Source organism: Flavobacterium bizetiae, from assembly GCF_024271895.1.
Taxonomy (GTDB): Bacteria; Bacteroidota; Bacteroidia; order Flavobacteriales; family Flavobacteriaceae; genus Flavobacterium; species Flavobacterium bizetiae.
Map to the genome: position 1 here is coordinate 5,268,574 of NZ_CP091861.1, position 115,343 is coordinate 5,383,916.

General features: G+C 33.7%; 78 protein-coding genes and 1 other RNA gene (2 of these 79 only partly in view). 43 read left to right on the forward strand and 36 right to left on the reverse strand.

Annotated features, from left to right (window positions below):
* From L0669_RS21700 to L0669_RS21710, 3 genes are all read right to left on the reverse strand, one after another.
* Positions 1–339: the 5' end (the start) of a SulP family inorganic anion transporter gene (locus L0669_RS21700; protein WP_173971250.1), read on the reverse strand. It extends 1,311 nt beyond the left edge of the window; 339 of the gene's 1,650 nt are visible here — the first part of the coding sequence; the start codon lies at positions 337–339; its stop codon lies beyond the left edge, outside the window.
* An 85-nt stretch (positions 340–424) separates the two neighbouring features.
* Positions 425–706, reverse strand: coding sequence for a hypothetical protein (locus L0669_RS21705; protein WP_232067372.1), 282 nt, complete (start codon positions 704–706; stop codon positions 425–427).
* 132 nt (positions 707–838) lie between these two features.
* A complete protein-coding gene (locus L0669_RS21710) occupies positions 839–1,318 on the reverse strand; it encodes a Dps family protein (protein ID WP_173971252.1) in 480 nt (159 codons plus the stop codon).
* A 108-nt stretch (positions 1,319–1,426) separates the two neighbouring features.
* On the opposite strand from L0669_RS21710, the gene L0669_RS21715 reads away from it, so the two are divergent.
* On the forward strand, positions 1,427–2,368 hold the full coding sequence (locus L0669_RS21715; RefSeq protein WP_173971253.1) for a LysR substrate-binding domain-containing protein: 942 nt from the start codon (positions 1,427–1,429) through the stop codon (positions 2,366–2,368).
* A gap of 34 nt (positions 2,369–2,402) precedes the next feature.
* Here L0669_RS21715 and L0669_RS21720 read toward each other — a convergent pair whose 3' ends face one another.
* Together L0669_RS21720 and mnmC2 are read right to left on the reverse strand one after the other, a co-directional pair.
* Complete coding sequence (locus L0669_RS21720; RefSeq protein ID WP_065450557.1) at positions 2,403–2,600, reverse strand: hypothetical protein; 198 nt, start codon at positions 2,598–2,600, stop codon at positions 2,403–2,405.
* A gap of 165 nt (positions 2,601–2,765) precedes the next feature.
* A complete protein-coding gene (gene mnmC2, locus L0669_RS21725; protein ID WP_263759939.1) occupies positions 2,766–3,431 on the reverse strand; it encodes a tRNA (5-methylaminomethyl-2-thiouridine)(34)-methyltransferase MnmC2 in 666 nt (221 codons plus the stop codon).
* A 307-nt stretch (positions 3,432–3,738) separates the two neighbouring features.
* On the opposite strand from mnmC2, the gene L0669_RS21730 reads away from it, so the two are divergent.
* Entirely contained in the window at positions 3,739–4,809 is a 1,071-nt protein-coding gene (locus L0669_RS21730; protein WP_263759940.1) for a branched-chain amino acid aminotransferase, read from the forward strand.
* Between the two features lie 258 nt (positions 4,810–5,067).
* Here the strand turns inward: L0669_RS21730 and L0669_RS21735 are convergent, their stop codons facing one another.
* Positions 5,068–5,448, reverse strand: a complete 381-nt coding sequence (locus L0669_RS21735; RefSeq protein ID WP_055096002.1) for a pyrophosphohydrolase domain-containing protein — start codon at positions 5,446–5,448, stop codon at positions 5,068–5,070.
* An 82-nt stretch (positions 5,449–5,530) separates the two neighbouring features.
* Between L0669_RS21735 and L0669_RS21740 the strand changes: the two genes are divergently transcribed.
* The 5 genes from L0669_RS21740 to L0669_RS21760 all read left to right on the forward strand — a co-directional run bounded on the left by L0669_RS21740 (position 5,531) and on the right by L0669_RS21760 (position 8,636).
* Positions 5,531–5,719, forward strand: a complete 189-nt coding sequence (locus L0669_RS21740) for a hypothetical protein (protein ID WP_232067373.1) — start codon at positions 5,531–5,533, stop codon at positions 5,717–5,719.
* Positions 5,720–5,909: 190 nt separating this feature from the next.
* Positions 5,910–7,106: an SRPBCC family protein gene (locus tag L0669_RS21745; protein ID WP_263759941.1), complete on the forward strand. Its 1,197-nt coding sequence runs from the start codon at positions 5,910–5,912 to the stop codon at positions 7,104–7,106.
* 62 nt (positions 7,107–7,168) lie between these two features.
* On the forward strand, positions 7,169–7,711 hold the full coding sequence (locus L0669_RS21750; protein ID WP_263759942.1) for an RNA polymerase sigma factor: 543 nt from the start codon (positions 7,169–7,171) through the stop codon (positions 7,709–7,711).
* A gap of 33 nt (positions 7,712–7,744) precedes the next feature.
* Entirely contained in the window at positions 7,745–8,161 is a 417-nt protein-coding gene (locus L0669_RS21755; protein WP_173971259.1) for a hypothetical protein, read from the forward strand.
* A 16-nt stretch (positions 8,162–8,177) separates the two neighbouring features.
* Positions 8,178–8,636, forward strand: a complete 459-nt coding sequence (locus L0669_RS21760; RefSeq protein WP_173971260.1) for a sensor of ECF-type sigma factor — start codon at positions 8,178–8,180, stop codon at positions 8,634–8,636.
* A gap of 73 nt (positions 8,637–8,709) precedes the next feature.
* Here L0669_RS21760 and L0669_RS21765 read toward each other — a convergent pair whose 3' ends face one another.
* Positions 8,710–9,771: a beta propeller repeat protein gene (locus L0669_RS21765; RefSeq protein ID WP_263759943.1), complete on the reverse strand. Its 1,062-nt coding sequence runs from the start codon at positions 9,769–9,771 to the stop codon at positions 8,710–8,712.
* A 121-nt stretch (positions 9,772–9,892) separates the two neighbouring features.
* Between L0669_RS21765 and L0669_RS21770 the strand changes: the two genes are divergently transcribed.
* The 3 genes from L0669_RS21770 to L0669_RS21780 all read left to right on the forward strand — a co-directional run bounded on the left by L0669_RS21770 (position 9,893) and on the right by L0669_RS21780 (position 14,670).
* On the forward strand, positions 9,893–11,185 hold the full coding sequence (locus tag L0669_RS21770; protein ID WP_263759944.1) for a hypothetical protein: 1,293 nt from the start codon (positions 9,893–9,895) through the stop codon (positions 11,183–11,185).
* Positions 11,186–11,319: 134 nt separating this feature from the next.
* Entirely contained in the window at positions 11,320–13,293 is a 1,974-nt protein-coding gene (locus L0669_RS21775) for a KUP/HAK/KT family potassium transporter (protein WP_263759945.1), read from the forward strand.
* Positions 13,294–13,440: 147 nt separating this feature from the next.
* Positions 13,441–14,670: an RsmB/NOP family class I SAM-dependent RNA methyltransferase gene (locus tag L0669_RS21780; RefSeq protein ID WP_263759946.1), complete on the forward strand. Its 1,230-nt coding sequence runs from the start codon at positions 13,441–13,443 to the stop codon at positions 14,668–14,670.
* Between the two features lie 235 nt (positions 14,671–14,905).
* Here L0669_RS21780 and L0669_RS21785 read toward each other — a convergent pair whose 3' ends face one another.
* The 3 genes from L0669_RS21785 to L0669_RS21795 form a co-directional block, all read right to left on the reverse strand.
* Positions 14,906–15,106 (reverse strand): bacteriocin, encoded by a 201-nt coding sequence (locus L0669_RS21785; protein WP_230040085.1) that lies wholly within the window; start codon positions 15,104–15,106, stop codon positions 14,906–14,908.
* Between the two features lie 454 nt (positions 15,107–15,560).
* Entirely contained in the window at positions 15,561–16,604 is a 1,044-nt protein-coding gene (locus L0669_RS21790) for an AMP-binding protein (RefSeq protein ID WP_263759947.1), read from the reverse strand.
* 8 nt (positions 16,605–16,612) lie between these two features.
* Positions 16,613–17,545, reverse strand: a complete 933-nt coding sequence (locus L0669_RS21795; RefSeq protein WP_263759948.1) for a CPBP family intramembrane glutamic endopeptidase — start codon at positions 17,543–17,545, stop codon at positions 16,613–16,615.
* 114 nt (positions 17,546–17,659) lie between these two features.
* On the opposite strand from L0669_RS21795, the gene arsC reads away from it, so the two are divergent.
* A complete protein-coding gene (arsC, locus tag L0669_RS21800; protein WP_263759949.1) occupies positions 17,660–18,004 on the forward strand; it encodes an arsenate reductase (glutaredoxin) in 345 nt (114 codons plus the stop codon).
* 93 nt (positions 18,005–18,097) lie between these two features.
* A complete protein-coding gene (locus tag L0669_RS21805) occupies positions 18,098–20,614 on the forward strand; it encodes a TonB-dependent receptor (RefSeq protein WP_263759950.1) in 2,517 nt (838 codons plus the stop codon).
* Between the two features lie 295 nt (positions 20,615–20,909).
* On the opposite strand, the gene L0669_RS21810 is transcribed toward L0669_RS21805, so the two are convergent.
* The gene (locus tag L0669_RS21810) at positions 20,910–21,080 is read right to left on the reverse strand and encodes a hypothetical protein (protein WP_194615743.1); all 171 of its coding nucleotides are present in this window, start codon (positions 21,078–21,080) and stop codon (positions 20,910–20,912) included.
* Positions 21,081–21,544: 464 nt separating this feature from the next.
* Here L0669_RS21810 and fumC point away from each other — a divergent pair, with 464 nt between their 5' ends.
* Positions 21,545–22,930 carry a class II fumarate hydratase gene (gene fumC, locus L0669_RS21815; protein WP_263759951.1) on the forward strand — a complete coding sequence of 462 codons (1,386 nt, stop codon included), beginning with the start codon at positions 21,545–21,547 and terminating at the stop codon, positions 22,928–22,930.
* 402 nt (positions 22,931–23,332) lie between these two features.
* Here fumC and L0669_RS21820 read toward each other — a convergent pair whose 3' ends face one another.
* Positions 23,333–24,535: an NAD(P)-dependent oxidoreductase gene (locus L0669_RS21820; RefSeq protein ID WP_263759952.1), complete on the reverse strand. Its 1,203-nt coding sequence runs from the start codon at positions 24,533–24,535 to the stop codon at positions 23,333–23,335.
* A 240-nt stretch (positions 24,536–24,775) separates the two neighbouring features.
* Between L0669_RS21820 and L0669_RS21825 the strand changes: the two genes are divergently transcribed.
* Both L0669_RS21825 and ssrA read left to right on the forward strand, forming a co-directional pair.
* A complete protein-coding gene (locus tag L0669_RS21825) occupies positions 24,776–25,978 on the forward strand; it encodes a serine hydrolase domain-containing protein (protein ID WP_173971983.1) in 1,203 nt (400 codons plus the stop codon).
* A 67-nt stretch (positions 25,979–26,045) separates the two neighbouring features.
* Positions 26,046–26,442, forward strand: a transfer-messenger RNA (tmRNA) gene (ssrA, locus tag L0669_RS21830).
* A gap of 180 nt (positions 26,443–26,622) precedes the next feature.
* On the opposite strand, the gene L0669_RS21835 is transcribed toward ssrA, so the two are convergent.
* The 6 genes from L0669_RS21835 to L0669_RS21860 form a co-directional block, all read right to left on the reverse strand.
* Positions 26,623–27,144 (reverse strand): DUF3347 domain-containing protein, encoded by a 522-nt coding sequence (locus tag L0669_RS21835; RefSeq protein WP_263759953.1) that lies wholly within the window; start codon positions 27,142–27,144, stop codon positions 26,623–26,625.
* Positions 27,141–29,582 carry a zinc-dependent metalloprotease gene (locus tag L0669_RS21840; RefSeq protein WP_263759954.1) on the reverse strand — a complete coding sequence of 814 codons (2,442 nt, stop codon included), beginning with the start codon at positions 29,580–29,582 and terminating at the stop codon, positions 27,141–27,143. Before L0669_RS21840 ends, L0669_RS21835 begins: the two co-directional genes overlap by 4 nt.
* A gap of 6 nt (positions 29,583–29,588) precedes the next feature.
* Complete coding sequence (locus tag L0669_RS21845; RefSeq protein WP_263759955.1) at positions 29,589–31,013, reverse strand: RagB/SusD family nutrient uptake outer membrane protein; 1,425 nt, start codon at positions 31,011–31,013, stop codon at positions 29,589–29,591.
* A 3-nt stretch (positions 31,014–31,016) separates the two neighbouring features.
* Positions 31,017–34,655, reverse strand: a complete 3,639-nt coding sequence (locus L0669_RS21850; RefSeq protein ID WP_263759956.1) for a SusC/RagA family TonB-linked outer membrane protein — start codon at positions 34,653–34,655, stop codon at positions 31,017–31,019.
* Between the two features lie 136 nt (positions 34,656–34,791).
* On the reverse strand, positions 34,792–35,931 hold the full coding sequence (locus L0669_RS21855; RefSeq protein WP_263759957.1) for a FecR family protein: 1,140 nt from the start codon (positions 35,929–35,931) through the stop codon (positions 34,792–34,794).
* 196 nt (positions 35,932–36,127) lie between these two features.
* Positions 36,128–36,697: an RNA polymerase sigma factor gene (locus L0669_RS21860; RefSeq protein WP_194615680.1), complete on the reverse strand. Its 570-nt coding sequence runs from the start codon at positions 36,695–36,697 to the stop codon at positions 36,128–36,130.
* Positions 36,698–36,984: 287 nt separating this feature from the next.
* Here L0669_RS21860 and L0669_RS21865 point away from each other — a divergent pair, with 287 nt between their 5' ends.
* Positions 36,985–38,424 carry an FAD-dependent oxidoreductase gene (locus L0669_RS21865; RefSeq protein ID WP_425250467.1) on the forward strand — a complete coding sequence of 480 codons (1,440 nt, stop codon included), beginning with the start codon at positions 36,985–36,987 and terminating at the stop codon, positions 38,422–38,424.
* A gap of 98 nt (positions 38,425–38,522) precedes the next feature.
* On the opposite strand, the gene L0669_RS21870 is transcribed toward L0669_RS21865, so the two are convergent.
* The 8 genes from L0669_RS21870 to L0669_RS21905 form a co-directional block, all read right to left on the reverse strand.
* Positions 38,523–40,325 (reverse strand): glycoside hydrolase family 2 protein, encoded by a 1,803-nt coding sequence (locus L0669_RS21870; protein WP_263759958.1) that lies wholly within the window; start codon positions 40,323–40,325, stop codon positions 38,523–38,525.
* A 253-nt stretch (positions 40,326–40,578) separates the two neighbouring features.
* On the reverse strand, positions 40,579–41,988 hold the full coding sequence (locus tag L0669_RS21875; RefSeq protein WP_263759959.1) for a hypothetical protein: 1,410 nt from the start codon (positions 41,986–41,988) through the stop codon (positions 40,579–40,581).
* Between the two features lie 78 nt (positions 41,989–42,066).
* Entirely contained in the window at positions 42,067–42,966 is a 900-nt protein-coding gene (locus tag L0669_RS21880; RefSeq protein ID WP_173971973.1) for a PKD domain-containing protein, read from the reverse strand.
* A 223-nt stretch (positions 42,967–43,189) separates the two neighbouring features.
* A complete protein-coding gene (locus tag L0669_RS21885; protein WP_263759960.1) occupies positions 43,190–44,284 on the reverse strand; it encodes an endo-1,4-beta-xylanase in 1,095 nt (364 codons plus the stop codon).
* Positions 44,285–44,366: 82 nt separating this feature from the next.
* Entirely contained in the window at positions 44,367–45,959 is a 1,593-nt protein-coding gene (locus L0669_RS21890) for a RagB/SusD family nutrient uptake outer membrane protein (protein ID WP_263759961.1), read from the reverse strand.
* 33 nt (positions 45,960–45,992) lie between these two features.
* The gene (locus L0669_RS21895; RefSeq protein WP_263759962.1) at positions 45,993–49,019 is read right to left on the reverse strand and encodes a SusC/RagA family TonB-linked outer membrane protein; all 3,027 of its coding nucleotides are present in this window, start codon (positions 49,017–49,019) and stop codon (positions 45,993–45,995) included.
* 301 nt (positions 49,020–49,320) lie between these two features.
* Positions 49,321–53,445: a hybrid sensor histidine kinase/response regulator transcription factor gene (locus L0669_RS21900; RefSeq protein WP_263759963.1), complete on the reverse strand. Its 4,125-nt coding sequence runs from the start codon at positions 53,443–53,445 to the stop codon at positions 49,321–49,323.
* A 248-nt stretch (positions 53,446–53,693) separates the two neighbouring features.
* Positions 53,694–54,377, reverse strand: coding sequence for a S24 family peptidase (locus L0669_RS21905; protein WP_263759964.1), 684 nt, complete (start codon positions 54,375–54,377; stop codon positions 53,694–53,696).
* Between the two features lie 306 nt (positions 54,378–54,683).
* On the opposite strand from L0669_RS21905, the gene L0669_RS21910 reads away from it, so the two are divergent.
* The 10 genes from L0669_RS21910 (at position 54,684) to L0669_RS21955 (ending at position 62,417) form a co-directional block, all read left to right on the forward strand.
* A complete protein-coding gene (locus L0669_RS21910) occupies positions 54,684–54,821 on the forward strand; it encodes a hypothetical protein (protein ID WP_263759965.1) in 138 nt (45 codons plus the stop codon).
* Positions 54,814–55,092: a hypothetical protein gene (locus tag L0669_RS21915; protein ID WP_263759966.1), complete on the forward strand. Its 279-nt coding sequence runs from the start codon at positions 54,814–54,816 to the stop codon at positions 55,090–55,092. Before L0669_RS21910 ends, L0669_RS21915 begins: the two co-directional genes overlap by 8 nt.
* Positions 55,093–55,105: 13 nt before the next feature.
* Positions 55,106–55,822, forward strand: a complete 717-nt coding sequence (locus L0669_RS21920) for a DUF3164 family protein (protein ID WP_263759967.1) — start codon at positions 55,106–55,108, stop codon at positions 55,820–55,822.
* Between the two features lie 122 nt (positions 55,823–55,944).
* The gene (locus tag L0669_RS21925; protein WP_053471136.1) at positions 55,945–56,145 is read left to right on the forward strand and encodes a hypothetical protein; all 201 of its coding nucleotides are present in this window, start codon (positions 55,945–55,947) and stop codon (positions 56,143–56,145) included.
* A gap of 432 nt (positions 56,146–56,577) precedes the next feature.
* Positions 56,578–56,823 carry a hypothetical protein gene (locus L0669_RS21930; protein WP_053471137.1) on the forward strand — a complete coding sequence of 82 codons (246 nt, stop codon included), beginning with the start codon at positions 56,578–56,580 and terminating at the stop codon, positions 56,821–56,823.
* Between the two features lie 318 nt (positions 56,824–57,141).
* The gene (locus L0669_RS21935) at positions 57,142–57,429 is read left to right on the forward strand and encodes a cell wall anchor protein (RefSeq protein WP_263759968.1); all 288 of its coding nucleotides are present in this window, start codon (positions 57,142–57,144) and stop codon (positions 57,427–57,429) included.
* Positions 57,426–57,884 carry a CHAP domain-containing protein gene (locus L0669_RS21940; RefSeq protein ID WP_263759969.1) on the forward strand — a complete coding sequence of 153 codons (459 nt, stop codon included), beginning with the start codon at positions 57,426–57,428 and terminating at the stop codon, positions 57,882–57,884. Before L0669_RS21935 ends, L0669_RS21940 begins: the two co-directional genes overlap by 4 nt.
* 21 nt (positions 57,885–57,905) lie before the next feature.
* A complete protein-coding gene (locus L0669_RS21945) occupies positions 57,906–58,406 on the forward strand; it encodes a hypothetical protein (RefSeq protein WP_263759970.1) in 501 nt (166 codons plus the stop codon).
* 25 nt (positions 58,407–58,431) lie between these two features.
* Positions 58,432–60,609, forward strand: coding sequence for a hypothetical protein (locus L0669_RS21950; protein ID WP_263759971.1), 2,178 nt, complete (start codon positions 58,432–58,434; stop codon positions 60,607–60,609).
* Positions 60,606–62,417 (forward strand): hypothetical protein, encoded by a 1,812-nt coding sequence (locus L0669_RS21955; RefSeq protein ID WP_263759972.1) that lies wholly within the window; start codon positions 60,606–60,608, stop codon positions 62,415–62,417. Before L0669_RS21950 ends, L0669_RS21955 begins: the two co-directional genes overlap by 4 nt.
* 34 nt (positions 62,418–62,451) lie before the next feature.
* On the opposite strand, the gene L0669_RS21960 is transcribed toward L0669_RS21955, so the two are convergent.
* A complete protein-coding gene (locus tag L0669_RS21960; RefSeq protein WP_263759973.1) occupies positions 62,452–63,264 on the reverse strand; it encodes a leucine-rich repeat domain-containing protein in 813 nt (270 codons plus the stop codon).
* Between the two features lie 380 nt (positions 63,265–63,644).
* On the opposite strand from L0669_RS21960, the gene L0669_RS21965 reads away from it, so the two are divergent.
* The 16 genes from L0669_RS21965 to L0669_RS22040 all read left to right on the forward strand — a co-directional run bounded on the left by L0669_RS21965 (position 63,645) and on the right by L0669_RS22040 (position 96,150).
* On the forward strand, positions 63,645–65,429 hold the full coding sequence (locus L0669_RS21965; protein ID WP_263759974.1) for a hypothetical protein: 1,785 nt from the start codon (positions 63,645–63,647) through the stop codon (positions 65,427–65,429).
* Positions 65,430–65,688: 259 nt separating this feature from the next.
* Positions 65,689–67,758: a leucine-rich repeat domain-containing protein gene (locus L0669_RS21970; RefSeq protein ID WP_263759975.1), complete on the forward strand. Its 2,070-nt coding sequence runs from the start codon at positions 65,689–65,691 to the stop codon at positions 67,756–67,758.
* A 407-nt stretch (positions 67,759–68,165) separates the two neighbouring features.
* Positions 68,166–68,468: a hypothetical protein gene (locus tag L0669_RS21975; RefSeq protein WP_263759976.1), complete on the forward strand. Its 303-nt coding sequence runs from the start codon at positions 68,166–68,168 to the stop codon at positions 68,466–68,468.
* Position 68,469: 1 nt separating this feature from the next.
* Positions 68,470–71,424, forward strand: coding sequence for an SPRY domain-containing protein (locus L0669_RS21980; protein WP_263759977.1), 2,955 nt, complete (start codon positions 68,470–68,472; stop codon positions 71,422–71,424).
* Positions 71,425–72,028: 604 nt separating this feature from the next.
* Positions 72,029–79,459, forward strand: coding sequence for a hypothetical protein (locus L0669_RS21985; RefSeq protein ID WP_263759978.1), 7,431 nt, complete (start codon positions 72,029–72,031; stop codon positions 79,457–79,459).
* Positions 79,460–79,472: 13 nt separating this feature from the next.
* Positions 79,473–85,229: a vWA domain-containing protein gene (locus L0669_RS21990; RefSeq protein WP_263759979.1), complete on the forward strand. Its 5,757-nt coding sequence runs from the start codon at positions 79,473–79,475 to the stop codon at positions 85,227–85,229.
* An 89-nt stretch (positions 85,230–85,318) separates the two neighbouring features.
* Positions 85,319–86,467: a gp53-like domain-containing protein gene (locus L0669_RS21995; protein ID WP_263759980.1), complete on the forward strand. Its 1,149-nt coding sequence runs from the start codon at positions 85,319–85,321 to the stop codon at positions 86,465–86,467.
* A 25-nt stretch (positions 86,468–86,492) separates the two neighbouring features.
* Entirely contained in the window at positions 86,493–86,861 is a 369-nt protein-coding gene (locus L0669_RS22000; RefSeq protein WP_263759981.1) for a phage tail assembly chaperone, read from the forward strand.
* Between the two features lie 78 nt (positions 86,862–86,939).
* Positions 86,940–87,800 carry a DUF5977 domain-containing protein gene (locus L0669_RS22005; protein WP_263759982.1) on the forward strand — a complete coding sequence of 287 codons (861 nt, stop codon included), beginning with the start codon at positions 86,940–86,942 and terminating at the stop codon, positions 87,798–87,800.
* 4 nt (positions 87,801–87,804) lie between these two features.
* Entirely contained in the window at positions 87,805–88,989 is a 1,185-nt protein-coding gene (locus L0669_RS22010) for a fibronectin type III domain-containing protein (protein ID WP_263759983.1), read from the forward strand.
* 106 nt (positions 88,990–89,095) lie between these two features.
* A complete protein-coding gene (locus L0669_RS22015) occupies positions 89,096–90,088 on the forward strand; it encodes a hypothetical protein (protein WP_263759984.1) in 993 nt (330 codons plus the stop codon).
* 3 nt (positions 90,089–90,091) lie between these two features.
* Entirely contained in the window at positions 90,092–90,892 is an 801-nt protein-coding gene (locus L0669_RS22020) for a hypothetical protein (RefSeq protein WP_263759985.1), read from the forward strand.
* An 89-nt stretch (positions 90,893–90,981) separates the two neighbouring features.
* A complete protein-coding gene (locus L0669_RS22025) occupies positions 90,982–91,887 on the forward strand; it encodes a hypothetical protein (RefSeq protein WP_263759986.1) in 906 nt (301 codons plus the stop codon).
* A gap of 151 nt (positions 91,888–92,038) precedes the next feature.
* Positions 92,039–93,217 carry a hypothetical protein gene (locus tag L0669_RS22030; protein ID WP_263759987.1) on the forward strand — a complete coding sequence of 393 codons (1,179 nt, stop codon included), beginning with the start codon at positions 92,039–92,041 and terminating at the stop codon, positions 93,215–93,217.
* A gap of 39 nt (positions 93,218–93,256) precedes the next feature.
* Positions 93,257–94,132 carry a hypothetical protein gene (locus L0669_RS22035; protein ID WP_263759988.1) on the forward strand — a complete coding sequence of 292 codons (876 nt, stop codon included), beginning with the start codon at positions 93,257–93,259 and terminating at the stop codon, positions 94,130–94,132.
* Between the two features lie 2 nt (positions 94,133–94,134).
* On the forward strand, positions 94,135–96,150 hold the full coding sequence (locus L0669_RS22040) for a BspA family leucine-rich repeat surface protein (RefSeq protein ID WP_263759989.1): 2,016 nt from the start codon (positions 94,135–94,137) through the stop codon (positions 96,148–96,150).
* A gap of 87 nt (positions 96,151–96,237) precedes the next feature.
* On the opposite strand, the gene L0669_RS22045 is transcribed toward L0669_RS22040, so the two are convergent.
* The 9 genes from L0669_RS22045 to L0669_RS22085 all read right to left on the reverse strand — a co-directional run bounded on the left by L0669_RS22045 (position 96,238) and on the right by L0669_RS22085 (position 112,583).
* A complete protein-coding gene (locus tag L0669_RS22045) occupies positions 96,238–97,392 on the reverse strand; it encodes an exo-beta-N-acetylmuramidase NamZ family protein (RefSeq protein ID WP_263759990.1) in 1,155 nt (384 codons plus the stop codon).
* Positions 97,393–97,753: 361 nt separating this feature from the next.
* Positions 97,754–99,058, reverse strand: a complete 1,305-nt coding sequence (locus L0669_RS22050; protein WP_263759991.1) for a serine hydrolase domain-containing protein — start codon at positions 99,056–99,058, stop codon at positions 97,754–97,756.
* Between the two features lie 5 nt (positions 99,059–99,063).
* Positions 99,064–101,568 (reverse strand): beta-N-acetylhexosaminidase, encoded by a 2,505-nt coding sequence (locus L0669_RS22055; RefSeq protein WP_263759992.1) that lies wholly within the window; start codon positions 101,566–101,568, stop codon positions 99,064–99,066.
* A 22-nt stretch (positions 101,569–101,590) separates the two neighbouring features.
* Positions 101,591–103,063, reverse strand: coding sequence for a glycoside hydrolase family 10-like protein (locus L0669_RS22060; protein WP_263759993.1), 1,473 nt, complete (start codon positions 103,061–103,063; stop codon positions 101,591–101,593).
* Between the two features lie 419 nt (positions 103,064–103,482).
* The gene (locus L0669_RS22065; protein WP_263759994.1) at positions 103,483–105,318 is read right to left on the reverse strand and encodes an outer membrane protein assembly factor BamB family protein; all 1,836 of its coding nucleotides are present in this window, start codon (positions 105,316–105,318) and stop codon (positions 103,483–103,485) included.
* A 400-nt stretch (positions 105,319–105,718) separates the two neighbouring features.
* Positions 105,719–106,543, reverse strand: a complete 825-nt coding sequence (locus tag L0669_RS22070; RefSeq protein ID WP_263759995.1) for an alpha/beta hydrolase — start codon at positions 106,541–106,543, stop codon at positions 105,719–105,721.
* Positions 106,544–106,628: 85 nt separating this feature from the next.
* Positions 106,629–109,544 carry an FAD-binding and (Fe-S)-binding domain-containing protein gene (locus tag L0669_RS22075; RefSeq protein WP_263759996.1) on the reverse strand — a complete coding sequence of 972 codons (2,916 nt, stop codon included), beginning with the start codon at positions 109,542–109,544 and terminating at the stop codon, positions 106,629–106,631.
* Positions 109,545–109,771: 227 nt separating this feature from the next.
* The gene (gene nagB / locus L0669_RS22080) at positions 109,772–111,697 is read right to left on the reverse strand and encodes a glucosamine-6-phosphate deaminase (protein WP_263759997.1); all 1,926 of its coding nucleotides are present in this window, start codon (positions 111,695–111,697) and stop codon (positions 109,772–109,774) included.
* A gap of 136 nt (positions 111,698–111,833) precedes the next feature.
* Positions 111,834–112,583, reverse strand: coding sequence for a DeoR/GlpR family DNA-binding transcription regulator (locus tag L0669_RS22085; protein WP_173969532.1), 750 nt, complete (start codon positions 112,581–112,583; stop codon positions 111,834–111,836).
* A gap of 246 nt (positions 112,584–112,829) precedes the next feature.
* On the opposite strand from L0669_RS22085, the gene L0669_RS22090 reads away from it, so the two are divergent.
* Positions 112,830–115,343 carry the 5' portion of a SusC/RagA family TonB-linked outer membrane protein gene (locus tag L0669_RS22090; RefSeq protein ID WP_263759998.1) on the forward strand. Its footprint extends 774 nt past the window's final position, so the window shows 2,514 of its 3,288 coding nt (coding positions 1–2,514); its start codon is at positions 112,830–112,832; its stop codon lies beyond the right edge, outside the window.

The window sequence follows — 115,343 nt, forward strand, 5'->3', positions numbered from 1 at the left end:
ATAGTTTGAGATACTTCCGGCTCTTAAAAACCCTAATGCTAACTGAATTAGTCCCGCAATAAAAACAGACATTAAAAACACATCGAAAGCACCAAAATCAGTAATAGCAGTTAAAACAATAGCTGTTAATCCAGCTGCTGGCCCCGAAACACTAATGTGTGACTGGCTTAAATAGCCTACCACAATACCACCAATAACACCCGAGATAATACCAGAAAACAACGGCGCTCCAGAAGCCATTGCAATACCTAAACACAATGGAAGAGCCACCAGGAAAACCACTAAACCTGAAGCAAAATCAGATTTAAGGTTGGCAAAAAGATTGATTTTTTTTGTCATAATAATACAATACTAAAAAAATTATTCATTAAAGATTTACCACATTTACTAAAAAATGCAGCGTAGTTCAAAATAATCGGAAGTATTATACCAAGTTGGGAGGTGGAGCAAATATGCTCGGAGAAATATTATCTAATTTTACGATGTTTTCAGAAACAATCGTTTTCTTTTGAATATAAACGGGTAATAAAACCTCGTGTTCTAATATTACAGGATGTACAATAGATTTTAGTTCTTTATGAACTTCCTCTTCTGCACAATTGAAAGATATAGCCGTATTTGTCCCTTTCTTTATCGCCTGAACAATTGTTGGGGTCGATAAGAAGGCGATAAATATGAATAATAATATGCGGGCTAGTATTTTCATCGAAGCAAAAATAGTGTTAAACAAATAAAATCAAAGCGTGAGGGCAAAATTTTTATACAAATTTAACAATAACAAAAAAGCAGAATTATCAAATTTGACAATTCTGCTTTTAATTATTTCACAAACAAGGTTTTACAATTCTTCTTCTAACCAGGCTCTCATCATCCAGATTGTTTTTTCCTGCTCTGCAATGAAGTCGCTCATCAAAGAATTTGTCCCTTCGTCATTAATTTCGTCAGATTGTTTTAAAATTTCTCTTTCGATTTTTAATAAATCAGATAGAGAATTTATAATTAGATGAACTGCTTTCTCATCGTTTGAGATATTTTTTCCAACCGCTAATTTGTTATTTTTAATATAATCTTCAAATGTATGTAAAGGAGTTCCTCCTATCGTTAAAACTCTTTCTGCAATCATATCGATTTTTAACTGGGCATCTGTATACAATTCTTCGAACTTAACATGTAAGTCAAAAAAACGTTTACCACGAATGTTCCAGTGGATTCCTCTTAAGTTTTGGTAATAAACCTGAAAATTTGATAACAGAATATTTAATTCCTTTACTAACAATTCTGACTCTTTTACAGGTAATCCTAAAATATTTGTTTTCATAGCTTTTCGTTTTATCATAAGTTTACTACAAATTTAATATAAGTTCTTCAAAAATATTATAAAAAAAAATTATATTTTCTTATTTTTGCATCAAAAAATACTATCAAGATGACTATAACTCAATTACAATATGTATTAGCCGTTGCCGAGCATAAAAATTTTACCCTTGCTGCCGAAAAATGTTTTGTTACACAACCTACATTAAGTATGCAGATTCAAAAAATCGAAGAAGAACTTAATATTTTAATTTTTGACAGAAGTAAGAAACCAATCCAGCTTACAGATATTGGTCAGAAAATTGTCAATCAGGCCAAGAACATTGTAAACGAAGCAGATAGAATCAAAGATATCGTAGAACAGCAAAAAGGTTTTATTGGTGGAGAATTTCGTTTAGGAATTATCCCAACCATCATGCCTACTCTATTGCCAATGTTTTTGAATAACTTCATCAAAAAGTATCCTAAAGTAAAGCTTTTAATCGAAGAGCTGAATACAGATGAAATTATTGTAAAATTAAAAAATGGTCACCTTGATGCCGCAATTGCTGCAACACCGCTTGAAGACGAAAAAATAAAAGAGATTGTTTTATACTTTGAGCCTTTTGTGGCTTATATCCCTGAACATCACGCCAGTTTTCAGAAAGAAGAAATCGAAATTGCTGATTTGAACATCAATGAAATTTTGCTTTTGCAGGACGGACATTGTTTTAGAGACGGAATTTTGAATTTATGCAAAAACGGTACTGATATCGACCAAAATAATTTTCAGATACAAAGCGGAAGCTTTGAGACCCTGATAAAATTAGCCGACGAAGGGTTGGGCACAACGTTACTTCCGTACTTGCACACCTTAGACTTAAAAGATTCCGATAAGCTGAAACTACGAAATTTTAAGGAACCAAAACCTGCTCGTGAGGTAAGTTTAATTTACCCAAAGAGCGAATTAAAAATGCAAATCATTGACGCCCTAAGATCTACAATTGCCGGAGTTGTCAAAGGAGCAATTGTTTTTCAGAACGTTCAAATTGTGAGTCCGCTACAAAAGAAATAGACATAAAAAAAGGAGCCAAATTGGCTCCTTTTTTTTATACTTTGATTAGTAGTAAACTTTGTTTTAGTTCTGGTTTTTCAATAATAAAATTCATCAACCATTCTTGTAATTGCTCCATTTCGTATGGTAACAGCGTTTTGATAGCTTTTTCTAATTCTTTACAGAAAAGTATCGGATCGAAACTTACTCTCTCAAGTATTGATTTCGTGTAATCAAACATCATTTTTGACATAATAAAATAAGATTTTCGGGGGTTATCTATATTTTTAAACTCGCACAAATTTAATCAAATATCATTCATATGCATTCATTTTAACTTATTATTTTAAAAACTTTAGCAACGAACACGTTTTCTTAATGCGTATAAATCAATATAGAATCGTTCTAAACAACTCATTTAAGCCTTTTTAAAAGCTCGAAACATTTCTCGTTTGCCCGGAGGTCCTGCCAATTTTTCAACCGTAAATCCAACTTCGATCATACTTCTTTTAACAACTCCTCGCGCTGCATAAGTAACAAGAACTCCATTTGGCTTTAAACTATTGTACATTTTCTGAAAAATCTCGGTACTCCAAAGCTCTGGCTGCACTCGATATCCAAAGGCGTCAAAGTAAATCAAATCAAAAATTTCTAAATCGTCGATTTCATGAAAAAATTGTTTCCTTTTGGTTAACGAGAAAGCATCGCAAATTTCAGTTTTTTTATCCCAATCAGATTTATGCATTTTCTCAAAAATGTTCTCAAATTTCAATGCGTCGAGTTCTGTAACATAATTCATTTCTAAAACCTCACTGGCTTCAACCGGATACGCCTCTACTCCAACATAATCAATCGTCTGATTTTTTTGATTTGATTCTAAAAAAGTAATAAAAGCATTCAAACCTGTTCCAAAACCAATTTCTAAAATATTGACTGGATTATTATCAAATAACGAAAGTCCATTTTTTATAAATACATGTTTTGCTTCCTGAATGGCACCATGTTTAGAATGATAACACTCATCCCAATCCTGCAAATGAATTGTTGTTGAGCCATCTAGCGTTTTAATTATTTCTCTTTTCACTTTTTTAGCACTTTATAATGGAATTTACTGTCTTTTGGTACATTTTAATAGCCAAATTTAATCAAAACAAATGCGTAAAGCCTTAAAAAACGGCTGTTTTTTCATAAATTCTCTATAAAACTATCTTAATTATTTCACTTTATTATAAGATAAATAAATCTCAGTTAAAGGCCATAAATAATGCAGTTTTACTAAGGATTTTATATATTTTTACTTAATTTTGCATTCAGTAAATTCTATTTCACACCAAATCATTGCTTTAGATCTTTCTTTTGCAATGAAAATTACATAAAAACTTTACATAATTATGAGTACAACTCAAACAAGCAAAATTGAAATCAGAAAAGCAACTTCGTCAAAAATAAGCGGAGTAGACTTTCAAAACTTAAGCTTTGGTGCTGTTTTTACAGACCATTTATTCGAATGTGATTTTAAAAATGGAGAGTGGCAAAATCCTGTCATTAAGCCTTATGCTCCAATTTTAATGGATCCTTCTTCAAAAGTCTTTCATTACGGACAAGCTATTTTTGAAGGAATGAAAGCTTATAAAGATGACAATAACGATGTTTGGTTGTTTAGACCTGATGAAAACTACAAACGTTTTAATAATTCTGCAGTTCGTATGGCAATGCCAGAAGTTCCGGAATCTATTTTTATGGATGGTTTGAATGAATTATTAAAAATTGACCAGGAATGGATTCAAAAAGGTAACGGAAGCAGTATGTATATTCGTCCTTTTATGATCGCTACCGGCGCTGGTGTTGTAGCCAATCCTTCTGATGAATATAAATTCATGATTTTGCTTTCTCCTGCACAATCTTATTATGCCGGCGAAGTAAAAGTAATTATAGCTGAACATTACAGTAGAGCTGCAAATGGTGGAATTGGAGCTGCAAAAGCTGCCGGAAACTACGCTGCACAGTTTTACCCAACAAATCTGGCTAACAAAGATGGCTTTCAACAAGTAATCTGGACAGATGATGCAACGCATACAAAATTAGAAGAAGCGGGAACAATGAACGTTTTCTTTAGAATTAATGATACTTTATTAACTGCTCCAACAAGCGAAAGAATTTTAGATGGTATTACCAGAAAAAGTTTGATTGCTATGGCAGAAAAAGAAGGTCTTAATGTAGAAGTTCGTCCTGTTATTGTTTCAGAATTAGTAGAAGCTGCTAAAAATGGATCTTTAAAAGAAATCTTCGGAGCTGGAACTGCTGCAGTTATCAGCGTTATTAAAGGTTTCTCTTATCAGGATGTTTATTATGAAATGACTCCAATCGAGAATTCATACGCTTCTCTTTTAAAAGAAAAACTAACAAGTCTTCAAAACAAACTTTCTGAAGATACTTTTGGCTGGACTGTAAAGGTGCAATAAGCAAAAGATATTTTAAATATAAAAACCCGATAGATTTTAAAAATTTATCGGGTTTTCTGTTTTATTAAACACAATCTTGTCATTTCGACGGAGGAGAAATCACACGCGAAACTCCGCAATCAAAATCGCCAGTCTTTGTCGAATCCCTAGTGTGATTTCTCCTCCGTCGAAATGACAAAAATGACGCAAAGCTTTGCGAACTTTGTGTTTTCTATGCGTAAAGAAAAATTAAATCTTAGCGCCCTTTGCGGTAAAAAATTATAAAAGTTTCGAAAAATCAGGTTTAAAATAATTTGGCCCTTTCATTACTTTACCATCTTCTCTGTAAATTGGTTGTCCGTCTTCGCCTAATTTACTCATATTACTACGCTGAATTTCATCAAAAACAGCTTCAATTTTATCCTGTAAACCATGCTCGATAATAGTTCCGCACAAAATATACATCATATCTCCTAGAGCATCAGCAATTTCAACCAAATCATTATTCTGAACTGCTTCAAGATATTCTTCGTTTTCTTCTTTCATCAAATTATAACGAAGTATCTTTTTAGTTTCGCCCAAATCTGCAATTGGTGTTTGACTATGACCTATTTTAAAAGCAGTATGAAATTCTGTAACTGCATCAAGTTGTTTCTTCATGATTTTATTTACTTAAATGAAATGCCAAATTAGCAACTATTCGTATACAATTCTCTAAATTTGCCAAAAATAATTTTCAACTATGTTTAGCCAAGGACAATTAATATTCGCACTCTGTTTTTTTATTGCATTTGTAATCGTAATGATATTTGCTTATCGAAAAGATCTTGCATTGCACAAAATTTTCTATAAAGGAAATTACAAAGTATTAATCGTATTCCTGATTTTCATCGCCCTTTTGTTTGTGATCAAATTTTTCTTTAAAAGATAATTCCGAAAATTTATTGCTATATTTAGAATCAAATATTTTTTGAAGATTTTACAATTAAACTTCTTCAAAAACGTTTTATTTACAGCTTTTACCGATCAATATAATTTTATAAAGTGTACTTTTATTGCGGCACAATTACCGTGGCTAGTAATAAAATTTATAACTTTACGACACAAAATAAACGACTACAATGAAGATTCTAAAATATTTATTTCTACTATTATTATTAAGCTTAGTTGCCCTGACTGTTTTTGTCGCTACCCAAAAAGGGATTTTTTCTGTAGAAAGAAGCAAAGTGATCAACTCACCAAAAGCAACCGTTTATAATTACATAAATGATTTTAGAAATTATGAAGATTTTGAATCGTGGTCGGTAGCAGATCCTTCGATAAAAATGACTTTCCCAAATAAAACAGCCGGAAACGGAGCTTCGTATTATTGGGCTGGAGCCGAAGGAAACGGAAATGCAATTACCATCAAAACTAAAGAAGGAGAAAGCATTCAGCAAAAAATGAAATATGACGGTACAGAAGCTGATGTTAACTGGACATTTAAAGATACTTTGGGAGGAAAAACCAAAGTAACCTGGAAAGCAACGGGAACTATGAGCTTTTTATTTAAAGTATACACGGCGCTAAACGGAGGTTCTGATAAAGTTATTGGAACTATTTACGAAAAAAGCCTTGCAAACATTGACAAAAACCTGGATTACGAAACTAAAACTTTTGCTGTTGACGTAAATGGAGTGGTAAACAAAACTGAAACTCCTTATATTAAACAAACGTTTACAAGCGAAATTTCAAAAATAAGCAAAAACGCCAGAATCGTTATTCCTAAACTGATTGAGTTTAGCGAAACCAATGGTTTATCGGCCAACGGAAAACCTTTTATTATTTATCATACTTACGATACTACAACCGGATTAGCCAAAATTTCGATTTGTTTACCAACAAATAAAGAGATCTCGACAACATCAGGAAGTGATATTTTGGGCGGAACTTTAAATGGTTTCGAAGCGGTAAAAGTAACTCTAAAAGGGGATTACTCTCATACTAGCAGCGCCATTGCAAAAGCAACGGCTTACATTAACAAAGAAAAAATTACTCCGGATTTAAGCTGGTCTCGCCTTGAAATCCTTACCGTTAGTAAACTAGATGTAAAAAGCCCTTCTAAATTAGTAACCGAAATTTATTTTCCGGTTAAACCAAAAGCTGTTCCTGTTGTTAAAACTCCTGTTACCAGAACAGAAGCTGAACCAACATATTCAGAGCCAACAACAGAAACTGATCCTGCAGAAGCGCCTAAACCAGCTCCTAAACCAAAACCAAAAGTTACTCCTAAAGTAACAACACCTAAAACTACTGAAGAAGAACAATCAGAATTCTAAAATAATCGAGACTGATTAAACCTTTTGTTTAAAATTCATTCTAATAAGATAAATCAGGGAATTTGACAGACGAGAAGGAATTTATACAACAATTATTAAATCCTAAAACGCAAAATACAGCGTTTCAAAAACTCGTGTCTGATTATCAAAAACCTTTATATTCTCATATTCGAAACATTGTTTTGAATCATGATGATACAGATGATGTATTACAAAATACTTTCGTAAAAGTTTTTCAGTATTTAAAAAATTTCAAAGGAGAAAGTAAACTTTTCTCCTGGATGTACCGAATCGCAACCAATGAAGCTTTGACTTTTTTAAACCAAAAGGCAAAACTAAGCGGATTAACATCTGAAGCGCTTCAAAATAAAACCATCGACAATCTGAAAGCCGATGTTTATTTTGATGGAGACGAGATTCAGATAAAACTTCAAAAGGCCATTGTAACCTTGCCGGAAAAGCAACAATTGGTTTTTAAAATGAAGTATTTTCAGGAATTAAAATACGAAGAAATTGCAGAAATCCTCGGAACTTCGGTGGGCGCTCTGAAAGCATCTTATCATCATGCTGTAAAAAAAATTGAAATATATGTTACATCAAATTAAACCTTTTGTAACTAAACCTATCTTATAGATATTATGAAAGCATTTAAACTAGAAAACGAACCTAAAATAGGAACTGGATTTAAAACGCCAGAGAATTATTTTGATGATTTTTCGACAAAAATTTTACAACAGGTAAACGAAGAAAAAGAAACAAAAGTAATTCCGATTTACAAGCGTAAAAAGGTTCTTTCATTCCTTGCTGCAGCTGTAGTTGTAATTGCATTAATGATTCCTATAGTAAACAATTATAATACTACTTCTAAAGAACTTGACGAAGACACTTTAGAAACTTATTTATCTTATCAGTCTAACTTAAATCAGTACGATTTAATTAAAGAATTAGATAGTAAAGATATTGATAAACTTGGTAAAGGCGTTGCTCTTGAACAGGAAACACTTGAAGATATTTTAGCTTCAAATCCAAATATTGAAAATTTAATTTCAGAATAAATAAAAATATCAAAAGATGAAAATTAAAAATATACTACCGATAATTCTATTCTTTGCTACTTTTTCATTTTATGCTCAAAATGATAAAACAGATGAAAAGCGGGAAAAAATTAAGGCTTATAAAGTTTCTTTTTTAACTACTGAGCTCGAATTAACCTCTACAGAAGCAGAAAAATTCTGGCCAATTTACAATGCTTATGACGACAAACAATTTGAATTGCGTCATGAAAAAATGAAAATGTATTTGCGCAAATTAGATGACGATAACATTACTTCAATGTCAGAAAAAGAAGCCGCAACGCTTTTATCGCAAATAGAAAGCACAGACAAAGAGTTGTATCTTTTACGTGACAAATACAACACCAGTTTAAAAAAGATCCTTTCGGCAAAGAAAATATTAAAGCTTAAAAAATCTGAAGATGATTTTAATCGAAAACTATTAAAACAGTACAGAGATAAAGCCGGTAATAAATAAAAACCGGAATTAAAAATACAACAGCTGCGAGAACCCTATATAATAATACTTACTTTATTATTTAGGGTTCTTGTTATTTAAAACGTATTCTGATTACTTTATTATGACCTGCGGCAACTGCAGTATTTCTGTTTACAAAACGAATGGTAAAAAGTTTTGAATCTGTAGATAATTGAGTCCAGTTTTCGCCACCGTTCTGAGAGTACTGAATACCTTCAGAACCCACACAAATGATTTCCTTACCATTTCCGCCCGGAACGTATTGCACGCAGGATGCGTATCCAAAACCCATATCCTGACCTATTAATTTCCATGTATTTCCGCCATCAGTAGTAAAAGCTTTATTATCTGCTTTTTTGTTAGGAAGTTCATAATCACCACCGGCAATAAATCCGTGTTTGGCATCATAAAAATCAGCTGTAAAAATACCGGTCATTGTTTTTCCCTGAACAATTGGAGTTTCAATAACTTTCCATGTCTTCGCTTTATCCGGAGAATAGAACACACGTGCTTTTTTGCCTCCTGAAACTAACCAGGTATCATTTCCTTTTATTACAATATTCGAGTTACTAGCTGCAAAAGCGGCTTCGCCTTCTGCATTCGTAGGTAATTTATCAGATAATATTTTGGTCCAGGTTTCACCTCCGTCACGCGTTACAATAATCGAAAAAGTATCTTCTGTCGGATCTCCAATGGCGATTCCTTCCTTGTCATTCCAAAATTGCATACTATCGTAAAACACTTTCGGGTTTACTTCTTTATAAACTAATTTAACTTTTTGCGTTTTTTTTGAGACCTGATAAAGTAGTGCAGGATTTCCTACGCTTAACAAAAATACGCTCTGAGAATTTTGAGCAATACTTCTAAATTCCAGATTTAAAGTATCACGATAAATACGATCTTCAAACTTCTCTTTTTTATCTAAATCGTAAAAGCCAAATCGGGAATTATCAGCTCCGTACCAAACTTTATTCTTATCAATTGATATCGCTCTAATACTAATTTTATCCTGAAACAAAGTATCTATTTGTATTGAAGTAAAACCACTATAAAATGATCTTTCATCATTATGATTCAGCACTTTAAAAGACATTAACAAAATTAAAGCACCGAAAAAAAATATTACTTTTCTCATATAAATCAGTTTTTTTTATTGCTAAAATACAATTATTTATAACATATAAAATAAGATCGTGTTTTTTTTCTGGCACAGTAATTGGATATCTCAGAATATTAATCTTTAATATGATTTTATCATGAAAACTAATTTACTTTTAATAGCGTTTGCAGCTTTAGTTTTTGGTTCTTGTTCAGCACAAAGCCAAACTACTGTTTATGCAAAAAATTCAGATATAAGCGATAATTTAGATCTTAGAGCAGTGGCTTCTATGTTTGGAGAATCTTCTAATTTACAAGATTTTGAAAGACGTTTAAATGATCCTAAATATCAAATATCAAATCTTGATTTAAATGGCGATAACGAAGTTGATTATTTACGTGTTATTGAATCTGTAGAAAACAGAACGCACGTAGTAATTATTCAGGCAGTTTTAGATCGTGATGTTTATCAGGACGTTGCCACAATTGATATCGAAAGAGACAATTATAACAAAGTAAGCGTACAAGTTGTTGGTAATACTTATTTATATGGAGCCAACTATATCTATGAGCCTGTTTATAATGTGGTTCCTGTAATTTACTCTTCATTTTGGGTAAATAATTACAGACCGTATTACTCCACCTGGGGATGGAATTATTATCCAACCTACTATGCTGCATGGAGCCCTTATCCAATTTACAGATATAGAAACAATATTGGGGTTTATATCAATGTAAACAATCATTACAATTATGTAACAACAAGAAGAAGTTACAGAGCTCCGGTTTTATACGAATCAAGACGCACTTACGGTTATGAAACAAGACGTCCAAACTATAGCTTTGCTCAAAGACATTCTAATGTAACCAACAGATACGATTTAGATCAAAGACGTATTGCAAGCAGAGAATCTAACAGAAATCAAAATACTTACAATAGTAACAGATCTAATAGCAATAGAGTATCTCCAACGGACAATAGAACTACAAACAGAAACTATGCTGAAAACAGAACTAATACTGACCGAAGTTATAACACAAACCGTTCAACTCCTGTAAATAGAAATAATTCGGCTACAGTAAATAATAATAATAATAATAATAATAATAATAATAACAATCCGGCAAGAGTTGAAAATACAACTAACAGAACCGAAAACAGAAGAGATTACAATCAGAACAATTCGAATGTTTCAAGAGAAAGTACACCTAGAAATACAAATAATAGAGGAACTTATACTCAGAGAACAGAAACTCCCTCTCCGCAGAGAGCAGAACCAACAAGAAACTACTCAGAAAACAGAGGTAGTTCAGAAAGCAGATCAAGCTCAACAAGAGTTCAAAACACACAACGTTCTGAAGCTCCAAGAGCTAGTCAGGAATCAAGAAGCAGCCAGCCACAAAGGGAAAGCAGCAGTGGTTCAAGAAGCTACGGCGGAAGAAGAGGTTAATATTAAATTCGCATTTCTAAATAAAAAACTAAAGCACAATTTAACGATTGTGCTTTTTTTTATCTTTTTAATTATAATTGATGCTAATTTGTTTTAAAACAGTAAATTTGCAACCGTCTTTTATAAAAACATACATGAGCGCATCGCATAAAAACTTACATAGTAAGTTGTCTATAGGGGGTTTATTGATCACATTAGGGATTATTTATGGAGATATCGGTACTTCTCCTTTATATGTAATGAAAGCCATACTTGGCGAGCATATCATAAACGCGGATATTGTATTAGGAGGTATCTCATGTGTTTTTTGGACTTTGACTTTACAAACTACCATAAAGTATGTACTTATTACCTTAAGCGCTGATAATCATGGCGAGGGTGGTATTTTTGCATTGTATGCATTAGTCAAGAAAACAAAAATTCAGTGGCTCATTGTGCCCGCCATAATTGGAGGAAGTGCCTTGCTTGCCGATGGAATTATAACTCCGCCTATTTCGATATCATCAGCAGTAGAAGGAATCAGAGCGTTTTATCCTACGATGGAAACCGAGACAATAGTTTATATTGTAATTGGAATTCTATTCATCTTATTTACCATACAACAATTTGGAACCAAGCTTGTTGGGAAGTTTTTTGCACCAATGATGTTAATTTGGTTTGCCATGCTTGGAACATTAGGATTTATTCAGATTTTGGAACATCCTGAAGTTATAAAAGCGATCAATCCTTATTATGCTTATCATTTATTACAAATTCACCCTGAAGGATTTTTTGTTCTTGGATTAGTATTTTTATGTACAACAGGAGCCGAAGCTTTGTACTCAGATATGGGACACTGCGGTAGAAAAAACATCAGAATTAGCTGGATTTTTGTAAAACTGACTTTAGTACTAAACTATTTTGGTCAGGCAGCGTATTTAACACATCATGAAGGAAGTACATTACAACAATTAGGAGGAGAAAACGGGAATCCGTTCTATCTTATTATGCCGCATTGGTTTTTACCATTCGGAATTGTTGTAGCAACTTTAGCAGCGGTTATTGCTTCTCAAGCCCTTATTAGTGGTTCGTTTACACTGATCAACGAAGCAATGCGTCTGAATTTCTGGCCAAAAGTAAAAATCAAATATCCTACAGAAGTAAAAGGCCAATTGTATATTCCATCCATTAACTGGTTATTGTTTTTTGGTTGTGTTGGAATCGTTTTACATTTCGAAAAATCAAGTAATATGGAGCATGCTTACGGTTTAGCAATCGTACTATGCATGATCATGACCACTATCCTGCTGAACTATTACTTAATCATGAAACGTGTAAAATTATATTTCATGGTGCCGCTTATAACCATTTATTTATTAATTGAATTCAGTTTCCTAATTGCCAATATTACAAAATTTGCCGATGGTGGTTACGTAACACTAATCATCGCATCTGTTTTGATCTCTATAATGACGATCTGGTACCTGGCCAAGAAAATTAATAAAAGCTATACCAAAATCATCAAAATTGACGATTATAAAAAGGTATTAATGGAGTTGAGCGAAGACTTATCTATTCCTAAATACGCAACACATTTGGTTTACATGACCAATGCGAATCGTGTAGATGAACTAGAGGAAAAGGTAATTTACTCAATCTTGCAAAAACGTCCAAAAAGAGCTGATATTTACTGGTTTGTTCACGTAAACATCTTAACTGAACCTTATAAAACGCAATATAAAGTTACCGAGATTGCGAAAGACGATATTTACAGAATCGATTTTAATTTAGGATTTAGAGAGCCTACCAAAATCAATTTAATGTTTAGAGAAGTAATTCGTGATATGGTGAAACGTGGCGAAGTTGATATTACCAGCCGTTACGAATCATTAAATAAAAACAATATTATTGGAGACTTTAAATTTGTATTGTCTGAGAAGTTTTTATCGAATGATAATGATTTAAGATGGCACGAAAATATCATCATGAACTCTTATTTCTTTATCAAGAAACTGAGTTTGTCCGAAGAAAGAGCATTTGGTTTAGATAGTAGTTCGGTTAAAATAGAGAAATTCCCAATGGTGCTTCACGCTCCGGAAAACATCGGACTGACTCGAATTATCAAATAAATCAATTCAAAAAACACATTCAAAAAACACTCTATTAAACTTTATTAGGGTGTTTTTTTTCTTTTTAAAAGAAGTTAAATCAACAATCAAAATTAAAAATTTAACTTTCAATCAATTAATAGTACCTTTGCAACTCAAATAATTAAAATGAGATTACACAGAAATTTAGTTTATACTACCATCGATTCTTTAAATGCAATTTTCAATGAAGGAGAATATGCAGACAAAGTGGTAGCAAGAGCATTAAAAAAAGACAAACGTTGGGGAAGTTCTGACAGGAAGTTTGTTGCTGAAACGATATACGAAATTGTTCGTTGGAAACGATTATACTCAGAAATTGCCGAAGTAAAAGAACCTTTCGACAGAGAGAATTTATGGAGAATGTTCGCAGTTTGGGCAGTTTTAAGAGGATACCCAATTCCGGATTGGAAACAACTGGAAGGAACTCCTGAAAGAAAAATAAAAGGACGTTTTGACGAACTTTCTAAAATTAGAGCCTTAAAAGAATCTATTCCGGACTGGATGGACGAATTGGGTGTAAAAGAACTTGGTGAAAAAGTTTGGGCTACAGAAATTGCAGCGCAAAACCAACCTGCGAAAGTTATTCTAAGAACTAATACCCTTAAAGGAACCAAAGAAAGCCTGAGAAACACGTTGATGGATTTGAATATTGAAACAGAATATTTAAAAGATCAACCTGAAGCTTTGGTTTTAAAAGAAAGAGCAAATGTATTTTTGACAGACGCTTTTAAACAAGGACTTTTTGAGGTTCAAGATGCTAACTCACAATTGGTTGCCGGTTTCCTTGATGTAAAACCAGGAATGCGTGTTGTAGATACATGTGCTGGAGCTGGAGGAAAAACGTTGCATATCGCTTCTTTGATGGAAAACAAAGGACAATTGATTGCAATGGACTTGTACGAAAGTAAATTGAAGCAATTAAAATTAAGAGCAAAAAGAAATGGCGCTTTTAATATTGAATACAGAATCATTGACACCACCAAAGTGATCAAAAAATTACACGAAAAAGCAGATCGTGTTTTAATCGATGCACCTTGTAGCGGCTTAGGAGTTCTTAAAAGAAACCCTGATGCTAAATGGAAATTGAAACCGGAATTTATCGATAACATTCGTAAAGTACAGGCAGAGGTTTTAGAAAGCTATTCTAAAATTGTAAAACCAGGTGGAAAATTAGTATACGCAACTTGTTCTGTTTTACCATCAGAAAATCAGGAGCAAGTAGATAAATTCTTAAAAACCGAAATTGGAAAACAATTTACATTCATAAAAGATCGTAAAATTTTGGCTTCTGAGTCTGGTTTCGACGGATTTTATATGGCGTTGTTAGAAAGAAAAAATGCAGTAGCTGCTGAATAAAAATAAATTCCAATTTTTTTAAAATTCCAAATTCCAACTTTAAGATTGGAATTTGGATTTTTTTTGTTTTATTCCTATTTAATTAATAGATGTATAATCCCTACCGGATATTTTTTTGTCTGCTCCTGTTTTTCTACCAACATTTAACTCCTAACGGAGTATATCTTGTAGAAATATAATTATTAAAATAAAAAGAAAGCCTTTGGAGAATTAAACCTAAAGGCTTTGTTTTATACTAGGATAAATCCACAGGACACATATCTGGCGAAATCAAACAATATGTTGGTATATTTTGGCAGGTAGGAGTTTGCGTTAATGGTTTTGAGCAACGCATTTGATAACCATTTAAATAATAAATATAATCACCACCTTTAATTTGTTTTAGTTCATTCTTGCTTAGCACCTGAACACTTGGAAGATTCAAAATAAGTTTCATAATTATTAGGTTTTAAAGTTAATATCTTATAAATATAACTAAATTTTCTTACTTTGTAATATAATTACATAAAACTAGACTTACTTAAAAAACTTCAATCCGCGAATAAATAAAAAATTCCAAATTCCAACTTTAAGATTGGAATTTTTTATTTTGTTCCTAATTAATAGATGTATAATCCCTACGGGATATTTTTTTGCCTGTTCTTGTTTTTCTACCAACATTTAACTCCTATCGGAGTATTATCTTCTAAGACATAATTCTTATTATTTAACTTTAAAAAAAAAGATCTCGTAGAGATTAAATATTGGTAAAAATGGAATACAGAACATGAACAATTGTCCCGTAGGGACTACACAATATAACGAGCTTCAAAAACAAAAAAAAAAAAAAAAAAAATCCAAATCCCAATTGTAAAAATTGGAATTTGGAATTTAAAATATTGGACTTTTATTTAAACCAAGCTCGGTTTACGCAATAATTTCCCGTTTTCGTTTTCTTTAAACTTCGGAACAAAAACAATCTCTTTTGGTTTTTCATATTTTCCTAAAACATCAAAAAACTCCGGCGCAAACTCCTGTTTCTCACCTTCGATAACCAAAATTAATTTTTCTCCCAATAAAGTATCCGGAACACCGGTTACAAAGAATCTCGTATTTATTTTACCTATCAGCTTTGCTTCTATCTGTTCAGGAATAAGCTTCACTCCTCCACTATTAATAACATTATCGATTCTTCCCAGAAAGATAAATTGATTCTCTCTTATCAATTCAACTAAATCGTTGGTAACGATCGGTTCATCAGAAATAGCATCAACAGAAATCACCAAACATCCCCGATCATCCTGACTAATTTTTGCATTTGGCAAAACAGTAAAAACATTCTCTCCCACTTTTCTCGCAGCGATATGAGTAATGGTTTCTGTCATACCATAAGTCTCATAGACTTCGGTTTTTATCAGTGGTAAAACTTTCTCTTCGAGAGCAGAATCCATTTTAGCGCCACCTACAATTAGTTTTTTGACATTTTTTAAAGCATCAATCGAATTCTGAACCTGCAAAGGCACCATAGCTACAAAATCATATACTTTAGTATTAAGAGCCAATGGCTGCGTACTTGGCGCTACAACATCCAGCTCAAGCCCTAAAATAATAGCACGTACCAACATCATTTTGCCGGCTATAAATTGTACAGGCAAACAAAGTAAAGCCGTATTTCCCGGCTCTAATTCGAAAAAGTCTCCAGTCCCTAAAGCAGACTGAATCATGGCTTGTTTCTCTAATCGCACTAATTTTGGAAGCCCCGTGGTTCCAGAAGTTTTCATCTCGATATAATCCTTATCATCGAACCAATCGAGCAAAAATTCTCCTATGGCGACTTCATTGCCGTCACCTTCCTTTATATAATCATAAGCAACACGACGCAACTCGTCAGCGTTTAAATGAAAACTATTTATCTTAAAATAGTTGTGCACATTTTTGTGTGTTAATTTTGACATGATATTTATTAATTTGAAATTTCTACAGCATTTATTTTACCCGTTAATTTTTCTTTCCAGTTCTTCCAATTGTATTTTTTACTAAAAATAAAAAGCAAAATAGGATATATTACGACAACAGGTAATATAACATCCAGCCCCGCAGATGGTTCTGACAAATCTTTAAAAAGAGAATGGGTTTGAAAAACAGACCAGTCCGAAGTCACCAATAAAGCACCAATTAGATTATTGGCAGCATGGAAACCAAGAGCCAATTCGATTCCGTCATCCATAAGTGTAATAATACCCAAAAATAAACCGGTTCCTATGTAATAAACCATAATAACGTAACCCATTTTGGCTACTTCGGGATTAAAAATATGCATCAGTCCAAATATAAGAGAAGTCATCATTAACGGAAACCATCTATTAAGGGCCAGATTCGCAAATCCCTGCATCAAATATCCTCTAAAAACATATTCCTCGGTACTGGTTTGAATCGGGATTAAAATTGCTCCTACGGCAACTAAAATCAAAAAAGGAACCAATTTAAAATTCCATATAAAATTTTCAGGTGATCTAAAATACACCACCACAAAACTTAGTATTGTAAAAAAGGACCATAAAAAGAAGGAGAAAAAAATACGTTTCCAATCGACCTTTTTTCTTGATGTCGTAACCGACAAAAGCGTTTGATGATGCAAATATTTTACCACATAATAAATACCAACAAATGCAAAAGCAAACGAAATCATAACCAAAAACAAGGTAAGATTTGGTTCGAATATTTTCATAACAGCCGCATTATCTGTCGGAATTACTTTTTTCCCAGTTAACGTTTTATACAACACCGCAACCGAAAAAGGAATCTGACCTATAAACGAAGCGATAATAATTAAAACTGAGCCAATAAGATATAACCAAAATTTATTCTGAGATTTAATTCCTTGTTCTAAAAACATATTTATAATAATTTAAAAATGAGAATTCGATTTAACAACTAAATCTTACTTTTGGTCTTGCTAAAATACCGAATTTTTAATTTAATTCCCTTAACACACCTTAAATATAACAAAATGATACAAATTTACCATAATCCACGTTGCGGAAAATCAAGAAACTGTCTGGCTTTTATCGAACAAATCAATCAGGAATATGAAATTATTCCGTACCTGACCGAAACTCCTTCTTTTGATGAACTAAAAGCATTGCTTAAAAAATTAAACCTTCAACCCATTGAACTGGTTCGAATTAAAGAAAAAATATGGATCGAAAATTATAAAGGAAAAGAATTAACCAATGACCAGATTATTCAGGCCATGACCGATAATCCTATCTTAATAGAACGCCCAATTGTTATAAAAGACGGAAAAGCAATTATTGGAAGAGATCTAGACAAGGTAGCTTCTTTTTTAGATTGATTATAAAGAGTAGTATTAACATTTTTTTGTGATTTCTCTCTTTAAACCAAAAGGTACATTTGCGGTCTAAAAGAAAAAGAAACCAGAAATAAAATGAAAAAAATCAAATTTGCTGTATTGCTTGTATTGCTATTTACAAGTTTTTACAATTATGCCCAACAAGGACCACCAGCCAACAACAAAGTAAAAGTTACAGGAAAAGTTTTCGAAAAAATAAGTAAACAGCCTCTTGAATACGCCACTATTTCGATCACAGCGCCAAATGATACTAAAGTTATTGCTGGCGGAATCACAAATCCTAAAGGGGAATTTGATGTAGCGGTTGCTCCCGGAACTTATGATATAAAAGTTGAATTTATTTCGTTTAAAGCAACCGAAATAAAAGGAAGAACTATACAAGGTGACACCAATTTAGGCGTTGTAAATCTATCTGAAGATGCAGCACAACTAAACGAAGTTGTAGTGCGTGCCGAAAAATCGACAGTAGAAATAAAACTTGACAAAAAAGTATACAACGTTGGTCAGGATATGATGGTAAAAGGCGGAACTGTAAGTGACGTTCTGGACAACGTACCTTCTGTTTCTGTTGATACCGAAGGAAATGTAAGCTTAAGAGGAAGTGATAATATCAGGATTTTAATCGACGGAAGGCCTTCAAATGCTATCAATGTTGCCGAAGCTTTACGTCAGCTTCCTGCCGATGCTATCGATAAAGTAGAAGTTATCACCAACCCATCTGCACGTTATGATGCAGAAGGAGGATCAGGATTGATCAACATTATCCTTAAAAAAGGAAAAAACCAAGGGATAAACGGGACTTTTATTGCCTCTACAGGTATTCCTGAAACTTACGGCGCAAGTGCCAACCTGAATTATAAAACAGAAAAAGTAAACTACTTTACTACTGCAGGATACAACTACAGAACCAACGAAGGTGGAGGATTAACCAATACAGAGTATTTTAATGCCGACAAAACGCCCAAAGGTTATTTAGATGAAGATCGTGATACTAAAAGAACCAACGAAGGTTTCAACGGAAGAGCGGGTATAGAATGGACTGTAGCACCAAATACATACTGGACAAATGCTATTAATTACCAAAAAAGCAACGGAAATACCAGAGACTTGATTAACTACAATAATTTTGACGCTAATCATGCTTTTACAGGAACTTCTTTCCGCTTAAACAATGGAGATACCGATAGTGAAAACGTAGAATATACTTCAAATTTAATCAAAAACTTCAACGACAAAGGCCACAAACTTACTGCAGATTTATCGGTTTCAAGAAATACAGATGACAGTAACAGTCTTATTACAGCATCACCAAATTTTAATAATACTTTAAACGATCAGGTTCAAAAACAAATACAACTTCAGGCTGATTATGTTTTACCATTAGGCGAAGGAAGTCAGTTTGAAGCCGGATATAAAGGTAGTTTTGGCGACCTGAATAACCAATATATAATAACAGACAATTTGGGTAATCCAGATCCAAAATTATCAAACACCTTAGAATACAAAGAAAACATCAACGCGATTTACACTCAGTATGGTTTCAAAGTAAACAAATTCTCTTATTTATTTGGTTTGCGTTGGGAAGACACCAACATTCAGGTGAACTTATTAGATAATAGTGATTTCAATACTAAAAAATACAACAACTTATTTCCTAGTGCCTTTATTGGTTACGAAATTTCAGATCAAAGCAGTTTCTCAGCCAGCTACAGTAAACGTTTATCAAGACCCAGAGGACGTTTCATGAACCCTGCAACAAATTACTCCAGTAACGTAAATATCTTTCAGGGGAATCCGGATTTAGATCCTTCTTTAACAGACAAATACGATATTGGATACATCAAACGTTGGGACAAACTAACTTTTAATACCTCAGCATATTTCGAAAACACAAAAGATGTTTTCAGTTTCGTAAGAACTCCTACAGGTGAAGTTGTAAATTCTGATGGTGAAGTCGTAACTCCTACACCTGAAAACCCAGTTAATGATGGAATTCCGGTTATTTTAAGCCGTCCAATTAACTTAGGAAGAGAGCAAAAATTTGGTTTCGAATTTACACTGAATTATACACCATTCAAAAAATGGAGAGTAAACAGTAATTTCAATATTTACAACGTAAAAACAACCGGAGAAAACACGTACAATGATTCTAAAGGAAACCTTGTTGTACAAAATCTGGATAATCAAGCCACAACCTGGTTTGCAAGAATCAACTCTAAGCTAACTTTACCATACAAAATCGACTGGCAGTTAAGCGGAGTATACAATGGCGAGCAAAAAACGGCTCAGGGTAAAAATCTGGGACAATTTGCTATGAACACCGCTTTTAGTAAAGATGTCTTAAAAGACAAAGCTACAATCGCATTCAATATTAGTGATATTTTCAACTCAAGAATCATGAGGTCATACACTTACCTTCAAAACGATACAACACTTGAGAGCCAGACATCATATGGCGAAATGCAATTCCGTAAACGTCAATTCAACTTATCTTTTACGTATCGTTTCAACAAACCTAAAAACGAAAGAGAAAAGAACGGAGCTCCTAAAAATGATGGCGGCGGCGACGGCGGAGGAGAATTTCCGGGATAATATAAGTTAAATTCCAATAAAAAAAATCCAAATTCCAATCTGGTTGGATAAATTCCAAAATTTAAAATCCAAATTCCAATTTAAAAATTGGAATTTGGATTTTTTGATTTATAAAGAAACCCTACAGGTTTTAAGACCTGCCCGATCTAAATAGTTTCAATCAAATTGGAATTTGGAATTTATTTTTTTTTGTCAGTTTTGGAATTTGGAGTTTTCAAAATTTGGAATTTCACTTATTTCCATAAAAAAAAGGACTCGCAAAAACGGGTCCTTTTTTTATAAAGTCAACTTAAAATTAAATTGCTTGTTCTGCTTTTTTCTTTGCTCTTTTCTCTTTGATAAGTTCCCAGCTTGCTCCCGTAACCCAATAAGATACGAAACCAACTAAGAAAAACATCAACCAAAACCCTATAGTTAGTATGGTCAAGAAAAGTAAAAAGCCTAAGTACTGTGAAAATTCAAACATGTTTTCCGGAATTTTTGAATGTAAGGACAAATGTATGTTTTATATTTTTCCTTAGCAATAAAATCCAAATCAATTTTCATAAAATCACAATAATCTGTATATTTAAACTCATTTTAAATAAGGATTTTTTTCGATTATTATTTAACTAGCTAAACTATAAGAACATGAGTATTTTCAGGAGCTATTTCCCGCTATCCGTTACAAACGAAGTTCACTGAACTCCAATTAAAATAAATGTTTAGTGAAGTAATCTTTTATGTTTTTAAAGAAAAAACATAAAAGGATTTCCACTACTATCGGGGCTAGGCACTCATTTTCAAAAGAAATTTCAATCATAAAAGTAAAAAATCCGTTTTAATTAGCGTTTTTACCAAGTAAATCCGTTTCATCCACGTCTTATTTACAAAAATTCTTTAACAATTACACATATAACATTTTACATATAACATTTTACAAAAAACAACATGAAATACAGAATAGAAAAAGACACCATGGGCGAAGTACAAGTCCCTGCCGATAAATATTGGGGAGCACAAACAGAACGTTCCCGTAACAATTTCAAAATTGGCGCTTCGGCCTCAATGCCACAAGAAATCATCGAAGGATTCGCTTACCTAAAAAAAGCAGCCGCATACGCCAATGCCGATTTAGGTGTTTTACCTGCCGAAAAACGCGATGCCATTGCCGCAGTTTGCGACGAAATCCTCGCCGGACAACTTAAAGACGAATTTCCGTTAGTTATTTGGCAAACTGGTTCAGGAACCCAAAGCAATATGAATGTGAACGAAGTTGTTGCCAATCGTGCACAAGTTTTAAAAGGCTTTAATATTGGCGAAGGCGAACCTTTTATCAAAGCCAATGATGACGTCAACAAATCACAATCATCAAACGACACTTTCCCTACTGCTATGCACATTGCCGCATATAAAATGGTTATCGAAACCACTATTCCCGGAGTCGAAAAACTACACGCCACTTTAGCCGCAAAAGCAAAAGAATTCAAAGATGTTGTAAAAATTGGCCGTACCCATCTTATGGATGCCACACCATTAACTTTAGGACAGGAAATTTCAGGTTATGCCGCTCAATTATCATTTGGATTAAAAGCCTTAAAAAATACTTTAGCACATTTATCCGAAATCGCTCTTGGAGGAACCGCAGTAGGAACAGGATTAAATACACCAAAAGGATACGATATAAAAGTTGCCGAATACATTGCAAAATTTACCAACCTTCCTTTCGTTACCGCCGAAAATAAATTTGAAGCATTAGCAGCACATGATGCCATTGTAGAAACGCACGGAGCATTAAAACAATTGGCCGTTTCGCTTAATAAAATTGCAAACGATGTTAGAATGCTTGCTTCAGGTCCACGCTCCGGAATTGGAGAAATTCACATTCCCGAAAACGAACCAGGATCATCTATCATGCCCGGAAAAGTAAACCCAACACAATGCGAAGCCTTGACTATGGTTTGCGCACAAGTGATCGGGAATGATATGGCAATCGCCGTTGGCGGAATGCAGGGACATTACGAACTAAACGTTTTTAAACCCGTTATGGCAGCAAACTTTCTGCAATCAGCACGATTATTAGGAGATGCCTGCGTTTCCTTCGACGAACATTGCGCTCAGGGAATCGAACCGAACTACAAACGCATCAAAGAATTAGTAGATAATTCATTAATGTTGGTTACAGCTTTAAACACCAAAATAGGATACTACAAAGCAGCCGAAATTGCTCAAACCGCACACAAAAACGGAACTACTCTAAAAGATGAAGCCGTTCGTTTAGGTTATGTAACCCCTGAAGATTTTGATGCTTGGGTAAAACCGGAGGAGATGGTTTAGTCGCAGTCGCAGTCGCAGTCGCAGTCGCAGTCGCATATAAAAAAAGGCAGAAAAAATTTAGTTTTCTGCCTTTTTTTATATGATCCTTGTATATCTACAACTTTTTCAAAATTTAAAAACTAAGATTGTAAGTAACTTTAGTTTTACACAAAACCAACCACGATCATCATCATTTCGATGAAAATATTGTGATTGTTCTAGCCCGATAGAAGTGAAAATCCTTTTGTGGCATCCCGATAGCTACCGGGAGCCACAAAAGATTGGAGCGGATAGCAGGATTAGCTCCTAAAAAATATTTTTCACAGAAATCGAAATTATAAAATAAGCATATTCAAATTTAAATTGGTTTTTCATAAAGTTTTAGCCGCACTTAAAACTGAAAACCGAGACTGAGACTGAGACTTATTTCCCGTCTACATAATCTTGTAAATAACTAAATCTCTCCGTCAACTTTCCTTTTTCGGTTATTTTGGCTCTTTGCAGGATTCCGTCTTTATCTCCGTTAAAGAAAGCAGGAATTACGTGTTCCATAAATTGTTCACCAAAACCTTCGCTGGCATCTTTAGGAATTTCGCAAGGTAAATTATCTACCGCCATTACTACAACAGCTGCAGGATGAAACACCTCAACTTCTCTGTCTTCTAAAGGAAAATAACCATAAATAGGCTCTTCAATAGTCGAAGAACGCACGGTACAAGCTATTGGTCCATTTACGTCACACGAAATATCAGCCACTACTTTTAATTTGCAATCACTTGCATTCAGCATTTCTTTCGTTAAAATCATCGGAGCGCCAGTAGCATAAAAATGTCCGGCAAAATAAATATCTGAAACCTTAGTAAACTTTTCAAAATCTGAAACATATTGGTCAGGATGTTCGATAAAATCTCTAAAATCGATAATTTCTCCATCAATACGTTTATTATATTCTAAAACATCAAGCTGAACATAAACAGGCTGCGCATAGTTTTTAGTCAGATAATTTTCGACCGTAATTTCTTTTACTTTAATCGCGTCCAGAATTTCTTTGGCACCGCTACCTACTTTTCCGGTTCCGGTAACTACAAATTTTAATGCTGGTAAATTAAGACGTTTCAAATGTGCGATTAAAGCATCTTTGCCCGCAAGAGTTTCTGCTTTAGGCAATTTGAACAATTCAAATTTTATCCCAAAAGCACGGATTCCATTATAAACGCCCACCATTCCGGCGTATTTTCCAAAACCAATTAAACGACGATTTTGATCATCGACAATGGTTTCGTGATCATACAAATCGATATTTTTTTCTAAAATTGATTTTAGTAATTTCTGATTATAAGGTTGTTTTTTTATAGTATGAGAAAAAAAGAAATACGCTTTATCCGAAATCAAATTATCGACAGGAACCTCTTTTACTCCAAACAAAACATCACATCCGGAAACATCATCTGTAACTGTGATTCCCATACTTTTATATTGAACGTCAGAAAAAATCCTGATATCAGAACTCTCTACCTCAACAATAGCATCGTGATAGGTTTGTTTTAGTTTTGCAAGTTCATTAGGCGAAAATACAACACGTCTGTCCGGTGGATTCTTTCTTTCTTTTATAATTCCAAATTTCATTTATATCCGATTAAAATAATTATTAATATAACTTTTTCATTTCAATTTGTTTTAAATATAACAAATTTAGTTAAAGTTTTGTTGTTAAAATACATTTTAGAATGTTTTAAAACCGTTAAAAGCTGACAAACAATCAACTAATTAAACAAAGTCTTAATATTTTGTTAAAATCAACTTTCAGGTAAACAAAAAATGACGAAACTTAAATATTGAATTCTATATATTTGTTTTTAAAGAATGATGAAAATGAGCCTCCTTAAAAAAACAAATATACCACAAATACTTTTCTCAATACTAGTTTTAAGTTCTTGTGGTAAAGACAAAACAACACAAACAGATACTGCTACAGAAGTTGAAGATACTTTACCTAAAATGAAACCGTTAGCTCATGAAACTAAAATTTCACAAGCTTATATAAATTCAGTTGCCGGACGAATCAATCACTTTTACAATAAAAATTGGCCTAACAATACTATGAACGGAAGTTTTTTAGTGGCAAAAAACGGTCAGATAATTTTTGAAAGATATAATGGTTTCGCCAATAAAAACGAAGGAACTAAAATTACAGCCGAAACTCCGGTACAAATTGCTTCTGTAAGTAAGGTTTTAACAGCAACTGCAGTTTTAAAATTGGTAAATGCAGGAAAAATTGATTTAGACCAAAAAGTAAACACAATTCTAAAAACATTTCCGTACCAGGATTGTACGATCAGAATGCTTTTAAGCCATCGTAGCGGAATGCGTAATTACGCTTATTTTACAGACAGAGATAAATCGGTTTGGGACAGACACAATCAGCTTACAAATAAAGACATCTTAAACATTTTAGCGACAAAAGATATTGCTTTAGAATCTAAAACAGGAACTCGTTTTAGTTATTGCAATACCAATTATGCCATGCTTGCGCTAATTATCGAAAAAATCACAGGTCTATCTTATAAAGAAGCTATGTCTCAAATGATATTTAAACCTTTGGGCATGACGCATACGTATGTTTTTGATGATGATAAAGACCGAAAAAAGATTGTTCCTTCTTATAAAGGTAACGGTGTAGAAATTGGTTTTGATTATCTTGATAATGTATACGGAGATAAAAACGTGTTTTCTACAGCAAGAGACCTTTTAAAATTTGACCGCGCCAGAAATGCTCCTGGATTTTTAAAGCCTGAACTTTTAAAACAAGTTTATACGGGTTATAGTAATGAAAGAAAAGGTACTAAAAATTACGGTTTAGGAATTAGAATGATCAATTGGGAAACCGGACAAAATTATTATTTCCATAACGGTTGGTGGCATGGTAATACCTCATCGTATATTCCGTTAATGAAAGAGCATGTTACGATAATTGCTTTGTCGAATAAAATGACGAGAAACACTTATGCAGTTCGTAAACTAGCTCCTATTTTTGGTGATTATCCGTTTAATTTTAAAGATGAAGAATAATATTATTTTTCTGAAAAATTTATTACAAAACTAACTTCAAATAGTATAAATTTGCAAACTCATTTTTGGGGTCGACTGGTTTTGACAGCAAGTCGAATTGAAAAGTAAGCACGTCGAGCATTGAGACCTTGCTCGTAAATATAAGATCTTACAATTTTACACGGCGAAAATAACTACGCTTTAGCTGCATAATCCGAATTATAGTAAGATTAAGCCACGTCTCTATCAGATAGAGAAGCTGGATTCTCCTTGAAAGCCTTGGTTTGTGGCGGTCAGTACAGGGGAACCGTAAAAATAAACCTAGATTTCCATGAGCTTCGGGTGGAGATCGAAATTAAGAAGATAAGTGTTGAGTGGTTGTTCCTGACCTAGCTTAACATCGAAAATCCAATCAGGAAATAAACGTGTAGAAAGCTCTTTAGTTGCTTGTTTGGACCCGGGTTCGATTCCCGGCGACTCCACAAAAAAACCTGTAAACTCTTTATTTACAGGTTTTTTTATTAATTGCAATCTTATCATCTATTTGATAAAAGCAGCAAATCACTACCCCAATTTTAACTCCGGTCAAACCGTTTTATCTAAAAAAGACAAATACGGCTTCTTTTCAGAAAACCGTATATTGTCAGACTAATTCAAATTCACTTTTATAAACTTGCTTTTACTGCACCGCAAGTCAGCATGTTTTTTGGGTAATAAGGATTTTTGATTTCCTTGCTATCACTTACCCACACCGCATTGGTCATTGGGCAAACCTGAAGGTATAATGTATTATCAGCCACCTTGAATTTGGGTGCCAGATCCCAAAATTTAACAGACAGTACTTCAAAAATTTTACGTTGCTTATTGATGTTTTTAGTTGCTTCAACTTCAGCTACAAGGTTTATGATTTCCTTTCTTTTTGTAGTAGCGTCATTCATTTGTTCAAGATTTAGTTTTTTAAATCTGAAATTCTTTAACGAATGCTGCAATGCAATAGCGCTTTTTACAACGGCCACACTATCTGAAACCAAAAGATTATTTTTTAAAGCCAAATAATTGTTTGTGATTTCCTTTTTTTGTGCCTCACGTTTTTCTACCAGCTCAGGAGCTACTTCTTCTTTTGATGTTAACTGAGCCTGCGCCAAATTGCTTAAGAAAATAAATGCTATAACTACTATCTTTTTCATATATCGGTTTTGTTTAGTTTTGAAATAATTTTATCCATTTCGATCAAAATACCTTCGTAATGATCTTTGTTTAATCCTGTTGTTCCGTTCATTAATTTTGTAACATCAGTTCTTAATTTTAAAATATGCTGTTTGGCATACAATCTTACATCACTTCGCTGTGCTGCATTTAAAGCTTTACCAGGTTCTGTTTCCTTAGGCAATAAAAGCATACCAAGTTTTTCGATATAACCGCGCTGCAAACCTCGTCTGTAATAATCTAATTTTTCGTTACCGCTAAAATTTACCCAAACAGTTTGCTGCATATCGTTTAAAAACTCGGGAACGGTATAAGCTCCTTCAAACTGCATTGCTTTAAGGCTGATATTGTAAAGAATACCGGAACTTAACAACATATTTAAGATTTGGTTTTGCTGATCTGCTATCTGATCTTCTGTTTTTAAAGGAATCAACTGATCGATTTCTTTTGGATACATCCAAAGCGGCGCAACAAACAATTGTCTTCCCACATAATCAACAGCCGCCTTTACTTTTGCTTTTGGAACTGGCTGATATACCACTCCTTTTTCATCAACGGTTCTTTTGGTTACGTAGTTATTGCCAATATATTTTAGCACATGATACAAATACAAACCATATTGTTTTACAATGGCTTTATGCATATCTGATAAATTATCATAGGCATCGTTAGGCTGATAGGTCCACTGAATAAGATTTGGCACTACACGTTTTAGGTTTTTAATACCATAATCGCTGGCCGCTACTGCATCATCACCAAGGTCTTCTGTCTGACTGCGGGGATCTTCGTCTTTTCCTTCTCCTCCAAACCATAATTTAGGATTAGCAGTCAAACTATCCGTAGTCATTTTGCTCAGTATTTTTTCTTCCTCAAACTCATCCTCCGTTTTTGGAAAATAACTATAACCCCACTTCACCGCCCATTTATCATAGATTCCAATACGCGGATAAATTCCCTCCGGACTTATATTATCTTCTGGCTGTGCCACATAATTAAGGCGCGCATAGTCCATTATAGAAACGGTATGTCCATTTGCTTCCACCCATTTCTTATCTCTGAGTTTTTCTACCGGAGTTGCACTGCTGGCTCCCATATTGTGGCGTAAACCAATCGTATGCCCAATTTCATGCGAAGAAACAAAACGAATTAACTGCCCCATAACCTCATCATCTAAATGCATTTTTCTGGCTCTTGGGTCTAAAGGACCAACCTGAATCATATACCATCTCTGCACTAATTTCATCACATTATGATACCAGCCTACATGACTCTCGATGATTTCTCCGCTTCTGGGATCGCTCACACGAGGTCCGTAAGCATTCGGTGTTTCTGATGCATAATAACGAACTACTGAATATCTTGCATCTTCCAGACTCATGGTTTTATCATCTTCCGGCCATTCTTTTCCAACAATAGCATTTTTAAAACCTGCTGCTTCAAAAGCTTTCTGCCAATCGTTGATTCCGGCAATTAAATACGGTCTCCATTTTTTTGGCGTTGCTGGATCAATGTAGTAAACGATTTGTTTTTTTGGTTCAACCAACTGACCGCTTAGGTATTTTTTAATGTCTTTGTCTTTAGGTTCCAGACGATAACGCTGAATAATAAATTTTGTCTGAGCACGTTGTTCATCATCATCAAACAAAACATATTTGTTAGCAAAATAACCCACCCTTTCATCGGCAAAACGTTTGCGCATTGGTGTTTTTGGAAGCAGTACAATCGAGGTATTTAATCTCAAAGTTACCGCCCCACTGCTTGCTGTCGAATTCGTATAGGTTTTTGTTGTTTTTATTTCAATGTTAATAGGATAAGCATCTATCATCTCAATGAAAGATTTGTCATCGGCAAGAGAGGTTAACTTTTTTTCTGTTTTCTCTTTATTTTCTATAGAAAACATTGGATTATCTTTTTTAAATACATCTGTTACATCAATGACAACATTTCCTGTAACAGGATTAGTTGTTTTAATTGGAAAAGCGGCAACAATTGGACTTTCGTTACTGCCCGCTAATGCTTTTGCCAACATCGAATCGGGATCACGGACATCTTGTTTGTATTGCAATGACCTTAAAAAAACAGTATTGTTCGCTCCTTTTTCAAAATAAATTGTCTGCTCATTGGCTTTTTCACCACCAAAAATGCCCATACCTTCCGGAGTCGAAAGATATCGGGTTACGACCAGCATGTATCTGTTAAATAAACTATCAGGAATTTGAAAGTAAAATTTAGCATCTACCTGATTCACCGTAAAAAGACCTGATTTTTCTTTCGATCCTTCTTTGATTATTTTTTCATAAGCCTGTAAACCTTTCGACTGTGTACTGGTACTGTCTGCTTTTTTTTCTGTCGGAGTTTGCGAAAAACCATGCTGCTGTCCAGCCAGCAGCATGATTATTAGTATAAGTATTTTTTTCATCAGAATTTAAAATGGAACTGTTTCGTTGGTATTTAAGGTAAGCTTTGGATTTTTTTGCAGTACCGATAAAGGAAATGGTATAATGTATAATCTTGAATTAGGCTGTAACGTATACGTTTTTTGAGGAACGGTTTTGTTCACGATTGGAAATACTCTTGTAACCGTTTTTGCATATTCGGTTTCGGTGTTTAACCTCTTTAAATCAAAAAAACGATTAAAGCCCAAAAGCAATTCTTTTCTGCGTTCGGTAATTACAAGATCCATCGTTTCTTTTCTGGTCGTTGGAACGGCTAAATTTACAGCTCCCGATAAGATACGTTTTGCTCTTAATGTATTTAAAACATTGACTGCTTCAGTAAATTTATCTTCTCTGGCGTAACATTCTGCCAGCATTAAATAAACCTCAGTAGTTTTCATCCCCACTGTAGGATAAAAGAATTTTGTATATACCGTTGCCCAATACGCTGTATTTGATCCCTGATCCAGATTTGTTGTGCTGGTATTATTAAAAAACAAATTAAAACGTGCATCGTTTGTCCCGAATAAAGTTCTCAGCTCCGGACTTATAATATATTGATAAGCAAAGTTCATCTCATTATAACCTGTCATATACATATAACTCAATACTTCTATATTATTTGCTGCCGGTACAGCAACTACATTTGGTCCGCCTTGTGTGTTATAAGCTACCATATCAAATATTTTATTGTTGTAGCTTAATGACTTTTCTGCAGCTTCCTTAGCACTTGCAATTTCACGTTTAAACAAATGAACTTTAGCTTTAAATGCATAAGCAAATGCCAGTGACGGATGGTAAACATCCATTGGTTTTTCCTGAAGATACGGTAAAGCCTCGTCTATATCTTTCTGAATAAATGCGTAAACTTGTGCTACAGTAGACTTTGCCGGCTGTGCTTCCAGATCAAATTTATCCATGATACAAATACCTCCATCTGTAGCAGCAGTTTGCGGATCATACCCTTTTGCGTAAGTGTTTACGAGCAAAAAGTGATCGTAGGCTCTGTAAATTTTGGCTTCTGCTTTTGCTAATTGCTTTGTATTTGCATCTCCTTTACTATCATCGACAAGCGAAATAATAGTATTCCATCTGTTAATATAGGTGTAAGCCTGATTGTAAAAGCTCGACGTATTTAGTAAAGAAACACGATCTGTAGTTTCATCAAAAGTAAAATTAATTGTATTGATGTTGGGCGTTTTCCCTATTACATCCCCTTCTTTCATCCATTGGTCATCAGACAAATACTGAAAATTATTGATAGGATATCCTCTGTTTGGCAGCGATACTGTTTCAAGAAACTGATCAGCTGTTTCAATAACTAAAGATCCTTTTGGCGTTACGTCTGTATAGTCTTCGCAGGCTGCAGTACTTAAAATAAGCAGCGATGCCATTATTTTATATATCTGTTTCATGTTTTAAAGAGTAAGGTTAAAGCCAAATAAATACGTTTTTGGCATTGGTAAATTACGTGTACCTGAATTAGCCGAATAAACTTCAGGGTCAATACGATTTCCGGCAGCACTCCAATACCAAATATTATTCATTTGAAAAGTAAATTTGGCCGATGTAATATTCAATTTATTAGCCACCAATTTTGGTAAATTATAACCTAATGAAATGTTTCTAAGTTTGATGTAATCACCATCGATAACATTTATATCTGAGTTTCTCCATTGACTGCTCATGGTGATGGCATAATTCCTGGCCACTTCATCAACATCTACAAACAAACGAGTATTTCCGTTTTGGTTTGCATCTGTGTAACGATCTGCAATACCTGCGTTGTTTACTGCATCCGAACTTAAATCCATAACATCTTTACGCATTACATTTCCTCCTGAGAAAACAAATAACAAATTCAAATCGAATTGTTTATAAGAAAATCTTTGTGATAACGAACCGGTATAAGTTGGGGTTAAACTTCCTTTATTTACCAACGCATCTGTGCTATTAACTGTTTTTAAGCTGCTTGCTATTGGAGTACCATTGGCATCAAAAGCCATCGATGGATTTCCTTTTTCATCTAAAATATAAGGATAACCATTTACTGTTCCTCCATATCTGTACGCATATAAACTATTATAAACTTCATTTTCTAAAAAGTAATCCAGAGGTGAGCTGGCATACACCGAAGCAATTGATTGTGCTCTGGTAACTTTTTCGACAGTCGTTCTGTTAAAACCTAAAATTAGATTAGATCCAATGCGGAAATTACCATTATTGTACCAGTCAGAACCAATACTAAACTCTACTCCTTTGTTCATTAATGCTCCTGCATTTATTCTTCGTGACAGTGCCCCAACGGTAGGATCTAAATCTGTTGTTGCTAATAAATCACTGCTGTATTTACGATAGATATCAATACTTCCGTTTAATTTACCTCTAAACAAACTGTAATCTACACCAAAGTTTGTGCTTTGTGTTTTTTCCCATCTTAACATCGGATTGGGTTGCCCTGTGATATTCGTATATTGCAACGATTGATATAAGTTATCATTTCTTCTTGTGGCAGTTACGTATGGAGTTGTAGACTGATCTATATTTCCGTTAACACCATAAGTTAATCTAAATTTAAGCGCAGTAACCCATTTTATTTCTTTCATAAATTCTTCGTTGCTGGCATTCCAACCTAAACCTACAGACCATAGTGGGCGGTTTTTATACTTAGGATCAACTCCAAACAAATCTGCCCTGTCTACTCTATAACTTCCTGTTATGTTATATTTTGATAAAAAGGTATACCCAACAGAACTAAATACAGAAAAATAACGGTGCAGAACTTCTTTTTGTGATCTTGATACTGTCGCCAGCGTTCTGTTATTTCCGTATATATAACTTGGAGTTCCTGTCTGGCTAAGTGCAAGGCTGTTCATTACGGCAGAACTTAATGTTACAGGATCGTAACCGTATCTTAACTGTTCGATCGATCTTGGAACAAAAGTTTCACGCATTTCAAAACCAGCCAGTGCATTTATAGAATGTTTGCCACCGCTAAAATCCTCAGTATAATCTAATTGATTTCTAAAAGAATAATTACTGGCCTTACTACTCAATTGCTCGTATCGTCCTCCAGTAGAGAAACCTTCTACATACGTATAAGCATTCGTTGCCGGATTATATGCCGTTAAAGCATTAATGGCATAACGCATTTTATACGAGTTAACATCGTAATACTGTTCGTTATCGTTTCTTGTTGTTTCGTATTGAAATTGTGTACTTGCACTTAACCCTCTCCATAATTTGGCACGCAAATTTGCAAAGGCTCTTAAGTTTAATGAATTTTGTTTTTCGATACCTTCCTGAAGTGCATTTAAAACATTAAAAGTCATTGGTTTAAAACCGCTTAAACTTGCTATTTTTTCTGCCATAACAGGATTAATGGCTCCGCCGGAAGTAAAACCATCTTTAATTGCCACGAAAGGCGATATTACAAGATTTCCATTATCATCTGTAATACGTTCGTATCTTTTTTGAATATCATAACTGTTGTAATCAGGATCTGTAACATCATCATTACTGTACGTTGCATTTATTCCAAATGTTGCATTTAACCAGTTGTTTACCTGAAAACTGCTTTTTGCATAAAGATTAAAGGATCGGCTCTCATTATTTATAACACGTCCTTTTGCCTGATCATAATTAAACGACACATACGTATTCTGTCTGCTTGTACTTCCTGAAAAGGCAATATTGTAGCGCTGTCTAAACTCATTCTGCCATACATTATCGCGATAATCTTTGTAGTAATCGTTTTTTCTCCATTGATCCAGCGTGCTGTTGTAATCTGCATTATTGATTTTTCCTTCTTCTAAATTTCTGTTTAGCTGATAAAGAGGACTGTAATACTTTGGGTTACTGCTTCCTATATCGCCATAAGTATTGAACATCGTTTGTGTATCAGCAACTCTGGCTCTTTCTCTCTTATACACCGCTTGTTCATAATCGATCAAATTACTTGTAGAAGCATAATTCATATTCTTGAAACTTGGCTTTGTCGAAATAAAGAAATCCGAATTTATACTTACTTTTAATTTACCATTTCCTTTTTTAGTAGTCAAAACGATAATTCCGTTTGCTGCTCTCGAACCATAAATAGAGGCCGCAGCAGCATCTTTAAGGACGTTTACACTTTCGATATCATAAGGATTAATATCTTCTAAAGTCAGTTCTGTTGGCAAACCATCAATTACCAAAAGCGGGCTGTATCCAACATCAACTGAAGAAAAAGTTCCCATCCCACGTAAAATTGGTGTATCTGCAGAAGCTCCTGTCGGATTTTTTCTCAGCATCAAACCTGCCACACGACCTTCCAGCGCAGTAGATAAGTCGGCATTGATATTTTCATTTAAGGTCTTTTCGTCAATTGTTGCAATTGCTCCCGTTGAGTGACTTCTGGTTAGCGTTTGATAACCCGTAATTACAACTTCTTTCATTGCAGCTACTTTGTCTTCAACAATCAGCATTAATTCTGTTCTACCGGTGATCCCGAAAGATTTCTTTTCAATAGTTAATCCTGAACATTCAAGAATACCGTTCTCTGGTACATTATCAAAAGCAAAACTTCCGTCAAAATCAGTTATACTAGTTCTATTCGTTCCCGAAAGAGCAACCGTTACTCCGGGAAAAGGTTCGTTTTTATTGTTTAATACTTTTCCGCGGATATCGATTAATGCGTTTCCCAGGTTCTCTGCCTTTTCTTTTACAGCCGTTACCACAATCGTTTGATTGGTAATCGTGTATTTTAAATTTTGAGAATTAAAAATCTGATTCAGCGTTTCTTTTACATTCGAATTCTTAACATTAATGGTTACAGGTTTCGAATCTTTTAGCAGTTTCTGCGTATAAAAAACTTCGTAATTGGCCTGTTTTGCCACTTCTTTCAACACTGTTTCAAGTGGTGCACCTTTAAAATTAATGCTGATGTTTTGTGCTTGTCCTTCGTAACTGCACAGCAGCACAAGTATCAAACTAAGGCCGCATAAATAAGTAGAAAAACTGCTACTCCTTTTTCTGTTTTTTTTGTAAGGTTTTTTTGGTTGTAAATTAAATTTCATACATTTACATTTGGTTATAGTTAAACAATAGGTGGACAACTTATATTGGCTATTAACTTTTAAAACAAACCGGAGGCATCGCAACTGCTTCTGGTTTTTTAGTTTATAGTCTCAATATATTCGGGTAAATTTAAATTCAGGGATATACAATAATCGTTTTTCCTTCAACCTTAAATTTTATATTACTAAGCTCAAGCACTTTTAGTACTTCAGACAAATTTTTATTCATAAACGTACCGCCGTTAAATCGTACATCCGGGACATCGCCGCGGTATTCTACTTTAATTCCGTACCAGCGTTCCAATTGTCTCATAACGGTTTTTAAGTCGGCATTATCAAATTTAAAACGGCCATTTTTCCAAGCGATCGCAGCTTCGGTGTCGACTTGTTTAACTGTAATCTTAGTAAACTTATCAGATACATTAGATTGTTGTCCCGGTTTTAAAATGGCTTTTTGGTTTTTATAACTCACCGCAACACTTCCTTCTAATAAAGTCGTTTTTACAACAGATTCATTATCATAAGCATGTACGTTAAAATGCGTTCCAAGGACTTCTATATCCTGATCACCTGATTTTACAATAAAGGGTTTGTTTTTATTTTTGGCGACTTCAAAATAAGCTTCTCCGTCAAGTTCTACGATTCTTTGATCTCCATTAAACTGAGTTGGATATTTAATCGATGAAACTGCATTTAGATATACTTTGGTTCCATCTGCCAGAACAATATTGTACTGTCCTCCCGTTGGTGTCGAAAGTGTATTGAATAAATTAGCATCAGCTTTTGATGCATCAGTATTTGGATTGATGATATAAGTGATAACGCCATTAGCGCCCATTTTTATAGTAACCTCATCTTCTTCACCTTCTTTGGCAATTGTATCTTTTGCCGAAATATCAGCCAAAACAATTTGCTTTCCGTTTGAAAGTATCAGAATTCCTCTATTTCCTCCGGGAGCAATTTCCTGTGGTTTTTCAGCAACCTGAATAGGCTGTTCTTTTGTTTTTGTAAAATAAAATATTCCCGTACCCAATAATACAGCGATTGAAGAGGCAACAGCCACACGCGGCCAAATACGAATTACTTTTGTTTCTTGTTTTAAAGGTAACTTCTCTTTCAAATATTGATAACTATCTTCCAGCTCGTACTCGTTAAGCTGTAAATTGCTATTAGAAGCTTTATGTAAATACCAAGCATCTACTTTATCTTTATCTTCATTAGATAAAGTGCCTTCCTGATATTTTTTTAGCAATGCTAAGATTTCATTTTCATTCATAAATACAATACGAAATTTTGTCCCGTTTTTAAGTAAGACAGTTATAAATCACTTTTGTCATAGGCAAATGACAAAAAAAATTAAAAAAATATTACTATATCGTTATCAAAGCAAGAAGAGTATTACTTTTTCTTTACCAATTAAGACAATACACCTAGATTTTCACATAGAAATTAACAAAAAAGCAATGCTATAGTTACATAACAAAAACACTCATGAAATTCCTGAGTTTTTCTCGTAATATTTTAAGGGAATTATAGACTTGCTGCTTGGCTGTTTTATCGGTAATATTAAGTTGAAGTGCAATTTCATCATACGAAAGCTCTTCTACTTTTCGCAGCAGAAAAACTTCTCGCATTTTTTCCGGAAGTAAAGCAATTTCTTTAGCAATAATAGCTTCTAATTCTTCTTCCCGAAGATTTGAATCTGCTAAAACATAATCATTTTCAATAAAGTTTGAAATGGAATCAGCATAATTCGAAACCACTTTTTCGTGGGCGATATGATTTAGGATTTTGTTTTTTACGGCTTTGTATAAATAAGAAGAAAGAGATCCGGTAATGTTTAATTCATAGCGTTTGTTCCAGAGGGATAAAAACACTTCCTGAACAACATCGTTTGCTTCATCCTGATTACCTAACATTTTATAGGCGTGATTGACCAGAATTTTACAATACCGCTCAAAAATTTCTGTATACGCTAACTGATCATCTTCCTTAAGAAGATCTAATAAATTATGATCAGCATATTCGCTATAAGCAGGCATTAATGGAAAGAGTTGAGAATCAAAAAAGCAATATTAAACATTTTTTATGTTAAAAACTAAAAGATGATTCAGTTAGAAAAGATCTATAACTTTATAACCATTATTTTCTTATAAACTATATTTCAGATGAAAAGAAAGGCTTTATAATTTAGAAAAGATTGCCTGAGGTTAACACCATATTAATATCATTTGACAATCACTTTTTTATTAGAGCCCGCAATCAATTATATTTGCCCATTCTTTCTTTAGAAAATACAATACGATCAAGTTAAATAAAGAGCATAAAAGTGGAAAACCAACAAACGAGCTGGAGTATTTGTCCGGAATGCCAGGGACGCGGAAAAAAAAGCCGAAGAATTAGCAAGAAAGCACGAATGCTATACCAGATTGCTCTTGATCAATTTGAAAAAACTAACGAAGGAACAGCTCCGGTTTATCCTAAGGGCAATTTATATGTATGTGCAAACTGCAACGGCTCAGGATTGATTCCGTCTATAATCGCCCCTGTGGCTGATAAAGAAAACTTTCCTCATGTTGCTATTATTGGCGGCGGTATTGGTGGTGTAGCACTCGCCGTGGCTTGCTTACATCGCGGAATTCCTTTTACTCTTTTTGAACGCGATCATAACTTCGAAGCCCGATCTCAGGGTTACGGTCTCACCTTGCAACAAGCCAGCAAAGCCATCCAAGGATTGGGCATTTTCTCATTGAAAGATGGCGTTGTTTCAACCAGACATTTGGTGCATACTACAGAAGGAAAAGTTATTGGGGAATGGGGAATTAGAAAATGGCTGCAATCTGATACTAAAACAGCAAATAAACGTACTAACATTCATATCGCACGACAATCTTTGCGTTTAGCATTACTGGAACAATTGGGGGGTTATGATTTTGTACAATGGGATCATCAATTGGTTGATTTTAAAGAAAATGACAACGAAGGTGTTGATTTAAAATTTCAGGTAAATGGCGAAATAAAAAACCTAAAAGCCGATCTATTAGTAGGAGCCGATGGTATTCGAAGTTCCGTAAGACGATTGCTTATTAGTGAAGACATTACTCCTTTGCGTTATCTGGATTGTATTGTAATTCTGGGTATTTGCCCTTTAGAAGCTATTGCAGCAATTGATAGTGATTTATTAGATTCTGCAACGGTGTTTCAGACCGCTAATGGCAATGAACGCATTTACATAATGCCTTACACATCAAACTCTGTGATGTGGCAACTAAGTTTTCCAATGCCTGAAGAAGAAGCTAAAACACTAAGCGCACAAGGTCCTCAGGCACTTAAGGAAGAAGCATTTCGCAGAACGCAATGGCACGATCCTATTCCGCAGATTATAACAGCAACCCAACAAGCTCAGGTTTCAGGATATCCTGTATACGACCGGGAATTACTCGATGCTACGTTATTGGCGAAAGCCGGAAAAGTAACATTAATTGGAGATGCAGCTCACCCAATGAGTCCGTTTAAAGGACAAGGTGCGAATCAGGCATTACTAGACGCACTTGCATTGGCTCGTGGAATTTCTAAAGGATGCAGACCAATGTCGCAATGGAGAAAAACAGGAATAAGAGCAAGTGTCTTAAATGAATTTGAGTCAGAAATGTTAGAACGAAGCGCTATCAAAGTAAAAGATTCTGCCGAAGCCGCACAGTTCCTCCATTCTGAAATTGTACTTCGCGAGGGTGACGAACCAAGAGGAAGATGCTTAAAGAAAAAATAAGCTCACTTTCTATTACATAAAAATCTCATTTATATACAGAAAAAAATGCGGCTGCCCGAAAAGACAACCGCATTTTTTCTAACTAATCTATTCCAACATTATTTATACTCCTTTTCTTTTTGTGCGTACCAATCTTTCATTACGTAAAAAGCTTTCTTTTTAATTCCCTGATCCGAAATTAGGCCTTTACGGTTAAAGAAATCCTGAATGTTAGGCAACTGCCTGCGTGGTGATCTGAAATCGACTAAAATCCAAGGAGAAACTCCAGCCAGACCTTCTATTCGATTGAACATTTGCGTATTTTGAACGTACAATTCTTCCTGATATTCTTCGTTCCAGCGTTGTGTTTTATCGCCGTGTAAACCTTGCAGTGCTTCACCGCCAAATTCGCTGATGATAACGGGTTTGTTATACGGAATTATCCATTGCATGTCTTTACATGATTCGTTTGTTCCTCTGTACCAGCCCAAATATTGATTAAAACTCACAATGTCTACATATTCGTTCATATTGTCATGAAGTGTATTCACATTGTTTGGACTCTTGGTTACTTCCATTGCCATACTTATTAAACGAGAATTATCCTGCGTACGGGCATATTTAGCCAGTTTACTTAAAAAGATATCTCTATCATCTCCATGTGGGGTTTCGTTTGCTATCGACCAAATTACGATGCCACAGCGGTTTTTGTCTCTGTAAATCATATCGTGCAGCTGACGTTCGGCATTAGCGTATGTATCCGGATTTGTCCACGAAATGGTCCAATACACCGGAACTTCAGACCAAATCATCAATCCCATTTTTTCGGCTTCTCTTACCATATTTTCGTTATGCGGATAATGTGCCAGACGAACATAGTTACAGCCTAATTCTTTTGCCCAGGTTAACAACGTAACAGCATCTTCTGTAGACCAGCCTCTTCCGGATCTAAACGGCGCTTCTTCGTGAATACTGATCCCGCGTAAAAAGACTTTTTTTCCGTTTAACAGAATTTCTTTTCCTTTGGTTTCTATGGTTCTGAAACCAATTTTATCTGCAATACTTTCATCGGCTTTGTCAATAGTAACGTCGTATAATTTTGGTTTTTCCGGCGTCCATAAAACAGGATTGGTTTTAATTTCAAAATATGCCATTCCCTTTGCATCTGTTGTAATGCTTTTTTTGATTTTTAGTTCTGGAATTGTAATCGAAACCGACTGATTTGCCGTTTCACTGTTCAGCTTTACCCAGCCTGAAATTTTTGTTCGGTCTTTTTTATCTAATTGAACCAGATAATCTTCTATATAAGTATTGGGAACCTGCGCCAAAGTAACGTCTCTTGTAATTCCGCCGTAATTCCACCAATCCATATTTACGGTTGGAACACTATCCTTATGACGTTTGTTGTCGACTTTTACTACTACAAAATTATTTCCGTCAACAAGCAGATCAGTTACGTCAAAATTAAAAGGTGTATAACCGCCAACATGACTTCCTGCTAATTTCCCGTTTACATATACTTTTGCATCGTAATTGACTGCTCCAAAATGAAGAATACCTTTGGTTTGAGAACTCTTTTTATAGTTGAAGTCTTTCTCAAACCAAACTGTTCCTTCATAAAAAAACAATCTTTCGTCTTTTGAATTCCAATCAGACGGAATATCCATCGTGGCCGATGTTGCAAAATTGTATTCGGTTAAATCTGTGGTGTTGAATTTTTTATTTTCGAAAAATCCGTTGTTCTTAAAAGGCATTAAACGATAATCGTAATATCCGTTTTCGAGCGGATCTACAATATAACTCCATTTCCCGTTTAAGGTGATGTTATTTCGAGCCGAAATATTAGATAGTAACGGAATTTCCTGCGCCATCGTTTTCCCAAAAACCAGAAAAGTACAGCACAGCATTATTATTTTTCTCATAGTCAAAATTGTTTTTTTATTTTTAATTATAAATTCTTATCCTTATACGCATTTTTATCAATCTGATTTCTATGACATTATTAATCTTTTTTAGGAGCTAATCCCGCTATACGTTGCAATCTTTTGTGCCGAACCCCGGCACAAAAGGATTTCCACTTCTATCGGGGCTATGGCATTCATTTTCATTAGAATATTTTCATTTAATATTTCATTTCGACAAGATTACGCTTACCTCCGTTAAAAAAAATAATATTTATTGTTTATCAAAATACTTTGTCAATTCAAACGCATTATCATTGATTATTTTCATCTCTTTTAATAAAGGTTTGTAGGGCGCAAATGCACTGTTTACAATTCCTTTATTCGAATCTCTGTTTGAATAATCGGTGCTTAAATCTTCCGGATCATTATCCATATATTTGAACCAGTGCCAACCAACCGAATTTTTATTTTTAAGTAATTCCAATGTGAAATTCTGGTAAAAAAGTCCTCTTTCTTTTTGAGTTCGAACCAGCCATCCTGCACCTGTATTATTGGGCAATCCGGAATCTTCTCCTTTGGTGTACCATTCTGTGATTAAAAACGGTTTTCCGGACCATTCTCCCCATTTGTTCATTAAATCCTGACTCGGTTCCCATTTTCTGTAATGATTAATCGAAATGATATCCATGTACTTTCCAGCCACTTTAAAAATCTCCGGATTCGTTAATTCCTGCTCTTTATCCTGATTAAATCGGCACCCTAAATAAAGATGGTTCGAATCTGCTTTTCGAAGCGCCTCGGTTACCTTTTTCATATAGGTTTCAAAGTAAAAAGCAGTAAACGCCATGCGGTCTTCCTGAGTAATATCTGAGGCCGAAGCGCTAAAACCTTTTCTTTGATCGAACCATTCTTTTGTAGCAATATATCCCTGTTCATCTTTGGCCAATAAAGTTAAATGTTTATCTAATGCGTCGTTATACCACGGAAGTTCATTATCTGTAAAATAACCCATCAAATACTTATCATTTTTGTATTGAGAAAGGTCTTTAAACGCTTTTTCGATATAGGTATCAAACTCTTTATCAAAAACCATAACCAAATCAAAACGGTAATTCTGCCAGCTGGCTTCTTTATATTTTCCGCCAAATTTTTTAATGTGATCCGAATGATACATGCCCATTGGCGAAATAATTACAGTGTAAACCAACGGATTTTCTCCTTTTCTCACCAAGTCTACATTCGACCACGCGCCTACTCCGTTAAATCCGTTATCGCGAAGTAATTTTGATTCTTGCTTTAACCAATTTTCCGGACTTCCAAATTTTTTATCAAATGCTTTTTGCTGATTTACAGATCTACCCGCATTAAAAACGGCAACTCCTTTGTAAATAAACGGATAACCTTCGGGATCAATAATCCACCATCTGTTGTCTATTTTTTGGGTTCTAAAAAATCCTGTCGCTTCTTTCTGCCAGACTTTTGAGCCACCGTAAACAGAAATAGGTTCTTGTTTTTTAATTTTAAATCCGGGCAGTTTATCAATCGTTTTGGCCTCATACGAAATCCATTTTGGGTCTAAGGCATTTTGTCTGGCTTCGACTTTTTGATAGGCAATCGTATTTTGTGCCTGCAGGGAAATCAGGTTTGTAAAACAGAATATTAGATAAAGAAAATGCTTCATTACATTAGTTTTTAATATTTGAGAATTGAAGAAATTTTGGGACAAACATATCGCTGTCCCAAATTTCATTTTGAATGTTTATTTCGATAAATAAATATGATCGAAATCGAAAACGTAATTATTTAAAGCTCTTACATCTTCTGGATCAACGCTTCTTAAAACCAAAATATCTTTGATTTTTGTCAGGTCTAATGCCGGATTTTGTTTTTTGTATTCGGCAATTGGAATTTTAACCATATTCCAGCTTCCATCTCTTTTAAGTCCGTACAAATTGCTTGTGGCATCAAATTCTACATAACCAGTATTTGAGGCATCTTTCATTCTAAATCTGATTTTTCCGGTGCTTGTCGTTCTTACCGCCATATTAATGTAAGTGTAAGACGAGATATCTGTGAAATTTACAAATGATAGAATTGCCATTGCCCATTTAGCTTCGGCTGCAGGCGGTGTTGCTGGAAGAGAAAAATTTCTATAAGCACCTTCATAACCATCAACGGCCACTTCTTTAATTACAAACTGATTGCTTGAAACCCAATTTAAAACAGGAGCTGTTTTGGTAAAATCAGGGTTTTCAGAGTAAATTTTAAGGGCATCAGCCGGAATAACAATTGGCGGTGTTGCAGGAGCCTCAACCTCTACTGTAAAGGTTTTCTTTTGGGTGGTATTATCAACAAAAGTGATTTCGAGAGTCGATGTAAAAGTTCCTCCTTTAGTATATTTTACCTCAACATTTCGCTCGATTGAAGAGCCCGGAGAGCCGCCCTGAAAAGTCCATTTTACAGCACGGACTTTTGTTGATGAATCGGTATAGGTTACCGTTTCTCCTGCTTTAACAGACGTGTTGGTTGAAACCGCATTTAATTCTCCTTTGTTATAAAGATATACTTCGCGTACATCATCTTCACAGGAAAATAATCCTATGAAAAGCACTAAAAACAGGTATTTTAGTTTAATTATATGATTTAGTTTTATGGTCATGATTTCTTTTTTTTGGTTATTTTTTTGAGAGAGAATAGAAGAAAGAGTAAAGAGAATAGACTTCTCAGCAAATCTTGATTCCTGTTCTTTTTAGAAAATAGAATAAAGAATATAGAGAACAGATTTCTCACTTAATCTTGCTTCTTGTCTCTTATTTCTCTTCTTTTAGATCTATTCTCTATATTCTATATCTCTATATTCTTTCCTCTATAATTCTAAAACTCTATTTTAATCCGTCTAAAAATCCTTGATAAGCTGGTTTTTTATTATAATCAGCATCTAACAGCAACGGATATTCTTTTGAATGCCAGAAACTTGTTAGCCAGGTATATTTATCGGTTACGCCCCAGGTTGAAATGGCGAATTTTTGATTTTGAGGCAGTTCTTCATACATTGTAGTAATGAATTTGTAGGTTTCAGATTGCTTTTGCGCTTCGACATCATTAAACACATACGAATCTGATTTTCCGGTATTTACTTTTATGTCTAATTCTGAAATATGAATTAACAATCCTGTTGAAGCAAAATCTGTAAAACCGGTTTTCATAGTTTGTCTATTGGTATCTGTCGCGTAATGAAACTGGTCTCCTACACCATCAATTGGCACTCCATTGGCTTTGAATCTTGTGACCATTTTTTTGATGGCGGCTCTTTTTCCTCCATCAATTACAACGCTGTAATCATTGTAGAATAATTTCGCATCCGGATCGGCAGCTTTTGCATATTTAAAACATCTTCCGTAAAAACCAATCGGGTCTTTAAAAAGCGGATTTATAACCGTTTCGTTTCTTAAAGCTCCGCCATCTGCAAAAACCTCATTTACTACATCCCAGCTTTTTACTTTTCCTTTGTAATGTCCTACAACATCGGTAATATAAATTTTGACTTTGGCTTCAAAAGCAATAGAATCATATTTAGCATTTTTAAACCAATCCGGAAATGAATCGTACCAAACCAAAGTATGTCCGTGAATTTCCAGATTATTGTCTTTAGCAAAAGTGGTCAGATAATCACCTGCGGTATAATTGTAAGCGGTGGCCGAAGTCCAAATACTGGCCATTTTCATTTCATACTCGGCGGTGATTTGGCTGTAATGTTTCAGCACAGCATTTTTATAATTGACTTCTCCCTGTAAATCTTTCATCTTAACGGCAGCTCCAATTTTAAACTTTGCTTTTTCTTTTAAAGTCTGCGTGACAGGATTCGGATTAATCGGAGTTTCATCATCAACATTAATGAAAACTGTTTTTTCGTCGTTGCTGCAAGAAGCAAACAACAAAACGGTTAATAGACCTAAAATATATTGTTTCTTTATCATCGTGTTATTTTTTATTTGATCCGGAAACTAAAAGTGAATTCAGTTTCCAGATCTATTATTACTAATAAAAACTTGATTCTTATTAATTATACCCTACATTAAATCCTGCCGGTTTTCCCATTAAATCAATCTGACTTTGCGGAATTGGCATATTCACCATTACTGGCGTCATTTTTAAAGGCACTTCTCCCGCACTGGTTCCAGATGGACTTGAACGGAAATATAAATTTTGTCTTTCTACCAAAAGTCCTAATCGTTTTAGCAAAAACCATCTGTTGTTTTCGAATGCCAATTCTCTGGCCGATTCATCTAAATAATTGTTTAATGTCCAGGTTGTGAAATCAAAAGTGGTTACGGCGCTTTCAGGATTTCCTGTATAACCTCTTCTTCTCACTTTATTTAAATAAGCAAGTGCTTTTGTATCGTTGCCCAGATTATGATAGGCTTCTGATGCCAGTAAATAAGTTTCAGCTAATCTGTAATACATATAATCTTTGTAACTGTTGGATGTCATTGGCAGTTTTTCTGTATCGTGGTATTTTTTCAAACTCCAATGCCAGGCTCTGTAATTTCCGCTTGGAGCTGCAATTGCGGGATTGGTAATAGATTGCCCGAATTTTGGATTTCCTGGAACATTAATTTTATAATCCTGATAATTATCTGAATAGTAATAAGTTTTAAATCTTAAATCGTTGGTTTGATCGTAAAGTGATTTTAAATAATTGTTTGGATAAAACCATCCTAAAGACTGACCTCCATACGCCACATCCTGAATAAGTTCGCTTGCATTTAGTTCGTATGTTCGTTGCGTAAAAACACTTCCTAACCAGAAACCGCCACCGCCTGCCAAATCATCACTTGGACCTAATAAAAAGTCTCTTTGATAGGTAAAAAGTGATTCTCTATGGTTTGCATTTTGTCCCCAAACCTCAGCCAATGGCACTAAAGCGTGCGTTCCGTCATTGATAATTGCATCAAATTGTGCTGCTGCTTCGGCCCAGTTTTGCTGCCATAAAGCACTTTTACCACGTATGTGTCTGGCAACGCCTTGTCCGTAACGTCCGGCATCTACTTTAAACGGAAGATTTGCTATTGCATAATCTAAATCGCCATCGATTAATTTATAAACATCTGCATCGCTTGCTACTTTATATTCTGCAACATCATTAATGTTTTCCGGTGTTGTTGGAATAGTGTCAATTAAGATACCGCCATACATTTGCTTTAAATCCAGATACAATTCGCCTCTTATTACGCGAGCTTGTGCTACTAATCTTTTCTTGGCATTGGCATCCATATTAATATTTCTTGCCGAAGTAATAATGGCAGAACATCTGTCGATAATTTTGTATCCCTGAATCCATTTTGATCCTGTAAAAGATTGCGGATTATGGCCTGTTCCGTAAGGTGTATTCCAGGTTCTGTGCAATCCTAAATCTGTGGCAACCATAAAGAAAACATTCGCCCATAAATCATTATTATCTCCAGAAGGCGAATTATAATATCGCATCTGGTTGTAAAGTGCGTTTACCCCAACTTCCAGTCCGGCCGGAGAATCGTAGATATAATCTACAGAAATCTGATCTTTTACGTCTTCTTCCAGAAAACTTTCGCAAGAAGTCAATCCTAAAGAAAGTCCGAATATCAAAACAAATAGAAAATTTATATTTTTCATGATCTTGTTATTTTTTTAATTTATTAAATGATGTTAAAAACCTACTTGTAAGCCTATAACACAGGTAACAGGTTCTGGAAAATCGTTTATATCTTTTTCAGGACTATAAGATTGGTAATCAGTTATGGTAATTAAATTACTTCCGGTTACATAAAGCCTCATATTGGTTAGACCTAATGATTTAAGAGTATTTTCTGGGAATTTAAAACCAAGTGATACGTTTTGTAAACGAATATAAGAGGCGTCTTGTAAGCCTAAAGTATTGATGTACGGCGGATCGTTTCCGTCTCTTGGTCTTGGCCAGTTTCCTCCAGGGTTTTCAGGCGTCCAGTAATTTTGTTTTACACCATTTTTAACTCCTCTTAGTGAACCTCCTTTTACGTAATCGTATAAAAACAAATTGTCTCTCGTAACGCCCTGAACAGTATAAATATCTGCCGAGAAATCGAAACGTTTGTATTCTAAACTCACAGAAAAGGTTCCGAACCAATCCGGTAATTTTGAAGTGATTACTCTGTCCTGATCCGGATTTGGATTTGCACCGTTTGAAGGATCTGCATCATATAATTTTATATCTCCCGGATACAAAGTTGTTCCTGTAACAAGTGGAATATTTTCTCCTTGCTGATAAATTCCAACGGCTTTATATCTGTAATACACATCAATTGGTTTTCCGATAAACCATAGATTTCCAACAGAATCATCTTCTTTTCCGTCTCCGTTGGCATCTTTACCATAAATGCTTACGATACTGTTTTTATTTTTAGTGAAAGTGGCTCCTACATTCAATCTAAAATCTTGTTTTTTGATAAGATCTCCGTTCAAAGTAATTTCTAAACCTTTGTTATTTACTTTTCCAAGATTGGATAATTTGGTCGTATATCCTGTATTGGCATTTAAGGTTTCGTAAATCAATAAGTCTGAGGTATCTGTATTATAAACCTCAACTGTTCCCGTTAATCTGTTTTTGAATAAACCAAAATCTGCTGCAAGGTTTAATTGTGTTGATGTTTCCCAACGTAAATCCGGATTTGACAATTGAGAACCCGGAACGTAACCCGATACCTTTATTCCGTTTATAATATAATCTCTCTGGTCTGCCACAGCCATACTTTGGTAAGGATCTTTGGGCTGATTCCCTACTTTACCATAACTGGCTCTTAATTTTAAATTGCTTAAAACAGGAACGTGTTCTTTCATAAAACTTTCGTTTGAAACGTTCCATGCCGCATTTACAGCGGGGAAAAATCCCCATTTATTATTTTTACCAAATACTGATGATCCATCGGCTCTGCCAGAAACGGTAAAGTAATATCTGTTATCAAAATCGTATTCTAATTTTCCGGCAAAAGAAATTAGAGAACGTTCATTACCGCCAATTTCCGGTGTGTTCAGAAAAGCACTTTCCAAACCATAAATACCTAGAATATCACTCGGAATTCTGCTAGATGAATTTTTAAACTCATTGTATTCTGATGATGTTATTTCGTAAACCCCCGTTGCGCTGAAGTGATTTTTTTCGGCCAGGTTAAAGTTGTAATTCAAAATATTACTAAACTGATATTCTACATTATCTTTAAAAAGAATACTACCGCTTCCTTGTCCTGAATTGGCAATTCCGGAAAGTGATTTCGAAGAATTAAAATTCATTGCTTTATAATTCCACGATCTTCTACTCGCGTTTAGTTTATAAGTGAAACCTTTTAATATGTTGATGTCCAGAAACACATTCATAATGTCGTTTCTATTTAACTCGTTTGTATTGGTTTCATAAATATCGATAAGCGGATTTGGCGTTTCCTGAATCCCACCAGGAAGATGACGGAACGAACCATCGTCGTTGTAAATTTTACCTAACGGTGATGTGTTTATGGCATTATTTAAAATATTACCCACATTTGGACGATTTGACTCAGAAAACTGAAGCGAAAGATTCATTCCTACTTTTAGCCAGTCGGTAATTCTTTGATCAACATTAATTCTCATAGCCACCTTTTCGAAGTCGGTTTTAGGTATAACACCAGAAGTATTGATGTAGTTTAAACTGGTAAAAATGCTTGTTTTATCTGTTCCTGACGAAACACTCAAACTATGATTGTTGGTAACACCGGTTCTTAAAGCATATTTTTCCCAATCGATATATTTTCCTGATTGTACAGATTCTAATTCAAGCGGAGAAAAAACCTGATCGTCCGGTCTGTAAACTCCTCCGTTGCTTGTTCTGTAGGCTTCTCTTTTTAATTGGGCAAACTCTTCACCGCTATAGATATCAAAATTCCTGTTGATGGTCTGTACTCCGGAAAATCCATTGTAGGCAATTTTTGCTTTTCCTGTTTTTCCTCTTTTGGTTGTAATTAAAATAACTCCATTTGATGCTCTTGCCCCATAAATAGATTGTGCAGCGGCATCCTTTAAAATTTCTAAAGAAGCAATATCATTGGCATTAATATCGTTGATGTTTCCTATTACAATACCATCTGCAATTACGATTGGTTCGTTACTTCCGTTAATGGATTTTTTTCCTCTAATTTGTATCGAAGATGAACTTCCCGGACCGCCATCGGCCAGACTAACCTGAACTCCGGCTGCTTTACCTCTCAACATTTCTCCAACATCAGAAGTCGCAACTTTAGTCATGTCACCCGGTTTTACAGATGCCACAGAACTTATTACGTCGCTTTTCTTTTTAGTACCATATCCTACAACTATAATTTCGTCTAGTGCCTGAGAACTTGGCTTTAAAACTACTTTTAGATTTTTTTTGTTTTCTGTTTCAACTGAAACCTCATCCATCCCGATGAAAGAAAAAACGAGTGTACTTTTTGAAGTTGTACTTATGGTAAAGTTACCGTCAAAATCTGTTTGAACTCCTTTTGTTGTTCCTTTAACATGTACGTTTACGCCTGGTAAAGGCAATCCTGCATTGTCGACTACTTTTCCTGAAATCGAACTTTCCTGCGCACTCATATTAAAAGTGAGCATACACATAAACAGAATTAAAACTAGTTTTAGATAATTTCCCTCAAGAAAAAGCATCTTTACGTGTTTGTAATTTTTCATTTTAATTTTTTGGTTAGTTAGTAAATCATTGTGATTTTCATTGCAAATGTGATTAATAAATGACGTTTTATAGGGAGGAAGATATTCGTTTTTAGGGGCGTTAATGTGTTTATTTGCAGTTTTAAGCTATTTAAAAACAGTATTCGTAATAAAAAACTTAAAAAACTGAAATTTGATTAATTTGAGAAAAAAATAACCGCAAAGCACGCAATGAAGTGAAAACGCAAAGTCCGCAAAGCTTTAATAAACTTTGCGGACTTTGCGTAAACCTTAGCGAACTTTGCGGTTAAAATATTTACGGTTAATTTTTCGACCCTTTATATTCACTAGGCGATAAATTGTAAAATCTTTTAAACTCTTTGCTAAAGTGTTTTCGATCATTAAATCCTACCATATTGGTGACTTCAGATACGGAATAACTGGTATTGAGTAATAGACTGGCAGCTTTTTTTAATCGCATATTTTTTATAAATCCGGCGACCGACTGATTCGTAAGGGTTTGTACTTTTTTGTAAAGCACGGTTCTGCTCATTCCAATTTCGCGGACTAAATCATTAACATCAAAATCGGTATTGTCGATATTGGCTTCGATGATCTGGGTTAGTTTTTTTACGAATAAACCTTCGGGCGTATTTACATTTTCTTGTTCTGAATCTGAAATAAATCTTTCGCCGTATTTCTGACGCATTATTTCTTTGGCTGATAATAAATTGGCTATTGTCAGTTTTAATTCTTCGATGCTGAAAGGTTTCGAAATATAAGCATCTGCTCCTGTCGAAAGTCCTTCGATTCTATTTAAAGTGGATGATTTTGCCGTTAATAAAATAACCGGAATATGATTGGTATTGAGATTTGTTTTTAAAATTTTACACAACTCAAAACCGTCCATTTCGGGCATCATGACATCGCTTACAATAAGATCCGGAATTTCTTTTTCCATATATTCCAGCGCCTTTATTCCATCTGTAAATTTCAGGACTTTATAATCGCTGTATAAAATATCATACACAAAAGAAAGTACTTCTTCATTGTCCTCTATAACGAGAATGGTCTTTTTGGAGCTGTTTTCCGGTTCTTCCAGATATTCTGCTTCATACGTTTCTATTTCAGTTTGAACATCCGAAATCGGATTTGCATTTTCTTCTATTTTAATGGCATTCTCCACAATCTGAGATTTCTTAAAATGATCTTTTCCTTTCTTTAAAGTAATGGTAAATATGGTGTTGAAATTGGCATCGGCTTCTGTTTGCACTTTAATTTCTCCGTGATGCAGTTCGACAATACTTTTGCTTAAAGCAAGACCAATTCCGCTTCCTAAATTAGCACTTCCGCGATCGTCTAATTGAAAAAAGTTTTTAAAAATTTTCTTTTTTCTGTTTTCAGGAATCCCAATTCCGTTGTCTTTGACTTTAATTTCGATGGAATCTGAAGCTTCTTTTTGTTCTACAGCCAACGTGATTCGGCCGTTTTTACTGGTAAATTTAAAGGCATTCGAAAGCAGATTGTAAATCACTTTCTCCATTTGATTTTTATCAAAATAAATCAAAGCGGTATTGATGTTGAGAACAAATTTGTAATCAATTTTTTTCTCGACTGCAAATCCGCGGAACGATTCGTAAATATCAAAACAGAAAGAAACGATATCCTGCTGTTCGCAATAAATTTTCATGCTTCCTTTTTCGGCTTTTCTAAAATCCATTAATTCATTGACCAATTTTAATAATCGGTCTGAATTGTTTTTGATGACTTTAAGTTTGTGTTCAAGATTCGAATTTTTCTCGGCACTATTTAAAAGTTCCTCAACCGGTCCGCTGATTAATGTCAGCGGTGTTCTGATTTCATGCGAAACATTGGTGAAAAAATCCAGTTTCATTTTGTACAATTCCTCTTGTCTTTCTTTCTCGACTTGTTCCAGATAAAAAGCTTGTTTTAATAATTCTCGATTTCTTAAAAATCTAAATAGTAAAACGGATCCGGCCAGTAATAATCCGAAATAGAAAATATAAGCCCACCATGTTTTCCACCAGGGCGGTAACATAATTATTTTTAAGGTTTTAATGGCTGGATTCCATTTTCCGCCTCCATCTGCTGTTTTAATTTTTAAGAGATAAGTTCCCGAATTTAAATTGGTAAGATTGATATAATGCTGTGAACCAATGGTATGCCAATCGTCTTTATTAAAGGAACTTTCGAGTTTATAGGCATATTCGTTTTTTTCGGGAGATACAAAATTCATTGCGCTGAATTCCAAACCAATATATCCCTGATCGTGATGCAGGGTAATTTCCTGAGTTTCGCTTATATCTTCTTTTAGTTCCACTTCTTTACTACCGGGTCTGATTTCTTCATTGTTCACGATCAGCTTCGTTAAAACAATCTCTGCATTATCCGGAGATTTTATGAGTTTGGACGGATTAAAAACAATCAATCCGTTTGAAGATCCGAAGATCAATTCGTTATCATTTAATTTTAAACTGCTGTTGTTCGAAAACTGTTTTACTTTTAAACCGTCTTTTGCAGAATAAGAAGTAATTTCAAAATCAGAAATAGCGGGAGTTGTTCTCAATTTCCTGGTTCTGATTTTATACAGCAAATTATTATCGCTGATCCAGATATTTCCCTGTGCATCTTCTGAAATGCTTTTTATGGTTTCATCTGTAAAACCCAGCGCGCGGTTGATTTCGAAAAAATGTCCTGCTTTTTCATTCAACAAATTAATGCCGCCGCTTTCAGAACCTACCCAAAATCTTTTCTTGGAATCGGTGAACATAACCGTAAGGCTGTTATTTGGCAATCCACTTACTTTTCCTGATTTATAGATTTTTGTAACCCTTTTTAGTTTCTTATCAAAAAAGTTCAATCCGTATTGTGTGGCAATCCACAAACCATTTTCGCGGTTTGCAATATCTGTAATAAAATTATCGCTTAGCGCATTCGAAGTTCCGTCGGCCATATAACTTTCTATGGTTCCGTCCGGGAGTATTTTTTTTAATCCGTTTCCGTTTGTTCCTACCCATAAATCTCCATTATCAATTAATAGGGCAGTTATAGGTCGATTTCGTTCTTTCGGGTTTGGCGAAAGCGGGATTTTACTGAAGATTTTGCTGCTTTTATTAAACTTATATAAGCCGTTAAAAGTTCCGCAAAACAAATTTTCCTGATTCTGATTGACCAAAGCGGTGATCATATTCACACTTTTATCAAAATCATTGGTATCGATTAAATACGAGGAATTTTTGTTATTTCTGAAATCCAGAAAATTCAAACCGCCGCCGTTTGTTCCTACCCAAACCGCATTGTTGTTTTCTTTTGAAACGGCATTTACCAAGGCGCTGTTTAATCCGAAATTGGGTTTTATAACTTCTCTTACGTTGGTGAAATTCGTGTTGGTTTTCTGAAAAAAATTCACGCCTCCGCCATTGGTTCCAATCCAGATATCATCATGACGGTCTTTTAAGAAACATTTTATATCATCGTCTGACAAACTGTAGTTCGTTAAGGGATTGTGCTGGTATTTGGTAAATTCATTTTTGTCTTTTTTATAAACGCACAAGCCATTTTTTGTAGCAAACCAAATCGTATTTGCATCTACCGAAACAATATCATTTACCCAATTTGATGATAAACTTTTTTTATTTCCAGAATTTTGGAGATAATTCTTCACTAAATTTCCAGCTGCGTTATAATGAAAAACGCCATTGGCTTCGGTCGCAAACCATAAATCGTCGTTTTTTTCTTTGATAATTTTCCAAATTTTAGAATGCAGTAAGGCGTCGTTTTCTTTTAAAGCATTTGGAAGTTCTTTTCGCGATCCGTTTTTAGGGTCGAAACATTCTAATCCTTTTGCTGTGCCTACTAAAACACCATAATTACGATCATAAAACAGTGACAAAACCCTGCTTTTTCTAAAAGGGGAATTATGATCGTTTGAAATTTCTTCTAGTAAATACTGCTTTCTGTTTAAGCGTTTAATACCGCCAAAAGTTCCAATCCAGATTCTATTTTGATCGTCCTGAATGATAGATGAAATGTAGTTTCTGCCGCCTTTTACTTTTTGGACGTCGACTCTTAAAAAGTTGTTTTCTTTTTTATTGAAGAGGTTTAGTCCGTTGTTGGTTCCTATCCAAAGTTCCTTTTGATTGTCTTCTAAAATTACATTGATATGGTTGTTGCTGATCGTATTTAAAATGTCTTTGTTGTAGACATATCTTAAGAAATTATATCCGTCGTAACTAATTAATCCGTTTGCGGTTCCTATCCAAATAAACCCTTTTTTTGTTTGATGGATACTCGAAATCATACTCTGCGAAAAACTCACATCGTAATCAATATGATCAAAATATAAATCTGATCCCTGCGCCCCAACACTAAAGGAAACGGAAAGAAATAATACAAGGCTTAAAATACGGCTTTTAACGTTCTTCATAAATTGATTTACTTACAGATCAATGCTAAATTAATGTGTTCGTTTTATTTGTTCTAAACTTAGAAAAAAAATAAACCAAACGCACTGCAAGATAAATCTAATACAAAAAAAGAGATGTCGCTATTTTTTCTTTTTAAGGGGGGTATTTGTACTTTTTATATAAAATGATTCCTAAATAACAAAGCCCATAAACCTCTAAACTAATCATTTAAAGGTTTTTAGATTTTACAACTGAGAATCATCAAATTTTACATCATCGTATTAATACGAATGCTTGCTTTTATAAGTGCCAATGCCGAAATTTTTGAAATATGAATATCTTTTGGCTGATGATGCGAATTCTGACTTACCAATTTCACAAAATCTGATCCCTGATCTGATTTCTGAACATATTTTACTGTAATGTATTCTTCCCAGTCGTTTAACTTCACGCTTAAAAGATACATCTCACCAAAAAAGATATTTTCAAATTCGGTTTCTTTATAAAGGACAATATCTCCGGATTTTAAAAGCGGATACATACTATCACCTGTTACAGAAATTGCTCCGTCGCATTTTGGCAGATTGGGAATTTTTATCGTATCCAAAACTCTTTGTGGTTTTCCGCTGTTGAATAATTCTCGTAAACCTGCCACAGCTTCTAAGTCATATAAAGGTATTTCCTGACTCACATGCAGTGAATCGATTGTTTTTCGGTCATTACTCATAATTACAATATTAGTATTATCCTCTTTTATCATGGGTCCATTTCCGGTTAAAAGCCACTCAGAACTGATGTCCGGATAGTAGTGTAAAATTTTACACGCTTTATCCGTTCCCATATTACTGCTATTATCTAAAAACTTATTAGAAAAGCCCAAATCATTACAGAATTTATACTTACTAATCCCTTTAGAATCAAGATATTCCCTCATTCTTTCCGTTGACCCCATAAAAAGATGTATTTTTTTACGTTAAAAATTTGTTTTGATGTATTATTTTACATTATATTTGCAAAGTAAAGAAAAATAAATATCAAAAACAAGACAATCACATACAAATTTATGCAAAGTAAAAATCAAATTAAAAACAAAACATCTGCACATTTAATTAACAACCAATACATTATATACTATTTAAGGCGTTAAAAAATAAAACAAAACGCACTACGTCAAATAAGAATAAAACTACGCTTAACTAGTAATATTAATCACTAAGATGCAAAAAACTTCATTCATTACGCATTAAAAATCATAAAAATGGAAGCAATTCAAATCAAAGAAAAAATTCAGGAACTGGAAAATTGGCTGATTGAAAATCCAAATAGTCCTGAAAGAAATTTAATCGAATCTGACATAAATAAATTAAGAACTCTATTAGAAAAAAATCATGGGTAAAAAACAAATCGAAGAACGTATTGCTTTATTATATCTCGCATTGCAATACTGCTCAGAAAGAACAAAAACTTTTAGTCCAGGCGAGAGAATCTGCATCAATCAGGAACGTTTTCAATGGATGCATATTCTGGACAACGAAACGGCTTCTCCACGACCTGTTTCGCAAACAATTGAAAATAAATTAAAAGAGGTCTGGAAACTTGCTGATTATTATCATTTCAAACCTTATTATGGTGATCCTTTTAAAGAAGAAATTTTATTACGTAACTAAAAGCCAATATACTATGAACACTGCCGTAACAAACACAATCAATCCATCTTTAGATTTATCTCATTTTTCTGCACAACAATTAAAAGATGCTTTAAACCGAATTGAAAATAAAAAAAATGAAGAAAGAGATGCTTATAAAAAATTAGTCGCCGAAACTATTCCGAAAGCACTTTCGAGATTGCATGAAACTTCTGAAATGATGAGAAATGCCAAAACAGAAACTTTTCAATTGTTTGAAACTATTTTGGATTTAAAGAATCAGGTTTATGGTTTTAAAGAAAAACAAATGTCGCATACGTTTTCTAATGACAAGGAAGAAATTACGATTGGATATCGTATTAACGAAGGCTGGGACGATACTGTGACCATTGGTATTGAAAAGGTCCAGAATTATATTTCGTCGCTTTCTACGAGTAAAGAAACGGCATCATTGGTAAAAATTGTTTTCAATTTATTAAAAAAGGATGCGAAAGGAAATTTAAAAGGCTCGCGCGTTTTAGAACTTCAAAAATTGACCAAAGAGTTTAATAATGAAGAATTTACCGATGGTGTTGAAATTATTGCTTCGTCTTTTAAACCAATCCGCTCGAGCTGGTTTATTGAGGCAAGCAGAATTGACGAAAATGGTGTGAGAACTAATATTCCGTTGTCTATGTCTTCTGTAGATTTTTTACAGGGATATGCTTTTAATTTCTTTAATCAGCAAAACGAACAAAGTCATGCAGCCTAATAATGATATTTACGCGTCGGCTCTTTTAGCTCTTCTGCTTATTGCAACCAACTTAAAACCCATTCTTTTATTTCGTGAATGGTTTTATTTCAGAATCAAAATAATTTTTAAACAATCCCTAAATGAGCGTAAAAATAAAACCAATTACAGATCACGAAAGTTACAAGGTTAATGAACACACTATTTTTAAAGATGGACTCGGAAACTGGAACTGCAAAAATGATTTATCCAATAAAGAACGGCAGGCTTTTAACCAGTATGAAAGCATCGTAATTAAAAATCCGAGATTTAAAAAACATACAACAGCTACTTACAAAGGCTGAAAAAGATCCCTTACTACCTGCATTCTAAATAACTTTAGCAGGCATAAAAAAATGGTTCCTGTTTATCACTTCTTTTGAAAGAAAACAGGAACCGAAGATGGGCGGTTTTTACCCAAAAAAGCAGCCAAAAACCATTCTTTCTATAAAGTTCCCAGTCTTTAGAGCTGTGGAACGAGATCATGATAGGAAGTGTACTGACCCCAATTGTTAAAAAATAATCTTTAACAAATATCACCTCAGAACGAGGTTCAAAAAATGGCAATTGAAGTAGAAAAACCATTACTTAAAAAAGATTAAATGGTTTGGCTGCTGTAATTCTTTATGTCATCATTTAGTATTCAAATATTTTTTATCATGATTAAATCTTCATTTTAATAACTCTTCTCTTTTCAAAAAATCTTCTTCATTTTCTATCACTCTAAATATTATCTCATGCCTATATCTTCAAACAGAAGCCTCGGAATTCAAAAAAATAAATTACTGCGTTACAAACTTGTTAAAGAATTGTATCAAAAACATAAAACGGAAGATATTCCTACTACGGTAGTATGGCGTAAATACGTTTATCCGGTTTATCCAATTTCACGAACTACTTTGTATGAAATTCTTTGTACACCTATTACTTCAGAATTAAAAAAAATAGAAGAACTTATGAGCAATCAGGAAAAGTCTTCTTAATCATTATAAAAAAGAAAGCGAATCTTTTAACCTGTAAAAAACATTGTTTTTATGGTGCAAAGATGAGTGGTTTTCTACTTTAAAAACGAGCTCTGTTCGCTTTCCTTACAACTATGTAAAGCCCTAGAATACAAATGTTCACACACCTTGCATTCGTTTTTTTTAGGGCTTTTTTTACCCAATCTTTGCAATCTCAAAACAAAAGAACCACAAGAACTTAACTACTGTTCTTAGGATTGTACTTTCTTAAAAAAACAACACGCTTCTGTTGTTTTCTCACAAACATATTTAACCTAACATTCAACATTAACACATTCAATGGAGCAATTTCTATACCCCACTCTAACCGCATTTTTTGCCGCTTTTATTACCTGGTTTTTTTCTATGCGAAAATCACTGGCCGAAGACAGAGCCGCTGAACTTGACAACGCCGTAAGTGCCGTAAAATATTACCGTGACCTTCTCGATGATCTTACTGCCCGACTTACCTCAGCTACAGATACCATAAAAAAAATGGAAATACAGCACAAAGAACTTATGCTTATCAACCAGCAGCTGGTTGATGAATTGCAAAAATTTAAACAACTAAACGGAAAAAATTCATGACACTAACCCAAAAAACCTTAGAAATCGCCACGGCACAAATTGGTGTCGAAGAAATTCCCAGAAACAGCAACTCCGGCCCTGAAGTCGAAATTTACTTAAGAAGCGTAGGACTTTCAAAAGGATATGCCTGGTGCATGGCTTTCATCTATTGGTGCACACAGAAAGCAGCGCTTCAAATAAATGCTAAAAATCCTTTAAAGAAAACTGGAGGTGTTCTGGATCAATACAATTCGAGACCTCTATTGGTAAAAAAGATACCTCAGCCTGGAGATATTTTCATTCTGGACTTCAAGAATGGTACAGGCCATGCCGGATTTGTAGAAAAAATAGCCGGAAGCACAATTTATACCATCGAAGGAAACACAAATGATACAGGCGGCCGTGAGGGGTATAAAGTAGCCAGAAGAAAACGAGATATAAAAAGTGTAAAAGGCTTTTTACGTCTGCAAAACTAAATTTAAAAACCAATTCTATTTATGACTAACAAACTAAAATGCTTCGCTGTTTCATTATTTCTTATCCTAATCGTGATTTCATGCCGAAGTCCGAAACCGATGCAAACCGAAAATAAAGTACAAACCATCACTATCACAGAAACACTACATGATACTGTTTTTAAAATTGCTAAAGACAGCAGTTCTTACAACGCATTACTAGATTGTATTAACGGAAAAGTAGTTCTTAAAAATGTTATTCAGGCCGAACCAGGGCGTACATTAAAAAGCCCAAGGGTTCGACTTGATAACAATAAACTCAGCGTTGACTGCGACCTGAAAGAACAAGAACTCTACGCGTTCTGGAAATCGAAACAGGTAAAAGATGTTCAGGAAAAAACAATCACGATTACCAAGTTTGTCAATCATTTAAGTTTCTGGCAAAAAGTGCAAATCTGGATGGGAAGACTGCTGCTTCTTATACTTCTATTTCTAATTGCAAGATTCGTGTACAAAATCTATAAGCCTTTGTGGTTTAAATAAATCAAACTTTAAATAATACATAAATATGTCTGCACAGTCTCATTTTTTTATAGAGTCAGGAGGGCTTACGCAAAGTAAGGAACAAGCCTTCGGCCCCGTCTCAAGTGATCAGTTTAACCTCACTTCCAGTTTTTCTTTAGCTTCTTCTAAAAAAGCCTATTCCATTTGTAAAGGTGTTGTTTTAATTCAGCCGCAAACTGGCAATTCTAACAAAGTAAATTTAATTCTTAGACCTTACAAACAACCATTTCCGGGATTAAATATCAAATATTTTATTTATAGAGGCTTACAGAAAAGTGATTTTTTTATTAATGATACAGATCCTTTAGTCATTAAAAATGAAGGAACGTATTCTGATTTTATCGACAAGATAAATAAAGATTTTTTAGCTTTTCATGAAGGCCGAAAAGTTAAAAATGGCGAAACGATTACGGAGATTCTTGTTCCTCCATTTAAAGCCTCTTATATTGGTTATGATCTTAAATTTCCAGACAGTACTTTACTTTCAGATGTCTTTTTTAAAGAATCTCAATTTGAAGATAAAAATGGTACAGTTGAAGAAAAAGATCCTTTCGAACTTCCTATGATTGATATGGGAAAATCTTTAGGGAATTTTGCTGAAGGTGAAAGCGGAATTGATGTTGTCTTAAATTATGGCGACTATAAAAACAATTTAACAAATGGCGAATTTGTTTTTGATTTAGGATATGCCCGTCAAGCAACTGCAAAAATTATTACAATTGGCACTACAGATTATAAGAAAAAATTAGAGCGCGAACAAAGTACGCAATTTGTTGATATCGCTGCGTTTTATGGAGCTTTTTCTAACGAAGGTAAAATAGAAATAACTACTTCTTCAGGAGATACTGTTTCAAAGACAGGAACTACAATCTATAGTGATTTATTATATAATTTCTTTAATAAAAATAAAGTCTATTTATACATTCAAAGTAACAGACATCGTTCATATAACTTTTACAACAATTACAAATTATCGGAAACAAATGATAACGACATTAAAATAGGAACCTCCGCTAATTTAATTGAAACAAAATATGGAAATTTAAATTGGCCTGTTCTTATTTTTGAAAACAGTCAAACAAACTCAAATGACCATAACGACATATCTATAGGATTAACAACCTCTTCACTTTATGAAGAAATTACGTTATATGTTTCAACCGGTTTAATCAATATTAAATCCGAAAGGAACTTTGTGATTAAAGAAAATCTTTTAGATCCTGAAAGCAATAATATTGACTCAAATTTCACTAAAACAATATCATTTAAAGTTACTAACATTAGTGAAAGTGGGCAAAAGAAAAATATTAGTTCCTTAATCAGACTTGTCTATGTTGGTAAAGAACTAGACTTTTCTTCAGCAAATAACTATATCGTATGGGGAGATAAAAAAAGACATTCTTTGTATAATAACATCTTTCCAAATTTAACCATAAGACCTGTTTTTAATAATAACCAAAATTTCCTAACTGCTTCTTTTAACAGAGAATCTTTAATCAATTACAAAGGATTCTCTAACTATATGAACGAATCTGTGCTAAATGGTCTTGTAGTATTTCAGAAAGGCAAGAAAGAAATAGCAAATCCAAACTCCAATATAGAAACTTTTTCTAAAGAAAGAGTATTATTCATCGCAAAAAAAGTTGAAACTTTAGATGAATTCTCTATTCACAAATCCGAAGTATTTGCACAAGGAGTGTTTTCTAAAAAAGCAAATATAGATCCTAATTTAACTGATTATTCAAATTACTTTTCTTCATTGTATGGTTCTAAAGATTACAACCTAAAACATTACATGATTAAAGATTTGGATACCGATATTAAAATATTGTCATTAAATCTTAAAGATAATTTAGATTTTGACTACTACAATTTAGGTATAACTGAGGATGAATTAAACACTTTAAAAGGAATAGTTCCTAATAATTCATCAAATGTCAACATCTATTTAAAAGAAGATTCTGAAAATTCAACTTCGAGTTTAGAAATGAATACAAATTATCTCAAATACTCTCTTGGAATTGTGTTTGAAAATAACGACGGAAAACTATCAGTTATAATGCCCCCCGCCCCAATCTATGTATATGGAATAAGTCATAATTTCTTAACTACTGCAAGCTATACTGAATATGAAGAAAAATCTATTACAGGCAGAATCATTAATACAACCGACATAATATGAATGCAAAAAAAATAGCAAGACAGCTAGAACTTATAAAATATTTTACACTAAGAAAATCAGCAATCTATTTTAATATAAATGCTGATATTGATCAAGATAAAGAAATTGAAAATGAATATATCCAATTATCAGGTAATTTTAGTTTTAAATTTGAAAGCATCATAGTTGATTACGCTAAAAGCTACAGTTCAGATTTAAAACAAAAAACACTTCAGCTTTATTTTTATAAAAAGCCGAATCCTAATTCTTCAAATTTTGAACTCATTGACGATCCAAACGGATTAATGACTCCTGCAATTATTAATGACTATGTAAAAGACGGGCATAATTATAAAAGATATATTTTCCCTTCACACTATAATCATCAAACATATTCTGAATGGTATAGCGATACCTCAATGGATATTGACAAAAGAGCAACACGTAGTTACTCTATGAATATTATAGTTGATGAATTTAGTGCTCCTGCTTTTAATAGCTTTTTAAATGAATCTCACCCCCAATGGAAAATACGATTTAATGCGGCCAAAGATCAAGCTATTTTAGGTAATTTTTATTGGTTGAGTTTATATGATCCAAGGATATATCAATCTGAACTTTCTTTTGAAGACAGAAAAAAAATTTTAAACTATATGGTTTATTCCTTATACTGGCCAATTATTATTGACGGTATTGAAGGAACAAATAAAGTTGATGAATATGAATTGTTTACTTTTCTTCTTACTAATATAAACAAAGAAGATGCTATTAATTTGTATCATTATATGTTTACAATTGATAGTTCATTAGGAAAAAGTATTCTTCAAATTTATAAGGATAAACTACCTAATAAGCTTTATGATATATTATTAAAAACATTAATAGGTTCATTTTATTGGACAAAAAACCTTACAGACTTACAAAACGGTTTCAAAGAAGACAAATTATATCCTATTGGTTTTCTTGAGAAAGGAACTTGGGAAATGGGACATTATACTTATTTTGATCTTGATGAGGAGAAGGAAAAAGGAACAGGTCCTTTCCGATTAGGAACTAAATATAATATTGAAGTAACAGACAACCTTTTGATAAAAATCAAATCAGCAGTACAATATAGATACAATTACATTAATTATTTTAACCGAATAGAATATAAAAAATATGAAAATGTTATAAAAGATGATTTAACTGTATTGAATTATGATGATGTAGTATATGTATCTCCTTTTTTAACTAATCAAGAGTTTAATGGATTAAATATTCCTTATGGCAGTGTTATGCCAATACCTGCCTTTGCCCTAAAATGGCTAATAGATCAAAATGAGGATACTCAAAATATAATTAATCTAATAGAAAGAGGAGCAACATTTGCAGGGGTAATATTTCCTATTCTCAAAATTTATCAAGCTGCTTCTTTTATTGAGATATTTTATGAATCAATTGGACTAGGGTTTACTTTAGCAAGTAATACATTAGGTGCTGGGCTAGAAGATCAAATTAAAAAATTTGATGAGTCAAAATCTACAGCGGATAAACCATATAAAAAAGGGAAAGAATTTTTAAGTTATTATTATTTACTATCATCTATATACGGATTAAAAGGGATAAAAGACGCTATTTCAGAAGCACAAACCATAAAAGATAAAATTAAAGTTCTTTCTCAATTTGAAACAATTCTTTCAGCAAAGGGTGTTAGAGATGATTTTAAAAATTTTATGTCTATTCAATATCCAAATGAAAATATTGAAGCATTTAACATTATAAGTAATGATATTGACCTAATCGAAAAAGAATTTAATAGATATAAATATCTAAAGAATCAAAACTAATAGAAACAATTTACAACGTAATTAGTTTAGATAATTATTGACATGTAAATGGCGGTATAACTTCAGAAAAAGTACCATATAAATTACCTCCTCTATCCTTAAAAGCCTTAATACTTGGATGATTACACTTGATAAAACTATCTATATATAGTCGAGATAATTTGTCTGGGTCTACAATGATTATTGTATTTCTTAGATTTTCTTTACAATTAAGTTCAATCAAAGATTTATTTTTACTTACATCTAAAATAGTAATTTGATTATAAGGACAATAAATTTTCCTTAAAACCCCATTTTCACCAAGTTTAATTGTTGTAATACGGTTTCCATAACATAAAAGTTTCGTTAAATTAATATTTTTACTAAGATCAAGTATTGTAAGCTGATTGCTACTACAATTTAGATCTTGTAAATTTGTATTGTTGCTTAAATCAAGATATGCTAATTTATTGTAAGTACAGTAGAGATTTGTTAAACCCTTATTTTTGGTTAAATTTAGAGCTATGATTTTATTGTCCGAACAATCAATTTTTGTTAAAGAAACAAAATATTCAATACCAGACAAAGAAGTAATGTTTTTTTTACTGATATTCATTATCCCATCATAAGAAATAACAGAAGGGTGATTCGAAATAAACTTATCATCAGGGGTAAATGCTAATGGTACTATTGTTTTTAAATAAGCTTTAAAATTTACATCTGGTATTTCAGCATACATTGGAGGGGGATCATTTTTTTTCAAACAACTATAACTCATATTGCTTATTATAAGCATTACAAAAAGAATTATTATCCTAATCAAAACTTTATTATTCTTCTTTTGAGTTGTAAATATATTTTTTACCATTATTATTTTTAAAATGTCAATTATTATATGCAAGTTTATAAATTAAATCATTTTGGAACAACATATTTGTAAGTTTTTTCAAAAGAAAAATGCATTACCTATTATATTTACAAATGTAACCAGAAGTACTCATTAGCACATAGCACAAAAACAACTCAAAGACAAAAATCTTTGAGTTGTTTTTAAATCAAAAGAGAAAAGCAAATCTCTTAAACTCAAAAAAATATATTTAAAAAAACTCTGGAAACTTAATCTATAAGTTTCGCCACTCTCCTATTGACCTTTTTCAAAGTCACATCAAAACAATAACTTATTATTTTACAACGACATACCACAAATACTACCAATTATTTTTAACCCCATAAAAAATTAATTAAAAAATGAGTACAAACCACAACAGAATTAAAGTCGCTGATTTAGAAACAAATCATCCAAATAAAATTTTGAAAACCAACCTAGATGGTAAATTGGAGTTTAGCGATGCAGAAAATAATTCTCAGCCAAATCTTACCGATGAAAATTTTGGAGCATTCCAAGACTCATTGCAAACTGTCAATACAATCGCTGACAAAGACAAATTGCCTTTTCTAATTGGTTCTTTAGCCCGAATGATGACATGGGCAAACTTTAAATCTCTATTTAAAACGATAGGAGGAAATTCAATATTTGGCAATGGTAATATTGCAACACCAGATATGGACACCACTACAGCTCAAACAGTTTCTGGAGTAAAAACTTTCTTGAACTTAATGTTAGGTTTACGAAACGCAGCAAACACTTTTACATCATTTATTGCAAGTACCGCTACAGCATCAAGAACCTGGACTTTTCCTGATAAAAGCGGAACTGTTGCAATGACTTCGGATTTGCCAACGAATATTATTGCTACAGGAACTCAAAATTATGTCCCAAAATACAATAATGCAGATGGTACACAAGTTGGAAACAGCAGAATTAAAGACGATGGAACATGCATAGGGATAGATAATACAAATAGGACGCTGTTAAAAGATATTACTTTAGGAAATCAAAATAATAGAGAAATAGGAATTGAAGAATCCACTAATACCACAAAAGGTAGAGATTTAACTTTATCCGCAGGCAGGGCAATAAATTATGCTCCTACAGATTTTAATCCCTATACAGCAACGGCAGGATTATATGCGATAACAGTTTGGGCTGACCCAAATGGAGATATGTATTTACTTAGTGCGAATAGGTCAGTAATATGGTTTAGACCTAGCGGATCATCTATTTTTAGTGCTTCTGATATATCTGGTTTTACAAATTCTCTTCAAGAAGCACATACGTCAGGAGTTACACAAAATGGAGATGCTTATGGATGTAATGGTTATAAGATTTATAAAAGAACTGGAAGAACAGGTAATTTTGTAGATACAGGAATTTTTGCAACAAAAATAGCATGTTCATTTAATTCAAATGATGTGTATTATTATCAAAATGGAGTAGGAATTTTTAAACTAATAAATGGAACAGGATCAGGAGTAAATCAAGGAGTTTTAGCAGGAACTTATGATGCTATAACTTATTCAAATCTTAACAACGTATATTACATGCAAGGTACAAAATTGTATAAGCAAACTAATGCAACTGGAGCATTTACTGATACGCTAGCTGGAAATGTGCCTTCTACACCAAATAAGAGTATGTGCATTACACCTTCAAATGATATGTATGTGACAGAGTCTAGAGGAAATATTTCAATTAGAGCTAATGATTCTGGAAACTTTGTGTTTTTTCAAACAGTTCCGGCAAGTAACTATGGCCCATCAATGATAGCCACAGATATTAACAATGATGTATATACGGGAGAAGGCTTTGCGAATAATACTGTATTAAATTGGAAAATTAATTCTGCACTTACCGGAACTAATGATCTTGATGGAGGAACTAATAAGGTAAAAGCAGGAACTGGAAAAGGAACCGGAAAAAGCCGTGTAGAATTTTACACTGGCCAAAAAACTGTATCAGGAACTGACATGCAAGTTGAGAAAATGCGAGTTTATCTTGATGAAAATGGATCTTTTGTATACCTAACCCCTCCAAGTTATGCAAATGATACAGATGCTGATGCAGATTCAAATCTTCCCTCAAAAGCTTTTTATAAAATAACAGGGAATCGCACACTTTTTCAAAAACCTTAAAATGTAAAATCATAAATTTTACAACCTAATTATTGGCTTTTCTAAAGTCAGACCTATTACCCCTCATTTACAAAACTGTAAAATCAACCATATTGTGACGCCACTAACACAATTTTTAAACAATAATTTTTCAGGTTATGAATGTTCAAAAGATTAAAAAAATCTTTTGAAGACACCTCAACCTGAATTAATTACGGTTACGCCCTTAAATAACTGAATATACGCCTGTAATTTATAAACCCGTAATAATTAATTAAAAATGAGTACAAATCACAACAGAATTAAAGTGGCCGATTTAGAAACAAATCAGCATAACAAAATTTTAATAACTAACCTGAATGGTGAACTAGAGTTTAGCGATGTAAGCAATCTTCAAACAGAAAACTACAATGCACTTGATTGCAGCACCGAAGGTAAAGCCCTGGATGCCAGACAAGGAAAAGTATTAAAAGAGATGATTGATAACAAAACCGTAAATCTTGCGTCTGATGCAGAAACACAAATAACAAATTCAGTTACAGAAGACAATAAAGTTGTTAGTAGATCTAAATTATTTAATTGGTGGAATTGGGTCGTAGCTCAAACTCAAATCATAAAAGCTGTTTGGAATTTTTCCAAAGGTCTAAAAGTTAGTGACAGTACGAGCAACTATACAACTGAAATGCTTCAAAACATGTTTGTTGCAAAATTAAATGAAGTAAATAATGGTGTCTGTAAAGCTGAATATGGATTCGAAACTGTTAAATGGTCAACTGCTAACGGGTATTCAACTTTACTTAAACCTATAGCTCCAAATCAAAACAGAACACTAACCCTGCCTAATAAATCAGGAACAATTTCTATTGTAAATGATTTTGTTAAAACAGCAGCAGGGACAATTACGACACCATCTTTAATTATTCCGAATGGCTCATTAACAACAACGCCGCAAAATGGAGCAATAGAGCGTGATGAAAATGGGCAGCTTTGGGAAACACATGAAGGAATACGAAGTAAATTAATTGTTGGAAAAGCAGGTATAGAATTAAAAGGAGAATTCAAAAACAATGGTGAAGCTTTGGCAGCAAACTTAAAAGCGGGAGATTATTATAGTATACCTGTTACTACAAATAGTGACACTGCATATATAGCAATTACAAAAAATCCCGGATATATGAGTTTAGAGTTCATTAATACTAATGCTTTTGCTGCTCTGGGAATTAATAATATAAATAGTATTGATGATTGGAATATTTTTTTTACATCAAAGGGTTCCTCACACTTTACTAAAGTAAATGTTTATCAAAATTTTGTTAGTTTTTCAACAAACGATGCTACAACAATTAAAGTTATCAATTTGTCAAACATACAATTAGCTAGAATTAATTTGACTTATTTATCTGCTGTAACAGATATTGATTTGTCAAATAACAAATTGACTGAATTTAATCCAAATACATTACCGTCTCTATTAGAGAATCTAATATTGTCAAATAATTTAATAACAAAACTAAATCCATACGATACGCTTCCTGAAACATTAAAAAAATTAATTCTAAATAATAATAAACTAAGTGAATTTGAACCTATAAAAGGACTTCCTAATTCACTTATTGAATTAAATCTTGAAGAAAATCTACTATGTACTTTTGGTGATACTATAGAAATGCCAACTACTTTAAAGATCCTTAATCTTAATAAAAACAAAATAGTGAGCTTTTCAATGGTTGTGCCTAAATTTCTTGAAATACTTCTTTTATCAAATAATAATTTAAGCGATTGGGAATCCTATTCCGTGCATCAAACAAATCTATTATTATTAGACCTTTCTCATAATTCATTTTCGAATTTTGATATAACAGGAGAATTGCCAGATGGAATAAAAGTTTTAAAATTATCTCACAATAAAATGGATGATTTCTTGCCAGGTAAACAATTACCATGGGCATTAAAACGATTAGAATTAAATGATAATGATTTTGTTGATTTTAATCCTAAATATTTAGCAGGAGATGATTTAGAAATTGTTTTATTGCAAAATAATAAGATAGTTACATTTAATCCTCAGTTTTTAAACGACACCCTCCATGAATTAAATTTAGGAAATAATAAAATTATAAATTTTAATCCAACCTGGTTTCCTAGTGAAATAAATACCTTAAATCTTGAAAATAATCCAATTACCACTACTGGTTGGAACACCAATACAAAATGGATCAATTCTTTAGTAACTGAAGAGGGTTTATTATATGCCGGAAACACAGCTGGATCGATAGATGGAACAAATACTGAATCAATGTTAGAAGATTTAAGCTGGACAATAACAAAAACTCCATATCCTTTTTTATAAATACATTTCTTGCTACTTCTTTGACTTGACCGTCATGCTATTAAACGTAAAACTTGTATTTTTCTAAAATAGATTAGGCAAAAAACAACTCAAAGACAAAAAATCTTTGAGTTGTTTAAAAACCTATTTGAAATTAAAACTAATAAGTTTCTACTCTTCCCTTTTTTTTTTCTAAGTCATAGCTACTTATTACTTGCCTGTTTTTAAAGTAATATAATAAATGAACTAAATTAATTAACACAGATAGTAAAATTTTAAAACAACATTCTTCAGGTTACTATTGTACTTCTACAAAAAGTAAAAAACGTCTTTCTTTAAGATAATCTCTCCCTCGATTAATTATGGTTAGCTGTAAATGCAATTGAGAATAGGTCTGAAATTTTTAACCTTAAAAAAAATAATTAAAAATGAATACAAATCACAACAGAATCAGAGTTGCAGATTTAGAAACAAATCAGCAAAACAAAGTTTTAAAAACTAATCAAAATGGTGAATTAGAGTTTAGCGATATAAACAATCTTAAAACAGATGGCTACAACGGTCTTGACTATACTGTCGAAGGAAAAGCTTTAGATGCAAGGCAAGGAAAAGTACTAAAAGACTTAATTGATAATCTTGAAGTACCCCAACTTCCTAAAAAAACAGTTTCAACTCATACACCAACCGGAATTCCCGCCAATGGTGAAGAGTGGATATTATATACTTTATAATATGGATACAAATAATAACAACGGATATATAGGTGTTGACGGGGTTTTCAAGAAAATTTCAAAAAGATACATCGGAGTCGATAATAATTGGAAGGATCAGGATTTTAAGTTTATTGGAGATAATGGATACTGGAGACTTATTTATACAAAGAATCCTATTGACATGTCTGCTGACTTTTATGTTCGATATTTAGAAGGCTATACGCTTGAAAGAAAAAATAGTTTGAATATTTATGGTAAAAATTTAAAAGACTATCAATTGGTTTCTCCCAGAATTGGTGGCTATTTCGAACTAGAAAGAACTGCATCAGATTTATTTGAAAACTTTGCAAGCGGATCTTTTAATGGCTCCCCGCAAGTTTCTGCCCTAATGGGTGGTAAAAAATGCATGAAAATTGAAACCTCTTCAGATTATTTTGAACTTCCAAAAGATTTGGATGCGCGGGGTGTTTTTGGCACAACTGGTGAGAAAGATTATAATTTATCAAACTGGTTTTTCATACCTTCACTACCAACCGGAACTGATGTAATACCCGTTGTTTCGTTTGGAGACAGGGCAAATGGAATGGAAATAGTTGTATCTTCAGATGGGAGATTACAACAAAAAATATGGTACAATTATTTTTCAGCTTTAATTCAAGCACCTGCTAATTCAATTAATGTGGGATGGAATTATTATGTCATAACGAGAACAAATAATGTAACCAAAATATATTTAAAGAACTCAACTGTACCAGTAGTAACCTCTACTCAATCGATGCCTGCTCCTCTTTCTGATATTCCTATAAAAGTGGGTACTTCATTTAAATATACAAATACAATATACCTGCCACAGACATTTTCTACAACCAAAACTGCAGCCAGATATACACTTAGCAATAATGACAGAACCATAAAAGCAAACGCTGCCGGGGCAGGAACAGCGAGAACCAGTAATAAAATAACACCAAATACAGGAAAATTCTATTTTGAAACAAGGATAGATAATATATCAGATGGTGTGGTTTGGGTAGGTCTGGGTGATGCTGCGTTGAGCCAGACAACTGCCGTAGGTATAGCTGGCTGGTCAATAAGTTCTAATTCTCGAACTTTTAACAAACAAACAGGTGGCGGAACAACCTGGGGAGCTGGAGCAAGAACTTTTACAACTGGTGACACCATTGGCTGCGTATACGATTCGAATTCTGGTACTGCTATCTTTTATAAGAACAATGTATTATTGGGAACAAGTACAACTTCAATAACCGGAGATGTTGAATTTATGGTGGCCGGAGATATTAATACAAATGCAACTATAAGAATTAAAGCATCAGAATGGTTATACCCATGTCCTGATCCGACTGCAATCGAAATGCCCGAAACAACTACGTATAACGGATTATTCAATTATTCTGTACCGGGCACAGGTTATAAATATGTTTTTGTATCAAACTCACCAATTTCAAATCTAAGCATTACCAAATTACTAAAAAGGACAGATCCAGATGTTATTCTGCTGAATAAATCAAACAACATTCAAACCATCATTTCAGAGCAATGGATACCCTCAGTAACAAATAATTTTATAACAGTAACTATACCCGAAACAATTGAATACGGAGATTATGAAATATTTGTCAGATATTTTGATACAGTAGAAAGCTATAGATTTCCATTGAATATTTCTGAAATTAAACTTCATACAGAAGCTTTTACAGATAATTTTGATAATAGTACAACTTTATCAAATAATTACTATGCTTTTAATCGTGCCTGGGGTGGCGCAAACGGAGGCGTTGTACCAGAAAATGTTTATATCAAAAACGGAGAATTAATCTTTAGGGGAAATGGTGATAATTATACAGGAACTGTTCAGGGTGTAACGCGTGAAGGAATAAAAAAATTCCATAGCGATGCAGAGGATCCAAAATACAGTCAGCCCTGGATAAATAGAGTTGGTGGATGTGTTGCTTATAATAAAAGAACTGGATTTGGTTCTTATGAAATTGATGTTTTAATTCCAAATCAGCTAGGTTGTTGTTATGCAATGTGGACCTTTTTTTATAATGAAATTTATCAGGGTGATCCCAGATATATGCAATATATGGGGAATGCTTATGAAACTAAAGAAGTTATTAATGTTATACAATCCGGTTACACCATCAATAAAATCATTGATGATTATGGTATAATTAGTTACGGAACCAATTATAATATTGGTGATAAATTTGTAATTGATCAGGATGCATCACAAACTGTTTATACTTGTATAGGAATAGAGCCAAGTGTTATTTATTACAACCCAACAAAAGTTTTAAAAGCGGGTGATACATTTAGCAAAATTGAGATTACTTTAGAAAGATCAGCAACTGGTAATGAAGGTTTACATGAGCAGGGAAATCTTGAAGATGGGTATTATATTACACGAAATCACGAAATTGATATTGAATTTCCATCACATTTGAATGGAGGTACATTATCAAATCCAAGTCTTTCTAATTTTAAAGCAAATACATGGAGGGGAGAACTTCAAAACTGGGATGTTGCCACTACCGATCCTTCTTATTGGGAAGAATATCGGGATAACCTAACCCCGGTTGGTTTTAATATTGCTGATGGTAATTATCATAAGCTAAGATTTGACTGGCATCCTGATAAGGTAGAATACTATATTGATGGCGTTTTAAAACAAACAAATACCAATTCATTAAAAGGCGATACAATACCTGATATAAGTGGCTTTTTTACTTTTGGTCTTTGGTTTCCATCTTCACCATTAGCCGGTAAACCTTGGCTGGTAAATCCTCAAAAAGCCTGGGCAGGTGGAGAAATAGGCACAGATGGCGGAATGAAAGCTAATTTTGACAGTGTCGAAATGAAAGTTAAACAATTCAAATTTACTCCCTTCACAACTTATTCAGAGTTTCAACGAAATGAAGGTGAAACTTATCCTTTTAACGGATATATTAATAAATAAAAATCAGAATATTTTTTAAATTGAACTTTGAAGTTTTGTAAATAACAAAAAACATCTTCCTTTTTGCCCAAATCTTTTCTTAAAAAAGTCATTTTACTTACGAATTACTTCTAATGCATAAGAACATCACAACTTAATCTGATTTCAGGAAACTTAATTTCATTCTTTAATGAGAGATTATACACTTTTACTACAACTTAAATCGTAAGATAAAAGTACCCATAAACCAGTTTTTAATACCCTAAAGAACTTCTTCTTACAAGTTCTCCTGTGCTATTATTATCTAATTTGTAAAAATAAAACTCCCTATGTTCTCCACTTACTTTACAACCTTGTAAAGCCATAGAACATCCATGTTAAACCACTAAGCAGCTGCTTCTTAAACCTCTTATTTAAGCTGATCTTTACACTATCAAAAGGAATAAACAGTGCAAAAAACAAAAAAGAACATTTTAAAAAACAGTAATAAGCTTGAATGAATTAAATCAAACTAAACTATACAGCTAACCAAAAAATATGCCTTTAATCGCAAAAATGGTTTAATCAAACAACAATTTAATCATTCAGAATATGAACAAAATTAAAGTCAAAAACACATTAGAATATGCCAACTAATCCTATTCCTGCGGTTCCAATTCCTGCAGCAAGATATTATCCCCGATTATCTGAGATAATTACTGTAGACGATTTACCTGAATTTTTATCATTTGTCGAAAATGGTTTAAATGCCATCTTTGATAAAATTCATTACAAAAACTTACAATATTCTAAAGGATATCGCGGCGATTCGGCCTTTTACAGCCTTGATATTGTTACCAGCGAAAGACTTGCTCTTCCGTTACCATTTGGTTTAGGGCTTGTACTTAATCCCGATCTTGACGGAGATTCTACGATTTCCTCATTTCCTATTACTTTAGAATATCAGTGGGAAATTTTAGCTTTTCTAAAAACTTTCAGTTCTAGTAGTTTCTCTTTTTCGGTCAAAGATTTTTATTCTGTAGGCTTACAGGTTTTCCGCATCAGCGAAGCACAAGTTGTAGCCCACATGCTGAACATTTTTGTTGAAGCCGAAGAAGGAAAAACAAAATACGAAACGATTTTAGAAGATATTAACGGACTTCTGAATTTACCTGAAGCACAAAAACTAAAACTTCCTGAAGGTGTAGAACAATCTATTAATAGTATAATTACACTTATCAACACCAATACGGCTATTACAGAAACAATACCGTTAGTGTTATTTGCTACTTATATTTTAAATGAAGATTTAAATACAACCAAACAAAAATTACAAGAATTCTATAATATCATTGCTCCAGATGGTATAGAAGCTCATATCAGAAGAATCATTACTCCAAAAGCCAAAGCAACTTTAGCTTTGAGTGCCGGTATTGAATTTCCTCAAAATGTATTAAAACCAATTAATGAAGATGGTAGCGCTTACCCAGACCCTACTGCAAAATCGATGTTTGTATTTAGTCAGGCACAATTATATGCCGATACTGAAGCCGGAATTGGCTATCAATTAGAATTAGGAGGAAGTTTAAGCCCTTCTACATTTGCGATGATTGGTAGTACAGGTTTAATTCTTGAATTAGATACTTTAAAAGTCGATTTAAGCAAGAAAACCAATATTCCTGAAGCAGATGCTGACGGACGCCCTAATGATTTCGTTGGCGTTTATGCACGCGCCGTTTCGGTTACATTACCATCTAAATGGTTTCATAGCTCTGATAATGACAACAAAACACTAAGAATTGGTGCTTCAGATTTATTAGTAGGTTCTGGCGGTCTTTCTGGAAATATTTACCTGGAAACCGTTAAAAGTATTGGCACCACATTTAATTACTTTAACGACAAATTCAATTTCAATTATCCTATCGCCATGTTCGACAGGGGTGAAAATGATGCTGTAAATAAAAAAGAAATTGCCAATTATGAATCTTTAATTACCTTTTTACAAGAATTAAACAGCAAAGGAAAACCTTATGCTTTTGACTATCCTTTATCATTAACAACACTTTCTAGTTTAGCTTCTACCACTATTAAGTCCTCTACAACTTATACTTTTAGTAATGCTAAAGAATATCAAAGTTTTTTATCCGAATTAAATGCGGATAATACACTTTGGAAAACTATTGGTTCTCCGGAAAAAGGTTTTAAAATTGGTTTCAATAAATTTGATATTTCGTTTAAACAGAACAAAGTAATAGGTTCTAATATTAAAGGAAAATTACTGTTTGAAAAACTTCAGGTAACGCAAAAAGACGGCACCAGATTACCTTTCAGCTCTACATTAGAAGGTCATTTGTATGATGATGGCGATTTTAACCTTACCGCTTCTTTCCCTAAAGAAACAGCTCCGCGTGCCAACTTATTTAATCTTGTTGATTTTGATTTTTACAGTTTCGAACTAGGGAAACAAGATAGAGATTACTATATAGGGACTTCATGTTATGTTTCGTTTCCAAGCGTTGTGATGCAGCGATTAATGAAAGGGCAAGGAATTAACATTGAAAAACTTAGAATTTACAGTGACGGAAGTATCGAGGTCGAAGGTGGTTCAATCCCAATTCCTATCAACTTTTCATTAGAGCTTGGTCCAGTTAAAATGTCGGTTACAAACGTAAACTTTGGTTCTACCCAAATTAACGGACGTAAATATAATTTCTTTGGTTTTGACGGTGCTATCAGCATCAATCCACTTGGAGTTGACGCTCGTGGTGAAGGTGTCAAATACTATTACTGTACTGAAGAAGGTCACGAAGAATCGTTTATTAGAATACAAACTATTGAAGTTGATTTAATTATTCCGGGAACAGCTACAGAAGCATCTGCAATGGCCATCATCAACGGTATGATTTCACTTCCTGAACCTGGAAAATCTCAGGAATTTAAAGGACAAGTCTCTTTAAAGCTACCAAAAGCAAAAATTTCAGGTGGTGTTGCCATGCGTTTTATGCCTAAATATCCTGCATTTTTAGTAGATGCTTATATCGAACTGCCTACACCTATTCCGTTAGGATTTCTTGCTATTTCTGCTTTTAGAGGTTTGCTAGGATATAGGTATGTAGCAACCAAAGAAGCTGCCGGATTAAATAAGGATAATTCATGGTACGAGTTTTACAAACATCCAAAACCTGGAATTAATATCAATAAATTCAGCGGGCCGCCTGATTCTATGCAGTATAAATCGCCATTCTCTATTGGAGCCGGAGCTACTTTTGGAACCATTGCCGATGGCGGACATGTATTGTCTTTAAGAGCAATGCTATTGTTGTCTCTTCCTACTCTATTTTATATCGAAGCAGGATTAAATGTTATTGCCGGACGATTAGGTCTTATCGAAGATGATCCTAGTAATCCTCCTTTCTTTGCAATGGTAGCATTTGGAGACGATTCGTTAGAATTAGCTGCCGGAGCAGATTTTAGTATTCCTAAAGATAGTGGAGAAATTTTTAAGCTTCATGCTTTACTAGAAGCAGGATTCTTCTTTAAAAATCAGAAACCCTGGTATGTAAATATTGGATCCAGAAAAGACCCAATTATGGCCAGAATTCTGACTTTATTTTCTGCTAAGGCTTTTATTATGCTTTCGGCTCAGGGAATTGAGGCAGGTGCACGATTAGACTTTAAGCTCCAAAAAAGCTTTGGTCCGGCAAAAGTAAAATTGTGGGCTTATTTAGAATTAGGTGGGAAAATTTCTTTCAAACGTCCGCAAATGGGTGGTTATATCACTGCTGGTGGTGGTATTCAAATTAAACTTTGGATTATTAATGTTGAAATTGTTCTGGATACTATTTTCTCTGTAGAATCTTTTAGACCATTCCTGATTTATGCAAAACTAGAATTAAGCGTACGTGTAAAAATTGGTTTTGTCAGAGTTCGCAAAAGATTTGTTGTAGAACTTCAATGGGATATTAACCGAATTGTTGATCGTACACCTTACAGTCCGCTGCCTAAAGGAACATTTGGAGACGAGAAGGATAACCGAACATTAGAAAATGTAAAAGGTGTTCACATGCTTACCAACCAGGCTTTTGCTCTTGATTATTTCAAATCGCCAGAAGAGAAGGGCTATAATGAAAATCAATTTGACAAAGGAATGCCAAAAGCAGGGCTAATTGAAAATATAATTCCGCTGGATACGTATATCGATATTAAAATGGCAAAAGGTTTATTACCAGATCCATCATTATCTAAAATAATTGGAGGATATACTGGTGATGCTAAAAATTATACCGATATGATGCCGCCAATTGAAAAGATTGCCGGAAGACCAATTCGCCAGGTTAAACATAGATATGCCATTAAGTCAATTGAATTAAAATCCTGGAATGGTTCTGATTGGGAAAATTATCATCCTTTTGAAGCTGTTGTAGAAAACACCCCTGAAGCTCGCAGTCTGGTTTCAGCTTTACCTTGGGCACAATGGCAGAAAGCAATTGACCAGTACGACAGTATTCGTGTTTTAGCAACAGATCCTTTTTCATTTTTAAGTTCTGGAGAACCAGGATGGCATGTACCGGAACAATTCGGAATTACACCTTCAAAATTGTTCTGTGTATCTAGTAAAATTAAAAAAGAACATACTGACTTCCTTAGAAAACAAATTGGAAAGCGCTACTATGTTCCAACGCAATATACCGCTGATAAAATTGACGGATTGTTTTTTAAACTAATTGGAGAAGTTCCTGAAATTCTGGAAAACAGCCAAGTTATAGAAGGCGATTTTATGAGCATTACCGGAGAGAGAAATCCTCATAAATTCATTAAATCATTAGCATTCAAAAACTACAATGAGTTAGAAATTATTTTTCCTCAATCGGCTATCGAACCAGCGTTTAAACTTACAACACAGGCAAAAGAAGTAAAAATAAAAGCGTATACCTCAGTTATTAAAAAAGAAGGAGATAAACTGCCTGTTTATGAAATTGTCGATATAAGAAAAACTTTTAATGGAGAAGTTTCTCAAGAATTAACCTATACAAAAGCGGAATTATTAAACGAAATAATTTTATTCAGTCAAGAATCTGATCCGGTTTCTAAAACTAAAATCGACAAAATTGTAATTACGCCAATTGCGGCAAAAGCAGCAGAAATTAAAGATATCAGAAACCAAATTGCAGCATTATTTGACGATACTTACACTAGCGCAAATGGAGATTTTGTAATGTCTGGCCCTCGTGATCTTGAGAAGTATGATTTGCTAATTGCAAAATTAAACGAATTAAAAGCTAATGCCGGAAATGATAGTATTCAGGAGGAAACACCAAACGCGTTGACTTTTACTCATTATTACGGATATAAAGGAAAAGATTCGTATGCTTTTGATAAAGTAATCAAATACAATGATACTTATATTATTTCTTTCCATCCGCAGGCCAATACAACTGTGCTTCTACAAATTAACTCAAAAGGAGATATTATTAGAGAACGTTTTCTAAACGGAGTTGTGACTTCAATGCAAGTTGTAAACGGAAATGTATTAGTAACGCAAGCATTAAAAGCTACTCAATGCAAAGGAATTGGAGAAGCTGTGATCGATCTGGATTTTATTATAGGATGCGAATCTTCTATAGACGCAATGGCTATTATTGAACTTGATGACGAATTGAATTTAAGTACTGGCACACAATATCTAAACACTTATTCTTTAGGATTTAACAAAATATTGCCTTTAGCTAATAATGAATTGCTTTGGATTAATACAGTAGAAAACGAAACTCAGATCAATTGGGTCAACGGAAGCGATCGTGCTCTTATTCAGCGTGCAAAAATAAATGGAAAAGCAATTAAAGTTCTTCAGCATAGTGATACTCAATTTAGTTTGATTACAAAGGGCAAAGAAATTATTCGCTTCAATCTTAATACAAATACAAGAGTAATTTCTGTAGAGGAAACAAAAGTACTTTCTGATGCATCTGTATCTGAAATCATCGATGCGGTTATTACAGACGGAAAAATTCTGGTAACTGTTCAATTTTCAAACGGAAAATTTGGTTTGGCTCAAATTACAGGAAATTCATTAGATATTGTAAAACAAGATACCATTTTCGATTCGGCAATTTACTTATCTAATAAAACTTTAGCTGACAACTCGATTATTGCGTATAATAAAGATTACTTATTTGTTTTCGATTCAGCATTAAAGCTTATCAGATTAATTAAAAGAGGAAATGCAGTCGAAAATGCATCTATTATTCATATTCAAAATGAACCTTCTGTAAATGAAATTCTGATGCTTTCATCTAAACCAAAAGAAAAAGGAGTTTACTTCTCATTGTTTAATAATCAGTTTGAAAATTGTTCTTTATACGCTGCAGAAAATGTTACACTAAGTACATCATTATCAACATTAACAACTGGAACGACAAGTTTAACAGCACTTCCTTTAATTGCGAATGTGAATTATAACAGAGGAACTAAAAATTCTAAATTAATTACAGTTAATGATGCGATTTGTTCAAACGGATATGCCGAAGAAGATCCGGAATTAGATTATACAACCAGCGTTCAGAGTGTTGAATGGTTAAGTAAAGAGAGCTATTTCCATAATACAACAATTCCTCAAAGAGAGGCTGTACTGGAAAACCGAAAGTCAATGACAGCTGCTATACAAAATACAGTTCAGCCAATTTGGAGACCCAATACAACATATTGCTTAAATTTTAGATTAACTGATACAGTAGATGATAAAAAACCAATCGATTTTGATTATTTCTACGGATTTAAAACATTAGGACCTGTTGGACATTATCCTGTTCCTGATCCTATTCCGGAACCTTTATTACCAGGCGAGCAACCTCCGGTAAATAACGAATTGACAGATCTATCAAAATCACCATTGACTTCGTTAAGACAATATCTCGATTATAACCGTTCTTATCCAAATGCCGATGGAAGTTTATTGCAATCTAAACCTGTATTCTACGGACATGAGCAATGTAAGATCTCGATGTTTTTTACAAGTCCTTATGTGTATCATATGTTTAAAGGCTGGTCAGATTATGGCAATAAGAGAGGCGAAATCCAGGGATCATTGAATCTTATTATAAAAGATCCGCTAAATGATACCCTTATTCCCTATCCGCTTCCGGAAAAAGGAACAGTAACGTATCCAAGAGCAGAAGAAATACCAAAATGGGTAAGTGATAATGATCCTAGGATTCCGTTAGGTGTTCAGTTGGTAAATAACTTTATCAATGCTCAACCTGATATGACGTGTGGTAAACTACTAGGAGATCCTTTACAACCAAAATCTTATAGTTATGAAGTAAAACTAACTGATTTACAGCCATCGAAACTCTATACCATTTTAGCTAATAATTATTATGATGTTAAGCAAAACAAAGAAGTAGACGAAAAAGAAAATGTTTTAGTACATCAATACGGATTCCAGACTTCTCGTTACAAAAATTTTGAAGAACAAATTCAGAGTTACAATATTGATAAAGTCACAGAACGTAAAGCGTTATTTGATGTCAGTGTAAATGTAAACCAGGAACAAATTGATGCTTTATATCATCTGACAGCGGCAAAAACCGAATCAAATGCATTAAGTGATGCAATGGTTTTAAAATATCAGCATTCGTTTGATCGCGCTATTGAAGGAGTCTTAAAACTTTCTCCTCTTGATCCGGCTCAAAATACTGAAGTGAATAAAATTATTGATACCAATACAGGTAAAATCATTGCACTTTTAATTCGTAATCCGGAGCCTTTTAATATTCCTAAAATACCATTAAAGGAAATCCAGAATACTATTTCTGTGGTAACTATTACAGAAGGCGAAAAGAAAGCATACACTAAAAACGACGCTTACAAAGTATTGCATTCAAAAGATTATTCGCAGGTATTGATCATGCATGACGGTAAAATCATTACAGAACCTAATCTGTCTATCATGTTTGATTACAGAATGTGGAGTAACGAAGTAATTGCAGTAAATGAAACACGAGTATTGACTTCATCAATTGACAAGCAAGACATACAAGTACAACTACAAGAAGAATCAGAAAATATAAATCTTTAAAAAACAATAAAAAATGAGTTCTATAAATCTTCAAGCCAGCCAGACTTCGGGCTGCGAAACTTATATAGCAATCGTTGTTGATGAATCGGGTTCGATAAACACCAATGAAGCACAACAAATTAAAGATGGACTTACTGCCTTTATTACGTCTCAGGCTCAAAGTAAAATCACCCTTTCATTAATCGGAATGTCTGACAGCGATACTGCTGTCAGAACCGATAATGTTATTCAGAAAAAAATTGCTGGAAATGAACAAGATTTTTTAAGTTGGATTAATTTATATGGAAATGGTAAAGTTACTATCCAGTCTGATTACTGGGCATCTGGTTTGCAAACTGCTAAAAATTTACCTGTAAATCCTGATATTGTCTTCGTTATAACTGACGGAATTCAGGTAAATAATTCTGAATTTTTAAAAGGTTTATTCACTGATTTAAATCTAAAATCACAGGTTTTTGTTTATGGCGTTACGAGTACTTTAGAGGATATTAAGGAATTAACTACACCTTTAAACACCTTTTTAGAAAGAACACCTAAATTAAAGGAAAATAAGCTTTCGGCCCTGGATTCAGATTATATTAGAGTTCCGGATTTTACCACCTTAGGAACAGAATTAAATAAACTTGCTGCTGATTTGACTACGGCTCAAATAGGTTGTATCCCGAACGTAAGCATTATCAAAAGCAATATTGTTTACCCTGTTTTAAACAAAGGTATAACAATAAGCAAGCAAGCGGGAACACTGGTTCTTCGAAACAAAAGCCGGGTTCCTCTAAGCTTAAGCTCCGGAACAAAGATACACAGTGTGGGAAGTTTAAATGGTGTAATTTTTAAACTTCAGGACGCTGTTACAATTCCGGGTTCGGCACAAATTGAAGCCGTAGTTCGAATTGAAGGAAAACCATTGGCACTTGGTAATTTTTCTACTCCGATTGTTTTAAATAATGTTAAAAATCCATACGGTTTTAGTATCAATTTTAAAGTTGGTAAAGATTCATCAGTAATTGATATTACTTCAGGAAAAACAAACATGCAGTCTACCTATTTGCAAATTGCAGCTGCAGGCTCGAAAGGAGTTGACAGTACAATGGGAATTCATCTTCGATGGCTTCTTGCAGGTAAATTAGGAGAAAATCATCTACCAAAAGGAGATTTATATAAAGGAGAAAAAATTAATTTTAATAAACCAAAAGACTTTGTAAAACTGTACAGAGCTCCGTATACCAAAGTAAGTCACACTTTAGATTTAACCCAAAAACCAAATGTTGTTGATAATCAAAAAGCATTATGGATTTACAAAACAACAGATTCGAAGAGATCGATTTATGTTACATTTCAAAATAAAACAAAATATAAGTCGCTTAAAATTAGTATAGATCCATTAGTTAGTCCCGTTGCTTTTTTACAAGCATATGGAAACAATTTGATTGAAATTGAAAATAAAAACGAACTGTTTTTTGCTGCTGAATTAAACTTTTCATCTATAACATCTTCTAGCAATGTTAAATTAGAAACTTTATCTGTTGCCGAAAATACTATTATTGCAGCCAAAAGAGTAACCAATCGAAAAACCTATTCCTCAACACAAGTAAACAATATTCGTTTAATTGCTGAGAATGGAAGAAGTATTCGATTAAAAGCCAACAACTGTCTTTTGAGTGCTATCGATTTTGAATATTACGCTGATTTTATCACTCATGCCAATACTAACGCAGACTGGAATTTAAAAGGAGAATATGGTTTAAGCGATAATGACGTTAAGGTTTTTGAACAATTAGAACCAAAAATCAATGCAGTTCACGGAAAATGGCTCAAATACAATGATGATGAATATGTAAATATTGCCAATTATAAAGAAAAATGGAACAGACCAACTATTCCAGATGATAAAGGCGACAAAAATATTAAGTCAATTGTTGAACGTTATATCGAATTAAGTGAAAATCCAAATGATCCAACTGCATTAGAACCTATCAACTTTGGAGATCTTGATGAAAATAAAGAACCAGAACCGGGAGAAGAACAAGACGATGCTTCAAAAATATCTAATCTTGATTTATTAAATATTGCGGCAAACGATTATCATATTGCTCGTATGTTAGGTTTAGGTTGTATTGATATTGATGATGAAGTTCTCTCCGGAGAGTATGTTTATCTAACAGAATATACCACTTTTGGTGATTTAGGAAATGGTGCCGGACCACGTGAAGTACAGCATCTTTCTATGAGTATTCCAACTTCTATCGCCACAGAACGTTTTTCTCTTCCTGTTCAATTAAATAAAATTGAAACTGGTTTAAATGTAGGTTCTGATGAAAATCAAAATGCTCAAATTACAGATCCAAACGGATACAGTTTTGATGGTAAAAAAAGATATATCAGTTTATTTATGGATGATGTTATGGATTATGACATTAATCCTGAATTCTTTAAGTCAACAGTAGAATATGACGGAAGTTCATTCACATTCCCAATTTATGTAGGTGTCGATTTTAAAATTGATGGAGAAACAGGCTGGAGAAAACCAGAGTTATCCTTTGATTTAGAATATCGCAATGTCGATAAAAACCTTAATAAATCTTATTATGAACCAGTTCCGATTATTATTCCTGAATCTGGTAAATCAATTTTAAATGTTCGTCAGGAAGAAGTTGGTAAAAAAACATACATCTACCAGGGATATGGTATTAACATTTTCTCAAGAGCAACAGCAGGAAGACAAATCAGTATTGAATCTGATATTAAACCTGCAAACAATTTAATGCCTCCAACTGGTATTAATACATTGCTAGTTACTGAAGAAAACCCATTGATGTTTACATCTCAGACAGAACAAGAGCGTCTTGGAAAAATTATAGGAGACGATCAAACATTAGTTAGGATTTTGTTCGACTATTACTCAGCTCAGGAATTATTAAGCTATACTGTTCCTTTAGAAATGTCTGCTGAAGAAGCAGAGAAAAACACAAAAAGTATTTTTCCTGATAGTGAAGAGATATTTGCAGATCATTTTAAACTATACTACAAAGACGGACTTCCTGAAGTAGAGTACGGCGAAATTGATAAAATTGATAACTCTGATGAACTTACTTCAATTATTACAATAAGAGAGTATAAAGTTCTTAGCAGCGGCGAAGAAGTTAAAGTAACATTAACAGAAAATAATAAAACAAGATTTACCGGAGGAATTCTAACAGTTGGAGATCAAAATTATGTAATTCAAAATATTAAGGTTTTTATTAAACCAAAACAACGTCCTCAAGACCCCGACGAATTTGATTATGCTAACATAACAGTGCTTAAAAAAGAAGTAAGTGACAGCACTCATTCTGATGGAGATGCAACTATTGATTCTGACCAAATTAAAGGCATTGCAATGCCTGAGAGTAAATTGTGTACTCTGGTTCAAAACATGTTAACAGACGCTAACTGGCATAAACCTGAAATTGATTTTAAAGTACAATATCCTGCAAGTTTAAATGAGGTTCATCGTGAAGTTATTCAGCCGGAAAGCGAAAATACAAAAGAGCTGCAACTAGAAAAAACAAGAGGTATCTGGGAATCTGCCAGGATCGAAAGAGTGTTGGAAGCTACATACAAAATGGATAAAGACGGTCAATATGAATTGGATAAAGATAAAAATCCAATCAAATTAGCTGACGAAAAACACTTAGGTTTATATCAAATTACTTTTACTGATTTTAATTTACCTCAGCATCCTCAGTTTAAACCAGAAAACGAAAACTCGGTAGAATGGTCGAATGGTATTGTTCGTTTGTTTACAAAAAGCGCTGTTAAGGAAGGAGTTTCGGTTCCGGTAAAAACCAGAAAAGAGTTTAAAGTTGTTCGAACCGAAAATATTGGTAAAACTGGAAATTTAATTTTATATGTAAACGATACCGATTTCAAATTAGGAGATTATGTAAATCAAATAATGGATGAAAACCACGATGAAATCATTGTTGGTGATCGAGAAGTAAACTATTATCCTAGTTATAAAGTATATCTGTATAAAGATCAAGCTTCTGGAATTACTAAAGAAAATATTCAGCCCAAAGCAGGTGAAAGTACACACTACTCTATTTTCGGGATAAGCTCTCGTGCTGTTCGACCAACTTTCGAGTACAAATCAAAAATTAGTATTCCTAGTCCGATGTATGCTGTTAAAGTTGAAAAGGCCGAAAAGCCTGTAATTACAGAAGGCTATAATTTATATGCCACAAGACCTGATTTTTACAATCGTTCGACTTTTACTTTTACTACTCAATACAAAAAAGATCGTAAACCTTATGGTGCATTACATTATAGAGCCAATGAGCAAGATTTTCTGAATCTTTTATATGAAACAACGACTATCAATACGATTCGTGAAGAACTAAATAAACTTGGAGGGAATGAAGAATCTGATTTTGACCAAAGATGGAAAAACTTTTTAAACTTTAATTATCATGAAACTAATAGTCAATACAAAACCTTTCCTGAAAATGGATCTGGTTCAAAATATAGACTACCATTACCGGATAATAAACAGTTTATAGCCTTAATTAATGATTTTATCGAATGGCATAATAAGGCACAGATTAATCCGGATTTTAAAGAGCCTAAAATTACTTCATTAACAGCACTTAATAAGGTAATAATCTCAAAAGGAGTCGAAAAACCAATTTTGGCAGCTTATTTCATCGAAGAAGCGATAAAATCAGCCTATGTTCCGTTAACAGAAGTACCCGTTGTTTATGAATACATTAAAGACAAAAATTATGTCCCAACCAATAAAAAACAAACTATTAAAGACAAAAATGGTCATGCCTTAAAACCAACTGATCCGGATTTTGACATTGCCCCAATGATGAAGATCGTTAATGAAACTGACAATATAACGCAGTTTACCGATTTTAATTTGGATGGAAACTCGCAAAGTATTTATTTCTATGCGGTACGCGAAATGGATATTAAGATGAATTTCAGTGAACTTAGTGATCCTATAGGGCCTGTAAAACTGGTAGCTTCAAATCCGCCTCAAACACCGGAAATTAAGAGAATCATGCCAATTCTTGAAAATCAGGTTTTAGGAATTAAACCTTCGATTCAGTTTGAAATAAATACTTATCAGCCGGAATATAAAATTGGGAAAATCAATGTTTATCGCGCCTCTTCAATGCTGGATGCACAATCGATAAGAACGATGACACTGGCTAAAGAAATTTTAATTGATGAAGATACTTTATCTAAAGAGTTTGATAATGTCTGGACGGTTTATGACGAATTTGAAGATTTAGATTTTGTTCCGTTTGGCGATGGTCTTTTCTACCGAATTACGGTTTCAAGAAAAATCGAATATGCAGATCCTGCTTCGACTAAAGAAAATCCCATTATAAATATTGACTATGCGCCCTCTCAGCCTTCAAAAATTACAGCTACAGTAATTGCTGATACTATTTCGCCTGAATCTCCTCTGTTAGAAGCATCAGGAAATGTAACAGGAGCAAATGCAGAGGTCTTAAAACCAGTGATTTTCAATTGGAAAAAAACAGTTCATAATGGTAAATATCATTTATATAAAATGACCCGCTCAGGAAATTGGGAAAAAATTCATGAAGTTTCTTCTAACTTAAATAATGTCATTCTCCCGCTGGAAAGTGTAAAATCTTTTACAGATGAATTAATTATTAAAAATGAAGATGGTGAAAGAATTTATCATCATTTCAAATTAATTTCTGAAAACTCATCAGGAATGTTTAGTAGTGAAGAAAAAATCTTAACTCTTTAAAATTCTATTTAGTACCAATGAAGTCATTTCATTGGTACTAAAATCAAGCTAATCAATAAAATTTAAAGCAAGAAATAAAATTAAACAACATGGCAACAACACGCAGAAATGATATTCGCACTAAATTCCAGGACAAGGACATACCAACACAAAATGACTTTGATCTGATTTTTGACAGTTTCGTTCATAAAGATGAAGACAAAGCTAATTTTCAAATAGTCGAAGCTGGTACATCAAATGAACATTATGTTACTCCGGCACTTTTAAAAGCTATTTTTCAAAATTCCGGAATTCTTTCCGGAAACGGCTATGCTCCTTACAAAGAATACGAAGACGATTTTACCGGTTTATCAATAAAATTAGAATTTTCTCCTATTGAAAACAGTGCTAAAGTATTTAAAAATGGGCAGTTATTAGAAGAAAATCAAGATTATACATTAAATCATAATACTGGAGTAATTACTTTTTCCGAACAAATTACCCATCGCAATATTGAAATTAATTATTGGTTTAAGAATACCAATCCAACCTCTGATAGTTCTGACTCAATGTTTGGTAAAGCATCTGTTCCTTACAAAGAAAACTTTGGTGAACTAACTTTTAATAGTGACACTATTACGTTAAAAGAAACACCTCTGACGTACAGTGCCAGAATATATAAAAACGGTCAGCTGCTTAGAGAAAATAAAGACTATTCTATCGTTGACGGTAGTAATGTCATTAAGTTTTCTGCACCAATTAGCAATCGTAATATTGAAGTTGATTATTGGTATGCTGGTCCAATTTCTTTAACAGATCCGGAATTAAATACAAAATATGTTGATTTAACTACAAATCAATCTGTTAAAGGAAATAAAACTTTTACAGAAACTGTTGAGAGTAACGGTTTTATTAAAACTGGCGGAGCTTCTAATCAATATTTAATGGCAGATGGTTCTGTTACGACATCTACAGCTTCTGATTATGATGCCGGGCATGCTCCTTTTGCTATCCCGCTAACGGGAGGATATCAAAAATTTAGTAACGGCTTAATATTACAATGGGATTACATAATGAATGGTTCTACTAATTATGCTTTCCCTATTGCGTTTCCAAATAGAGTAGGCAGTATCGTTCTCTCTACCTATAGACGTGATTCTGGGAATAAAGGTTTTAATCATGTTTACAATGTTACAAACACATCATATAATGCAATTATTGATGGTAGTACCGGATACATGTTTGCAATTGGTTATTAATAATAAAACTTTAAAATAAAAAATAATGTACAAAGGATCATACAACGAAAACGGAGAATACACAGGCTTTTATGTTGAAGGAATTCATGAAAATATTCCGCAACCCAATCTTGAACTAAGCGAAGAAGAATGGCAGCAGGCTTTATCTAAAAATTACAAAGTAATCGATGGTAAACATACCTACTCTGCTTTCGTTCAAAGCCAGGATGATATTCTGGAAAATTTAAGAACAACCAGAAACATATTACTTGCTGAAACTGACTGGACTCAAGTAGAAGATTCTCCTCTTTCTGAAGAGAAAAAAACAGAGTGGAAAAATTACAGACAGGAACTAAGAGACTTAACTGATCTCGATGACTTAACAACTATTGTTTGGCCTTCAAAACCATTGTAATAAAAATAATTGCTCAATATTTTTTTAATGGTTTTAGAAAACAAAAAAACAACATTATTACTTACTAAAACATAATGTATGGAAGAAAACATAACATATAAACCCTTTGCACATTTAAACAGTTATACTCCGGTAGAAGGTGAACAGGTTTATTACAATACCGAAAAAACTTTAGCAGTTAACAAAAATGATTGTTTGAAAGGAACAACCGGAAATCCTGTCACTTTAGCTGCTGGTGCCAATAAATTTGTCTCGCAAATAAGTATTGACGATGCTAATGAACAAGCTCAATCATGGCTTCAGGCAAATGTTCAGGCTTATGCCAACAATATTGGAACCTGCACTATTAGACCTACCGCATGGCGTGGAGCAAATCCTTCATGTGTATTAGAACCGCCAACAACATTATTGCCTTTTGATTATATGGTAATTAAATACAAATGGGCTCCAGGCGCAGGTGTTGATTTAGATACTTTTACAGGTTTTATAAATACTGGTCTAAGTGCTTTAGATAAAAAATGGGTAGGATTTGGACTCGGAAATGAAATTCCGACTAGCGCAACTGCACAGGATTCTTACATTATGTGGGGCGGTGACATTCGGGATGTAACAGGTACCGAAACTTGTTTGGTAAACTTTAAAAAAGTAAAAGAAGTTTATTCTAATCTGAATGATGTTCAAATTAGAATGGCTGGAGTTTGGTGGGTTTCTAAGGCTAGCGGAAATATTGATGTAGAAATTACCACTTTCCTTGGCGGTACAATGATAAAAGAAGGTAAAGACATTATAAATAATGACGGTAACCAGGTACAGCAATTAAATTTTTCGAAAAATATTTCAGTACAGGGCACGCAGCTTCCGATAGACCAGGCTACTCCTATTGGATACATTAACTATTCTAATAATCAATCAACTGCAAAGGTTGTAATAACTTATTAAAAATATGGAAAACACAGGATATAAGTCTTTTGCTTTTTTAGAAAAATACTATACAGATAACAATACTTCAACCGAAGAAATTAAACCGAATGTAGCCACAGATCCAGATTATATTGCACCCGCTTTAGATACAACAATGTGCCCTCCCGTCAATCGATTTTATAATACGCAACAAACCAAAACTGTTACAAAAAACAATTGCTCTCCCGGAGAAACAGGTACTGAAGTTCAACTTATTGCTTATGCAAATCAATTTGTATCGTATGAAAATATAGCTGATGCAAATAATCAGGCTATTATTTGGCTCGAAAACAATGCACAAATTTATGCGAATAATTCAGGAACTTGTATTGCTGATTCAATACCTCCTACAAGTCCGTTTTTAAGTGTGTCTTCGATTACTCCAAATTCATTAATATTATCATGGACTCCATCAACAGATAATGGGATACTTGCGGGTTATGATATATATCAAAACGGAGTTTTACTTACTTCAACTTCATCTGATGTACTTCGCTGTCCTATCACAGGTCTATCTGCAGCTAGTACGTACACTTTTTATGTAAAAGCAAAAGATGTAGCAGGAAATTCAAGTAATAGTAATGTATTAACTATTACAACGCTTCCTTCTACCTTATCTCTGGCTGCTGTACAATCTGTAATTTTCGAAAAAAGATCCAGATCCTGGGATGACTGTAGAAATGCTCTTGCCGCAGATTTACAATATACCGATAATACGTTTATGGGTGCAGCTGTAACTGCAGATAATTTGTTGTATTATTTAAATAGATATAGGGGTGTTATTGATACTTCATCAATTACTATCAAGCCAAAATCTGCTAAAATAAAATTTAAGTTTGCCGAAAACACAGTTGGTAATGCTTTGACTTTTAATTTGTTTGGATCTAATATTCAAATTCCAGTTAATCAAGAATTTCAACTTCCTGATTGGAATGACTGGGACAATAGTACTTTTATCAATAGTATTTCTGTTCCTCGTAATTCTACAACGTACAACGAAATAAATTTGACTCCTGCTCAATTAGACCTACTAGTTTCGGGGCAAGCCTATAACTTTTTCCTAATTTCTAATGGTGATAAAGAATCTTATGATCCTATTTCAAATAACAGACCTGTACTATCAATAAGCGCTGAAACTGGACAGGTTTATCTGGAATGTTTATTTTAATAAAGACAATTTCATAATAAAATAAAACCGGCTGATTTAGAAATAAATCAGCCAAATAAAATTTAAAAAAAATACCATTTAGTGCCACAAATTAAATACCACAAAAATGCACACCAATCACAACAGAATAAAAGTATCTGACTTAGAAACAGATGATCCAGACAAAATTTTAGTTACCAATTCAAAAGGCGAATTAGAATTTATACCCACAAAAAATATCAAGGTTGATAGTTACAATGCGTTAGATTATGATCAGGAAGGTAAAGCACTTGATGCCAGACAAGGTAAAATTCTAAAAGATTTGATTGATAATTTTAATCAATCTAATCACCAACAACCTTATTTAGATGAATTAATTCCAAATATTTATTCTCCAAATACGACAAATAATATAATTATAAAGGGTTCATTCTTTACACCTGAAACAGTTGTTGCTATACAAGGACAGATTATTAATTCTTTTAAATTTAAAAGTGATAATGAAATTCATGTTAATATAACAACTGGCCAAACAGATGGTACATTTAACGTTACAATAAATAATGGAATTTCTAAAACATTTGCAGATGTATTTTCAGTTTTATTAGGAACTGTTTATGATTCTGTCGAATCTGATTGGATTGATAAAGTAAACATCAATGTTAAAGAAAAAGGTACTGCTTTGTGTATCAGTGATACCGTAAGAGCATCTGGGAAATGGACTAGGTTAATAGATGTTTCGAAAAATTTTTCAATTCGTTTTCATATGCCATTTTCACCATTATCTAAAGGTGGAATAGATAGTTTTGTAACTATTAAAGACAAAAACACTAACGAAACTAAATTTTATATTGAAGATTATGGCCGTATGGAAGGTGATGATCCTAATAGGGTTTATTTTGGAATTAATGGCCAACAAGTTGGATACTTACAAATAGATCGCAGCAAATATTTAGAGTTAAGAAAAGTTGGAAATATTGTAAATGCATATGTTAATGATGGAAAAGTTTTAATTGCAACAGTAAGTAATACAGCTACATTTCCAAATAATCTACAGTTAGCTGTCAGTTTATTAAATTCCGATGTTCGTAACTTAAAATATATCGAACTAATATCTTAAAAAATGCACACAAATCACAATAGAATAAAAGTATCTGATTTAGAAACAGATGATCCAGACAAAATTTTAGTTACCAATTCAAAAGGAGAATTAGAATTTATAGCCACAAAAAATATCAAAGTTGATAGTTATAATGCGTTAGATTACATTCAAGAAGGTAAAGCTCTTGATGCCAGACAGGGAAAAATTTTAAAAGATTTGATCGACACTATTAATACATTGTTGCTTTCTGATAATGTAAATCTAAACAATATTCAGAAGCTGGCAGATGCAATCGAAGTTGTACAGAACTCACTTAATATTATTTTAGTAGATGACCTTATAACTGGCGGAAGTACAAAAGCGCTTACTGCAGAACAAGGAAAAGTTCTTAAAGGATTTATTGATGCATTAACCTTTAATAAAGTTGATAAGGTTCCGGGAGAAAGATTAATAAGTGCAACGGAAATTACAAAACTTTCAGGTATTGAAGCTGGTGCGCAAATAAATCAGGATATTAGTGGTAAACAGGATATCAATAATCAAATTTTCGTAAGTACATCAGGACCGGTTCAAGATTCGTGGCATGGAAAGCTAGTGACTTTCACTGCTAGTGTAACTATAACTGTTCCTGCTACAGGATTAAGACCCGGTTTCAATTTTGAAGGTATTATTGATCCTGCTTTTACAGTAAATACTGCTCTAACAGCCCCAAAAACATGGTCTGGAAGTTATTTCGGCTCACCAATTCCTGAAAATAGCATTTTTTCATTTGTACAAAGAGGAAATGACAGTAATAAAATTTCAATTTATGGATTATTATGAGATTTAGAAAAACGATTTTCTCCCGCAAAAAACGTAATTTTTATCTCTATTTTAAAACTAAGGGAAGTTCTTCTACTTTTAACATACAAATGACAAAGATTACAAATGTCGCAATACATGTTAAGCTAGTAGGTCTTACATCAAATTATGTTTATTTTCAGGGATTAGCTACTGATAATCAAAATTTCAACTTATCAAATAATACTATTGGTGAAGAAATAGGTTATTTTCTTTCAACAAAAGAATTGGTTTGCACATACATTAATTTGCCAGGAAAAAATATAACAATGCTTGATTTTTCTAGGATCAGATGCACATGGTCTTCAGCGAATCAATTACAGAATAACGACATCACAACATGTATTTGGGGTGGAACACATCTTTTAACGTCTACCGTGGGTTATGATTTTTCTGGTAATGCAAATTTCACCAGTTCAATGCTTCCTAGCGATACTGCCTCAAACGATAAAATCACTGTTTTAAATGTTGCAGAAACTAAAGTTACTGATATTTATTTTTTATTGAACAATTTTGAAAATTTACGAGAATTATTTTTTGGAAATTCTAAAGACAATTTTGAATTTCTTTCTCCAATTACCAGTACAAAACTTGCAAATTTTACAATAAAATGGGTACAAAACAGTATTACTAATTTGACATTTACGAACTGTCCAATGCTAAAATTTATAGATTTTGTAGGCATAAAAGTTTTAAACATTTCAATTGATAATTGTCCCTTATTCGAAAGTATAAACGCATGGAACAATACTCCCATATTAGATATTAATAGAACAGGATCTTCCAAAATTAGAGCACTTAATATTGGCGGTAATAGTTTTACATCGTCCATTAAAGACAAATTAATAGATTACTGTGTGAACGATGGTGTTCTAAATGGAAATTTAGCTATTGGAAAAACTCCAAATCCTCCTACAAACGCAACAGGACTTTCAATTTTACGATCAAGAGGCTGGACAGGAACCTCATTGCAATAATTAATCCTCTTAGTAAGTTTTTTTTCTAAAAACTTGCTAAGAGGATTATCGGATAATTGTACATTTTAAAATGAATTTAACTATTTACAGATCTGATATCTTAACAACAAAAAATAACAAATAATTACGTTAACCAAATAATACCACAAAAATGAGTACAAATTATAATAGAATAAAAGTATCTGATTTAGAAACAGATGATCCAGATAAAATTTTAGTTACAAATTCAAAAGGTGAATTAGAATTTATAGCCACAAAAAACATCAAAGTTGATAATTATAATGCGTTAGATTATGATCAGGAAGGTAAAGCACTAGATGCGAGACAGGGTAAAATTCTAAAAGATTTAGTAAATAACAAAACAGATAAAGGTGGTTTTCAAGGTACAGCACAAGATCTAGCAAATTCTATTCCTGATCTTAATAGTTCTAATTTAAAACTTGGAAGTTATCCGTCAACAAGAAGTGATGGACAATTATCCATTAATAAAGTTTTAAGTACGGATGCAAGTGGCAATTTAAAATTATATTCTTTACCTATATCTCCCACTTATCCTGCGCCATATCTAACTGAAATTCTACCTTATATTTTTTTACCAAATACAACCGGAAACATTATTTTAAAAGGCTCGTTTTTTACTCCAAATATGACAGTAGTAATTCAAGGTCAAACTGTTAATTATCTAAAGTTTAAAAGTGATAACGAAGTGCATGCCAATGTTACTAGCGGAAGTGAAGAAGGTTCGTTCGGTATTACTTTAAACAATGGACTTTCAACTACTTTCGAGAATGTATTGATAATAGTTTTAGGCACAGTATTTAAACCGTTAACTTCTGAGTGGACACTAACAGAGCCGATAAATGTTGATAACGATAAAGTCTTTACTCAGACGTGGAATTCTTTAGGTACTGCTGTTTGGAGTAAAGTTTTTGATAAAACTAAAAATTATAGAATTGGATATCAATGTAGCAGAACTCCTTTAGGGCCTGCTTATCAATTATACAGGGAGGCTCAATTTTCATTACATAAAGTATCAGATAATACAAAGGTTTTTTCTACAGCTTTTTCGGAAGAGAGTTCAGGAAGAGTACATTTAGAATATTATAGTTTAATGGATAATGCTAATGATTTTTTGTATACAGGTCCAGCAAATTTATTTGATTCTAGGGATTGGATTCCTGAATTTAGAGCTGTATCTGGAATAATGTATTTGTACTTGAATGGGGTATTAGTTTACACATTTAATCAACCGGTATTAGATGATTACTATCTAAAAGTTTATGTAAAATGTTATGATTTATCTAAAATAAAATATATAGAAACTACTTAAAAAAACAAATAATTACGTTAACCAAATAATACCACAAAAATGAACACAAATCACAACAGAATAAAAGTATCTGACTTAGAAACAGATGATCCAGGTAAAATTTTAGTAACAAACGAAAAAGGAGAGTTAGAATTCAGCGAAACCATGCCAGGTAAGCAAGATTTACAATCTGTTTTGGAGGCAGGTAATTATGCAACAAAAAACATGTGGATTGGTAACGGTGACGAAGGCATGCAGATTTTTGTTGGAGCAGAAAGTGAAGATGCGGTTCAATTAGGATCTGGCGGTATGGCTGGTCTAAGTCGCAAATCAACTTTTATTGGTAAAAATGCAGGTAACGGAACGATACAAGAAATGGTTACTGCTTTGGGTTATTATGCAGGAGCTGGAAATCAATACCCGAGAGCTATTATATTAGGAGCTGCAGGAGGAACAGTATATACAACTGCACCTAATCAATTGGCAATAGGAACAAATGATTCGAATAAAACTATTCGTTTTAATACAGATGTACAGACTGATTTAGATTTAAATTTTCCATCAACAAGCGGAACTTTAGTTACATCTAATAATTTTAAAACTATAAATGGAGAATCTATCCTTGGGACCGGAAATATTGATTTATCAAAACAAGACATTTCTAACCAAGTAGAAGTAAGCACAAGTCAATCTATTCAGTCTGACTGGCATGGCAAAACAGTATTCTTTACTACCAATTGTACAATTACTGTTCCCGCTTCATTACAAGAGAGCTTTATTTTTAATGGAATCACATTACCCGGAGTAAGTATAACATGGGCAATTACTGCTCCACACACTTGGTTATTTGGAATACCAGCTGTAACTGCCGAAAAACAAATTTTCACATTTACAAAAAGAGGCAATACAAATGGCATTTTATTATTAGGAGTATAATCATGAGTGGCTTATTACAAAATACAGTTTTTGGACGAAATAAATTAACTTATAAACCTTTTATTTCTACATGGAAAACGGATAACATTACTAGTGGTTCTACTGCTAATAATCAGATAAAACTACCATTGATATCAAATGGTAGTTATGATTTTAATATAGATTGGGGTGATGGAACTTCATCTGTTATTACAAATTATGCATCCGCAATACATACCTATAGTGTACCTGGAACATATACAATAACTATTCTAGGTAAATGTAAGGGATGGTCATTCTATAATAACTCGGGTGACAGATTAAAAATATTATCTATACAAAAATGGGGAAGTATTCAATTAGGGCTGCCAATGACCAGCGTAATAGGCTGTTTTTATATGTGCTCGAACCTAACATTGATAGATGTTGAGGATGTTCTCCAAACTTCTGGTTTTAATTCTTTTTATGCCATGTTTACTGGTTGTACAGCAATAACAACAATTAATAAACTTAATGAATGGGATGTTTCAAAAATAGGCAATATGATGTTTGTGTTCAGTAACTGTTCATTATTCAATCAAAATATTGATAAATGGGACACATCATTGTGTGTTAGTATGAGTGGTATGTTTAATGGCGCTACATTATTTAACCAAAATATTGGAAATTGGAATACTTCAAAAGTCACAGATATGAGTGTAATGTTTCAGTCCGCTAGAGCATTCAATCAAGATATTGGTAAATGGGATACTTCTTCTTGTACTAATATGTCTGTGATGTTCAGCGGTGCAACAGCTTTTAATCAACCTATTGGCAATTGGGATGTTTCAAAATCAAAAAATATGTCAACTATGTTTCAGGTCGCCACAACATTTAACCAAGATATTAGTAAATGGAATACTTCTTCGTGTACTAATATGTATAATATGTTTGGTAATGCTACAACGTTTAACCAAGATCTTGGAGAATGGAATACATCAAAAGTTATTAATATGTCTTATATGTTTAAAGGCACTGCATTTAATAAAAATATTGGCTTATGGGATACGTCATCATGCAATAATATGTCTTATATGTTTAATAATGCCTTGAATTTTAATCAAGATATTAGTGGCTGGAATACGTACAACGTAAACAATATGTCTAATATGTTTAATGGTGCCACCGCATTTAATCAAGATATTAATGACTGGAATACGTACAACGTAAACAATATGTCTACTATGTTTAATGGTGCCACCGCATTTAATCAAGATATTAGTGGATGGAATACGTCCAGCGTAAACACTATGGCGGCAATGTTTAGCAATACTTCTTCATTTAATAAACCTATAGGAAACTGGAACACTAATAACGTAACAAATTTTGCAAGTATGTTTCAAGATGCAATCGCATTTAATCAAGATATTGGAAATTGGAATATTTCAAAAGGCGATACATTCAACCTTATGTTTGGAAATGCTCAAGTTTTTAACAATGGAGGAAGCAATAGTATTAATAATTGGAATTTTAAAACTACGGGAGTAATAAATATGGCTCTACTTTTTTTAGGAGCCAAACTATTTAATCAACCTATTGGAAGTTGGAATGTGACAAGGGCAAATTTGATGAACTCAATGTTTCAAGGTGCCATTTCTTTCAATCAGGACATCAGTTCCTGGGATGTTTCAAATGTTACTTTATTCCAGAATATGTTTTTAGACGCAACCTCATTTAATCAAAATATCGGTTCTTGGAATGTTTCTAATGCGCAAAATATGGTTTCAATGTTTTCAGGTGCTACCGCATTTGATCAAAATATTGGAAACTGGAATATTTCAAATGTAACAAACTTTTCATACTTCATGCAAAATAAAACTGCTCTGACTTTCTCACGTGCTAATCTGGATGCTATTTATAATGGATGGAGCACAAGACCTGTTAAACCCTCAATTCGCATAAATTTTAATGGTGCAAAGCCAACCTCTGCCTCAAGTGCAGGAAAAGCAATTCTAGCATCTTCTCCAAATAATTGGATTATACAAGACGGAGGAATATAAGCAGAAAAAATTATCACAACCAATTCCATAAAAAGGGAATAGTTTTATACTATTCCCTTTTATTGTAATATTTTTTTCCAAAATTTTCTAAACCTTACTCTCTCTATAAATCAAATACTCCTTCCTCATTTTCTTAAAATCCTGCAAACCTTCTTTCCAGCTGTTTCTTATTTCCTGTTCTGAGATTTCAGCTTCGATTTGCTGTTGCAGTTTTTCATTTCCGGCGCGAATAGAGAATTTTCTTTTATCAAAAAATTTCGATTTGTCTGCTGTAATTTGATAAGCTTTTATTAGCCATTTAATCTCTAACTTATTAATTCTTGGGATTGCCGATAAATCTTCGCCATTACATTCTACTCCATTGTACAACGGATCTTTGTCTCCAAAATTCGGTTTCGGAGTAAAAGCAAAATCACTTTTAGGTAAATAAGGCGATCCGTAAATCTGAAATTGTTTTTCCGTTCCGCGTCCCATGCTTACATTCGTTCCTTCAAAAAGACACAAACTCACATATAAATTAATCGATTGATCGTTAGGCAAGTTTGGCGAAGGACGAACAGGTAAACTATACGCCATATTTCTGGTATAATTGAGACACGGAATAACGGTTAGTTTACATTGAACTCCATCTTTCAGCCATTTTTGTCCATTGATCATTTTGGCTTCTTCCCCCAAAGTCATTCCATGAAGTAAAGGCGTTGGATGCATTCCGATTCCACTTTTAAAAGCAATATCCAAAACTGGTCCGTCTACAATCCCAATATTCGGATTCGGACGATCCAGCACAATCAGCGGAACATTATTTTCAGCGCAAGCCTCCATAATTCTGTGCATTGTAGAAACATAAGTATACAAACGCGTTCCTACATCCTGCAAATCAAAAACCATGATATCAATCCCTTTTAATTGTTCAGGCGTTGGTTTATTGTTTTTTCCATAAAGAGAAGTAATCGACAAACCTGTTTTTGAATCAATTTCGTCAGACACATGCTCTCCTGCATCGGCAGTACCTCTAAAACCGTGTTCCGGTGCAAAAATCGTTTTGATCTTGATATTTTTCTGAACCAAAAAATCAACCAAATGAGTTTTCGTATCGATAATTCCGGTTTGATTGGTTACAATCCCAATTGTTTTTCCTTTTAGCAAAGGCAAATAAGCGGTATAATTTTCGGCTCCAGTTTTTATTTTTTGTGCAAAAGATACTGTCGTGATCAATATGCCTATTATAATTAGTTTTTTCATATAATTTAGTTTTTTTTGCCACAGATTAGAGGATTAAAAAAGATTTCTTTATTTGGTTTACGCTTAGTTTTTTTACACAGATTTTACAGATTTAAGCTGATCAACACAGATTATAAAATTCACATTAAATCTGCCAGAATCCGCAAAATCTGCGTGAAACAAAATCATTTTAATCCTCTAATCTGTGGCTAATTTTTTCGCTCGATTCAGCAAATCAACACAGAATATAATTCAAATTAAATCTGCCAGAATCCGCAAAATCTGCCTGAAACAAAATCATTCTAATCCTTTAATCTGTGGCTAAATTTTTCACTCGCAAATTAAATTCGTGGAAATTAGTGTAATTAGTGGCGAACTATTTTTACTCATTAATTTGCCTCCAAATTTTAGCACTAAAATCATCTTTATACATTAATCTATTCGTTCTGGTTGGGTTTACGCGATTCGTCAAAATAATTAAAAACCTGTTATCATCAGGATTCATAAAGAAAAAAGTTCCTGTAAAACCCGTATGCCCGAAATCATTTTTCTTATAAAATTCATCCGGTTTTCGTTTATCAAAACCAAGTCCGCGGTAGATGCCTTCTTTTGTAAGCGGAGAATCTGTAAACTCTTTTACGACTTTAGCTTTTAAAATTTGTTTTCCGTTATACTTTCCATTATTAAGCAACATCTGACAGATAACCGAGATCGATTCTGCATTAGCAAATAAACCTGCATTGCCCGAAACGCCACCAAAAATAGCTGCTGCTTCATCGTGCACATAACCTTTGATAGTATCTTTTCTAAAGAAATTATCCAATTCTGTTGGCATTACATTTTGCTCCGAAGTCCACTTTAAAGGATTATACCCTATTTTTGAAATTCCTAATTCGCTATAAATTTCATTTGTCAACTGATCTAATTTTTCTCCTGTTTTAGTTTCTATCATTTGTTTCACTAAAAGCAAATTGAGATCACTATACAAATATTTACCACGCGGATGCGTATTGGCCACAGCAATTCTATCATAAACCGTTTTATAAAAATCCGGATTCAGCCACATGTTTTTATAAACCTGAACCCAATTTTCTTTTGGTGTAAACGAAAGAAAATTAGCATCGTAAACAATATTCTTATTTACGTACATGGTATCAAACAAATCAGGATAATTTTCAGATTGCTCATTGCTTAACAAAGGCGAACCATCAGGCGTAGAAAGTAAACTTTGGTAAAAAGTAATGCTTGGCATTAATCCTGATGTATGCGTTAATAATTCGAAAAGAGTCAAATTGGCAATAGCCGTATTTTTGTAAAAAGGAACAATTTCGCCAACTTGATCTGTGAGTTTTATTTTATCCTCACCCACCAAACGCATGGTTACAAGGGTTGCTCCTAAAACTTTAGACATAGAAGCCAGATCGTACACGTCCTCTGTTTTTACTAATTCTTTTTTCGAATAATCATGATAGCCATAATTCTTCAAAATAAAAACAGAATCCTTACTACCAACAATAATTTGCGCTCCTGGAAAAAATCCTTTCCCCAGGGCATTATTCATCATCGAATCGATGAAAACTTCATTTTGCTTTGTATCAAAAGACTTTTTTGAATTTTTAAGGGAATGGCAACTAATCCCCAAAAAGATCAAAAAGACAAGTACGATTCTAACTCCTGTTTTTTTCATTTTTTTTATGGATTAATTCTTAAATCCTGAGCAGCCATCAAAGGTTCATTGTTAGTGGCAGTAATCATGATTTTTACCGCTTTTACAGGTTGTTTCGGATAAATAGAAGCATTTCCGTAATCAAAACTATCTCCTTTTTCAAAATCAATACCGTTGTATGAATATTCAACATGGCCATCATTCACAATAAATCTCGGATGATGCGGAATCCCCGTTAATACATCAATTTTTGAAGAAACAACAGGATTAGTAAAAGTGTACAAAATCCAGTCGCCATTTGCACACGCAACATCGGTACGTAAATACGTTTCTATATTATAATCTTCTAATTTTGAAATAGGAAATTTAGGATTCTCGGCCATTGATGAGGTTACTTTTACCTCTGGTTCCAGATAAGGCGAACAATTGAAATTTACTTTAGCTGAAGATTGTTTTGTTTCTTTATTATCAACAATAAATTCCAAACGATACTTATTTTTTTCGTTGTAATTTTCAATAACAAATCGCAAACGAGGCTTTGATTTTAAAGCTTTTTCATCTGCATACGTCTGGATTAGTTTATCATTTTCAAAAATTGAAACTGATTTAATATTTCCACTTGTGCTTCCGTCAGTTGTTGGGTCAAAAGTAAGGTACCAAATCCCGCTTTTATCAACATGTTCTGAAATATCTTCTGAAATATTTAAAACCTCAATTTTAGAAGTATTCCAGTTTGCTACCGGTAATTTCTCCACTTTTACAGCAGGACTTGCAATTTCTTCATTAAAAAAAGTACGGAACATATATTGCTCGTAATCCTTTGTCTGAATTGGACTTGTATATAATGCCGATTGTCTTGTAGGCTCATTTCCCTGCGTATCATAACGAACAACAGCTCCTTCATAAGGCGGAGTTACCGTAATAGTTCCGCTTTTGTAAATGGCCGTTGGCGGAAAATCCCTAAAAGCAATTCCCATATTAGCCAGACGCTGTAAATGACTGTGCGTTAATCTTCCATAAAAATCGTCCCAGTTTTTGTCTTCTTTTTTCGACCATCCAATTTCAGATAAAGCACTGATTCTTGGATAACTTTGATATTCCATGAATCGGGTCGGACGATCCAGATATTCACTCCATAAAGCCCCCTGAACACCTTTTATTAGTTTTTGTTGTTCTGGCGTTAAATCATCATTAGGAATTGGCTCAAACGAATACGCTCTTTTGGTATCTGTAATGGCTGCCCAGCGATGACCACGCTCATTTTCAGATTGTGCCATATCAAAATAAGTATATTGCCCCGGCATCATAATCGTTTCATGACCTCTTTTAGCCGACTCAATTCCGTAACTTATTCCCTGCCAAGCACTAATTAAAGTATTTGGATTTACTTCTCCACCCTTTAAAATTTCATTCCAGCCATTTGTTTTTTTATGATATTTATCGACAATGGTTTGAACTCTTCTAAAGAAATAATTCTGAAGTTGAAAACTATCTGTAAATCCCTCCTTTGCCATCAAAGCCTGGCATTTTGGACAATGCTCCCAGTTGGCACGATTTACTTCGTCTCCTGCAATTTGAATATATTCAAAAGGAAAAAGTCCTGAAACTTCTCTAATGATCGAATCTAAAATTTGGTAGTTTTCTTCACGTCCTACACACCAAACATTTTTTACCTCACCCTGAACACTTTTAAGTTCCTGCGTTATAGCGCAACCAATCTCCGGATACGCTGCCGTTACCGCACGCGAATGTCCCGGAATCTCAATTTCGGGCATTACAGCAATACCTCTTGCAGATGCATACGCCACCACTTCTTTCATATCTTCCTGAGTATAGAAACCTCCATAACGTTTGTTTCCTGATCCGTAAGATGGTAATAATACTTCTCCGGGTCCTCTCCAGGCACCTTTTGCTGTTAAATCCGGCATCGATTTTATCTCGGCTCTCCAGCCATTATCATCCGTAAGATGCCAATGAAAAACATTCATTTTATGTGCGGCCAACCAATCGATATAATTTTCAACCGTTTGTTTATCAAAAAATTGTCTTGAGCAATCAAGCATCATTCCGCGCCATTCAAAACGAGGATAATCTTCAATTTTCACAAACGGAATTGTTCCTTTTTTAACCTCTTTTGCAGTACATATTTGCATTAAAGTCTGAAAACCATTTAAAACTCCGTTTGCCGTTTTTCCTTTTACAATAACTCCTTTTTTATTTACAGTTAATAAATAACCATCGTTTGGAAGACTTATTTTCTCGTCTACCAAAAGTGCTATTGCGTTTTTATCTTGTTTACTTCCCGTAACAACTGCGGCGTTAATTCCGGTATTTTTAAAAAAATTACTTGCAATATAAATCGTGCTTTGTTCTATTTTTTTATCAACAACAATTTTTATTGATGAAGGAATTATAAAGGCTTTATCTTTCTGTTCTATTTTTACAGGCTTCGGTATTATATCCAGTTGCTGAGCCTGTAATACATTCAGGGAACTCAGAAAAATAGCCATTAGTAAAATTCGTTTTTTCATCTTATTTTGCTTTTTTATTGTATTAAAATTGTATCGGACTACTCTCTGTTTGGGTATTACTCAAAGCGGTGATGGCATAGGTGTATTTTTGCAAATTAGCATTCGGAACTTCTAATTTTGTTGATGTGGTTACGTAATAAATATTCTCCGGATTAGAGAAATCGGTTATTTTTGATTTCGGAAATCTGTAAATCACATATTTCTGATTGTTTACACCCGCTTTCCATGTCAGCACTGCAATACCTCCTTTTTGAACCATCGAAGCATTTACCGGTGGTTGAGGTTTTACTCTCGTAACTCTGTTAGCTTCCGGCGTTAATGCGATGTATTTATATTGTTTTTCCATAAGAGGTTTTCGCAGCGTATCTCCTTTTTTCAGGAAATTAGTTGCCGTAAAATGCATCGAACCATCAAGCAAAGGCATTGATCGCACCATTTCTATTTGCTTCACAATCTGATCCGAACTTCTCCATTCTACCTCTTTGGCCGTTTTCGAAAGTTTATAAACCCCATGACCTATATAAACATTTGCTCCGTATTTGTGTGCTGCCCACCATTTTGCCAAAACCTCAAAATTAGCCCTGTCAAAACCTATGTGCCAATACAATTGAGGCGTAACATAATCAATCCAGTTTTCTTTTTGCCATTTCAAAATATTAGCATACAAATCATCATAATTTGTAGCTCCGGCCACCGTGTTAGAACCTTGCGAATCTTTGGCAATATTTCTCCATACACCAAAAGGTGAAATTCCAAATTCAACATCTGGCTTATTGGCAATTATTGTATCTCGTATTTGTTTAATGATCAAATCGACATTATCTCTTCTCCAATCATCTTTATCCTTAAACTGGCGAGGCTCTTTGGCGAAAGCCGCCTGATCAGGAAACTCTTGTCCTGCAATTTTATAAGGATAAAAATAATCATCCATATGAATGGCCTGAATATTATAATTTCGAACTATTTCGCCCACAACAGAAGCTACAAAATCTCTCGTTTCCTTATAACCCGGATTAAAATATCTCGTTTTCCCGTAGGTAAGAAACAGTTCAGGCTTTTTAAAAAACAAATGATTTTTTGAAAGCACTTCATTCGTCGTATCTTTTTGTACGCGATACGGATTAAGCCACACATGCACGCTCATTCCGCGTTTTCCAGCCTCATCAATCATTAATTGCAACGGATCAAAACCCGGAGCCACTCCCTGAGTTCCGGTTATCCAATGCGAAGCCGGTTCCTTTGTCGATTTGTAATACGCATCGGCCGTTGGACGAATTTGAAAAACAACTGTATTCAGATTATAAGATCGTAAATTATCCAAAATCGTGATCATTTCAGATTTCATTTCCTTATCAGACAAGCCCGGTTTCGATGGCCAGTCGATATTGTCTACTGTAGATATCCACGCAGCACGCATTTCTCTTTTTGCAGATTGCTGACTGAAGATATTGGTTTGAAACAGCAGTATCAGAATTAAAAATTTTAAACTTTTCATAAGTACTATTTTTGGTTAGTTAATATAGTTTTTGTGTTTTTTGGCAGAGAATTAAATCGTAATCCCGATACCTATTCGAGCAAAGTTTTACTCAATATTGTCATTTCGACGAAGGAGAAATCCTCGTAAGCAGCTCCATTCCTAAAAGCCGATCGTTGTCGAGTTTCTTGCGAGGATTTCTCCTTCGTCGAAATGACAAACTAGACGGAATAATTGTAAATAATCATCATTTCTAAATAATTCATTTTATTCTTTAACTCAGTAATTTTTGGAATTTTTTTCTCTCGCAGATTCGGCAGATTCAATTCGTGAATATTCGTGTTATTCGTGGCGAAAAAATCATTTTAATCCTGATAATCTGTGGCTAAGAAAAATACCTAACAGGTTTTAAAAACCTGTTAGGATAACTAACTACATAACTACTCTAATAAATAAATACCGCCTTCAATAAGCGATGTCCAAACTTTTCCCTGATCGTCAATCCTGAATCCATTTACGCTGGAACTTCCTAAATTAACTTGTTTTGTAATTTCAAATCCAGAAGCATCAACAATCACCACTTCTCCTTTTCGGCTTCCTATGTATATTTTATTATTGTTTTCTACTATTGGCGCAGGATTATGCTCGTAATCTAATTTTAGATCTAAAACCTTACTTTGAGCCATTAGATTTTCCTCCGTTAATTCAAGATCATCATTAAGAGGTAATCTTAAAAGTTCGCCATTCATTGTTTTGGCATAAAACCATTTTCCGTCCTGACTTTTCCCCATCGATTCTCTTACTTTCCATTTTGAAGTTCGCAAAAGCGTTTTACCCGTTTCGATATCCAAAATCGTTAAAAAACGCTCCGGACTAACAAAATAAAGTCGCTTTTTTGAGGCAACGATATTTACATTTCCCGCAGAATATAAAACCTGTTTATTGTTGCCATTATTCCATTTCCAGATAAGCGTTCCCGTATTTTTATTCAGGCAATAAACATTCGTATCCCAAGTACCAAAAATAATTTTATCGCCTTGCAATAACGGAGTTCCCTGCGAATAAGATTGCGGTATTTTATTCTGCCAAATTATTTTACCACTAACTGCATCAATACAAATAAATGCAGTAGAACTAGCCGTATAAAGTTTATTATTTTCGACAATTGGCGAACCTACCAAAACTCCGCCAACCGGAATTGCCCATTTTTGTTTGCCGGATTGTGTATCAAATCCTAAAAGATTTCCTTCGATGGTACCAATAACTAAATTATTTTTTACAATTGCAGGTGAGAAATAAATCGCGTTTCCGGTGGCTGTTTTCCAGTTTAGAGCTTTATTATTTAAGTTTACAGATTGTATTTCTCCTATAGAATTCGTGAAATAAAGATTTTTTTTATCGAATGCCGGAAGACTATAAACAGAAGCAACATCTTTTACAAATGGAGCAAAACCAGTATCGAAAGTATCTTTTGGAATTTCGATTTTTGAAGGTTTCGTTGGTATAGAAAATTTAAAAACGCCCGCTTTATCAATTTCCTTCTGATAAATACTAATACTATCTTTATTGATAATTACCTGATTATAACTTTTAGTTTTTCCGTCTCTTGAAGTTATCGAAGCTCCCATAACTCCGCTCAAACCAGAGAAATCATATTTTTTTAAAGTATGTCCGTGACCGCAGAAACTTGCAACAGTTGGATATTTTTCTAAAACCGAAAGCACTTCTTTATAATTACTCACGCTGTTATCTAACGGATAATGAGCAAAATTCAATACTTTTTTATTGTTGTTTTTAAGGCTGTCTTTTAAGGTTTTATCCAGCCAAAGTACATCTTCGTGTTTTACAAAACCATCTCCCATTTTCATATAAGGTCCACACGGAAAACCTATAAAAAGATATTCTCCTTTTGAAAATACAAACCGATCCTCGCCAAATATTTTTTTATAAGTCAGACCTGCACTTTCGCTCCAATTCGTTTCATGATTTCCTGAAATTACGTAATACGGAATTTTCAACTCAGAAAGAATCGAATGTACTTGTTTGAGTTCATCATCGGCGCCACGATTGGTTAAATCTCCGGTTACAACCACAAATTCAAAATCAGAATTATTGATTTCTTTTATAATATTCTGTAATAAAAAATCATTTTCATTCCCCACAGAAACATGCAAATCTGTAAGTTGTACAAATTTTATAATCTCTGATTTTTCTGTTTGAGAAAAACCGGATGCTATTATAAAAATGAATAGTATTCTTGAAAATAGATATTTCATTGGGTTGTATTTAATTTATTTTTAAATAAACTTTATTATGGTAGCGTTGTGTTAGATTAACCGCAAAGAACGCAAGGGTTTACGCAATGTTCGCAAAGCTTTCTTTCAATCTATATATTCTTTTTTCACGCAAATCAAGCAGATTTAATTCGTGATAATTCGCGGCGAAAAAAATTCATTATAATCCTTTATCCCGATAGCTATCGGGAGTGGCTAACTTTTTATCTCGCAGATTTAGCAGATCCAACAGATTTAATTCGTGACAATTCGTGCAATTCGTGGCAAAAAAACTTTTTAATCTGTGGCTAAATAAAACCTAACAGGTTTAAAAAACCTGTTAGGATAGGTAACCAAACCAATATTTATGTATTGCTAAGTGCGAAACGCAACACATAATTCTTTATTTCAATTTATTCTCCCTGAAAAAAATATCAAAAAATAATAACTGAAATTTTAATGAATTCTCCCAGTATTCAATGTTATGTTGTCCCGGGCGTTCTATATAATCGTGATTTATTTTTAATGCCAGCATTTTCTTGTGAAGCTCGCGGTTTACATCCATAAAAAAATCATCCACTCCACAATCGATAATCAATTTTAGCTTATTGTCTTTTACTAAATCGAGCATATTCGTAATGGTATTTTTCTCCCAGTTTTCAGGAAATTCTGTTATCGGACCCAAACGTTTTTTTATGTCCCAATTTTCAGGAAACGGACGAATATCGACTCCTCCACTCATGCTTCCTGCTGCTCCAAATACATCCTGATGTTTGAATGATAAATACAAAGCCCCGTGTCCGCCCATACTTAGACCTGATATGGCACGGCCTTCTCGACTTGCAATCGTTTTGTATTTTTTCTCAATAAAAGGAACTAATTCATTAACCACATAAGTTTCGTATTGAAACGCCGGATCTATCGGACTATCAAAATACCAACTTGAAAAATTTCCGTCAACACCTATTGCTATAAAACCATATTTATCAACCTGTTCGCCAACGTGTTTAAAGCTTTTTACCCAAGTGGCATAATTACCGCTAAAGCCATGAAGCATATAAACAACCGGAAATTTTTTATTGCTTTTTTTATAACTGTCCGGAGTTATAACACAAGTTTTTATATTCTTATTCATTGCAGCGCTAAAAACTTGCAAAGTGTCTATTTTAGCTGCTTTTGCAGAAAAAAAGATAAAAAATAACAGTACTAAACAGATTGGTTTTTTCATAATATTTCATTTTAATAATTATGTAAAAATAAGTTCTTTATGTTTTACCATTAAGAAATTTAAGCTTCATTTAAAATTCCTAAAATCATCTCAAACAATCTCTTAAGATGGTTACCGGATGCATTGCTTTTCTATTCGTTCCGTCAAAAATCTGATGTCTGCAACTTGTTCCTGCAGCAGCAATTGCTGTTGCAGCATCGGTGGTACGAATTTTTGGAAACAAGGTATCTTCGCCCATTTGCATACTAATTTCATAATGCTCTTTTTCGTAACCAAATGATCCCGCCATACCACAACAACCTGAATTATAAATGGTAACCGAACTATTTTTAGGTAAATTCAGCATTGCAAACGAAGCTTCGACAGTACTTAAGGACTTTTGATGACAATGCCCGTGAATTTTTATTGTTTTCTCCACATCCGAAAATTGTCCAGAATGAATTTTTCCTTTTGTAATTTCTCTTTTAAAGAATTCTTCAATTGTAAATGTATTTTTAGATAATTTTTCGGCATTATCTTTATCATAAGCCAATCGAATATATTCGTCTCTAAAAGTCAATATTGCCGATGGTTCGATACCAACTAACGGAATATTTTCTGAAATTAAATCCTTAAAAATTGCGACATTTTTATTGGCAATATCCTGCGCTTCTTCCAGAAAACCTTTAGATATAAAAGCTCTTCCGCTTTCTTCATGATCTATTACAATTACTTCGTAACCTATTTTCGTCAGTAATTCATAAGCATCAATCCCTACCGAAACATCATAATAATTGGTAAACTCATCACAAAAAAGATAGACTTTTCCGTTTTCGAAAGAAGTATTTAGAGTCGTTTTTTTATTTTTTTCGTACCATTTTCTAAAAGTTGTTGGTGCCAATAAAGGAACTTGTCTTTTAGGAGCAATACCCATACTTTTTTTAATCAAAGGCAAATTGGCAACAAAATTGGTCATAGAAGGCGCTATACTTCCTAACTTATTTAGTTTTGAATTGAAAGCAAAGATTTTATTTCGAACAGAAAATCCGTTTGCTTTTTGGTATTGGTACAAAAATTCCGATTTTAAAGTCGCCACATCTACATTACTCGGACATTCACTGGCGCAGGCTTTACAACTTACACACAACTCAAATACTTTATACAATTCTTCGTGATCGAATTTGTTATCTTTTTCTGAATGTGTCAGATATTCTCTCAACGCATTAGCTCTGGCGCGAGTAGTATCTTTTTCATTTCGGGTAGCGCGGTAACTAGGACACAGAGTCCCTCCTGCCGATGGTAATTTTCTGCAATCTCCAGAACCATTACATTTTTCGGCAGCACGCAAAATACCCATACTATCTGAAAAATCCTGAATGGTTTTTATTTCCGGTTCAATTCTTCCTGCTTCAAAACGAAGATTTTCATCCATTTTAGAAGCATTTACAATTTTCCCAACATTCAAAATAGTATCAGGATCAAATGCTTTTTTTATTCGTTTCAGCAGTTCATAGTTTTTATCGCCAATCATAAAAGGTAAAAACTCTCCGCGCAAAATTCCGTCGCCATGTTCACCGCTTAACGAACCTCTGTATTTTTTCACCAAATGAGCCACTTCCGTAGAAATATTCCTAAACTGGTGTAATCCTTCTTTTGTTTTTAAATTAATCTTCGGACGCAAATGCAGCTCTCCGGCACCGGCATGCGCATAATAAATCGCACTTTGTCCGTGTCTTTCCATCATAGCAGCAAAATCGGCAATATAATTGGGCAGATCACTTAGTTCAACTGCAGTATCTTCAATAGAATCGGCCGCTTTATCATCGCCAACAATACTTCCTAAAAGTCCTAAACCTGCTTTTCGAACATCATTTACTTTATCAATATCAGCTCCGTAAATTTTAGGTAAAGCATATCCAAAATTATTATCCTCAAGATCTTTAATCAAAGCATCGGCTTGCAACTCGGCATCTTCCATACTAATATGAGATCCTACTTCGAGCATGATAACGGCTTTTGGTTCTCCCACAATAAAAAATCGGTTTTTAGCCTGTTCCCTATTGGTTTTGGTACAATCTAAAATCGTATCATCCATCATTTCGCACGTATACAAATGATGTTTCATTGCAGTAACAACTGCTTCTAAACTTTCCTGAATGGTATCAAAATGCGCCACAACCATAATATTGTTTGTTGGCGGTAAGTCATCTACTTTTAAAGTAATTTCTGTAGTAAAGGCAAGCGTTCCTTCGCTTCCGCAAAGCAGTTTTCCTAAATTGATGGTGTTTTCTGTTCCCGAAAATAATTCTGAACTTAATAATGCATCAATCGCATAACCTGTATTTCGTCTGTGAATTTCAGGTTTCGGAAATTCATTTTTGATTTCTTCCTGATTTTCTTTGTTCGAAAGTTCCTCGTAAATCGTTTTATAAATTTTACTTTCTAAAGAATCTCCTTTGGTTTTCTCCATGAATTCCTCCGAAGACAAATCCTTAAAAACGGCAGTACTTCCGTCACTCAAAACCGCTTTTATCTCTACAATTTTATCTCGGGTAACGCCATAACGTATCGAAGTTGTTCCGGATGAATTATTTCCTACCATCCCACCAATCATACATCGATTTGTTGTTGAGGTAGTTGGACTAAAAAATAATCCGTGTGGTTTAAGATATAAATTCAGTTCATCGCGAATTACTCCGGGCTGAACCGTTATGGTTTTCTTTTCAGCATCAAAAGATACAATCTTGGTAAAATGCTTAGAAACATCTACAATTATTCCGTTTCCTACCGTTTGTCCTGCCAAAGATGTTCCGGCAGTTCTGGGCGTGATAGAAATTTTGTTTTTTGACGCAAAGCGAATGATCTTCACAATATCTTCTTCTGATTTTGGAATTGCGACTGCCTGAGGCATAATTCTATAAGCAGAAGCATCAGTTGCGTATAACTTTTTATGAAGCTCGTCATAAAAAAGTGTTCCTTCTAATGAATCAGATAATTGCTGTAATTGGAGAAGACTGGACATTTTATTGGTTGGTTTGCTTTTGGTTGGTAATTTGAAATAGGTAACCTTAATTTTATTATGCAAATATTTTTAAACACATAGGAACATAGCCCATGAAACTTATTAAAAGGCGTTTCACTAATTTAAATACACATAGTTTGTATGTGAAAAAATTATAATTTTCTTAAATACTCTTTTGTTTTTTGTTTAAATCTATGTTTCTATGTGTTAAAAAAAAATTAGATGTATTAATAATCAAAACGTTTAAAAGCTTCGATCGCTTCGTATTCTGCCAATCCTAAATCATCATATAAAATGGCCGTATTTTTATTACGGTCTTCGGCTCTCACCCAGAATTCTCTTGAGTCATTTCCTTGAAACATTACTCGGTCTTTTTGAGATTGATGGTATAAAATTGCACTACGTTTTAGCAATACTTCTGATGGAGAAAGCGGAACGGCCATATCAATTTCGTGAATGTCCCATTCGTGCCAGGCTCCTCTGTACAACCATAACCAGCAATCATCCATATATTTCTCCGGTTTTAATTCTTTCATAGCAGCAAAAATCGCATTCAGACAAACTTCGTGCGTTCCGTGCGGATCTGCTAAATCTCCGGCTGCAAATACCTGATGAGGTTTTATTTTGGCAATGATATCTTTTACAATCGCAATATCTTCAGGTCCCAAAGGATTTTTCTTTACCTGTCCGGTTTCGTAAAACGGAAGGTCTAAAAAGTGCGTGTTTTCATCTTTTAATCCAATATATCTTGTGGCTGCGTAAGATTCTCTTCTTCTGATTAGTCCTTTTAATTTTCGAACTTCAAGTGAATCTATTTGGTCCTCAGATTTGCTATTTAGAAAATCAATTACCGCTTTAAAGTTGATTTGTGTTTCAGCATCGCCTAAAAAATCTTTCGCTACTTCGGCAAATTTTAAAGCTTCATCATCTGTAACCGCAATATTTCCTGAAGTTTGATATACTACATGTACATCGTGACCTTGTTTTATTAATTTAGAAAAAGTTCCTCCCATAGAAATCACGTCATCATCAGGATGCGGACTAAAAAGAATTACTCGTTTTTGTGCAGGAGTAGCTCTTTCCGGACGGTGAGAATCATCAGTATTTGGTTTTCCACCTGGCCAGCCTGTGATAGTATGCTGCAATACGTTGAACATATTAATATTCAAATCATAAGCAGAACCTTCCTGCGCCAAAAGATCGGACATTCCGTTGTTATTGTAATCTCTGTCTGTTAATTTTAAAATTGATTGTTTGGTTTCTTTACAAAGCCATACGATTGCTTTGCTTTTTAATTCCTGTGTCCAGGTGCATCCGCCTACTAACCACGGTGTTTCAAATCGTGTTAATTCTGAGGCAGAAAATTGGTCTAATACAAAGGTTGCATTAGTATGATTTTGTAAAAAAGTAGCAGGAACATCTGAAGATATTTCGCCCTGAATGGTTCTTTTTATAATAGAGGCTTTATTTTGTCCCCATGCCATAAGAACAATTCTTTTTGATCTAAGAATAGTAGAAACTCCCATTGTGATCGCTCTTTTAGGAACGTTATCAATACCATTAAAATCTGATGAAGCATCGACTCTGGTAATATGATCTAAGGTAATAATTCTGGTTCCTGAATTGATGTGCGATCCCGGTTCGTTGAAACCTACGTGTCCGGTACGACCAATTCCTAAAAGTTGGAAATCAAGTCCGCCGGCTTGTTTTATTTTCAATTCATAATCTACACAATATTGGTTCAGTTCTTCTATGGCAACTGTTCCGTCGGGAATGTTTACATTTTCCGGTTTAATATCGATGTGATTAAAAAGATATTGATGCATGAAATAATGGTAGCTCTGACGATTCTCTTTGGTCATTGGATAATATTCATCCAGATTAAAAGAGATAACATTGTAAAAACTAAGGCCATCTTCTTTGTGCATGCGCACCAATTCTTCGTATACTTTTATAGGTGAAGATCCTGTGGCAAGTCCTAAAACACAAGATTCATTGTTTGCTTGTTTTGAACGTATTAATTCGGCTATTTCCTGAGCAACAATTTTTGAACCCTGAACAGAATTTTCAAAAATCACGTTATGATTTTTTTCAAATCTGGTTTCTTCAAATTTCCCGGGTATGTCGTAAGCCAAAGAAGTATTCGTTTTCATAATATATCTTAGTTAAAAAATTAGTTTTAACAAATATATATACAAAAAACAGAACAAATACATTATTTTGCGTTATTTAACAAAATAAAATTCAAATAACGCAAAATAACGCAAAAATTGTTATTTGAATTGTAATCTATAAGATAAAAACACCTGATTTTCTGTATTCTTCAAGTCTTGCATCTTCCGGATCCAATTCGGTAACTATAGTGTCTAATAAATTTAAATCGCAAACCACATGTGGCATCTTTGTATTTAATTTATCTGAAGAAAACATCGACACAACCCTGTCAGAAGCCTCAATCATGGCTTTTTTGACAATTGAAATCTCATATCCAATCTCGGTTAAGCCTTGTTTTATATTAATACTACTGGCTCCAATAAAACAAATATCTGCTTTAATTTTAGACACAACCTGAATTACATCCATACCTATTGTTACCATTGCATTTTTTTGCATTTTGCCACCAATAAATATTAAATCGATATTAGGATGTTGTGATAATTGCATGGCGATTGGTAAACTATACGTATATATTGTCGCCTTTAAATCTGAAGGAATCAACTTTGCAAAAACTAAATTAGTGCTTCCACCACTCATTATAATAACCTGTCCGTCATGTAATAAAGACAATGCTTTTGTCACGATCTTTTTCTTTTCTTCCTCGGCAGCTATATTAATATTAAAAACGTCAACTGATTTTTCTGAAACCTGCACAGCTCCGCCATACACCTTCTCCAGTTGCTTTTTACTGTCCAGTTCGTTCAAATCACGCCTAATCGTATCTTCTGATAAATCCAGAGCCAAAGCTAAATCTGTTGTGACAACTTTCTGTTCTTCAATAAGCTTAGTCATTATATATTTATGTCTCTCGGCTTTCAGCATTTTTTTAAAAAGTTAAAATTCAGGACAAATATATCAAATATTTCAATTGAATAGCAGGCATTTTGTAAGAAACTGCAACAGTTTGCATATTTATATTAAATAATAAAAAGCAGAAAGATTTTACATACTAAATATGCGTTATTTTGCGTTTTTTGAATTAAATTTCGAAAAAAAATACAAAATACTGCATTTATATGCAATAAATAAATATATTTGCTCAACAACCATTAAAAAAACCAAATAATCATGAAAAAATTATTCCTTATTTCATTGTTGGTTTTGTTCATTCAAGTAACATTTGGGCAAACAAAAACAATTACCGGAACTGTAAAAAGCAAAACGGATGGGTTTCCTATACCAGGGGTTAGTATCCTTATACAAGGAACTAAAAACGGAACCACTACCGACTTTGACGGAAACTACAGTATTCCTGCCTCGCCAGGGCAAAGCTTAGTTTTCAGCTACATGGGATCTGAGACACAAGTGGTAAAAATTGACGGGCAACAAAAGATCAACATTTCTCTTGCTGAGAGTACGTCAAAACTAGACGAAGTTGTTGTGGTGGGATTCTCTTCTCAGAAAAAAACAAACTTAACCGGAGCTGTTGCCTCAATCGATGTAGCTAAAACAATTGGAAGCAGACCTCTTACTGATGTAAGTAAAGCTTTACAAGGTACTACACCGGGGGTAAATGTTAGTTTTAACTCAGGAAATATGAATCGTGCGGCTACTATTAACATACGTGGAGCCGGTACTATTAATGGTTCAGATGCTCCTTTAATATTAGTTGATGGGGTTCCTACAGATTTATCACTTATTAACCCAAATGATATCGCAACAATGACGGTACTTAAAGATGCTGCTTCGGCTTCTATCTATGGTGCGCGTGCTGCTTTTGGGGTGGTATTGATCACAACTAAAGGAGGAAAAACCGGAGAAGGAAAAGTAAGATTTTCTTATTCTGCCAATACGGCGTTTACGAACCCAATTTCTACTTTACAATTCTTAGATCCAACAGAAGAAATTCCCGGGCTGGTTGCTGCAGGAACACGTACTGATGGTTCTGTACCGGAAATTTTTGGTGCAAACTACAATACTTTACTAGCCGGAATTAAAAACTGGAAAGAAAAATATGCACACAATCGTACCAGTAATGAAATGGTTTATGGTGAAGACTGGGAGATTAAAAATGGTACACCTTACTTCTACAGAGTTTGGGATAATAATAAAGAATTGTATGCAAAAAATGCGCTTCAGACTACTCACAATCTTTCTGCGCAAGGTAACTTAGGAGAAAAAAGTTCTTTCTTCGCTTCGCTTGCTCTTACTAACCAGGAGGGTATGTTAAGAGTAAATCAGGAACAAAGACAAAGAACAAACATCAACTTAGGATTTACTACAAAATTAGCTGACTGGCTTACGGCGGATTTCAAAGTAATGACGATTAACAGTACATACGACCAACCGTTTAACTACTACGGTGGTGCTGGTACTGATGATCCTCTTTATACTGGTTATTTTGGATATGCACTTCGTTGGGGACAATATTTTCCGAACTTCGGAACATACAGAGGGTATAACTTCCGTACTGCAGGAGGATATTTAGCTAATGCATCACGAAATGAAAACGTTAAACGTAATAACAGGTTAAGTGGTAAATTTACAGCAGATATTACAAAAGATCTTAATGTAATTGCTGAGGTTAGCAGTGTAACTGAAACGTACAACAGAAAACAAAATGGTGGTAAATTCTTAGCATGGGACAGCTGGTCTGCTATGCCATATGATGCTACAACAATTCAAACTGCAGTTCCTGCAACTCTTGAAGCCGGAAATGATTATGTAGCACAATCTAAATCAGAATCTATTACCAATGTTGTTAATATTTATGCTAACTACAAAAAACAAATAGATAAACATAGTTTTAAAGTTTTAGGAGGTTTTAACTCTGAGTGGCAGGATTTCTCTCGTAATTATGCGAGAAGAAATACACTTTTAGACAAATCAAAACCAGAATTTAATCTTGCAGTAGGAGAACAATTTGTTTCAGGATCTGCAAATACTTCACTTAATCCGGCAGAAACAACATATTCTATCGCAGGTTTCTTTGCTCGTGTGAACTATGATTATAATGGTATTTATTTATTAGAATTGAATGCACGTTACGATGGTTCTTCAAAATTCCCTACAAACGAACAATGGGGATTCTTCCCTTCTGCTTCTGTAGGATATAAAATTGTGAATGAAAAATTCATGGAAAGCACACGTGGTTGGTTAAACGACCTTAAAATTCGTGGTTCTATTGGTGCAATCGGAAATCAAAACGTAGGAAACAATGCTTTCTTATCGATCCTGAATTCTTCTAATCCTTCATGGGTAAATAGCGGTTCTACATTGCCTCCGTCTACAGGTTTACCAACTAACGTTGATCCTGCATTAACCTGGGAAAAAGTATACACAAAAGATGTGGGTATCGATATTAAAATATTAGATATGCTTGGTGCTTCGTTTGACTGGTACCAACGTGATACAAAAGGAATGTTGGCTCCTGGTATAACACTTCCGGGTTCATTTGGTCAAAATGCAGCTCAAACCAACTCAGGAAACATGAGAACAAGAGGATGGGAATTGTCTTTGAACTTTAATAAAAACTTAAGCGAAAATGCTTCTGTATTTGTTGATGTAGCTTTATCTGATTACAAATCTGTAATTACAAAATGGAACAACACATCTAAATTATTAGGTTTAGTTACTACTACT

Excerpts from the sequence above, each read along its gene's own strand:
- L0669_RS21705 (WP_232067372.1), bottom strand. The coding sequence starts at position 706 with ATGAAAATACTAGCCCGCATATTATTATTCATATTTATCGCCTTCTTA.
- L0669_RS21710 (WP_173971252.1), bottom strand. The coding sequence starts at position 1,318 with ATGAAAACAAATATTTTAGGATTACCTGTAAAAGAGTCAGAATTGTTA.
- L0669_RS21715 (WP_173971253.1), top strand. The coding sequence starts at position 1,427 with ATGACTATAACTCAATTACAATATGTATTAGCCGTTGCCGAGCATAAA.
- L0669_RS21720 (WP_065450557.1), bottom strand. The coding sequence starts at position 2,600 with ATGTCAAAAATGATGTTTGATTACACGAAATCAATACTTGAGAGAGTA.
- L0669_RS21730 (WP_263759940.1), top strand. The coding sequence starts at position 3,739 with ATGAGTACAACTCAAACAAGCAAAATTGAAATCAGAAAAGCAACTTCG.
- L0669_RS21735 (WP_055096002.1), bottom strand. The coding sequence starts at position 5,448 with ATGAAGAAACAACTTGATGCAGTTACAGAATTTCATACTGCTTTTAAA.
- L0669_RS21740 (WP_232067373.1), top strand. The coding sequence starts at position 5,531 with ATGTTTAGCCAAGGACAATTAATATTCGCACTCTGTTTTTTTATTGCA.
- L0669_RS21745 (WP_263759941.1), top strand. The coding sequence starts at position 5,910 with ATGAAGATTCTAAAATATTTATTTCTACTATTATTATTAAGCTTAGTT.
- L0669_RS21755 (WP_173971259.1), top strand. The coding sequence starts at position 7,745 with ATGAAAGCATTTAAACTAGAAAACGAACCTAAAATAGGAACTGGATTT.
- L0669_RS21760 (WP_173971260.1), top strand. The coding sequence starts at position 8,178 with ATGAAAATTAAAAATATACTACCGATAATTCTATTCTTTGCTACTTTT.
- L0669_RS21765 (WP_263759943.1), bottom strand. The coding sequence starts at position 9,771 with ATGAGAAAAGTAATATTTTTTTTCGGTGCTTTAATTTTGTTAATGTCT.
- L0669_RS21770 (WP_263759944.1), top strand. The coding sequence starts at position 9,893 with ATGAAAACTAATTTACTTTTAATAGCGTTTGCAGCTTTAGTTTTTGGT.
- L0669_RS21775 (WP_263759945.1), top strand. The coding sequence starts at position 11,320 with ATGAGCGCATCGCATAAAAACTTACATAGTAAGTTGTCTATAGGGGGT.
- L0669_RS21780 (WP_263759946.1), top strand. The coding sequence starts at position 13,441 with ATGAGATTACACAGAAATTTAGTTTATACTACCATCGATTCTTTAAAT.
- L0669_RS21785 (WP_230040085.1), bottom strand. The coding sequence starts at position 15,106 with ATGAAACTTATTTTGAATCTTCCAAGTGTTCAGGTGCTAAGCAAGAAT.
- L0669_RS21790 (WP_263759947.1), bottom strand. The coding sequence starts at position 16,604 with ATGTCAAAATTAACACACAAAAATGTGCACAACTATTTTAAGATAAAT.
- L0669_RS21795 (WP_263759948.1), bottom strand. The coding sequence starts at position 17,545 with ATGTTTTTAGAACAAGGAATTAAATCTCAGAATAAATTTTGGTTATAT.
- arsC (WP_263759949.1), top strand. The coding sequence starts at position 17,660 with ATGATACAAATTTACCATAATCCACGTTGCGGAAAATCAAGAAACTGT.
- L0669_RS21805 (WP_263759950.1), top strand. The coding sequence starts at position 18,098 with ATGAAAAAAATCAAATTTGCTGTATTGCTTGTATTGCTATTTACAAGT.
- L0669_RS21810 (WP_194615743.1), bottom strand. The coding sequence starts at position 21,080 with ATGTTTGAATTTTCACAGTACTTAGGCTTTTTACTTTTCTTGACCATA.
- fumC (WP_263759951.1), top strand. The coding sequence starts at position 21,545 with ATGAAATACAGAATAGAAAAAGACACCATGGGCGAAGTACAAGTCCCT.
- L0669_RS21820 (WP_263759952.1), bottom strand. The coding sequence starts at position 24,535 with ATGAAATTTGGAATTATAAAAGAAAGAAAGAATCCACCGGACAGACGT.
- L0669_RS21825 (WP_173971983.1), top strand. The coding sequence starts at position 24,776 with ATGAAAATGAGCCTCCTTAAAAAAACAAATATACCACAAATACTTTTC.
- L0669_RS21835 (WP_263759953.1), bottom strand. The coding sequence starts at position 27,144 with ATGAAAAAGATAGTAGTTATAGCATTTATTTTCTTAAGCAATTTGGCG.
- L0669_RS21840 (WP_263759954.1), bottom strand. The coding sequence starts at position 29,582 with ATGAAAAAAATACTTATACTAATAATCATGCTGCTGGCTGGACAGCAG.
- L0669_RS21845 (WP_263759955.1), bottom strand. The coding sequence starts at position 31,013 with ATGAAACAGATATATAAAATAATGGCATCGCTGCTTATTTTAAGTACT.
- L0669_RS21850 (WP_263759956.1), bottom strand. The coding sequence starts at position 34,655 with ATGAAATTTAATTTACAACCAAAAAAACCTTACAAAAAAAACAGAAAA.
- L0669_RS21855 (WP_263759957.1), bottom strand. The coding sequence starts at position 35,931 with ATGAATGAAAATGAAATCTTAGCATTGCTAAAAAAATATCAGGAAGGC.
- L0669_RS21860 (WP_194615680.1), bottom strand. The coding sequence starts at position 36,697 with ATGCCTGCTTATAGCGAATATGCTGATCATAATTTATTAGATCTTCTT.
- L0669_RS21870 (WP_263759958.1), bottom strand. The coding sequence starts at position 40,325 with ATGAGAAAAATAATAATGCTGTGCTGTACTTTTCTGGTTTTTGGGAAA.
- L0669_RS21875 (WP_263759959.1), bottom strand. The coding sequence starts at position 41,988 with ATGAAGCATTTTCTTTATCTAATATTCTGTTTTACAAACCTGATTTCC.
- L0669_RS21880 (WP_173971973.1), bottom strand. The coding sequence starts at position 42,966 with ATGACCATAAAACTAAATCATATAATTAAACTAAAATACCTGTTTTTA.
- L0669_RS21885 (WP_263759960.1), bottom strand. The coding sequence starts at position 44,284 with ATGATAAAGAAACAATATATTTTAGGTCTATTAACCGTTTTGTTGTTT.
- L0669_RS21890 (WP_263759961.1), bottom strand. The coding sequence starts at position 45,959 with ATGAAAAATATAAATTTTCTATTTGTTTTGATATTCGGACTTTCTTTA.
- L0669_RS21895 (WP_263759962.1), bottom strand. The coding sequence starts at position 49,019 with ATGAAAAATTACAAACACGTAAAGATGCTTTTTCTTGAGGGAAATTAT.
- L0669_RS21900 (WP_263759963.1), bottom strand. The coding sequence starts at position 53,445 with ATGAAGAACGTTAAAAGCCGTATTTTAAGCCTTGTATTATTTCTTTCC.
- L0669_RS21905 (WP_263759964.1), bottom strand. The coding sequence starts at position 54,377 with ATGGGGTCAACGGAAAGAATGAGGGAATATCTTGATTCTAAAGGGATT.
- L0669_RS21910 (WP_263759965.1), top strand. The coding sequence starts at position 54,684 with ATGGAAGCAATTCAAATCAAAGAAAAAATTCAGGAACTGGAAAATTGG.
- L0669_RS21915 (WP_263759966.1), top strand. The coding sequence starts at position 54,814 with ATGGGTAAAAAACAAATCGAAGAACGTATTGCTTTATTATATCTCGCA.
- L0669_RS21920 (WP_263759967.1), top strand. The coding sequence starts at position 55,106 with ATGAACACTGCCGTAACAAACACAATCAATCCATCTTTAGATTTATCT.
- L0669_RS21925 (WP_053471136.1), top strand. The coding sequence starts at position 55,945 with ATGAGCGTAAAAATAAAACCAATTACAGATCACGAAAGTTACAAGGTT.
- L0669_RS21930 (WP_053471137.1), top strand. The coding sequence starts at position 56,578 with ATGCCTATATCTTCAAACAGAAGCCTCGGAATTCAAAAAAATAAATTA.
- L0669_RS21935 (WP_263759968.1), top strand. The coding sequence starts at position 57,142 with ATGGAGCAATTTCTATACCCCACTCTAACCGCATTTTTTGCCGCTTTT.
- L0669_RS21940 (WP_263759969.1), top strand. The coding sequence starts at position 57,426 with ATGACACTAACCCAAAAAACCTTAGAAATCGCCACGGCACAAATTGGT.
- L0669_RS21945 (WP_263759970.1), top strand. The coding sequence starts at position 57,906 with ATGACTAACAAACTAAAATGCTTCGCTGTTTCATTATTTCTTATCCTA.
- L0669_RS21950 (WP_263759971.1), top strand. The coding sequence starts at position 58,432 with ATGTCTGCACAGTCTCATTTTTTTATAGAGTCAGGAGGGCTTACGCAA.
- L0669_RS21955 (WP_263759972.1), top strand. The coding sequence starts at position 60,606 with ATGAATGCAAAAAAAATAGCAAGACAGCTAGAACTTATAAAATATTTT.
- L0669_RS21960 (WP_263759973.1), bottom strand. The coding sequence starts at position 63,264 with ATGGTAAAAAATATATTTACAACTCAAAAGAAGAATAATAAAGTTTTG.
- L0669_RS21965 (WP_263759974.1), top strand. The coding sequence starts at position 63,645 with ATGAGTACAAACCACAACAGAATTAAAGTCGCTGATTTAGAAACAAAT.
- L0669_RS21970 (WP_263759975.1), top strand. The coding sequence starts at position 65,689 with ATGAGTACAAATCACAACAGAATTAAAGTGGCCGATTTAGAAACAAAT.
- L0669_RS21975 (WP_263759976.1), top strand. The coding sequence starts at position 68,166 with ATGAATACAAATCACAACAGAATCAGAGTTGCAGATTTAGAAACAAAT.
- L0669_RS21980 (WP_263759977.1), top strand. The coding sequence starts at position 68,470 with ATGGATACAAATAATAACAACGGATATATAGGTGTTGACGGGGTTTTC.
- L0669_RS21985 (WP_263759978.1), top strand. The coding sequence starts at position 72,029 with ATGCCAACTAATCCTATTCCTGCGGTTCCAATTCCTGCAGCAAGATAT.
- L0669_RS21990 (WP_263759979.1), top strand. The coding sequence starts at position 79,473 with ATGAGTTCTATAAATCTTCAAGCCAGCCAGACTTCGGGCTGCGAAACT.
- L0669_RS21995 (WP_263759980.1), top strand. The coding sequence starts at position 85,319 with ATGGCAACAACACGCAGAAATGATATTCGCACTAAATTCCAGGACAAG.
- L0669_RS22000 (WP_263759981.1), top strand. The coding sequence starts at position 86,493 with ATGTACAAAGGATCATACAACGAAAACGGAGAATACACAGGCTTTTAT.
- L0669_RS22005 (WP_263759982.1), top strand. The coding sequence starts at position 86,940 with ATGGAAGAAAACATAACATATAAACCCTTTGCACATTTAAACAGTTAT.
- L0669_RS22010 (WP_263759983.1), top strand. The coding sequence starts at position 87,805 with ATGGAAAACACAGGATATAAGTCTTTTGCTTTTTTAGAAAAATACTAT.
- L0669_RS22015 (WP_263759984.1), top strand. The coding sequence starts at position 89,096 with ATGCACACCAATCACAACAGAATAAAAGTATCTGACTTAGAAACAGAT.
- L0669_RS22020 (WP_263759985.1), top strand. The coding sequence starts at position 90,092 with ATGCACACAAATCACAATAGAATAAAAGTATCTGATTTAGAAACAGAT.
- L0669_RS22025 (WP_263759986.1), top strand. The coding sequence starts at position 90,982 with ATGACAAAGATTACAAATGTCGCAATACATGTTAAGCTAGTAGGTCTT.
- L0669_RS22030 (WP_263759987.1), top strand. The coding sequence starts at position 92,039 with ATGAGTACAAATTATAATAGAATAAAAGTATCTGATTTAGAAACAGAT.
- L0669_RS22035 (WP_263759988.1), top strand. The coding sequence starts at position 93,257 with ATGAACACAAATCACAACAGAATAAAAGTATCTGACTTAGAAACAGAT.
- L0669_RS22040 (WP_263759989.1), top strand. The coding sequence starts at position 94,135 with ATGAGTGGCTTATTACAAAATACAGTTTTTGGACGAAATAAATTAACT.
- L0669_RS22045 (WP_263759990.1), bottom strand. The coding sequence starts at position 97,392 with ATGAAAAAACTAATTATAATAGGCATATTGATCACGACAGTATCTTTT.
- L0669_RS22050 (WP_263759991.1), bottom strand. The coding sequence starts at position 99,058 with ATGAAAAAAACAGGAGTTAGAATCGTACTTGTCTTTTTGATCTTTTTG.
- L0669_RS22055 (WP_263759992.1), bottom strand. The coding sequence starts at position 101,568 with ATGAAAAAACGAATTTTACTAATGGCTATTTTTCTGAGTTCCCTGAAT.
- L0669_RS22060 (WP_263759993.1), bottom strand. The coding sequence starts at position 103,063 with ATGAAAAGTTTAAAATTTTTAATTCTGATACTGCTGTTTCAAACCAAT.
- L0669_RS22065 (WP_263759994.1), bottom strand. The coding sequence starts at position 105,318 with ATGAAATATCTATTTTCAAGAATACTATTCATTTTTATAATAGCATCC.
- L0669_RS22070 (WP_263759995.1), bottom strand. The coding sequence starts at position 106,543 with ATGAAAAAACCAATCTGTTTAGTACTGTTATTTTTTATCTTTTTTTCT.
- L0669_RS22075 (WP_263759996.1), bottom strand. The coding sequence starts at position 109,544 with ATGTCCAGTCTTCTCCAATTACAGCAATTATCTGATTCATTAGAAGGA.
- nagB (WP_263759997.1), bottom strand. The coding sequence starts at position 111,697 with ATGAAAACGAATACTTCTTTGGCTTACGACATACCCGGGAAATTTGAA.
- L0669_RS22085 (WP_173969532.1), bottom strand. The coding sequence starts at position 112,583 with ATGCTGAAAGCCGAGAGACATAAATATATAATGACTAAGCTTATTGAA.